At 36.2% G+C, this 115,343-nt stretch carries 106 protein-coding genes, 1 tRNA gene, 1 other RNA gene, 2 pseudogenes and 1 riboswitch (2 of these 111 only partly in view); of the genes and pseudogenes, 51 read left to right on the top strand and 59 right to left on the bottom strand.

Annotated features, from left to right (window positions below):
• The 3 genes in view from dnaB to J3U18_RS04525 are tightly spaced (at most 33 nt apart) and all read right to left on the bottom strand, a layout consistent with a single transcriptional unit that may run on beyond the window.
• A protein-coding gene (dnaB, locus tag J3U18_RS04535; RefSeq protein ID WP_267362479.1) for a replicative DNA helicase crosses the window boundary here: on the bottom strand, nucleotides 1-370 show its beginning. It extends 1,058 nt beyond the left edge of the window; 370 of the gene's 1,428 nt are visible here — the first part of the coding sequence; the start codon lies at nucleotides 368-370; its stop codon lies off the left edge, out of view.
• A 33-nt stretch (nucleotides 371-403) separates the two neighbouring features.
• Nucleotides 404-1,195 (bottom strand): tRNA pseudouridine(38-40) synthase TruA, encoded by a 792-nt coding sequence (gene truA, locus J3U18_RS04530; protein WP_267353053.1) that lies wholly within the window; start codon nucleotides 1,193-1,195, stop codon nucleotides 404-406.
• The gene (locus J3U18_RS04525) at nucleotides 1,182-2,189 is read right to left on the bottom strand and encodes an aspartate-semialdehyde dehydrogenase (protein WP_220225772.1); all 1,008 of its coding nucleotides are present in this window, start codon (nucleotides 2,187-2,189) and stop codon (nucleotides 1,182-1,184) included. The genes truA and J3U18_RS04525 overlap by 14 nt, the downstream gene beginning before the upstream one ends.
• Before the next feature lie 174 nt (nucleotides 2,190-2,363).
• On the opposite strand from J3U18_RS04525, the gene J3U18_RS04520 reads away from it, so the two are divergent.
• Nucleotides 2,364-3,410 carry a LacI family DNA-binding transcriptional regulator gene (locus J3U18_RS04520; RefSeq protein WP_081299551.1) on the top strand — a complete coding sequence of 349 codons (1,047 nt, stop codon included), beginning with the start codon at nucleotides 2,364-2,366 and terminating at the stop codon, nucleotides 3,408-3,410.
• Nucleotides 3,411-3,435: 25 nt separating this feature from the next.
• Here J3U18_RS04520 and truB read toward each other — a convergent pair whose 3' ends face one another.
• The 11 genes from truB to J3U18_RS04465 all read right to left on the bottom strand — a co-directional run bounded on the left by truB (nucleotide 3,436) and on the right by J3U18_RS04465 (nucleotide 16,532).
• Nucleotides 3,436-4,326: a tRNA pseudouridine(55) synthase TruB gene (truB, locus tag J3U18_RS04515; RefSeq protein WP_267353052.1), complete on the bottom strand. Its 891-nt coding sequence runs from the start codon at nucleotides 4,324-4,326 to the stop codon at nucleotides 3,436-3,438.
• Between the two features lie 64 nt (nucleotides 4,327-4,390).
• Nucleotides 4,391-4,768: a 30S ribosome-binding factor RbfA gene (gene rbfA, locus J3U18_RS04510; protein WP_065559531.1), complete on the bottom strand. Its 378-nt coding sequence runs from the start codon at nucleotides 4,766-4,768 to the stop codon at nucleotides 4,391-4,393.
• Between the two features lie 64 nt (nucleotides 4,769-4,832).
• Nucleotides 4,833-7,469, bottom strand: a complete 2,637-nt coding sequence (infB, locus tag J3U18_RS04505) for a translation initiation factor IF-2 (RefSeq protein ID WP_267353051.1) — start codon at nucleotides 7,467-7,469, stop codon at nucleotides 4,833-4,835.
• 17 nt (nucleotides 7,470-7,486) lie between these two features.
• Complete coding sequence (gene nusA / locus J3U18_RS04500) at nucleotides 7,487-8,962, bottom strand: transcription termination factor NusA (protein ID WP_267353050.1); 1,476 nt, start codon at nucleotides 8,960-8,962, stop codon at nucleotides 7,487-7,489.
• 16 nt (nucleotides 8,963-8,978) lie between these two features.
• Nucleotides 8,979-9,440, bottom strand: a complete 462-nt coding sequence (gene rimP / locus J3U18_RS04495; protein ID WP_267353049.1) for a ribosome maturation factor RimP — start codon at nucleotides 9,438-9,440, stop codon at nucleotides 8,979-8,981.
• 185 nt (nucleotides 9,441-9,625) lie between these two features.
• Nucleotides 9,626-9,702, bottom strand: a tRNA-Met gene (locus J3U18_RS04490).
• Nucleotides 9,703-9,920: 218 nt separating this feature from the next.
• Nucleotides 9,921-10,727 carry a tryptophan synthase subunit alpha gene (gene trpA / locus J3U18_RS04485; protein WP_065563376.1) on the bottom strand — a complete coding sequence of 269 codons (807 nt, stop codon included), beginning with the start codon at nucleotides 10,725-10,727 and terminating at the stop codon, nucleotides 9,921-9,923.
• Nucleotides 10,724-11,917: a tryptophan synthase subunit beta gene (trpB, locus tag J3U18_RS04480; RefSeq protein ID WP_267338889.1), complete on the bottom strand. Its 1,194-nt coding sequence runs from the start codon at nucleotides 11,915-11,917 to the stop codon at nucleotides 10,724-10,726. The genes trpA and trpB overlap by 4 nt, the downstream gene beginning before the upstream one ends.
• A gap of 23 nt (nucleotides 11,918-11,940) precedes the next feature.
• On the bottom strand, nucleotides 11,941-13,323 hold the full coding sequence (gene trpCF, locus J3U18_RS04475) for a bifunctional indole-3-glycerol-phosphate synthase TrpC/phosphoribosylanthranilate isomerase TrpF (RefSeq protein ID WP_324169787.1): 1,383 nt from the start codon (nucleotides 13,321-13,323) through the stop codon (nucleotides 11,941-11,943).
• Nucleotides 13,324-13,338: 15 nt separating this feature from the next.
• Nucleotides 13,339-14,970: a bifunctional anthranilate synthase glutamate amidotransferase component TrpG/anthranilate phosphoribosyltransferase TrpD gene (gene trpD / locus J3U18_RS04470; RefSeq protein ID WP_267331735.1), complete on the bottom strand. Its 1,632-nt coding sequence runs from the start codon at nucleotides 14,968-14,970 to the stop codon at nucleotides 13,339-13,341.
• Nucleotides 14,970-16,532 carry an anthranilate synthase component 1 gene (locus J3U18_RS04465; protein WP_267353048.1) on the bottom strand — a complete coding sequence of 521 codons (1,563 nt, stop codon included), beginning with the start codon at nucleotides 16,530-16,532 and terminating at the stop codon, nucleotides 14,970-14,972. The genes trpD and J3U18_RS04465 overlap by 1 nt, the downstream gene beginning before the upstream one ends.
• Nucleotides 16,533-17,098: 566 nt before the next feature.
• Here J3U18_RS04465 and J3U18_RS04460 point away from each other — a divergent pair.
• Both J3U18_RS04460 and J3U18_RS04455 read left to right on the top strand, forming a co-directional pair.
• Nucleotides 17,099-18,007, top strand: coding sequence for an SPFH domain-containing protein (locus J3U18_RS04460; protein ID WP_267353047.1), 909 nt, complete (start codon nucleotides 17,099-17,101; stop codon nucleotides 18,005-18,007).
• Nucleotides 18,008-18,080: 73 nt separating this feature from the next.
• Nucleotides 18,081-18,545 carry an NfeD family protein gene (locus J3U18_RS04455; RefSeq protein WP_267353046.1) on the top strand — a complete coding sequence of 155 codons (465 nt, stop codon included), beginning with the start codon at nucleotides 18,081-18,083 and terminating at the stop codon, nucleotides 18,543-18,545.
• A gap of 157 nt (nucleotides 18,546-18,702) precedes the next feature.
• Here the strand turns inward: J3U18_RS04455 and bglX are convergent, their stop codons facing one another.
• From bglX to dapD, 3 genes are all read right to left on the bottom strand, one after another.
• Entirely contained in the window at nucleotides 18,703-20,964 is a 2,262-nt protein-coding gene (bglX, locus tag J3U18_RS04450) for a beta-glucosidase BglX (protein WP_267353045.1), read from the bottom strand.
• Nucleotides 20,965-21,230: 266 nt separating this feature from the next.
• Nucleotides 21,231-21,722, bottom strand: a complete 492-nt coding sequence (locus J3U18_RS04445) for a YajQ family cyclic di-GMP-binding protein (protein WP_220225765.1) — start codon at nucleotides 21,720-21,722, stop codon at nucleotides 21,231-21,233.
• 93 nt (nucleotides 21,723-21,815) lie between these two features.
• Entirely contained in the window at nucleotides 21,816-22,640 is an 825-nt protein-coding gene (gene dapD / locus J3U18_RS04440) for a 2,3,4,5-tetrahydropyridine-2,6-dicarboxylate N-succinyltransferase (RefSeq protein ID WP_065563367.1), read from the bottom strand.
• Nucleotides 22,641-22,858: 218 nt separating this feature from the next.
• Here dapD and J3U18_RS04435 point away from each other — a divergent pair, with 218 nt between their 5' ends.
• Genes J3U18_RS04435 through J3U18_RS04420 form a run of 4 tightly spaced genes read left to right on the top strand, consistent with a single transcriptional unit; the run spans nucleotide 22,859 to nucleotide 24,647 of the window.
• Nucleotides 22,859-23,335, top strand: coding sequence for a prepilin-type N-terminal cleavage/methylation domain-containing protein (locus tag J3U18_RS04435; RefSeq protein WP_267353044.1), 477 nt, complete (start codon nucleotides 22,859-22,861; stop codon nucleotides 23,333-23,335).
• Complete coding sequence (locus J3U18_RS04430; RefSeq protein ID WP_267353043.1) at nucleotides 23,329-23,892, top strand: prepilin peptidase-dependent protein; 564 nt, start codon at nucleotides 23,329-23,331, stop codon at nucleotides 23,890-23,892. The genes J3U18_RS04435 and J3U18_RS04430 overlap by 7 nt, the downstream gene beginning before the upstream one ends.
• Complete coding sequence (locus tag J3U18_RS04425) at nucleotides 23,876-24,316, top strand: DUF2509 family protein (protein ID WP_267353042.1); 441 nt, start codon at nucleotides 23,876-23,878, stop codon at nucleotides 24,314-24,316. Before J3U18_RS04430 ends, J3U18_RS04425 begins: the two co-directional genes overlap by 17 nt.
• The gene (locus J3U18_RS04420; protein ID WP_176713942.1) at nucleotides 24,309-24,647 is read left to right on the top strand and encodes a type IV pilus modification PilV family protein; all 339 of its coding nucleotides are present in this window, start codon (nucleotides 24,309-24,311) and stop codon (nucleotides 24,645-24,647) included. The genes J3U18_RS04425 and J3U18_RS04420 overlap by 8 nt, the downstream gene beginning before the upstream one ends.
• On the opposite strand, the gene J3U18_RS04415 is transcribed toward J3U18_RS04420, so the two are convergent.
• Nucleotides 24,619-25,506: a LysR family transcriptional regulator gene (locus J3U18_RS04415; protein WP_267353041.1), complete on the bottom strand. Its 888-nt coding sequence runs from the start codon at nucleotides 25,504-25,506 to the stop codon at nucleotides 24,619-24,621. The two genes, J3U18_RS04420 and J3U18_RS04415, sit on opposite strands and share 29 nt — an antisense overlap.
• Nucleotides 25,507-25,708: 202 nt before the next feature.
• Here J3U18_RS04415 and J3U18_RS04410 point away from each other — a divergent pair, with 202 nt between their 5' ends.
• On the top strand, nucleotides 25,709-26,410 hold the full coding sequence (locus J3U18_RS04410) for an HAD family hydrolase (protein WP_267353040.1): 702 nt from the start codon (nucleotides 25,709-25,711) through the stop codon (nucleotides 26,408-26,410).
• Here the strand turns inward: J3U18_RS04410 and J3U18_RS04405 are convergent.
• Nucleotides 26,407-27,150: an alpha/beta fold hydrolase gene (locus J3U18_RS04405; RefSeq protein ID WP_267353039.1), complete on the bottom strand. Its 744-nt coding sequence runs from the start codon at nucleotides 27,148-27,150 to the stop codon at nucleotides 26,407-26,409. The genes J3U18_RS04410 and J3U18_RS04405 overlap by 4 nt on opposite strands.
• 123 nt (nucleotides 27,151-27,273) lie before the next feature.
• Here J3U18_RS04405 and J3U18_RS04400 point away from each other — a divergent pair, with 123 nt between their 5' ends.
• The 14 genes from J3U18_RS04400 (at nucleotide 27,274) to J3U18_RS04335 (ending at nucleotide 42,674) form a co-directional block, all read left to right on the top strand.
• On the top strand, nucleotides 27,274-29,217 hold the full coding sequence (locus tag J3U18_RS04400) for an exoribonuclease II (protein WP_267353038.1): 1,944 nt from the start codon (nucleotides 27,274-27,276) through the stop codon (nucleotides 29,215-29,217).
• Nucleotides 29,218-29,409: 192 nt separating this feature from the next.
• The gene (locus J3U18_RS04395) at nucleotides 29,410-29,649 is read left to right on the top strand and encodes a YecH family metal-binding protein (RefSeq protein WP_065563359.1); all 240 of its coding nucleotides are present in this window, start codon (nucleotides 29,410-29,412) and stop codon (nucleotides 29,647-29,649) included.
• Between the two features lie 166 nt (nucleotides 29,650-29,815).
• Complete coding sequence (locus J3U18_RS04390; protein WP_267353037.1) at nucleotides 29,816-30,472, top strand: hypothetical protein; 657 nt, start codon at nucleotides 29,816-29,818, stop codon at nucleotides 30,470-30,472.
• Between the two features lie 19 nt (nucleotides 30,473-30,491).
• Entirely contained in the window at nucleotides 30,492-32,051 is a 1,560-nt protein-coding gene (locus tag J3U18_RS04385; RefSeq protein ID WP_065563357.1) for a glucan biosynthesis protein G, read from the top strand.
• A gap of 21 nt (nucleotides 32,052-32,072) precedes the next feature.
• Nucleotides 32,073-34,427, top strand: coding sequence for a glucans biosynthesis glucosyltransferase MdoH (gene mdoH, locus J3U18_RS04380; RefSeq protein ID WP_267331040.1), 2,355 nt, complete (start codon nucleotides 32,073-32,075; stop codon nucleotides 34,425-34,427).
• A 63-nt stretch (nucleotides 34,428-34,490) separates the two neighbouring features.
• Nucleotides 34,491-35,465 (top strand): elongation factor P--(R)-beta-lysine ligase, encoded by a 975-nt coding sequence (epmA, locus tag J3U18_RS04375; protein ID WP_267353036.1) that lies wholly within the window; start codon nucleotides 34,491-34,493, stop codon nucleotides 35,463-35,465.
• A gap of 2 nt (nucleotides 35,466-35,467) precedes the next feature.
• On the top strand, nucleotides 35,468-36,823 hold the full coding sequence (gene rmuC / locus J3U18_RS04370) for a DNA recombination protein RmuC (protein WP_267353035.1): 1,356 nt from the start codon (nucleotides 35,468-35,470) through the stop codon (nucleotides 36,821-36,823).
• Nucleotides 36,824-36,899: 76 nt separating this feature from the next.
• Nucleotides 36,900-37,139 (top strand): exodeoxyribonuclease VII small subunit, encoded by a 240-nt coding sequence (gene xseB, locus J3U18_RS04365; protein WP_065563353.1) that lies wholly within the window; start codon nucleotides 36,900-36,902, stop codon nucleotides 37,137-37,139.
• A complete protein-coding gene (gene ispA / locus J3U18_RS04360) occupies nucleotides 37,132-38,001 on the top strand; it encodes a (2E,6E)-farnesyl diphosphate synthase (protein WP_220225753.1) in 870 nt (289 codons plus the stop codon). Before xseB ends, ispA begins: the two co-directional genes overlap by 8 nt.
• Nucleotides 38,002-38,016: 15 nt before the next feature.
• On the top strand, nucleotides 38,017-39,879 hold the full coding sequence (gene dxs, locus J3U18_RS04355) for a 1-deoxy-D-xylulose-5-phosphate synthase (RefSeq protein WP_416380384.1): 1,863 nt from the start codon (nucleotides 38,017-38,019) through the stop codon (nucleotides 39,877-39,879).
• Between the two features lie 7 nt (nucleotides 39,880-39,886).
• Nucleotides 39,887-40,171 carry a cell division protein ZapA gene (zapA, locus tag J3U18_RS04350; RefSeq protein WP_065563351.1) on the top strand — a complete coding sequence of 95 codons (285 nt, stop codon included), beginning with the start codon at nucleotides 39,887-39,889 and terminating at the stop codon, nucleotides 40,169-40,171.
• Nucleotides 40,172-40,236: 65 nt separating this feature from the next.
• Nucleotides 40,237-40,419, top strand: a non-coding RNA gene (gene ssrS / locus J3U18_RS04345) — 6S RNA.
• 28 nt (nucleotides 40,420-40,447) lie between these two features.
• The gene (locus J3U18_RS04340; protein WP_267353033.1) at nucleotides 40,448-40,987 is read left to right on the top strand and encodes a 5-formyltetrahydrofolate cyclo-ligase; all 540 of its coding nucleotides are present in this window, start codon (nucleotides 40,448-40,450) and stop codon (nucleotides 40,985-40,987) included.
• Between the two features lie 226 nt (nucleotides 40,988-41,213).
• The gene (locus J3U18_RS04335) at nucleotides 41,214-42,674 is read left to right on the top strand and encodes a catalase (RefSeq protein ID WP_267353032.1); all 1,461 of its coding nucleotides are present in this window, start codon (nucleotides 41,214-41,216) and stop codon (nucleotides 42,672-42,674) included.
• Nucleotides 42,675-42,998: 324 nt separating this feature from the next.
• On the opposite strand, the gene J3U18_RS04330 is transcribed toward J3U18_RS04335, so the two are convergent.
• The 5 genes from J3U18_RS04330 to sohB form a co-directional block, all read right to left on the bottom strand.
• Entirely contained in the window at nucleotides 42,999-43,616 is a 618-nt protein-coding gene (locus J3U18_RS04330; protein WP_220225747.1) for a hypothetical protein, read from the bottom strand.
• Between the two features lie 9 nt (nucleotides 43,617-43,625).
• Nucleotides 43,626-44,375, bottom strand: a complete 750-nt coding sequence (rlmB, locus tag J3U18_RS04325) for a 23S rRNA (guanosine(2251)-2'-O)-methyltransferase RlmB (RefSeq protein ID WP_267353031.1) — start codon at nucleotides 44,373-44,375, stop codon at nucleotides 43,626-43,628.
• Nucleotides 44,376-46,778, bottom strand: coding sequence for a ribonuclease R (rnr, locus tag J3U18_RS04320; RefSeq protein ID WP_267353030.1), 2,403 nt, complete (start codon nucleotides 46,776-46,778; stop codon nucleotides 44,376-44,378).
• Nucleotides 46,779-47,064: 286 nt separating this feature from the next.
• Nucleotides 47,065-48,399 (bottom strand): hypothetical protein, encoded by a 1,335-nt coding sequence (locus tag J3U18_RS04315; RefSeq protein WP_267353029.1) that lies wholly within the window; start codon nucleotides 48,397-48,399, stop codon nucleotides 47,065-47,067.
• 595 nt (nucleotides 48,400-48,994) lie between these two features.
• Nucleotides 48,995-50,038, bottom strand: a complete 1,044-nt coding sequence (sohB, locus tag J3U18_RS04310; RefSeq protein ID WP_267353028.1) for a protease SohB — start codon at nucleotides 50,036-50,038, stop codon at nucleotides 48,995-48,997.
• Between the two features lie 151 nt (nucleotides 50,039-50,189).
• Between sohB and J3U18_RS04305 the strand changes: the two genes are divergently transcribed.
• Nucleotides 50,190-51,890 carry a formate--tetrahydrofolate ligase gene (locus J3U18_RS04305; protein ID WP_218058470.1) on the top strand — a complete coding sequence of 567 codons (1,701 nt, stop codon included), beginning with the start codon at nucleotides 50,190-50,192 and terminating at the stop codon, nucleotides 51,888-51,890.
• 13 nt (nucleotides 51,891-51,903) lie between these two features.
• Complete coding sequence (locus tag J3U18_RS04300; protein ID WP_267353027.1) at nucleotides 51,904-52,290, top strand: RnfABCDGE type electron transport complex subunit B; 387 nt, start codon at nucleotides 51,904-51,906, stop codon at nucleotides 52,288-52,290.
• A gap of 39 nt (nucleotides 52,291-52,329) precedes the next feature.
• On the opposite strand, the gene typA is transcribed toward J3U18_RS04300, so the two are convergent.
• Both typA and hemG read right to left on the bottom strand, forming a co-directional pair.
• Complete coding sequence (gene typA / locus J3U18_RS04295) at nucleotides 52,330-54,153, bottom strand: ribosome-dependent GTPase TypA (protein ID WP_065563548.1); 1,824 nt, start codon at nucleotides 54,151-54,153, stop codon at nucleotides 52,330-52,332.
• A 154-nt stretch (nucleotides 54,154-54,307) separates the two neighbouring features.
• The gene (gene hemG, locus J3U18_RS04290; RefSeq protein ID WP_416380383.1) at nucleotides 54,308-54,844 is read right to left on the bottom strand and encodes a menaquinone-dependent protoporphyrinogen IX dehydrogenase; all 537 of its coding nucleotides are present in this window, start codon (nucleotides 54,842-54,844) and stop codon (nucleotides 54,308-54,310) included.
• Between the two features lie 153 nt (nucleotides 54,845-54,997).
• Between hemG and glmU the strand changes: the two genes are divergently transcribed.
• The gene (glmU, locus tag J3U18_RS04285) at nucleotides 54,998-56,374 is read left to right on the top strand and encodes a bifunctional UDP-N-acetylglucosamine diphosphorylase/glucosamine-1-phosphate N-acetyltransferase GlmU (RefSeq protein WP_416380382.1); all 1,377 of its coding nucleotides are present in this window, start codon (nucleotides 54,998-55,000) and stop codon (nucleotides 56,372-56,374) included.
• Between the two features lie 3 nt (nucleotides 56,375-56,377).
• Nucleotides 56,378-58,210, top strand: coding sequence for a glutamine--fructose-6-phosphate transaminase (isomerizing) (gene glmS / locus J3U18_RS04280; protein WP_267353024.1), 1,833 nt, complete (start codon nucleotides 56,378-56,380; stop codon nucleotides 58,208-58,210).
• 512 nt (nucleotides 58,211-58,722) lie between these two features.
• Here glmS and J3U18_RS04275 read toward each other — a convergent pair.
• On the bottom strand, nucleotides 58,723-59,367 hold the full coding sequence (locus tag J3U18_RS04275) for a DUF7424 family protein (RefSeq protein ID WP_267353023.1): 645 nt from the start codon (nucleotides 59,365-59,367) through the stop codon (nucleotides 58,723-58,725).
• A 628-nt stretch (nucleotides 59,368-59,995) separates the two neighbouring features.
• On the opposite strand from J3U18_RS04275, the gene J3U18_RS04270 reads away from it, so the two are divergent.
• The 4 genes from J3U18_RS04270 to rlmKL all read left to right on the top strand — a co-directional run bounded on the left by J3U18_RS04270 (nucleotide 59,996) and on the right by rlmKL (nucleotide 65,992).
• Complete coding sequence (locus tag J3U18_RS04270) at nucleotides 59,996-61,879, top strand: PTS mannitol transporter subunit IICBA (RefSeq protein WP_065563554.1); 1,884 nt, start codon at nucleotides 59,996-59,998, stop codon at nucleotides 61,877-61,879.
• 70 nt (nucleotides 61,880-61,949) lie between these two features.
• Complete coding sequence (locus tag J3U18_RS04265) at nucleotides 61,950-63,110, top strand: mannitol-1-phosphate 5-dehydrogenase (RefSeq protein ID WP_267353022.1); 1,161 nt, start codon at nucleotides 61,950-61,952, stop codon at nucleotides 63,108-63,110.
• Nucleotides 63,111-63,116: 6 nt separating this feature from the next.
• A complete protein-coding gene (locus tag J3U18_RS04260; protein WP_065563556.1) occupies nucleotides 63,117-63,659 on the top strand; it encodes an MltR family transcriptional regulator in 543 nt (180 codons plus the stop codon).
• A gap of 212 nt (nucleotides 63,660-63,871) precedes the next feature.
• Nucleotides 63,872-65,992, top strand: coding sequence for a bifunctional 23S rRNA (guanine(2069)-N(7))-methyltransferase RlmK/23S rRNA (guanine(2445)-N(2))-methyltransferase RlmL (gene rlmKL, locus J3U18_RS04255; RefSeq protein WP_267353021.1), 2,121 nt, complete (start codon nucleotides 63,872-63,874; stop codon nucleotides 65,990-65,992).
• Nucleotides 65,993-66,322: 330 nt separating this feature from the next.
• Here the strand turns inward: rlmKL and J3U18_RS04250 are convergent, their stop codons facing one another.
• A complete protein-coding gene (locus J3U18_RS04250) occupies nucleotides 66,323-66,751 on the bottom strand; it encodes a universal stress protein (RefSeq protein ID WP_065563558.1) in 429 nt (142 codons plus the stop codon).
• Nucleotides 66,752-66,889: 138 nt separating this feature from the next.
• Between J3U18_RS04250 and J3U18_RS04245 the strand changes: the two genes are divergently transcribed.
• Both J3U18_RS04245 and J3U18_RS04240 read left to right on the top strand, forming a co-directional pair.
• Nucleotides 66,890-67,300: a GNAT family N-acetyltransferase gene (locus J3U18_RS04245; RefSeq protein ID WP_267353020.1), complete on the top strand. Its 411-nt coding sequence runs from the start codon at nucleotides 66,890-66,892 to the stop codon at nucleotides 67,298-67,300.
• Nucleotides 67,297-67,878, top strand: a complete 582-nt coding sequence (locus J3U18_RS04240; RefSeq protein ID WP_267353019.1) for a Maf family protein — start codon at nucleotides 67,297-67,299, stop codon at nucleotides 67,876-67,878. Before J3U18_RS04245 ends, J3U18_RS04240 begins: the two co-directional genes overlap by 4 nt.
• A gap of 24 nt (nucleotides 67,879-67,902) precedes the next feature.
• On the opposite strand, the gene J3U18_RS04235 is transcribed toward J3U18_RS04240, so the two are convergent.
• The 10 genes from J3U18_RS04235 to J3U18_RS04190 all read right to left on the bottom strand — a co-directional run bounded on the left by J3U18_RS04235 (nucleotide 67,903) and on the right by J3U18_RS04190 (nucleotide 77,283).
• Complete coding sequence (locus J3U18_RS04235) at nucleotides 67,903-68,568, bottom strand: ABC transporter ATP-binding protein (protein ID WP_065563561.1); 666 nt, start codon at nucleotides 68,566-68,568, stop codon at nucleotides 67,903-67,905.
• Entirely contained in the window at nucleotides 68,568-69,773 is a 1,206-nt protein-coding gene (locus J3U18_RS04230) for an ABC transporter permease (RefSeq protein WP_081299563.1), read from the bottom strand. Before J3U18_RS04230 ends, J3U18_RS04235 begins: the two co-directional genes overlap by 1 nt.
• Nucleotides 69,774-69,836: 63 nt before the next feature.
• Complete coding sequence (locus J3U18_RS04225) at nucleotides 69,837-70,304, bottom strand: DUF4418 family protein (RefSeq protein WP_065734639.1); 468 nt, start codon at nucleotides 70,302-70,304, stop codon at nucleotides 69,837-69,839.
• A gap of 20 nt (nucleotides 70,305-70,324) precedes the next feature.
• A complete protein-coding gene (locus J3U18_RS04220) occupies nucleotides 70,325-70,984 on the bottom strand; it encodes an ABC transporter ATP-binding protein (protein ID WP_065563564.1) in 660 nt (219 codons plus the stop codon).
• 11 nt (nucleotides 70,985-70,995) lie between these two features.
• Nucleotides 70,996-72,138: an ABC transporter permease gene (locus tag J3U18_RS04215; protein WP_267353018.1), complete on the bottom strand. Its 1,143-nt coding sequence runs from the start codon at nucleotides 72,136-72,138 to the stop codon at nucleotides 70,996-70,998.
• 13 nt (nucleotides 72,139-72,151) lie between these two features.
• Nucleotides 72,152-73,420 carry an ABC transporter permease gene (locus J3U18_RS04210; protein WP_267330489.1) on the bottom strand — a complete coding sequence of 423 codons (1,269 nt, stop codon included), beginning with the start codon at nucleotides 73,418-73,420 and terminating at the stop codon, nucleotides 72,152-72,154.
• A 22-nt stretch (nucleotides 73,421-73,442) separates the two neighbouring features.
• On the bottom strand, nucleotides 73,443-74,663 hold the full coding sequence (locus J3U18_RS04205) for a Fe-S-containing protein (RefSeq protein WP_267353017.1): 1,221 nt from the start codon (nucleotides 74,661-74,663) through the stop codon (nucleotides 73,443-73,445).
• Between the two features lie 98 nt (nucleotides 74,664-74,761).
• On the bottom strand, nucleotides 74,762-75,325 hold the full coding sequence (locus J3U18_RS04200) for an iron transporter (RefSeq protein ID WP_065734643.1): 564 nt from the start codon (nucleotides 75,323-75,325) through the stop codon (nucleotides 74,762-74,764).
• A 132-nt stretch (nucleotides 75,326-75,457) separates the two neighbouring features.
• Complete coding sequence (locus J3U18_RS04195) at nucleotides 75,458-76,645, bottom strand: FTR1 family iron permease (protein ID WP_267353016.1); 1,188 nt, start codon at nucleotides 76,643-76,645, stop codon at nucleotides 75,458-75,460.
• 11 nt (nucleotides 76,646-76,656) lie between these two features.
• Nucleotides 76,657-77,283: a nitroreductase family protein gene (locus tag J3U18_RS04190; protein WP_065563570.1), complete on the bottom strand. Its 627-nt coding sequence runs from the start codon at nucleotides 77,281-77,283 to the stop codon at nucleotides 76,657-76,659.
• A gap of 223 nt (nucleotides 77,284-77,506) precedes the next feature.
• Here J3U18_RS04190 and J3U18_RS04185 point away from each other — a divergent pair, with 223 nt between their 5' ends.
• The 13 genes from J3U18_RS04185 to thiD all read left to right on the top strand — a co-directional run bounded on the left by J3U18_RS04185 (nucleotide 77,507) and on the right by thiD (nucleotide 89,469).
• Entirely contained in the window at nucleotides 77,507-78,949 is a 1,443-nt protein-coding gene (locus J3U18_RS04185; protein WP_267353015.1) for an LTA synthase family protein, read from the top strand.
• The gene (locus J3U18_RS04180; RefSeq protein ID WP_220225724.1) at nucleotides 78,946-79,569 is read left to right on the top strand and encodes a LysE family transporter; all 624 of its coding nucleotides are present in this window, start codon (nucleotides 78,946-78,948) and stop codon (nucleotides 79,567-79,569) included. Before J3U18_RS04185 ends, J3U18_RS04180 begins: the two co-directional genes overlap by 4 nt.
• A 170-nt stretch (nucleotides 79,570-79,739) precedes the next feature.
• Nucleotides 79,740-80,702, top strand: coding sequence for an arabinose-5-phosphate isomerase GutQ (gutQ, locus tag J3U18_RS04175; RefSeq protein ID WP_065563573.1), 963 nt, complete (start codon nucleotides 79,740-79,742; stop codon nucleotides 80,700-80,702).
• A gap of 188 nt (nucleotides 80,703-80,890) precedes the next feature.
• The gene (gene aroK, locus J3U18_RS04170) at nucleotides 80,891-81,412 is read left to right on the top strand and encodes a shikimate kinase AroK (RefSeq protein ID WP_065563574.1); all 522 of its coding nucleotides are present in this window, start codon (nucleotides 80,891-80,893) and stop codon (nucleotides 81,410-81,412) included.
• 60 nt (nucleotides 81,413-81,472) lie between these two features.
• Entirely contained in the window at nucleotides 81,473-82,282 is an 810-nt protein-coding gene (locus tag J3U18_RS04165; RefSeq protein WP_065563575.1) for an SPOR domain-containing protein, read from the top strand.
• Nucleotides 82,283-82,291: 9 nt separating this feature from the next.
• On the top strand, nucleotides 82,292-83,110 hold the full coding sequence (locus tag J3U18_RS04160; protein ID WP_065563576.1) for a Dam family site-specific DNA-(adenine-N6)-methyltransferase: 819 nt from the start codon (nucleotides 82,292-82,294) through the stop codon (nucleotides 83,108-83,110).
• 39 nt (nucleotides 83,111-83,149) lie between these two features.
• Nucleotides 83,150-83,827 (top strand): ribulose-phosphate 3-epimerase, encoded by a 678-nt coding sequence (gene rpe / locus J3U18_RS04155; protein ID WP_267353014.1) that lies wholly within the window; start codon nucleotides 83,150-83,152, stop codon nucleotides 83,825-83,827.
• On the top strand, nucleotides 83,820-84,515 hold the full coding sequence (locus J3U18_RS04150) for a phosphoglycolate phosphatase (RefSeq protein ID WP_267353013.1): 696 nt from the start codon (nucleotides 83,820-83,822) through the stop codon (nucleotides 84,513-84,515). Before rpe ends, J3U18_RS04150 begins: the two co-directional genes overlap by 8 nt.
• Before the next feature lie 23 nt (nucleotides 84,516-84,538).
• Nucleotides 84,539-85,534, top strand: coding sequence for a tryptophan--tRNA ligase (gene trpS / locus J3U18_RS04145; RefSeq protein WP_065563579.1), 996 nt, complete (start codon nucleotides 84,539-84,541; stop codon nucleotides 85,532-85,534).
• A gap of 114 nt (nucleotides 85,535-85,648) precedes the next feature.
• Complete coding sequence (gene trkA / locus J3U18_RS04140; protein ID WP_065563580.1) at nucleotides 85,649-87,010, top strand: Trk system potassium transporter TrkA; 1,362 nt, start codon at nucleotides 85,649-85,651, stop codon at nucleotides 87,008-87,010.
• 54 nt (nucleotides 87,011-87,064) lie between these two features.
• Nucleotides 87,065-87,166, top strand: a riboswitch (TPP riboswitch).
• 52 nt (nucleotides 87,167-87,218) lie between these two features.
• Nucleotides 87,219-88,004, top strand: coding sequence for a hydroxyethylthiazole kinase (thiM, locus tag J3U18_RS04135; RefSeq protein WP_267353012.1), 786 nt, complete (start codon nucleotides 87,219-87,221; stop codon nucleotides 88,002-88,004).
• On the top strand, nucleotides 88,004-88,645 hold the full coding sequence (gene thiE / locus J3U18_RS04130) for a thiamine phosphate synthase (protein WP_267353011.1): 642 nt from the start codon (nucleotides 88,004-88,006) through the stop codon (nucleotides 88,643-88,645). Before thiM ends, thiE begins: the two co-directional genes overlap by 1 nt.
• 11 nt (nucleotides 88,646-88,656) lie before the next feature.
• Nucleotides 88,657-89,469 (top strand): bifunctional hydroxymethylpyrimidine kinase/phosphomethylpyrimidine kinase, encoded by an 813-nt coding sequence (gene thiD / locus J3U18_RS04125; protein WP_267353010.1) that lies wholly within the window; start codon nucleotides 88,657-88,659, stop codon nucleotides 89,467-89,469.
• Nucleotides 89,470-89,664: 195 nt separating this feature from the next.
• Here the strand turns inward: thiD and J3U18_RS04120 are convergent, their stop codons facing one another.
• Nucleotides 89,665-89,868 carry a heavy-metal-associated domain-containing protein gene (locus J3U18_RS04120; protein WP_267353009.1) on the bottom strand — a complete coding sequence of 68 codons (204 nt, stop codon included), beginning with the start codon at nucleotides 89,866-89,868 and terminating at the stop codon, nucleotides 89,665-89,667.
• A gap of 438 nt (nucleotides 89,869-90,306) precedes the next feature.
• Here J3U18_RS04120 and J3U18_RS04115 point away from each other — a divergent pair, with 438 nt between their 5' ends.
• Complete coding sequence (locus J3U18_RS04115; RefSeq protein ID WP_267353008.1) at nucleotides 90,307-91,479, top strand: M20 aminoacylase family protein; 1,173 nt, start codon at nucleotides 90,307-90,309, stop codon at nucleotides 91,477-91,479.
• 15 nt (nucleotides 91,480-91,494) lie between these two features.
• Complete coding sequence (locus tag J3U18_RS04110; RefSeq protein ID WP_267353007.1) at nucleotides 91,495-92,919, top strand: MFS transporter; 1,425 nt, start codon at nucleotides 91,495-91,497, stop codon at nucleotides 92,917-92,919.
• A gap of 89 nt (nucleotides 92,920-93,008) precedes the next feature.
• On the opposite strand, the pseudogene J3U18_RS04105 reads toward J3U18_RS04110, so the two are convergent.
• Nucleotides 93,009-93,188: pseudogene (locus J3U18_RS04105) on the bottom strand (tRNA uridine-5-carboxymethylaminomethyl(34) synthesis GTPase MnmE); the annotation flags it as partial.
• Nucleotides 93,189-93,463: 275 nt separating this feature from the next.
• Nucleotides 93,464-94,366 carry a DMT family transporter gene (locus J3U18_RS04100; RefSeq protein ID WP_267353006.1) on the bottom strand — a complete coding sequence of 301 codons (903 nt, stop codon included), beginning with the start codon at nucleotides 94,364-94,366 and terminating at the stop codon, nucleotides 93,464-93,466.
• Nucleotides 94,367-94,514: 148 nt separating this feature from the next.
• Here J3U18_RS04100 and J3U18_RS04095 point away from each other — a divergent pair, with 148 nt between their 5' ends.
• On the top strand, nucleotides 94,515-95,405 hold the full coding sequence (locus tag J3U18_RS04095; RefSeq protein ID WP_267353005.1) for a LysR family transcriptional regulator: 891 nt from the start codon (nucleotides 94,515-94,517) through the stop codon (nucleotides 95,403-95,405).
• A gap of 182 nt (nucleotides 95,406-95,587) precedes the next feature.
• Here the strand turns inward: J3U18_RS04095 and mnmE are convergent, their stop codons facing one another.
• The 3 genes from mnmE to J3U18_RS04080 all read right to left on the bottom strand — a co-directional run bounded on the left by mnmE (nucleotide 95,588) and on the right by J3U18_RS04080 (nucleotide 98,209).
• On the bottom strand, nucleotides 95,588-96,949 hold the full coding sequence (gene mnmE / locus J3U18_RS04090) for a tRNA uridine-5-carboxymethylaminomethyl(34) synthesis GTPase MnmE (RefSeq protein ID WP_267353004.1): 1,362 nt from the start codon (nucleotides 96,947-96,949) through the stop codon (nucleotides 95,588-95,590).
• A gap of 95 nt (nucleotides 96,950-97,044) precedes the next feature.
• Nucleotides 97,045-97,647 carry a YdcF family protein gene (locus J3U18_RS04085; protein WP_081303381.1) on the bottom strand — a complete coding sequence of 201 codons (603 nt, stop codon included), beginning with the start codon at nucleotides 97,645-97,647 and terminating at the stop codon, nucleotides 97,045-97,047.
• Between the two features lie 10 nt (nucleotides 97,648-97,657).
• A complete protein-coding gene (locus tag J3U18_RS04080; RefSeq protein ID WP_267353002.1) occupies nucleotides 97,658-98,209 on the bottom strand; it encodes a DNA-3-methyladenine glycosylase I in 552 nt (183 codons plus the stop codon).
• A 243-nt stretch (nucleotides 98,210-98,452) separates the two neighbouring features.
• Between J3U18_RS04080 and J3U18_RS04075 the strand changes: the two genes are divergently transcribed.
• Nucleotides 98,453-99,802, top strand: coding sequence for an MFS transporter (locus J3U18_RS04075; protein ID WP_267353001.1), 1,350 nt, complete (start codon nucleotides 98,453-98,455; stop codon nucleotides 99,800-99,802).
• A gap of 72 nt (nucleotides 99,803-99,874) precedes the next feature.
• Here the strand turns inward: J3U18_RS04075 and gorA are convergent, their stop codons facing one another.
• The 11 genes and pseudogenes from gorA to ribE form a co-directional block, all read right to left on the bottom strand.
• Nucleotides 99,875-101,227 (bottom strand): glutathione-disulfide reductase, encoded by a 1,353-nt coding sequence (gene gorA / locus J3U18_RS04070; RefSeq protein ID WP_220225717.1) that lies wholly within the window; start codon nucleotides 101,225-101,227, stop codon nucleotides 99,875-99,877.
• A gap of 192 nt (nucleotides 101,228-101,419) precedes the next feature.
• Nucleotides 101,420-102,844 carry a bifunctional D-glycero-beta-D-manno-heptose-7-phosphate kinase/D-glycero-beta-D-manno-heptose 1-phosphate adenylyltransferase HldE gene (gene hldE, locus J3U18_RS04065; RefSeq protein WP_267353000.1) on the bottom strand — a complete coding sequence of 475 codons (1,425 nt, stop codon included), beginning with the start codon at nucleotides 102,842-102,844 and terminating at the stop codon, nucleotides 101,420-101,422.
• A 44-nt stretch (nucleotides 102,845-102,888) separates the two neighbouring features.
• Nucleotides 102,889-103,650, bottom strand: a complete 762-nt coding sequence (gene tatC / locus J3U18_RS04060) for a twin-arginine translocase subunit TatC (RefSeq protein ID WP_065563592.1) — start codon at nucleotides 103,648-103,650, stop codon at nucleotides 102,889-102,891.
• Nucleotides 103,651-103,667: 17 nt separating this feature from the next.
• A pseudogene (gene tatB / locus J3U18_RS04055) lies at nucleotides 103,668-103,988 on the bottom strand (Sec-independent protein translocase protein TatB); the annotation flags it as partial.
• Nucleotides 103,989-103,991: 3 nt separating this feature from the next.
• Nucleotides 103,992-104,204, bottom strand: a complete 213-nt coding sequence (tatA, locus tag J3U18_RS04050; RefSeq protein WP_065563594.1) for a twin-arginine translocase TatA/TatE family subunit — start codon at nucleotides 104,202-104,204, stop codon at nucleotides 103,992-103,994.
• 72 nt (nucleotides 104,205-104,276) lie between these two features.
• Complete coding sequence (gene ubiB, locus J3U18_RS04045; protein WP_267352998.1) at nucleotides 104,277-105,818, bottom strand: ubiquinone biosynthesis regulatory protein kinase UbiB; 1,542 nt, start codon at nucleotides 105,816-105,818, stop codon at nucleotides 104,277-104,279.
• A 15-nt stretch (nucleotides 105,819-105,833) separates the two neighbouring features.
• A complete protein-coding gene (gene ubiE / locus J3U18_RS04040) occupies nucleotides 105,834-106,604 on the bottom strand; it encodes a bifunctional demethylmenaquinone methyltransferase/2-methoxy-6-polyprenyl-1,4-benzoquinol methylase UbiE (protein ID WP_065563595.1) in 771 nt (256 codons plus the stop codon).
• Nucleotides 106,605-106,666: 62 nt separating this feature from the next.
• Complete coding sequence (gene nadR, locus J3U18_RS04035) at nucleotides 106,667-107,602, bottom strand: multifunctional transcriptional regulator/nicotinamide-nucleotide adenylyltransferase/ribosylnicotinamide kinase NadR (RefSeq protein ID WP_267352997.1); 936 nt, start codon at nucleotides 107,600-107,602, stop codon at nucleotides 106,667-106,669.
• A gap of 140 nt (nucleotides 107,603-107,742) precedes the next feature.
• Nucleotides 107,743-108,786, bottom strand: coding sequence for a TrmH family RNA methyltransferase (locus J3U18_RS04030; RefSeq protein WP_267352996.1), 1,044 nt, complete (start codon nucleotides 108,784-108,786; stop codon nucleotides 107,743-107,745).
• Between the two features lie 21 nt (nucleotides 108,787-108,807).
• Nucleotides 108,808-109,227: a transcription antitermination factor NusB gene (gene nusB / locus J3U18_RS04025; RefSeq protein ID WP_218058472.1), complete on the bottom strand. Its 420-nt coding sequence runs from the start codon at nucleotides 109,225-109,227 to the stop codon at nucleotides 108,808-108,810.
• 4 nt (nucleotides 109,228-109,231) lie between these two features.
• Nucleotides 109,232-109,702, bottom strand: a complete 471-nt coding sequence (gene ribE / locus J3U18_RS04020) for a 6,7-dimethyl-8-ribityllumazine synthase (RefSeq protein ID WP_416380190.1) — start codon at nucleotides 109,700-109,702, stop codon at nucleotides 109,232-109,234.
• Between the two features lie 358 nt (nucleotides 109,703-110,060).
• Here ribE and lpcA point away from each other — a divergent pair, with 358 nt between their 5' ends.
• Together lpcA and J3U18_RS04010 are read left to right on the top strand one after the other, a co-directional pair.
• Complete coding sequence (gene lpcA / locus J3U18_RS04015; protein WP_267352995.1) at nucleotides 110,061-110,636, top strand: D-sedoheptulose 7-phosphate isomerase; 576 nt, start codon at nucleotides 110,061-110,063, stop codon at nucleotides 110,634-110,636.
• Nucleotide 110,637: 1 nt separating this feature from the next.
• Nucleotides 110,638-111,417, top strand: a complete 780-nt coding sequence (locus J3U18_RS04010; RefSeq protein ID WP_267352994.1) for a class II glutamine amidotransferase — start codon at nucleotides 110,638-110,640, stop codon at nucleotides 111,415-111,417.
• Here J3U18_RS04010 and mdtH read toward each other — a convergent pair.
• The 4 genes from mdtH to J3U18_RS03990 all read right to left on the bottom strand — a co-directional run.
• Complete coding sequence (mdtH, locus tag J3U18_RS04005; protein WP_267352993.1) at nucleotides 111,395-112,606, bottom strand: multidrug efflux MFS transporter MdtH; 1,212 nt, start codon at nucleotides 112,604-112,606, stop codon at nucleotides 111,395-111,397. The genes J3U18_RS04010 and mdtH overlap by 23 nt on opposite strands.
• Entirely contained in the window at nucleotides 112,607-113,065 is a 459-nt protein-coding gene (locus tag J3U18_RS04000; RefSeq protein WP_065734666.1) for a methylglyoxal synthase, read from the bottom strand.
• A 132-nt stretch (nucleotides 113,066-113,197) separates the two neighbouring features.
• Complete coding sequence (locus tag J3U18_RS03995; RefSeq protein ID WP_267352992.1) at nucleotides 113,198-114,343, bottom strand: porin; 1,146 nt, start codon at nucleotides 114,341-114,343, stop codon at nucleotides 113,198-113,200.
• Between the two features lie 309 nt (nucleotides 114,344-114,652).
• Nucleotides 114,653-115,343: the 3' portion of a porin gene (locus tag J3U18_RS03990; protein WP_267352991.1), read on the bottom strand. It continues 488 nt past the right edge of the window; 691 of the gene's 1,179 nt are visible here — the last part of the coding sequence; the start codon falls outside the window, past its right edge; it ends in the stop codon at nucleotides 114,653-114,655.

The following is a 115,343-nucleotide window of genomic DNA, read 5'->3' as shown; positions in this document are numbered from 1 at the left end:
AGGCCACTACGTTAATGGCGCTTGGTGTGTTTTTCGATAACTCAGCTAAATAAGCAAATCCCCCCACATCAACAAGTAAGTCTTTACTTTCTAAGCTTTCAGACAAAGTGATTAAGTCAATCGGGGTACCACGACTGACTAAGGTATGCATTTCTGAAAATATGAGTTGGTGATGACGAGAATAAAAATCACGGTCGGTAATCATTTCAGCAACAACATCCCAACGCTGATTATCCAGCATTAGGCTACCAAGCACAGCTTGTTCTGCCTCGATTGAGTGAGGTGGTAATTTTATATTTTGTACTTTTGATTTTTTTGCGTCTTGATTTTTGAGTTCTTTATTTGAATCATCAGTATTCATTGCATTCATCTTTTTATTTAATTTAATCTATAGCTAATTTGCTTACTTTATAAATAATGGCCCTAAAGCGCAATCAGGAATTTGATATTCTAATGGATAATCTACCTGAACCAAATATAAACCTTCAGGTTTCGCGGTTGCTGCAGCTTGAGTACGATCTTTCGCTTTTAATAGCTCATCAATCCACTGTGGTGGTTGATTACCTGCACCAACCTCTAACAAACTTCCGACAATATTGCGTACCATATGATGTACAAAGGCATTTGCTTTGATATCGACAATAACATATTCACCCTGTCTTGTAACTTGAATATGATGAATATTACGCCAGGGCGTTCGCGATTGACACTGTGCAGCTCTAAATGATGAGAAATCATTTTCACCTAATAAATATTGCCCCGCTTGGTGCATCAGTTCTTCATTTAATGGCAGATAATAATGCGTTACGCCTTTGGCCAAAATTGCTGGACGATAACGATGATTATAAATCACATATCGGTAACGTCGAGCAGTTGCGCTAAATCTAGCATGAAAACTGTCATCCACACTTTTTGACCACCGTACAGCGATATTGTCAGGAAGATGAGAGTTTACGCCCATTGTCCATGCTGCCTCACCGCGCTGAGCGTTGGTTTCAAAATGAATTACTTGCCCTGTGGCATGTACGCCAGCGTCGGTTCGTCCTGCACAAAATACGGCTATTGGCTCGTTAGCTATGACAGACAAAGCCGATTCTAATCTTTCTTGAATAGAGTCAACGTGCTGTTGTCGTTGCCAACCAAAATAGCCACTACCATCATACTCGATACCTAATGCAATTTTAGAGGTAGTCATTAATCAGGATCTCAAGTGTCTCGATTAACATTAGTCCACCTAAGTAACGGATATTATCTGCTACTGACCAAAATTGAATTTGTTCATAATTTCCATAGCTGTGTCGTAAATTAGCGAGTTTAATGGTTAAGTTCTTTTCACCTTCGGTATTGACTTCAGTTACTGGAGTTGGTAAATCTTCACTTTTTACTTCAACACCAAATTCACTAAAACGAGCCATGTCTAGTTCAATGGGTAAGCTACTGGAAACATTCACCGCTTGAGCTAGTCCATAAAATACCGGCACAATAACGGATTCAATTGAGATAGGTAAATCATAATTACTTATCACTTTACGAATTTGGTTAATTTGAGTGTGTTCACCTAAACTTTGGTGATCAGACTCATGCGAAAGCGGTAATAAGTTAAAGGCAAGTTGATTGTCAAATAGCTCGTTATCAACTGGCATTCCATTGAGTAATCTAGCGCTTTGTCCTGCCAGTTCATCCACACCTGGCTTGCCATATAATGATGAAGGAATAAAGCTGGTTAAATGGAGATTAGTCAGTAATTGAATATCGGTTAGTGATGCAACGCAACGTAATAATTGAGATACGGTTGGGCTTGCAACAGCAATGATATTTTCATTGCGATATTCGGTTAATACGCTGTTATTTACTTTAGGTACAATTAATGGAATATGGTCTTGATCAGCAAAAAATCCGCTCGCATCAATAACGATACAGCCTGCTTGAGCAGCTGTTTGAGCATATTTTTCGCTAGTTTTAGTACCTGCAACAAAAAAGGCAAAATGGCATTGGCTCCAATCCATTTGCTCGCTATCAATGACGGTTAAATTTTTACCGGCAAAACGAACTACTTCGCCAGCGCTGTTATCGCTACCGACTAAATAGAGATTTTCAATTTCAATAGTTTTTGAGTCATTTAATAACTCAATTAGCGCAGAACCTACTTGTCCTGTCGCACCAACAATGGCGATATTCCATGCAGACATATGATAAACCCGAATTAAAGTATTTAATGGCAATTATACCACTTTATTGTTAAAGATTTTGGAAAAAAGATATTTTCTAAATTTTGGAATCTTGCTCGAAAAATTGAATTTTAGTTGATTACAATTTTAATAATCCTCGTTAAAGTAATTTTATATTTAACTAAATTTATAATTATGGCGAAGATCTCATTATCGATGATAGCGAAAGAAGCAAAGGTTTCAATCGCATCTGTATCAAGAGTATTAAGAACACCCAACCTAACATCTCCACAAACTCAATTTCTGGTTTATCAGGCGATGAAGGCTTTAAATGTTGATCTATCAAAAAATTTAAAAGATTATCAACCCGTTCATGAAAGCAATAAAATTTTAGTTGTTGATAATCAGCTTATCTCTAAAAGCTTAATCAATTTTGGTATTGAGCAAGTTTTACATGAAGCTGGGTTTCAACTGTTTTATTTACAATTTCCTTATAAGGTTAAAAATGATCTCTATTATTTAATTCAATATATTAAGCAAAATTGTTTTATTGGCATTATCATTATAAATCAAGCTCCATACCTTACCCAGCTATATAGTTATAAAAATTCATTACCACCCATTGTATTTGTTAATCATTTTAAGAAGAATTTTACCTGTGTTCATTTCGATCATCTGACAATTGGATATCAAACCACTCAGCATTTAATTGAGCAGGGGCATAATAAGATCGCAATTTTTATTAATAGCGATAAAAATACTAACTCCTCATTTTTCTTGCAAGGCTATCAACAGGCTTTTCAACGAATCAATATGCCGATCGATAGTGATTATGTCATTCAAGGTTGCCTTACGTATGAACATGGGCGAGATGCCATTAAGACACTACTTCAAAGCAATAAGCCGCCGACAGCCGTTATTTTTGAGGATTTGAGTAGTCTTTCTTGTTATGATTGCTATCATACGCAAAATTATTTATCGAATTATCGTTCACTTTTTGGCGCATTACACCAAGTCAAAAAGAGCCAATCACAATTACTACATCCGCTTGCAATTACTTATATTAGCCATACCAATGATCTTCAATATAATGAATTAGATCAATTGAGTAGAGTCAATAAGCCTTTATACAAAATGGGATGTAAATCAGCACAATTGTTATGTGATCTTCTTGAACATAATATGACATCATTATCACAATGCCATACTATTGATACCGAAATGTTTTTTACTAATTGCTAATATTTTAAATTGATTAACGATTTAATTAGGATGTTGAAATTAATCTTTTAGGTGACAATTTATTAAGGATTTGAGTTCCTGCACCAATAAATTGTTGGCCTTGATAAATTCTGACTAATGTTTCAACACTTACACTGTTTTCAACAATTACGGTTCTACCTAATAAAATGTCTTTACCTTGGCTTTCACTTAATACCACTTTAGGGCGGTCTTGTAATGGGCTATCGACTGGCATAAGCATTGGTTCATTTTGCAATTCATCTAGGGTGATCATATTATCGATAGGATAATTTGATACTTGTAGACGTCTTAAATAAATTACATGTGCCCCACAGCCAAGTAATTCACCTAAATCATCAATAATGGTACGAATATAAGTCCCTTTTGAACAATGGATTTCTAAGGTTAATTCGTGCTTAGTTGAATCGTATTGGATAAACTGGTTTTCATAAATTGTAATGGGTCTAGCTTCTCGCTCTATAACAATACCTTGACGAGCATATTCATAAAGTGGTTTGCCTTGATATTTTAAAGCCGAAAACATGGTTGGAACTTGTAAAATATCGCCGCGAAAATGAGTTAATGCTTCGTCGATTTGTGATTGAGTGATATTAACCGATCTAGTAGAAATTATTTGACCATCCGCATCAGACGTATCGGTACGTTCACCCAATTTGGCGATCACGCGATAGCGTTTGTCAGAATCTAATAAGTATTGTGAAAATTTCGTCGCTTCACCAAAACAGATAGGTAACATTCCAGTGGCTAATGGATCTAGCGCGCCAGTATGCCCTGCTTTTTTTGCGTTGAATAATCTTTTCACTTTTTGTAAGGCATCATTTGATGTCATGCCTTGTGGTTTGTCTAATAACAAAACGCCGTGAACATCACGGCGAGTTTTTTTTATATTCATCATCGATATTTTATTTGAAACGGATCACACTCCTCAATATTTTTTACAATATTGAGCAATTTTATTATTAATCTTTATGACGTTCGTTATCTTGTTTAATAACATCAGATACTAGACTAGACATCTGCATACCTTTAACAAGTGATTCATCATAAAAGAATTTAATTTCAGGAATAATTCGTAAACGCATTGCTTTACCAATGAGTGTTCGAATATACCCTTTAGCATCATTTAAGACAGTCAATCCTTGCTCGATAACTTGTGGATCATCATCATTTAAAAACGTTACAAACACTTTTGCATAAGAGAGATCACGTGAAATATCTACACCCGAAACCGTTACCATGCCTAAACGTGGATCTTTGATTTCACGCTGTAAAATAATCGCAATCTCTTTTTGTAATTCGTGTCCGACCCGAGATGATCGATTAAATGCTTTTGCCATATCTATTTTCCTTAAAATGTGAATAAGCAAGGTTTATAAAAACCTTGCTTATTTAGCGTATTAACTAAATAGTACGCTGGATTTCGACAGTTTCAAAGACTTCGATAGTATCGCCAACGCGAACATCATTGTAGTTACGAACACCAATACCACACTCCATGCCGTTACGAACTTCGTTAACGTCATCTTTGAAGCGACGTAATGATTCAAGTTCACCTTCATAGATAACCACGTTATCACGTAATACACGAATTGGGTTATGACGTTTAACTACGCCTTCAGTTACCATACAACCAGCGATTGCACCAAATTTAGGTGATTTAAATACATCACGCACTTCAGCAAGACCAATAATCTCTTGCTTGTATTCTGGAGCAAGCATACCGCTCATGGCTTGTTTAACTTCATCAATTAAGTCATAAATAACTGAATAGTAACGTAAATCTAAGTTTTCAGCTTCAACAACTTTACGCGCTGAAGCATCGGCACGAACATTAAAACCAAGGATAATAGCATTAGATGCTGCTGCAAGTGATGCATCAGTTTCGGTGATACCACCTACGCCTGAACCAATGATTTTAACTTTAACTTCATCTGTTGATAGTTTAAGTAATGAATCAGAAATTGCTTCAACCGAACCTTGTACGTCAGCTTTAAGGACGATATTAAGTTCAGATACGTCACCTTCAGTCATGTTAGTAAACATGTTTTCAAGTTTCGCTTTTTGTTGACGTGCAAGTTTAACATCACGGAATTTACCTTGACGATATAAGGCAACTTCACGTGCTTTCTTTTCATCACGTACAACTGTTGCTTCATCACCTGCTGATGGTACACCTGAAAGACCTAAAATCTCAACCGGAATTGATGGGCCCGCTTCGGTAACTTCTTTACCTAATTCGTTGCGCATTGCACGAATACGACCATATTCAAATCCACATAATACGATATCACCTTTACGTAAGGTACCTGATTGAACAAGTACTGTAGCAACAGAACCACGACCTTTATCAAGGAATGATTCGATAACGACACCGCTAGCCATACCTGATTCATAAGCAGTAAGTTCAAGTACTTCTGCTTGTAATAAAATCGCTTCAAGTAGTTGGTCAATTCCCGTACCAGCTTTTGCTGAAACATGAACGAACTGAGTATCACCACCCCAATCTTCTGACATCACGCCATATTGAGCAAGTTCACCTTTGACACGTTCCGGATCGGCTTCTGGCTTATCAATTTTGTTTACTGCAACAACGATTGGTACATTTGCCGCTTTCGCATGTTGAATCGCCTCAATAGTTTGTGGCATCACACCATCATCAGCTGCAACAACTAATACCACGATGTCAGTTGCTTTAGCACCACGAGCACGCATTGATGTAAATGCAGCATGGCCTGGAGTATCTAAGAATGTGATTTCTCCGCTTGAGGTTTTAACATGGTAAGCACCGATGTGCTGAGTAATACCACCAGCTTCGCCTGAAGCAACTTTTGCTTTACGAATATAGTCAAGTAGTGAGGTTTTACCATGGTCAACATGGCCCATGATAGTCACAACAGGTGCGCGAGAAACTTTTTCTGCACCAGTATCACGGTCGCTCATTAGTGATTCTTCAAGTTCGTTTTCACGACGAAGTACCACTTTGTGTCCCATTTCTTCAGCAACAAGTTGAGCGGTTTCTTGGTCAATAACCTGATTGATGGTTGCCATTGCACCCATTTTCATCATAGTTTTGATTACTTCTGAACCTTTTACTGCCATTTTGTTAGCAAGTTCGGCAACAGTGATGGTTTCACCAATAACCACATCGCGGTTAATTGCTTGTACTGGTTTAGTAAAGCTTTGTTGTAAAGTACTTTTGCCTTTCTTCTTGTGGCTACTACGCGTTACAGCACGCGCTTCTTCACGTTCGGCTTTACCTTCTGATAATTTGCTCGATTTTTTCTGTTTAGTCTGTTTACTACCGCGTCCACGACCACGACCACCTTCAACTTCACGGTCGGTATCATCTTCAGCTGCACGAGCATATTTAGATGTAGTGACATGATAGTCATCATCATCACTGTTATCTGTTTCGTCACTATCGCTATATTGTTCAGCAAGTTTGCGCGCTTCTTCCGCCATGCGTTTGGCTTCTTCTTCAAGTTTACGACGGTTTTCTTCTTCCGCTTTACGCTTGATTTCGTTTGCTTCAGCTTCTAAGCGAGCTTTTTCTTCTTGCGCTTTTTTCACTTTTGGATCAGCTGCTTGTTCTTGAGCAGCTTTCGCTTTTTGTTCGCGTTTTTTAGCTTCGGCTTCTTCGCGTTTCTTCTGCTCTTGAGCCTGTTGTTTAGCTTTCTCTTCAGCCTCTTTACGTGCTTTTAATTCAGCTTCTTGTTTTGCTTCCGCTTCAAGACGCGCTTTTTCTAATTCAGCAGGATCTTGTTTTACGATAGTGCGTTTTTTACGAACTTCAACTTTGATTTCTTTACTTTTGCCACCACCGCTTGACACATTTAGTGTTGAATGTGTTTTACGTTGTAAAGTTAATTTTGTTGGGCCTTGCTGAGGTTTTAAATGCGCAAGCAAAGCTTCTTTTTCCTTTTGAGTAACAGTATCTGATGCAGTCTTTTTCATTCCGGCATCAGCAAACTGTTGCAAAAGTGTTTGCACTGGTGTATTTATTTCTTGAGCCAGTGTTTCGATTGATACTTTGGTCATGTATAACTTTCCCTCAATTATTCATTTGCAAACCAACAAATATTACGGGCAGCCATAATAAAATCGCCAGCTTGTTTGCTTGTTAAACCTTCAATGTCTGTAAGATCATCTGTACCTTGTTCAGCTAAATCTTCTAGAGTCACAATATCTTGTTGTGCTAATTGATAGGCTAATTCTTGTGTCATACCTGGTAGATCTAATAAATCTTGTGCAGGTCGTTTATCACCACTGTGAGCAAGTGCGATAGTCGTTAAGGCATCTTTTGCTCGATTTCTTAATGCATCAACCAGTTCTTCATCAAGTTCTTCAATTTCAAGTAACTCATCTACTGGTACATAAGCAAGCTCTTCAAGTGAAGTAAATCCTTCTTCAACTAAAAGTTGTGCAAGATCTTCTTCAATATCTAAATGTTTCATTAGGTTATTGATTGCTGCGAAAGATTCTGCTTGGTGTTTTTCTTGAAGATCTTCAGTACTCATGACGTTTAACGTCCAACCAGTCAGTTGTGATGCTAAACGGATATTTTGTCCATTACGGCCGATAGCTTGCGGTAAGGTATCGGCATTAACGGCAACATCCATAGTGTGTTTGTCTTCATCAACTACGATAGATACTACATCGGCTGGTGCCATAGCATTAATAACATATTGAGCTGGGTTATCATCCCATAAAACAATATCAATACGTTCACCACCAAATTCATTCGAAACAGCTTGAACGCGAGCACCTCGCATACCAACACATGCACCAACAGGGTCAATACGACGGTCATTACTGCTAACAGCAATTTTAGCGCGAGAACCTGGATCACGAGCAACACCTTTGATGTCGATCATCTCTTCGCCAATTTCAGGTACTTCTATACGGAATAGTTCTTCCATCATTTCAGGATTTGAACGACTAACACAGAGTTGTGCTGGTTTATTATCTTGTTCTACAAGATATAAAATACCTCGAACACGGTCACCAATTCGGAAGTTTTCACGTGGTAACATATCATGGCGAGACATCATTGCATCAGCGTTATTACCTAAATCAAGGATAACACTATCACGGTTGGTCTTTTTAACAATACCCGTTACGATATCACCAATTCGGTTTCTAAACATGTCAATAACCATAGCACGCTCAGCTTCGCGTACTTTTTGAACGATGACTTGTTTAGCTGTTTGTGTTGTAATGCGATCGAATGCGACTGATTCAATTTGTTCTTCAACATAGTCACCTACTTTTACATTAGGATCGTCAAATTGAGCTGCTTCCAATGTGATTTCTTTAGTAGGTTGAGTCACTTCATTAACCACTAACCAACGGCGGAACGTATCATAATCACCCGTTTTGTGGTCAATTTTTACGACAACATCTATATCAACAGTATGTTTCTTTTTAGTGGCCGTTGCTAACGCGGTTTCTAGCGCTTCGAAAATTTTGTCACGTGTAAGTGCCTTTTCATTAGATACCGCTTCAACAACAGCTAAAATTTCTTTATTCATCCTTTACACCCGTACTCTATTTAAGGTTAAAATTAGGTACAATGTTCGCTTTTTGTATATTACTAAAAGCAAACACTTCATCATTTTCATCCACGATTAATGTAATCATTTCATTATCAATGGATTTAATCTTTCCTTTCCACTTGCGGCGATTGGCAACAGGAATACGCAAACTTATTGAGACTTCTTCACCAATAAAACGTTGGTAATGTTCAAGCGTAAACAAAGGCCGATCCATACCTGGTGAGGAAACCTCAAGATTGTAAGCATCTTTAATTGGGTCTTCTACATCAAGTACCGCACTAATTTGTCGACTAACATCAGCACAATCATCAACGGTAATACCATTTTCACTATCAATATATACGCGCAAAACTGGGTAACGACCACGAATGTATTCAACCCCAACTAGCTCAAAGCCAAGTGCATTAACAGGCTCTTGGATGATTTCGGTCAATTGCTGTTCTAAATTAGCCAAACAAACCTCCACTGCAGAAAATAAAAAAGGGCATAAAGCCCAACATTCCTTTTAAACTAACGTTTAAATCATATAAAAAAACCCCGACAAGCGAGGCTACATATAAAACATAATATAATGAAGCCACTTGATTCGAACTTTCAGACAATAAAAATAGGATAGATTAATATGAATGAAAATTTAAGTGGTTGCGGGGGCTGGATTTGAACCAACGACCTTCGGGTTATGAGCCCGACGAGCTACCAAGCTGCTCCACCCCGCGATAGATGGCTGAAGATTATACTGTATTTTGTAAAAATTGCAACCCAAAATCGTATCAGAATTCACAAAAAGCTTAAAGTTATTGAAACTAAGGAGCTATGATTTTTAACAGGTGAACAATTATGATTAATCTATAGTTGGGTTTTATATATGTATAATTATTCGTTTTTCAAGTGAATTAATCCGCCTAATATTCAGCGGATTAATTATTGGTTAATGTTACTTTTGCGTTGCTGCTTTCATGGTTTTAACGAAAGTTGTTAATTCACTCAGCATTTTGTCTGGATTATTAAGATTGTTTTCAATGATTTTAACCGTTGCCGATCCAGCAATAGCTCCCGCTGCACCCGATTTAATTGCTTCACTAACTTGAGCGGGTTCAGAAATACCAAAACCTTGAATTGCTGGTGGTGCTTTAAATTCAGTTAGTTTTTCGAGTAAATGAGTGAGTGGTTTATTAGCACGGTTTTCTGTACCGGTTACTCCTGCTCGTGATACTAAGTAAGTATAACCTTTGCCTCGTTTAGCAATATTTTTAATCACTTCATCGTCCGCATTAGGTGGACAGATAAATATTGGTGCGATGCTATGTTTTTCAGCAGCACCCGTAAACTCTTCGGCATACTCTACAGGTAAATCAGCAATTAATACTGAATCCACCCCTGCTTTAGCGCACTTCGCATAGAAGTTATCAATACCATTTTTAAATACCAAATTGGCATAGATTAATAATCCAACTGGAATATCAGGATTGTTTTCGCGGATTTTGGTTAAGATTTCGAAGCATTTTGCAACGGTTATGCCGCCATTAAAAGCACGAATATTAGCATTTTGTATAGTTGGACCATCTGCCATTGGGTCAGAAAAAGGAATGCCTAGTTCTAACGCATCAGCCCCTGCATCAATCATTGTTTGAATAATTTGATAGGAAAGCTGTGGATTAGGGTCACCAACTGGAACAAAAGGAACAAATGCACCTCGTTTTTCGACTGTTAAGCGGTCAAACAGTTTTTGATAACGGCTCATTCTATTTCTCCTTTTGCTTTTAATACATCGTAAACCGTAAAAATATCTTTATCGCCACGACCTGATAAATTGACAATTAATAGTTGCTCTTTGTTTGGATTTTCTTTAATCATCTTAAGTGCATAGGCTAAGGCATGTGATGATTCTAAAGCTGGAATAATTCCTTCATTGCGTGATAAGGCTTGAAACGCTTCAAGCGCTTCATCATCAGTGATAGAGACATAATCTGCCCGACCAATGCTATCTAAATAAGCATGTTGAGGTCCAACAGCTGGAAAATCAAGACCTGCAGAAATCGAATAAGACTCTTCAATTTGGCCTTCATCGGTTTGCATCATTGGGGCTTTCATACCAAAGTAAATACCGAGTTTACCATGTTTAAGTGATGCACCATGTTCGCCACTTTCGATGCCATGGCCTCCAGGTTCCACCCCAATTAATTTTACTGACTTATCATCAATAAAATTAGCAAACATCCCAATAGCGTTTGAACCGCCACCAACACAAGCGATGACAGCATCGGGTAATCGCCCCTCTTTTTCCAAAATTTGTTGTTTCGCTTCACGGCTAATTATTTGTTGGAATTCACGCACTATGGTTGGGAATGGGTGCGGTCCAGCAGCTGTACCTAACATATAGTGAGCGGTTTCATAACTACCAGACCAATCTCGCAATGCTTCATTACAAGCATCTTTCAAGGTTGCAGAGCCGGTTTCAACCGGAATAACTGTTGCCCCCATGAGTCGCATTCTAAATACGTTCGGAGCTTGGCGTTTAACATCTTTAGCCCCCATATATATTCGGCATTTTAAACCCAATAATGCACACGCCAATGCTGAAGCAACGCCATGCTGACCTGCGCCAGTTTCGGCAATTATTTCAGTTTTTCCCATTCTTTTAGCGAGTAATGCTTGGCCTAATACTTGATTAGTTTTATGCGCACCACCGTGAACTAAATCTTCACGTTTTAGATATAGTTTTGTTTTGGTCCCTGCGGTAAGATTTTTACACAGTGTTAATGCTGTCGGGCGACCCGCGTAGTTAACTAAAAGATCGTTAAATTCTTTTTGAAAACTTGGATCGTGTATCGCCGATATAAAAGCATCCTCAAGTTGTTCAAGCACAGGCATCAATATTTGTGGCACATATTGACCACCAAATTTGCCAAAATAAGGATTTAATTTAGACATAACCATTCCTTTAATGTAATCAGTTAAATTTGTTCAAATACTAATTTGATTTTTTGTTTATCTTTAATTCCTGGTGAAACTTCAACGCCCGAATTAAGGTCAACACCAATAACATCGGTAGTAAGCGCCTCACTCACATTTTGCGGATTAATACCACCAGCCAAAATGACATTACTTAAATCTTTGTCACGTAAAAGTGACCAATCAAAACTTTTACCTGTTCCACCGGCACCATTATCAAATATGTAACGTGATACTAGTGGGTTATCATGATTTGGGATGTTATCGCTAATACTTAACGCTTTCCAGATCTGACAGGTTGAGGGTAATTTTTGGCGAAGTGTTTTGATATAGTTATCATCCTCATGACCATGCAATTGCACTGCATAAAGTGATAGTTGTTTAGCTATTTCACATACTTCATCTATATCACTATCTTTAAAAACACCAACCCAATTTAAGGGTGCTGATGCGATAACACTACGCGCTTTAGTCGGTGTTATATATCTTGGTGATTTAGGCACAAAAATTAATCCACCATAAACCGCACCAGCTTGGTAAACGGTTATTGCATCCTGTGGTTGGGTTAAGCCACAAACTTTATTTTCACCTAGCATTACTTTACGGATAGCTAAGGTTAAGTTTGGCTCAGACATAAGTGCACTACCAATTAAAAAACCGTTAGCATAATGGCTAAGATCTTTAACTTGATTGTGCGTATAAATACCTGATTCACTAATAATGATTCGATCATCAGGGATTGTTTTTGATAAAGTTTTTACCCGATTGAGATCAACCGACAGATCGCGTAAATTACGGTTATTAATACCAATCACTTTAGCGCCAAGTTTGATAGCTCGTTCAACTTCTTGTTCGGTACTCGCTTCCGTCAGTACCCCCATATTAAGTTGGTGAGCAACTTGGCTTAAGTGGCGATATTCATCATCATTGACTACCGATAACATTAACAAGATGGCATCAGCCTGATAATAACGTGCTAAGTAAATTTGATATTCATCGATAATAAAGTCTTTGCAAAGTACGGGTTGGGTGACTTCATTACGTACTATTGGTAAAAACTCAAAACGACCTTGAAAGTATTTTTCGTCAGTTAAAACTGAGATTGCCGAAGCATAATCTTTGTAAACTTTGGCTATACTTGCTGGGTCAAAATTATCTCGAATTAATCCCTTGGATGGCGATGCTTTTTTACATTCTAAAATAAATACCGTTTTCGGTTGATTTAACGCTTGGTAAAAATCACGATCACTAGCTACAACTTTATTTTTAAAATTAGCCAGTGGATTTTTAATTTGTTGCTCGGCAAGCCATAGCTGTTTATCTTCAATGATCTTTTTTAAGACCGTTGCCATTTCAACATTTTCAGTTAATGCTGCAATTGCCATCTTATTCTCCACTCATTATCTTGCTGCTAACTTTTGTAATAGCTCATAAGCTTTACCGCTACGCATTAATTCTATTGCACGCTTAGCATTTTGTTTTAAGTCTGGTTCACCAAATAGGCTAATTAACATCGCCACATTTGCAGCAATAGCTGCTTCATGCGCTGGTTTACCATGTCCTTGTAAAATCGCTAACAATAAATCACGATTCATTTCTGGTGTTCCACCTTCAATATCTTTCAAAGTATATTGCTGTAGACCAAAATCTTCTGGTGTCAAAGTAAAATAGCGAATTTCACCATTTTTTACTTCGGCAACTTGAGTTTCGCCATGAATAGCGACTTCATCCATCCCTGAGCCATGTACCACATAAGCATGGGTATAGTTTAACATTTTTAATGTTTCTGCAATCGGTCTTATCAAGTCAGGATGATAAACACCAAGTAAAATACGTTTTGGTCGTGATGGATTAATCAACGGCCCAAGAACATTAAAAATTGTTCGTGTTTTAAGTTGCTGACGTACTGGTGCAGCATGGCGGAATCCTGAGTGATATTGCTGAGCAAACAAGAAACACACACCTAATTCATCAAGCGCTTTTCGAGATGCTTCCGCTGACATGTTTAGTTTAATACCTAAAGCGGATAAAACATCTGATGATCCTGATTTGCTCGACACACCACGGTTACCATGCTTAGCAACTTTATACCCTAATGCCGCAGTAACAAAAGCACTGGCCGTGGAGATATTGATGCTGTTAGTTCCATCTCCACCAGTCCCAACGATGTCGGTAAAATCATAATCAGGTACTTCAAATGGATCAGCATTTTCAAGTAAGGCCTGAGCTGCTCCGGCAATTTCATCAGGTTTTTCACCCCGAACTTTCATACTAATGATAGCGGTTGCTAGTACCGTTGGTTCTATTTTACCTTGAATAATTAAATTAAACAGTATTTTACTCTCTTCTTGAGACAATACTTGCCCTAAGTACAATTTATTTAAAATCGGTTGAATATTGTATTCTTGCTTATCAACAATGGCTTCTTGTTTTGCTTCTGGCTGTTTTTGTGGTGGATTCAGTGCCCATTCAATGGTTTGTTCTAATAATTTTACCCCTTGAATCGTTAAAATTGATTCAGGATGAAATTGAAAACCGCAAACCCGATCTTGGTCATTACGTACTGCCATAACGATGTTATTACACATGGCATTGACGGTTAATGTTTTCGGTATGTTTTCACCTTTTAATGAGTGATAGCGCGCGACCGGTAATGGATTGGGTAAGTCTTTAAACATCGCTTGCCCATCATGTTCAATTAATGAAGCTTTTCCATGTAAAATATCGCCCGCAGGGACAATCATACCACCATAAGATTCAACAATCGCTTGATGTCCAAGACAGATACCAATGATCGGTAATTTACCTTTTAAACGTTTAAGTAATTCAGGCATTGAACCTGCTTCACTCGGTGCTCCAGGTCCTGGTGATAACATTAGGATAGGATTTTGCATTTGTGATAATTTTTCGATGATCACATCAGCTGGAATTGTGTTGCGATAAATTGTCACGTTATGTTGATTGTGACGTAACTGATCGACTAAGTTATAAGTAAACGAATCAACGTTATCAAGAAATAAGATATTAGCCATTAGAATACACCTTCTACATTATGTGCTGCCATAATCGCGCGAACAACAGCACGTGCTTTGTTACGTGATTCATCCGATTCTGCTTGTGGTTCTGAATCTAAAACCACGCCACATCCAGCTTGTACGGTTGCAACACCATCTTCCACATAAGCACTGCGAATAACTATACAAGTATCAAGATCACCATTGGCAGTAAAATATCCAACTGCCCCACCATAACTACCCCGTTTTATTTTTTCCGATTCGGCAATTAACTGCATTGCCCTAACTTTTGGCGCTCCAGTTAATGTTCCCATGTTCATGGTAGCTTGATAAGCATGTAGTGCATCAAGATCTTGACGTAGTTGACCAACAATTCTTGAAACTAAATGCATAACGTAAGAATAACGATCAACTTTTAATAACTCTTTGGTATATCGCGTCCCTGGCTGACAAATTCGAGCTAAATCATTTCGTGCTAAATCGACCAACATTAAATGTTCAGCTAACTCTTTTTTATCGGTGCGCATTTCCAACTCTAATCGACTATCCAAATCGTAATCAATCTCGCCATTAGTGTTTAAACCACGTGGGCGAGTACCAGCAATTGGATAAATTTCAACTTGATTATTGGCTTTATTATATTTGAGTGCACTTTCAGGTGAGGCACCAAATAAAACAAAATCCTCGTCTTGCATATAAAACATATAAGGGCTTGGATTATTATTTTTTAAGACTTGATATGCAGATAATGGTTGAGGACAAGGTAATGAAAAACGTCTAGATGGAACAGCTTGGAAGATTTCACCTTGTTGAATCGCATCTTGCATCTTCTTAACAATGGTATTGAAATCATCATCACTCTTATTACAAGCAACATCCATTTCAGCCAACGATTGCCTTTTAATTGTGCTCATTGGTTGATTGAGTTTATTTTGCAGTTCATCTAATCGTTGATTTAAGCGTGCAATCTCATCAGGGCAAGAAGTAAATGACGTTGCTTTCAATAGTGAGATACGATCTTTATGGTTAATTTCCAATAAAGTTTCAGCTAAATAAAAACGAAAATCCTGACAACGTTGTTCAGTTGGTAATATCGGTAAATGTTCAAAATTTGTCACTAAATCATACGCAAATAATCCACCGACAAAAACGGCATCTGAACTCGCTTTTTCGGGAATATTAACAATATTTAATAATGTTCTTAATGCATCAAAAATCGATAATGACTTTAAGCGAGAATCTTCATCTTGCAAACCATCAATAGGTGGAAACACTAACTTAAGATTATGTTCATCTATTTTTGTTTTAGTGACGTTATCAGGAAATGCTTGCTCTAACAAAGGTAATAATTTTTGCCCGTTGCTGGTTAAAGCTTGAAAAGTCACTTCGTTGTTTAGGGCCGAAATAGTTAAAGCGCTATCAATGATCATTACGCTTTTAATCCCCTGTTTATTATCAATTTCGGCAGATTCAAGCAACAATGTTGCCGGTTTATTATCACAAAGTTGATAAAATACCTGAGTCGGATCCTGATAATAACCAATGGTTTTGATTATTTGTGTTAATGTAGGCTTATTCATTGTTGACTCTCTTTATATAAAATTATTTTTTATCTTTTTTTTAAACTAAAAAACCCGCATTTAGCGGGTCTTGTGAAAAAAGGACATCATCACATCACCCGCAGAAAGTGATGCGCCACCAACTCAAAACAGTAGTTTTTTTATAGTGAGTTATAGGATTTTGATGATTTATCATTATTATATCTGCTTAAAAAAGATGTTGTACTATTAAACTAGTTCATTAGTGTGTTGTCAAGCGAATATTTTATATTCAATAAATAAAATTAGCCTTTATAAAAAATAGGTTTATTTAGACTCATTTTTTAAATTAATGACATTGATGATTGAACGATTTTAACCTATATGATTTCAGACCAGCGAATAAAGCAGTGCTCAATAACTTAATGATGAAATTAAAATCGAGGAGCAAGATTGATCTTTTCAAGATAATTTTCTACGTTGCCGTATTTAACAAATGATCTATTAGGTTGTTTTGATTTCAAATGGTTAAAAACTAATAGTTTGTCAAATATCCTAATACCAATTAGAATAATCAATACATTAATAAAATTTAGAGATTTTGATATATGCCAATATTTTATATTATTATTGCGATAATAGTTTTATTAGCTATCGTAACCGTTTTTAAAGCTATTACCATTGTTCCACAAGGATACCAATATACCATCGAGCGTTTTGGTAAATACACTCATACGCTTGAGCCTGGCTTAAACATCATTATCCCATTTATGGATGGTGTGGGTCGCAAAATTAATATGATGGAACAAGTTCTTGATATCCCATCTCAAGAAGTTATTTCTAAAGATAATGCGAATGTACAAATTGATGCGGTTTGCTTTATTCAAGTACAAGAAGCTGCAAGAGCTGCTTACCAAGTTAATCAACTTGAGCGTGCGGTTATTAATCTGATGATGACAAACATTCGTACCGTACTTGGTAGTATGGAACTTGATGAAATGTTATCACAACGTGATCACATCAACTCAAAACTTCTTAGCATTGTTGATGATGCAACTAGCCCTTGGGGAATTAAAATTACCCGTATCGAAATTCGTGACGTTCGCCCACCAGCAGAACTTATTGCAGCCATGAACGCGCAAATGAAAGCTGAGCGTAACAAACGTGCTGAGATCCTTGAAGCAGAAGGTATCCGCCAAGCGGCTATTTTACGCTCTGAAGGTGAAAAACAGTCAGAAATATTAAAAGCAGAAGGTGAAAAACAAGCTGCATTTTTACAAGCAGAAGCGCGTGAACGTGCTGCCGAAGCCGAAGCAAAAGCTACACAAATGGTTTCAGAAGCGATTGCTGCTGGTAATATTAATGCGATCAACTACTTCGTTGCTCAAAAATATACTGAAGCTTTACAACAAATCGGTGCTTCAGATAACAGTAAAGTAGTGATGATGCCACTAGATGCTTCTAGCTTAATGGGTAGCATTGGCGGTATTGCAGAATTAATTAAAAACTCTAAATAATTTGCTTTAGTGAAACAATTCTTCCTAATCTAATTAGGAAGATATTATATTTCAATAAATTAGGTAACAATCAATGACTGATTTTTTAACGGTTATTTATGATTATCCTCACTGGGTATTTATTGCTTTAGGTGGTATTTTACTGATCCTTGAGCTATTGGGAACTTCCGGATATGGGCTTTGGAGTGGAATTGCAGCCATTGTTGTTGGTTTAATAGCTTGGGTTGTCCATTTATCTTGGCCAATTCTATGGATTTTATTTGCTATTTTTACTTTGGTATCGGCTTATCTTTGGTGGGTGTGGTTAAAAAAACATGGTAAAGATAAATCTGGTAAAAGTGAAATAAATCAACCCCAACAAGAATTAATCGGAATCAAAACCATCGTTACCGAGGCTATAATTAATGGTTCGGGTCGGGTAAAAATAAAAGATGGCACATGGTCAGCAAAATGTAACCAAGATCTAGAAGTTGGACAACCTGTTGAAGTGATTGCTGTCGATGGATTAGTTCTGAAAGTAAAAGCACTCAATAGATAATTGTAATAATAAATGGATTAAATACGAGTCATTGACTCGTATTTTTTTACCTTAAAAACGTAAACGATATCAGTAAATAATCTTATATATTAGTCTTAAAGGTTGAAAGATTGAATAAAAGAACTAAACCGTCGATTAAAACCGACGGTTTTTGTATTTACTTATCAAGTAAAGTGAATGTTTGCTTTTGTTTGGTTGTCGAATCTGAGCCTACAAACACATTAAATTTACCTGGTTCTGCAACATATTGCATTTTGTCATTCCAGAATTTTAACATGTCATATTTGATAACAAATTTTACTTGGCCTTTTTCGTGAGGTTTAAGTGCTATTTTCTCAAATCCAACTAACTCTTTGACAGGACGGCTAACTGAAGCAGTCACATCTTGCAAGTATAATTGGACAACTTGCGTCCCCTCTCTATCACCAGTATTTTCTACATTGGCTATCACTTCGATTTCACCATTTGGCGACATTTCAGTTTTTGATAGTGAAAAATCAATCGTAAAATTGGTATAACTCAAACCATAACCAAATGGAAATAACGGTTCGTTTGGACTATCAAAATAAGAAGTGGTGTATTTACCCATATTGACCGTACCATGAGGTCGACCAGTATTTAATTGACCATAATAAACAGGAATTTGACCAACATTATCTGGGAAAGACATCGGTAATTTACCTGATGGGTTATAATCACCAAAGAGAACATCAGCTACAGCATTACCACCTTCAGTACCTAAAAACCAAGTTTCGAGCATCGCATCGGCTTGTTCATATTCTTCTTTCACGGTAAGTGGGCGCCCATTCATCAATGCAATAATTAGTGGTTTACCTGTTGCTTTTAATGCTGTGATTAAACGTTTTTGGCTTGCTTGCAAATTGAGATCAGTTCGGCTTGATGATTCATGCGCCATCCCTTCGGCTTCGCCAACAAATAAAACAACAGCATCAGATCTTTTCGCTTGAGCAACCGCTTCGGCAATCATTTTATCAGCAGGTCTTTTATCAAATTTAGTGATCTCTTCATATAAATTTAAGAATTTATAAAGATTTGGATCATCTGAAATATTGGCACCCCATGCATAGCTAACTAATTTTGGATTAACCACAGTATTCTTAATCCCTTCCAAAGGGGTTACGGCTAAATTAGCTCGCCCAGCACCAGACCAACTACCCAAAATATCGCGTTTTGAATCTGCTAACGGTCCAATCACCGCAATTTTTTTATTTTTGCTCAACGGTAAAACATTGTTTTCATTTTTTAACAATACAATACTACGACGCGCAACATCCCTTGCTTCTGCACGATGTAAACGATCGTTGGCGAACATGGTTTCAATATCAAAATTAGGATCTAAATTTCGATGAGGATTTTTAAATAATCCCATATCATATTTCAGTTCTAATACATGACGACACGCTTGGTTAATCTGCTCTTGAGAGATTGCACCTTCATTAACTAGTTCTGGTATAAACTGTAAAAAATACTCATCATTCATACTGATATCAATACCAGCTAGGATTGCAATTCTAACTGCATCTTTAGCGTCTTTTGCCACACCGTGATTAATTAATTCACGAATAGCACCATGATCACTAACCACTACACCATCAAAATGCCATTGATCACGCAGTACCTCGGTTAATAACCAATGATTAGAGGTAGCAGGAATACCGTTTACACTAACAAGTGCAACCATAACCGCTCGGCTACCTGCATCTACAGCCGCTTTATATGGTACAAGATATTCTTGGAACATTTTTCGTTCACTCATATCCGTACTATTATATTCACGACCAGCTTCAACCGCACCATATAGCGCAAAATGCTTAACAGTTGTCACTAATGATTTTTTATCCTCAAGAGACTGTTTTTGCATTTTTTCGACAAAAATACGCCCTGCTTCCGACGCTAAATAAGGATCTTCACCAAATCCTTCTGACACTCGGCCCCACCTTGGATCTCGCGTAATATCAACCATTGGCGCCCAAGTTACATTAAGCCCATCAGAAGTTGCTTCATCAGATGATACTTCAGCAACTTTACCTATCGCATCACGATCCCAAGTTGCAGCAATCCCTAAATTAATAGGAAATACCGTACGATGACCGTGAATAATGTCAAAACCAAAATAAACAGGGATTTTATTCGGCGATTTTAATGCTCTTTCTTGCATTCGAGATAGATCAGGCTCAACTACAGTATTAAAAATACCACCAATTTCACCCGCTTCAATTTGGTCAAGGACTTTGTCTAGTGTAAGATCACCACCCACACTGATTAATCGCAGTTGCCCTACTTTTTCTTTAATCGTCATCTTTGACATCAAGTCATCAATAAACGCTTTCTTTTCTTCACTATTGGGATTTTGAGCAAATAAAGGGGATGAAAAAATAAAAAAAACGAAAAATAACACGAATTTTTTCATAATAATAAGTATTTTTAAATTTAAGAGGATAGACAAGCGGATAGCATAACGTATTTAACTAAAAAAATCTCGTTATTTAGAAATAACATCCCTAAAAATAAAGATAAAAGCATTTATTCTTAAAAATATAAGCTTCAAAAAGTGCGTTCCTCAACTTTTTTTAAGATTTATTAAGAAAATAGATAAAAAAATATTGCCGAAAAATGCTTTAAAAAGGAGTCATCAAGTCGGCAATAATCATGAATGAAGATCTATTAATCGCGGAAATTAGTAAATTGGAAAGGTTGCCCTAATTCACCATTTTTGACTAATGCCATGGCTGCTTGTAAATCATCACGAGACTTACCTGTAACGCGAACCTGCTCACCTTGTACTTGAGCTTGCACTTTAAGTTTACTGTCTTTAATCAGCTTAACTATTTTTTTAGCTAACTCTTTATCGATACCTTGTTTTAGTTTGACCGTAATACTATAAAATTTTCCGCTATGTTCCAGCTCTTCCGGAATTTCTAGCGCTCCGCCATCAATACCACGTTTAGCCAACTTATCACGTAAAATATCCAATAGCTGTTGAACTTGGAAATCGGATTGGCTAGTTGCTTTGATGGTTTCATTTTTTTCATTGAGCTCAAAAGATGCTTCGACATTTTTGAAGTCCCAACGAGTAGTCAGTTCACGAGTCGCATTGTCGACACCGTTTTTAACTTCTGGCATTTGAATTTCTGACACAATATCAAAAGAAGGCATAAATTTTCCTCTTCTAATCGTTATAAGTATTACTTATTTTAAACAACTCTTTTAATTGCCGCCACAATATTTACGGCGGCATTATTATTAAGATTAATCGATAGTACGAAGTAATTCGTTAATACCAACTTTACCTAAAGTTTTAGCATCAACTTTTTTCACAATAACAGCACAATAAAGGCTATATTTGCCATCTTTAGTTGGTAAGTTACCTGATACCACAACCGAACCTGCTGGAACACGTCCGTAATGAACTTCACCAGTTGCTCGATCATAAATTTTAGTACTTTGACCAATAAATACGCCCATTGAGATCACACTGCCTTCTTCAACAATCACACCTTCAACGATTTCACTACGAGCACCAATGAAACAGTTATCTTCGATAATAGTTGGGTTTGCTTGTAATGGTTCTAACACACCACCAATACCAACACCACCAGATAAGTGAACATTTTTACCAATTTGTGCACATGAACCAACAGTTACCCAAGTATCAACCATCGTGCCTTCATCAACATAAGCACCGATATTTACGTAAGATGGCATTAATACGGTATTACGAGCAACATAAGCACCTTTACGCGCAATTGCTGATGGAACTACACGGAAGCCTTCTTGTTGGAAGCGAGCTTCATCATAATCAGCAAATTTTAATGGCACTTTGTCATAATAATTTGTTGCGCCACCATCAATAAGTTGATTTTCATTAATACGGAAAGAGAGCAATACCGCTTTTTTTAACCATTGATGAGTCACCCAATCGCCATTAATCTTTTCCGCGACACGCATTTTACCGCTGTCTAATAGAGCGATACATTGATTAATTGCATCACGTGTTACAGTATCAACATTTGAAGGTGTAATTTCAGCACGACGTTCAAATGCTGCCTCAATAATAGTTTGTAATTGTTGCATTTCTCGTTTCCTTTAACTTTAAGTCCGTTAGCAAATTTAATTGGGCAAACAGTATAATATAATATGCAGTTATTTTTAAGTGGTTTATCGTATCATTGAGATTTCTCAAAAAGGATAAATTATTTGGAATACCTTTCACAAAATCTGAACAATATTTAATACAGTTGTTTTCTTTGAATATAAAGTTGAATCCTCATTAAATCTTGTAGCAAAAAATAATGCAAAACGATGGATTTTCTTTACTAGAACTTTTATTTGTTATCTGTATTGGTGCTATTTTGGCTTCAATAGGAGTGCAACATTGGAAGGAATTACAGCTCCGTAACGAACTTACTACTACCACAAAACAGCTAGCCTATTTTTTGGAGGAAGTTCAAGCCAAAGCTTATAACGCTAACGAAAATGTCCACATCTATTATTTTTTGACGCCTTGGTGCTTGAGCATCAGCAAAGGCGAAAAACCAGCGACTTGCCAAGAAGGCTCTAGCTATTTTATTAAACCTAACAATTCTGTTGAATTAAATGATTTAGCCGATAAAAAAACCATCTCTTTTTGGGGGCGAAAAAATATGGCTCAAACCGGTACATTCGAATTGCATAATGCCATTGGCACCACACAAATTATTATTTCATATCGAGGGCGGATTCGGCTTTGTAAGAAAAATAGTTATTTACCAGGGCTACCGCGATGTTAAAGCAAGATGGATTTTCGTTATTTGAAATGATGTTAAGCATCACCTTTTCTAGCTTAATCTTCATTGGCATTACAGCTTTTTATAGTAAATTACAATCGATTATACTTCAGCAAAATCTTAATACCCATCTACAAAGGAATATTCATCAAGGTATTGTTATTATTTCCAAAGATTTGAAACGTGCTGGGTTTATCGCCAATAAACCAGAAAAGATGAGTCAGCAACCAATTGAAATCAATCTAACAAAAAATTGCTATATCTTCCGTTACGATAGCGAGATCCGCAATGATTGGGTTCATAATACGACTATTCCAACCAAATCAGATATCTTTGCGTATCGGGTCTATAATAATAATTTGGAATATAAAGTTGGAACAATCAATTGCGAAGGTGTCAATTGGGAGAAAATTTTCGATCCTCACGACATTAAAATCACTCAATTTTCAATCAAAAAACAAAATAATCATTTTGAGATAGATATTAGTGCTCAATTGAAGAAAAACAAAAAAATTAAATATCAAACAACAACCATTATTAAAAATGAAAATCCCTTTTAATCGTTCAGTAACTCAATATGATGGCTTTAGCACGCTTTTGATGGTGATCATATTAACCATTGTTGGACTTCTTTTGCTAACGGGGTTTCAAATTACCATTGATTCGATAAAAAGGAGCTATTTGATTGAAACCCAATATTATCGTCAGTTTAATCAAGCTAGTTCCAGTTTAAATTGGGCAACCAAACAAATTTGGCAACCGCCAACTGAAGAGTGGCAATGCTTATCTGATACTCAATATCAATTAAAAGCATGTATAAAAAAATCGCGATTAAAAGTGGATAACTACACCCTAGTACGTGGACAGGCTAATGATGATTATTTCCTTTATATGTTAACGCATTTTGAAGATAACCAACTTATTGTTGAAAAAGGTCATTGGTTAGATTATTGCCCTGAAAAGAAGATGATTGATTGTGAATAGTAAAAATATAAGTAATAAAAAAACAGCTGGCTTTAGTTTAATTGAAGTTATGTTGTCATGTTTAATGTTTGCCATCATCATGCTGGGTTTTATTCGTTATTTAACCTCAATTATTAATCAACACCACTATTTTCATCAACATTTCAAAGCACAGCAAATGGCGTTTGCTTTACTTGATAGTTACCCTCATACGGTAGATAAAATCATACCAAAAGAGTGGCAATATCAAGTTTACAGCCAACCTTATAGTGCACCTTGTAAAATGGTTTTTATTGATATCACCCCACCGAATCATAAAACGATTAAACAACAACGTTTGTTATGTGATTGATGTTCATTTCTAAAAATAAATTACGCTGTTTATTTTCAATTTTTTCATTCCATGCAACCGCAATATCCCATCCCGTTTGAGCTAATTCAAGCGTGACAAGTTTTACACCTTTAGGTAGAAAATGACAAACACTAGCAGGCACAAAAGCAATGCCATTTTTGGCAGCAATTAAAGCCAAAAGAGAGGGAAGATCATTCGTCGCCCCACCCTGTTTTGGTATAGCGTTTATAGCCTCAAGTAATAATTTTGTTTGCTCGGTCAAACAAGGCGCCAAGCAGGGGTTTATATGTAATAAGGGATGCGTTTCTAGTACATCTTTAAGATTGTTCCTACTGACTTTTAGATTATTTGGAACTGCTAGCACGATATACTCTTTAAATAACATAATTGAACTCAATGACTCTGGCACAGGCATACGGAGAAAACCAATATCTAATTCCCCCTGCATTAGCAGAGTAATTTGCTCGTTTGAAGGAAGTTGTTTTGCTGAAACATGGCATTGCGGATTTCTTTCAGAAAAAGTTCGAATCCATTTAGGAACATGTTGAAAACAAGATATGCCAAAACCGATTGAAAGAACTCCATTCATGTTTTTTTTAATATTATTAGCAAAGAGTAAAAATTTCTTATTCTGTTGTAATAGCTTTTTTACTTCAGGATATAGCACCTTCCCAACTTCAGTTAATTTTGCACCATTTCGACCACGAATAAACAGTCTTCGATCAATTGCTCGTTCAAATGCTTGAATTTGTTTAGTTAACGCGGGTTGTGTTATAAATAATTGCTCAGAAGCGACACGGTAATTCCCTACCTCAACAAGTGCAACGAAAGCTCGTAGCAACTTCATTTCAATGTCCATATCCATTCCTAATTGTTATCAAATCAGTCATTTTTTTCATTATACATAATTACTTTTACTATTTATATTAATTTCAATAAGTACAATTAGTTATGAATAAAATTAAGATATTTATTGTTAAATGGACCCTCTCCTATAGTCCAAAGATTCAATGTAAATAGTTAAATTCTTGGCTAAGGTTAACGCACGGAGTAAAAAACTTATGAGTAAGGCAATAAAAAAAATTTCTGCGGTTTTATTTGATATGGATGGGGTTCTAATTGATTCAAATACCGTTATTGAAAAAGCGTGGATTGAGGCAGGCAAGTTATATGGAATAACCGTCAAGGATGACGATATTGTTAAACATATTCATGGCCAACCCGGGCCACATACAATTAAAGCACTGTTTGGGCATCTATCAACTGAAGCGCAAAAAAGTGTTCAAGACTATATCATGCACGCTGAAAATACTGCTGATTATGATCCAATACCAGGTGTTGCACAATTAATACATGCATTAGCGAAAGCCAAAATTAGGGTGGGGATTGTAACCAGTGGTTGGCGCGAAAAAATAGATCGAATAATGGCAATGTTGAATATTCAGGAATGTATTTCTGTGATAGTGGAACGAAACGATGTGGCTCGTGGAAAACCCTACCCCGATCCTTATCTTCTTGGCGCTAAACGCCTTATGCTACCACCCGCTGAAACGTTAGTATTTGAAGACTCAATAAGTGGCGTGACTTCAGCAGTTGAAGCTGGCGCCTATTGTGTTGGAATAGGCGATGCTGAGCTTATCAAACACGGAGCACAAACTGCGATCCCCGACTTTTCAAAAGTTAACGTGATAAATGATAGCATTATTGTGTTGGATGACGACCATAAGCTCATTTTAAACAATACATCAACCACAATCGATTAGATGAAGCTTTTAATGTTTGTATGTAAAAGTTGTAAAACTTGCTGAGTTTTTTCTGCATGAACATTATGACCAGCACCTTCTACTATTTCAATTTGAGCATTTGGAAATTGGCTAAATATTGCTGGATAATCCTTATCAGTAATATAGTTTGAATTGCCACCTCGGATGAATAATGTCGGTACGTTACAAGGTGAAATTGTCTGCCAATCGCATATATTGTCATATTGATTAATAATGACTTGAGCATTAAACAACCAATGCTGATGTTTAAAAGATTTAAGTAAAAATGAAATTGTCGGGGCACTTAAATCATGCATAAGCTCAATAATCTGCTTTTTATCAGTTAATTGTTGATTAATACATTTTTCTAAAGCGTTAAGAACAGGTGCATTTGCCGTTTGATTATATTTAACTGGCGCAATATCAATGACACAGATTTTAGAAACAGGAATAAGTTGGCTTAATTGCATGGCAACTTTTCCTCCCATTGAATGGCCGATTAATATAATATTTTGTAACTGCAAATCATGACATAATTCAGCAACATCTTCAGCCATCACTTCATAATTCATAACATTTGACCATGGTGATTGACCATGATTGCGCAAATCAACCTGAATAGTTTGGTAATGACTAGACAGATCTTTAGCTAACATATTTAAATTATCTAGGCTTCCAAATAAACCATGCATCAATAAAACTGGTTGATTATCACCCTGTATTTTATAGTTTAATTTCATTATGCCACTCTACAATTTATAGTAATTAAGACTGTTTCGTCATCACTAATAAACAATTCAATAACCCCAAAAGCATAACTATGATAGAATTTAGTTCAAATTTTTCAATTAATATTAAAAACTATGTTTCAAAATAACCCTTTACTAGCCCAACTAAAAAAAGAATTATATGAACAAAAACCTCGTGTTGAAGGTATCGTCCGAGCGCATGAAAAAGGTTTTGGCTTTCTAAATGTTGACAACAAAACTGACTACTTTATTGCTGTTTCGAAAATGAAAATGGTTTGTCATGGTGATAAAGTTTCTGGCACTATTTCCACCATTAACGATAAAACATCATTTGAACCTGAAGTATTAATTGAAAGTAGTTTACAAAAATTTATTGGCAAAATTGGTTTTTTAGATAATGCGATGGTCATTTATCCCGAAAATATACCTGTCAATTTTGCCATTCGCTGTAAAGTTAATCCTGAAGTAAAGCAAAAATTAAAAGAAGGTGATTGGGTTGTTGCCACCTTACAATCTCATCCATTAGAAAAAAATAAAAATCATTTTCTTGCTGAAATAACAAAATTTATTGCCAGTGCTGATTCAATTTATCAACTATGGCTTAAAACTTTGGCTCGTTATAATTTAGAAGACAAAGCTCCACAAGCTGAATCTTTAACAATTTCAGAGACTGAAAAAGAAAATCGTCAAGATTTAACGGATATTCAATTTTTTACAATTGACAGTGAAAATACCGAAGATATGGACGATGCGATTACCATTTCACAAGATGATATGGGTAATTATAACCTGATGATCGCCATCGCTGATCCAACCGCATATATTGAGCAAGATAGTGAAATCGACAATATCGCAAAAAACCGAAACTTTACCACCTATCTGCCCGACTTTAATATTCCAATGTTACCAAAACAGTTAGCGGACGATCTTTGTTCATTAAAAGCTAATCAAAAACGTCCAGCTATGGTTTGTAAAATTAAAATTGATAAAAATGGCGAATTTACGAATGATGATATCAGTTTTTTACCCGCATGGATTGAATCGAAAGCTAAGCTTTCTTACCACAATGTGTCTGAATTTTTAGAGAATCGTGGTGATTTAAATATCGATGACGCGGCAATAAAAAACCAACTAAAATTATTATCAGAATTGGCAAAAACACGGATAAATTGGCGCCAACAAAATGCGTTAGTTTTCAAAGTGAACAATGATTATCGATTTATCCTTGATAATAATCGTCAAGTAAAAACAATCATTAAAGAATCTCGTGGCATCGGCAATAATATTGTTGAAGAAGTGATGATTATCGCTAATTTAGCGCTCACCATGTATTTGAAAGAAAAAGTAGGTACTGGCGTATTTAACACTCATTCAGGCTTTGATACCAAATACATTGAACAAATATTAAAAATATTAGCAGACAATGGCATTACAGATTTTGATAAAGAATCTCTTACTTCATTTGAAGGCTATGTTAAATTCCGCCGATTAAGTGATGATAATGACTTCTTATCAACACGATTAAGAAAGTTCCAAACACCTGCTGATTTCTCTATAAAACCAGAACCTCACTTTGGTTTAGGATTTGATGCTTATGCAACATGGACTTCACCAATTCGAAAATATGGTGATATGATAAACCATCGTATACTTAAAACCTCGCTTAAAGCAGAAGCCTTAACAGCTCCATCCAACGAACAATTAGAGAGCATGGCTGATAGACGTAAAAAATTACGTTTAGCTGAGCGCGATATTGCCGAAAACCTTTATTGCCAATATTTATCTAACAAAATAGGACAAGAGTTCGCAGCGGAAATATTAGATATCAACCGTGGCGGTGCAAGAGTTCGTTTAAATGATATTGGCGCATTAGCATTTTTACCACTGTCAATGATTCATGCCGTGCGCGATGAAATATCAACTAGTCCGGATGAAGGGCTAATTAAAATTAAAGGCGAAACTGCATACAAAATTGCTGATTTGATCACTGTTAAAATTCATGAAATTAAAATGGAAAATCTATCGGTTATTGTAAAACTCAATGAATCTAACTCTTAAATTTCCTAGTCAATTTAATCAGTTACAAACTATGATTAATAACCCTGATAATTATCAGGGTTAAGCTAAAAAATATTAATAATATTTTTAACATTTATCCTCTTTTTTTTAATAATAATATCTGCTATCTTTCACCGCTCAAAAAAATAAAAAATAAAGCTAGTTTAAACTGCTATATGGAGAGGAAAAAAGATGTCAATTCACGGCCACGAAGTGTTACAAATGATGGATGGGAATGATTATACTGAATCATCTTTACTTGAAGCCATACACAAAAAATTTGGTACCGAGGCTAAATTTCATACCTGTTCCAACTCCGATATGAATGCCGAGCAACTTATTGCCTTTTTAAAAGCAAAAGGAAAATTTAAGCCGGCTTCAATTGATGATTCACAATTTACCGTCGATGTTCGAAAAATATGTCGACATTAATAAAAACTTACAAAAGAATAATAAATGCGTTTTTATAAATTTAATGTAATCATCTAGTGTTTTTAAAAGAATAAGAGTATATAATTTCGCGCTACGGCTCCACTAAAAAGTGTAAGTTGCTCATCCTGAAATTACAACTCAAGAATATGTTCGTGGAATTTGATATATGAAAATAAGTAATATCCTTACATGCGCCATTGTCTCTATTCTTGCCGCAGGCTGTGTAAAAAACAATACGTCTTCAACCGATGGTAAAACTGAAGTTGATCAGTTAGCGATTTTAAAGCAACAATCTGAACAAAATAATTCGTTTGTTGTGGACGCAAAAAAACAATTACTTCAACTCGTTGGAGACAAACACTTTGACAGCTATATAACCAAACACGGTATTTTAAACTGTAAAGGTGACAGCAACCAATCTGCCTGTGTGCTAAATTTTTATCTCAAAGAATTCTACAAGCTAAAATATGACATTCAACTTAAAAGAGTCGTCGAGGAAAACCAAGCTGAACATAATCTTGAGTTGAAAAAAATCACACCAACTGATGGTAATGTTAAAAATTACTGTCAATGGTCAGCAGATTTTATTGAAGCTGTTTATACCAATGATATCAATAATATAACCCAAAGTTATCAAACTTTATTTAAGATGTCAGTGCAAGATTTGGCCGCTTTAAAAGCTAAAATTCTCAAAGATAACTACTCTCACTTTTTGATTGATGAAAACCCAAGTATTCTTCAAGAGATGAGAAGCGACTTTATGGAAAAATGCTTAAGTAGCCCTAAAGACAATATTATCAATTACAACAATATTTTTAGATAATACTCAAGTGAGTCTTTTTATGTACAATTTATTACCTATTAGTCGATTTAGTAAAACATTAACTTGCAAGATAGTTTGTATCGCATCCTTATCTTGTTTAAGTTTTTCTTCATGGGCTTTTACATTTAACGATGTTGTGACACAAGCAGAAAAACTATCAAAAAAAGCTTATGTCCAACCATCTAAAAATATTCCTAGTGAATTATCGTCACTACAATTTGCCGATTATCAAAAGATTTATTTTAAGCATGATAAAGCATATTGGAGCGATCGCAAAAGTCGTTTCAAACTCGAATTTTATCATGAAGGTATGTATTTTGATGTACCTGTCAAAATTAATGAGATTGTAAACAATCAAGTTAATGAAATTAAATTTAGCCCAGATTACTTCGATTTAAGTCCTATTAATTTAGATAAGTTAGATACTAAAAAACTAGGCTTTGCTGGATTTAAAGTGCACTATCCAATTAATAACCCAGCAAAAACCGACGATGAAATATTTACCGCACTAGGTGGTAGCTATTTCCGTGCTGTTGGTAAAAATCAGCATTATGGTCTTTCAGCTCGTGGACTTGCGATTGATACAGGCGAAATGTCTGGCGAAGAGTTTCCACGTTTTAAAGAGTATTGGATTGAACGCCCAGAACCAAATCAAAAACATTTAGTCATTTATGCCCTACTTGATTCTAAAAGTGTAACAGGGGCTTACAAAATTACCTTAATTCCAAGTGTTGATACTACTATTACTGTAGAAGCCAAAGTATTCTTCCGTGATTCAGTTAAAAAACTTGGTGTGGCACCACTGACTAGTATGTTCTTATTTGGCCCTAACCAACCATCACCACTATTAAACTATCGTCCAGCAATGCACGATTCTAATGGACTTTCAATCCAGGCCAAAAATGAGTGGATTTGGCGTCCATTAAATAATCCTAAACGCTTATCTTTTTCATCATATAGTTTAGAAAGCCCTAAAGCATTTGGTTTAATTCAACGTGACAAAGGTTTTGATGACTATCAAGATCTCGACGACCATTACGAACTTCGTCCAAGTGTATGGGTTGAAATATTGAATGATTGGCATAAAGGTCGAGTTGAATTGGTTGAAATCCCTACCGCAGATGAAACCAACGACAACATCGTTACCTACTGGGTACCCGAAAAACAATATAAAGCTGGTGATGTGTTAGATGTTAAATATCGATTACATTATTCACTCAACGAACAACAACGTTATCCAAAAAATGAAGCTAGAGCAGAGAGTACGCGCTTATCATTAGGTGATATAAAACAAGCAAACTTAATACGTAAACTTGATGGTTCTAATGCTTATGTTGTGGATTTTGTTGGTCCAAACTTATCAGAGCAAGACCCAGTTGACGTTATTTCAAGTATTAATAATGGTTCAATAGTTAGCTGTGATACACAATACAACTCTGTAACAAAAGGTTGGCGAGTACTAGTGCGATTCAACGTTGAAGATAACAAAAAACCAACTGACATTCGCCTTCAATTATCGTCGAAAAAATCACATACGATCGTGTCCGAAACTTGGAGCGGACAATTTCCGGCTCAATGATCTTAATAATAAGCACATAACATGAAAAAAGATTATTTCGAAAACCTATCTGACGCCGAATATTGGCGTCAGAAATCGGAAGACTTGCCAAACGATAAACTCGAATTTCTAAAATATCGACTCAATCAAGTTGGCAAAACTGATCATTTTAATGATGAAAGAAAACAACAACCAACTTATCCAAAAGTTGAGCGTGTTTCGGTTCAACCACAAATTTGGAATGAACGTTATAGTCCTCAATCCAAACCTGGTCTGAATATCATCGCACTTATTCGTCGTTTAATTATGTTTGTGCTTATTGCCATACAAACTTATTACGGCACAACTTACTTATCAACCTTATTACCTTATCAAAGCTGGCAACAAATCAATTTTATGGCAAATTGGGATATCAACCCAGAACTTGCCATTTACAGCATCATTCCTTATATCATACAAGGTTTTATCATTGCTTTATTTGCTATCCTATTTTGTTGGATTTCAATTGGATTTTGGACTAGCATCATGGGGCTTATTTTGGCGGTGATCAAAAAAGATCGCTATACTATTGCCATCCCCAATGATCCCGCTAACCACATTGACGCCAAACATCGTACTGCATTAGTCATGCCAATTTGTAATGAAGATGTTTCACGGGTATTTGCAGGGCTAGAAGCAACTTATGAATCGCTAGTTGAGACAGGACATGCGCAGTGTTGTGATTTTTATATTCTAAGCGACACCAATGATCCCGATCTCTATGTCAATGAATTAAAAGCATGGGCTGAATTTAACGCTAAAAAAGCTGACAATGGTTGTAATATCTTTTATCGCCACCGTAAGCGTCGCGTAAAACGTAAAAGTGGTAACATCGATGACTTCTGCCGTCGTTGGGGGCACCAATATGAATACATGATGATTCTTGATGCCGATAGTATTATGACCGGTGATTGTATCTTAAAAATGATCGCAATGATGGAAATGAATCCAAAAGCAGGTATTTTACAGTCTCCGCCTAAATCGGTCAGAATGACAACCTTATATGGTCGTATTCAACAATTTGCCAATCAAATATACAGTGATATTTTTTGCTCAGGTACTCACTTCTGGCAATTAAGTGAAGCCCAATATTGGGGTCACAATGCTATGATTCGCCTAAAACCATTTATTGAGCACTGTATTTTATCGCCATTACAAAAACGTAAAGGCCCTATTCATATCTTATCGCACGATTTAGTTGAAGCGACGTTAATGCGTCGTGCAGGTTATGGCGTATGGATTGCGTATGATATGAATGGTAGTTATGAAGAGCTACCAGGAAACATGATAGAAGATCTCAAACGCGATAATCGCTGGTGCATGGGTAATTTGATTAATTTGCGATTAATCTTCAAAAGTGGAATTACTTTAACTCACCGTGTAATGTTTTTAACCAGTGGTATGGCTTACATCTCGTCACTATTGTGGTTAATCTTCTTGATCTTCTCTACTCTCTTATTATTAGTGTTCAATATATCTGAACCACAATACTTCTTCCAACCTAACCAATTTTATCCAACGTGGCCAAAGTGGGATGAACAATTAGCTATTCAATTACTTTCAACCACAATGGTATTGCTATTTGCACCTAAACTGTTTAGTTATGGCATTATTATTGCTCGAACAGGTGCAAAAGATGTGGGTGGAATATTCAAATTATCATTATCGATTTTAATTGAAATGGTATGGTCGATGATCCTTGCACCAATCCGCATGATCTTCCACAGCAAGTTTGTGGTTAAAGCATGGCTGGGTAGCAAAATTCAATGGAAATCACCAGCAAGAAACGATGATGCCTTAACTTGGGGCGAATCATTCTACTTCTGTTGGCCATTATCGCTACTAGGCATAGTTTGGTTATGTGTGATTATTTGGTTAAATCCTCAATTTACTTATTGGTATATAGCGATATTAATTCCATTAACCATTTCACCATTAGTTGTTCGTATTTCTGGCTTATCAAGTATTGGTATGAAAGCCAAAAAAGCAGGGTTATTCTTAACACCGGAAGAAACCCATCCGTCGCGAGCAGTAAAACTAACTGGTGACTATTTAGTCCAAACCGAAGCTGCTTTTATTGAACATGGCTTTATTATGGCGCTTGTCGATCCTATTTATAATGCGTTAGCCTGTGCATTATCGACTTCTCGTCATTTACCTAACTCAAAAAATCAGCAGTTGCGAAAACAACTTATTGAGCATTATCAACAAGTGGATTTAGAAAAAATTAGTAAAGAACAACAATTAGCGATCTTAGAAGATCCAATTATTCTTTCTGCACTTCATCGCCATATCTGGCATCAACAAGAAAAATACGACAATTTGTTCACATTGTGGCAAAATGAATGCCAGCAATAAGAAATAGGGCTTAATGCCCTATTTCTTCTTTTAGAAATTAATCAATATGCATGGATATTTTTTATGACTTGGCAACCTACTGCATCTATTAATAATTTACTTAAGCGCGCTAAAATTGTATCTAAAGTAAGACATTTTTTTGCTGACCGCTGTATTTTGGAAGTGGAAACCCCGACCCTAAGTCAATATGCGGTAACCGATGTACATCTTAGTTCATTTCATACCTTATTTTTAAAACCTGGTGAAAACGATGAACAACAAGGGCGAAAAATGTCATTAATCACTAGCCCTGAATATCATATGAAACGGTTATTAGCTGCTGGCAGTGGACCGATTTATCAAATCTGTAAATGTTTTCGCAATCATGAAGAAGTAAGCCGTTATCATAACCCTGAATTTACAATGCTCGAATGGTATCGTATTCAATTTGATATGATGCAAATGATCAACGAAGTCGATGATCTACTGCAAAGCATCCTAGATTGTGAACCTGCGGAACGAATCTCTTACCAAAAGGCATTCCAACGTCATCTTAATATTGACCCACTAGAAGCTGATCACGCAACTTTAGTTGAAGCTATCAAACAACTAAATATTGAACTCAATACTGATGATTATGATCGCGACACCTTATTACAATGTTTATTTAGTTTTGGCGTTGAACCGCATATTGGACAAGAAAAACCTATCGCTGTTTATAACTTCCCTGCCTCACAGGCAGCTTTAGCAGCGATCAGTTCAGAAGATCATCGTGTAGCAAGCCGTTTTGAGTTTTATTACAAAGGGGTTGAACTAGCTAATGGATTTAAAGAACTCACCAATCCGCAAGAACAAAAGATGCGTTTTGAACAAAATAATATTGATCGAGCAAATCAAAACTTACCACCACAAAACATCGATATTGAATTAATCGCGGCTATGGAAGCAGGTTTACCCGATTGTGCTGGTGTTGCCGTTGGGCTTGACCGCTTAATTATGTTGGCACTTGATGCAATGAATTTAGATGATGTGATTTCATTCACGTTTGAAAGGGCTTAATCATGTTAGGAAGTTTAGGCTTAAGTGAATGGGCAGTTATAATTATTGCCATTATCGCCTTTGTTTTACTAATTGCCATGCTAAAAGCGCAATTTAAAGCGAATAACCTACATGGCATATATGATTTACAACTTAAACAAAGAAATAAAGAAAATCAGTCATTAATGGCAAATATCACTCAATTAGAACAAGAGTTGAGCCAATACCAACAACAAAATGTTGCTCAAAATATCAAAATTAGTGAATTAAAAACGCGCTTAGAAGAGATTATCAATGCCGCACATGAAAAACAGACAGTTTTAGAACAAAGCGAGCAACGATTAACCACGCAATTTGAAAACTTAGCCAATCGAATTTTTGAGCACAGTGGCAAAAAAATTGAGCAACAAAATAAACAAAGCTTAGAGTTTTTACTCTCACCACTTAAACAACAATTAGAGGGCTTTAAAAAGCAAGTTCAAGATAGCTTTGGTCAAGAAGCCAAAGAACGCCATACCCTAACTCACGAAATTCGCAACTTGCAACAGCTCAACGAACTCATGACGAAAGAAGCCACCAATTTAACCAATGCGTTAAAAGGCAATAACAAAACCCAAGGTAATTGGGGTGAATTTATTCTTAGTCAAATATTGGATAATTCCGGATTGCGTCAAGGTTACGAATATCACACTCAAGTTAATCTAACTAATGAAGATAACCGACGTCTACAACCAGATGTAATTGTTCACTTACCCCAAGGCGGTGATGTGGTCATCGATTCCAAAGTCACCTTAGTTGCCTATGAACGTTATTTTAATAGTGATGATGAAGAGACAAAAACTAGAGCCATTGCTGATCATTTAATTGCTGTGCGTAATCACTTAAAACAACTTAGTCAAAAAGATTACCATAAACTAAATGGCATTCAATCATTAGACTACATTCTAATGTTCATTCCTGTCGAACCGGCATTTTTATCCGCCATCGATCAAGATCCATCATTAATCAATGATGCATTAAAAAGTAACATCATGATTGTTAGCCCAACTACCCTATTGGTTGCCTTGCGAACTATTCATAATTTATGGCGTTTTGAATACCAAAATCGTAATGCCGAGCTTATTGCTGATAGAGCCAGCAAACTATATGACAAAGTACGTGGATTTATCGAAGATATGGAAAATCTAGGCAACTGTTTGGATAAAGCCCAACAAACCTATCAAAACTCAATGAACAAACTCTCGAAAGGGCGTGGTAACGTGATTGGTCAAATAGAACGATTTAGGGAATTAGGGATTGAAGTAAAAAAACCAATTAATCCAGATATAGCTCAACTATCAGTTGATGAACTTGAAAATGAAAAAGAACAGCTTAGTTAAATTGTTAACTAAAACATCTTAATTCACCATCATAAAAAATACGTGTATACTCATTTGGTATAAGAAGGAGTACGATATGTCAAACAATAATGAAGTCAGTTTCGAAGAAACCATCAAGCAACTTGAAGCAATTGTCACTCAACTTGAAAATGGCGATTTACCATTAGATGAAGCACTAAATGAATTCGAAAAAGGCATCAAACTAGCTCGTTCTGGTCAAAAACAACTTAATGAAGCTGAGCAACGCATCCAAATTTTATTATCTGAAAATAGTGATGCACAATTATCTGAATTTTCCATTGATAATAATGAATAGCCTAAAACCATTACAAGAACGTATTGATAACTATCTAACAACATATATTTCGCAGTTTGCACCATCTAATTTGCAACAAGCGATGAGTTACAGCCTGCTTGCTGGTGGCAAGCGAATACGCCCTATTCTGGTCTATTTAACCGGACAAATGTTTAATTGTCCGCTAACCAAACTCGATTCAGTTGCTGCAGCCATTGAATCGATGCATACCTACTCATTAATTCATGATGACTTACCCGCAATGGATGATGATAATCTAAGGCGAGGAAAACCAACCTGCCACATAAAATTTGGCCAAGCACAAGCCATCCTCGCTGGTGATGCACTACAATCACTAGCATTCAGCCTATTATCCGAAAACCAACAAATCAGCAACCAAAGTAAAATAAAAATGATTGCTGAACTAGCAAGTGCAAGTGGCCTTGCTGGAATGTGTTTAGGTCAATCACTGGATTTACAAGCAGAACACCAAACAGTCACGTTGGAACATTTACAAACTATCCATAACTATAAAACTGGCGCCTTAATTCAAGCGGCAGTAAGGCTCGGTGCTTATTCATGCGATGAGGTAGCTCAACCTTATTACCCAATGTTAGACAACTATGCTAAAGCAATTGGACTAGCATTCCAGATACAAGATGACATATTAGACGTCATTGGTGAACAAGAGCTGATGGGTAAACCACAAGGCTCTGATCTTAAGCTAGAAAAAAGCACTTATCCAGCATTGATGGGTTTACAAAATGCCATCGAAATGACACACAAGTTATATCAACAAGCTATCGATAGTCTGACGCAAATACCTTATAATAGCCAACCATTACAAGACCTTGCTGGTTTTATTATTAATCGAAATAGTTAACTAAATAACTAGATGATAAAAATGAATTTAGACAAATATCCTCTATTAAAGCAAATCAATTCACCTGCGGATCTTAGGCGATATCCGCTCGCACAATTGCCAGCAATTAGTCAGGAACTACGACAATTTTTATTAGACAGTGTCAGCCAATCTAGTGGTCATTTAGCTTCAGGTCTTGGTGTGGTCGAATTAACAGTCGCGTTGCATTACGTCTATCAGACACCATTTGACAAAATTATATGGGACGTAGGTCATCAAGCTTATCCACATAAAATTCTAACCGGTCGACGCGATCAGATGCTAACTATTCGCCAAAAAGGGGGATTACACCCGTTTCCTCACCGAAATGAAAGTGAATATGATGTATTAACAACAGGACATTCATCAACCTCAATAAGTGCAGCGCTGGGTATTGCCATCGCAGAGCAAAAAAAACAGTCAGGTAAAAAAGTCGCCGCTATTATAGGTGATGGGGCCTTAACTGCTGGTATGGCATTTGAAGCGATGAACCATGCTGGGCACATAAAACCAGATATGCTAGTTATCGTTAATGACAATGATATGTCCATTTCAGAAAACACAGGTGCACTTAATCAACATTTGGCACAAATATTATCAAGCAAAGCCTACACCTCACTTCGTGAAAGTGGCAAAAAAGTGCTTTCCAATATTCCACCATTAAAAGAACTATTCAAAAAAACGGAAGAGCACCTAAAAGGCTTAGTCACTCCGGCTATTTTATTTGAGGAATTAGGTTTTAACTATATTGGTCCTGTTGATGGACATGATATTGAAACATTAGTTGCCACCTTACAAAAAGTCAGACAACTAAAAGGCCCACAATTACTGCATATTATCACCCAAAAAGGAAAAGGTTATGCTCCAGCCGAGCAAAACCCAACCTTATGGCACGGCGTTCCTAAATTTAATCCAAATGAAGGAATATTACCTAGCACAAATAAAATTACCCCAACTTATTCCAAAATCTTTGGTGACTGGCTATGTGAAATAGCAGAGCAAGACAAACGCCTAATGGCAATCACACCAGCCATGAGCGAAGGTTCTGGCATGACTGAATTTGCTAAACGATTTCCAGATCAATTCTTTGATGTCGCCATTGCTGAACAACATGCAGTTACATTAGCTGCCGGCTTTGCTATTAGCGAATTAAAACCAGTGGTTGCTATCTACTCAACCTTCTTGCAACGAGCTTACGATCAAGTCATTCATGATATTGCCATCCAAAACTTACCGGTTTTATTTGCGATAGACCGCGCGGGCATTGTGGGGGCTGATGGTGAAACCCACCAAGGTGCGTTCGATCTAAGCTTTTTACGCTGTATTCCAAACTTAGTCATCATGACCCCAAGTGACGAAAACGAATGCCGACAAATGCTCTACACAGGCTATTTACATGATGGACCAGCATTAGTACGCTACCCTCGAGGCGAAGGCACTGGCGCACATTTAGAGCCACTAAAAACAATACCACTAGGGCAATCAAAATGCTGTCGAGAGGGCAAAGAGATCGCTTTACTCAATTTTGGCACACTATTACCTGAAGTTTTACAAGTAGCCGAACAAATAAATGCTACAGTGATAGATATGCGTTTTGTAAAACCACTTGATGAAAAAGTCCTTTTGCACATTAGCCAAAGCCATAATATACTGGTCACCATCGAAGAAAACAGCATCAAAGGTGGAGCAGGAAGCGCTGTTAATGAATTTTTGTTATCGAAAAAAATAAAATGTGATATTTTAAATATCGGATTGCCTGATATTTTTATCCCGCAAGGCTCACAGCAAGAAATGCGCGATGAAGTCGGATTAAACGCTAAACATATAATCGACAAAATTAATAAATTTATCAAACTATAGGTTAAATATGGAAAATCAAGCTGTCACCGTTCAGATTTTTGGGCGAACGTTAAAATTTAATTGTCCAGTCGATGAAGTTGACGCACTTACAAATGCAGCTAAAGATTTAGATGCGCGATTAACAAATTTACGAGAAAAATCCCCCCAAGTTGGAAGCGATCAACTTATCATGACTGCTGCATTGAATATCTCTTACGAACTAACGAAAGAAAAAGAAAAAAGCGATGAATTTGCAAATCGACTAAAAATGCTACAGCAATTACTTGATTCCGCATTAAATACTAACAATTAGTTAGATGAAATGTAAATAAACCACAAAGACTATTGTATGATTTTCTAAATTTTGTATCATAGTAAACATCTCTGAGATGTTCGCGATATGGGTTAGTCCCCTGAGCCGATAATCTTTAATTTAGAATGGTGTGATTTTTAATTGGTGTGTATGCCTAATTAACTTAGGAAACCTAAAAATTAAAACATGCTATTCACCTTGAACCTCGGGTTCAAGGGTTACGCCCCTAACGGCATCTTGGAGTCTTTATTCCTTCTCTCTTTCAAATAAAAACTTATGGACATTCGGCAAACTATACGTCAAAAAAGACGTGAATTATCTCAAGCACAACGCGACAGCGCACAGGCCATAATCTACCAACAAATTAAAAACCATCCTGCCGTCAGCCAAGCACAACATATTGCAATATTCTTATCATTTGATGGAGAAGTCGATACTAAACCGATTATTGAATATCTATGGCAACAAAATAAATCGGTCTATTTACCTGTCCCAGTTGCTGAACATAAACTAATCTTCTTAAATTACACCCCAAATACACCACTAGTAAAAAATAGCTTTGGTATCTTAGAACCAGTAATCGATAAAACTAAAATCATAAATATTGAACAACTTGATATCATCTTTACGCCACTTGTGGCTTTTGATGACCGAGGATTTCGTATCGGTATGGGCGGTGGCTATTATGATCGCTTGCTTGAAAACTACCAACAACAGCAAATTTATCCTATTGGGCTAGCATTTGCCTGCCAAAAAGTTGATCATGTTGATAATCAGCATTGGGATGTTAATTTACCGGAAATCATTTATGCTTAATCTGGTTAAGGACCCATTTTTATATTCACTATCGCTCATTACTAGATTAAAAAATAATTAATTTGTTTTTCTACAATTAACAGCCAATTTAGTTATATAATAAAACAAGCAATATCTTTTTTTACACGCATCACCGTCTTATCTTATTCCTTAATAAATTAGTTTTTCAATAAAATCAGTCACAACACTACAACTATAAAGTTACAATCTAATAAGGAGTATTGCAATGTCAGAAAAAAAAGAACTCACCACCAATAATGGTGCCCCTATTGCCGACAATCAAAACTCTCGCACTGCTGGCCCTCGTGGACCGGTATTGATTGACGACTATCAATTAATCGAAAAACTCGCTCAGTTTAACCGTGAAAATATTCCGGAAAGACGAGTCCATGCCAAAGGCTCTGGCGCACACGGAACATTTACCGTCACCAATGACATTACTCAATATAGCTATGCCAGCATTTTTGCCGAAGTTGGCAAACAAACTCCCGTTTTTGCTCGATTTTCAACTGTTGGCGGTGAACGTGGTTCATCTGACACGGCACGTGATCCACGTGGATTTTCAGTAAAATTTTACACAGATCAAGGTAACTGGGATATCGTCGGTAATAACACGCCAGTATTTTTTATTCGTGATGCACTCAAATTCCCAGACTTTATTCACACCCAAAAACGCGATCCTAAGACCAACTTAAAAGATCCGCAAATGATGTGGGACTTTTTCTCTTTATCGCCAGAATCACTTCATCAAGTAACAATTCTATTTTCTGACCGAGGCATTCCAGACGGATTTCGACATATGCATGGTTTTGGTAGCCATACTTATAGTTTAATCAACAAAGATAATGTACGAACTTGGGTAAAATGGCATTTTAGAACGGAACAAGGCATTAAAAATATTCATCCTAAAAAAGCCGCAGAACTCGACGGTAGCAACCCTGATTCAGCGCAAGAAGATCTCTTTAATGCCATTGAACAAGGTAACTACCCTAAATGGCGACTTTATATACAAGTGATGAGTGAAGAACAAGCCAATAACCACCCAGAAAACCCATTTGATGTCACTAAAGTTTGGTCACAAAAACAGTTTCCACTTATTGAAGTTGGTGTTATGGAGCTTAACCGTAATCCAGAAAACTATTTTGCTGAAGTCGAACAATCCGCATTTGAACCAAGTAATATTGTACCTGGTATTGGCTTATCACCGGATAAAATGTTACAAGGGCGAATTTTTGCGTATGCTGATGCGCACCGTTATCGTATCGGTACAAACTACCAACAATTACCAATCAATGCACCTAAATGCCCGGTACACAATTATCAACGTGACGGAGCTATGCGCTTTTATACGCCAGATAATGCACCAAACTATGAACCAAATAGTGTTGATAGTGCACCTAAACAACAACCGCAGTATGCTGAGCCACCGATGCATGTCCCTGCCGGCACAATGGATAAACACGATCATCGTGTTGATGGTGATTACTATTCGCACCCACGTGCATTATTTAATTTAATGCGTCCAGATCAAAAACAACTGCTTATTGATAATATTGTCACTTCGATGAAAAACGTCGATCGTGATATTCAAATTAGACAGCTTAAACACTTCTATAAAGTCCATCCCGATTATGGTTCAGGTGTAGCAAAAGGGTTAGGTGTTGAAGTTGATCTAATCAAAAGCTAAAAAGCAAAATAATCGTGCCGACACCATTGTGTCGGCATTGACCTTTATCTTAATAGAAATAAGTGTTAATACCTTTACTATCTCTCCTCACATAATTGTTAGACTTTGTCGAACTTATCGGGCTGACTAGTTATGACAAAAGAAATTGAATTGTATAAATGCAAAATTAAAGCAGTGAGAGGAATTTGCTGTGGGTATTTTTACAAAGATAAATTGCAAAGTTGTTGGTAATAAATGGCGTTATTTAGGGAAGGAAGTAAATTAAGTTAACAAAATTGATTGAGTGAATCGATATTACAGCTTCAACTCAATCAATCGTTAAAGTTAGCGCTTTTTGCGACGGTCAATTGCAGCCATTAAAGGACGATGACACTTATAAATCATATCCGGTGGCAGCATAATTAATTCCGCTAATGGCGCTGTCCAATCAGGAATTTGCGTATTTTCTGGGTGTTTAGGATCGATGGGATTATCAACATTATAAAGCTCAGTGTTAGCAAATAACGCTTCTTTTTTAGCGACATCAACATCATCACTATCGCCTAGCATTTTGCAATTATCTAATAACTCATTCGCAAATTGTTCCGGCCAATCTTCGGCAAAATGCTTAAATTTAGCTAAACCTGAAATATGTCTTAACATATCACGAAACAGCAATAAATAAACCATCTGAACGTTCCGTCCGGACAAATTAGCCAACTGCTCATCTGATAAAGTATTATTGATAACTGCAGGACCCCATTTAAAAAACAGCGTGTCTCTATACACCTTAATTACACGTTTAAGAGGACGGTATTTCAATTTAACTAAATTATCAATCTCACGCGATAATTGCATTGTCGGATATCCGACACGATTACGACCATTCAAATCTCGCTCAGACAGCGCCGGAGCATTTTTTTCTTTATTCCCTGATAAAAGCTTTTTCAAAAAACCTAACATACTATAACTCTAACTATTTATTTTTTGTCTAACAATCTCAAATAAACAAACGCCTGTTGCAACAGACACATTAAGCGAAGAAACAATACCTGCCATCGGTATACTGACTAACTCATCACAATGCTTTTTGGTTAATCGACGCATCCCCTCACCTTCTGCCCCCATCACTAAGGCCAATGCTGTTGAATTTTTATAAAAGTCAGTTTGGTAAAGTGTGCTGGTTGCTTCACCGGCGGTACCAACAATCCAAACTTGATATTCATCTTGTAACATACGCATAGTGCGCGCCAGATTGGTGACTCTAACCACTGGCACGCTTTCAGCCGCGCCACATGCAACTTTCTGAGCGGTTGAATTAAGTGGTGCAGAACGATCTTTAGGTACAACAATAAAGCTCACACCAGCGGCATCAGCAGTACGAATACAAGCACCTAAATTATGTGGATCAGTCACACCATCTAAAATTAAAATAATCGGATTGGAATTTTGCTCCATTAATAATGGAATATCATTTTCCTGATAACCACGGCTTGGTTTAACCATCGCCAAAATACCTTGATGAACGCCATTTTTCGTTTTTTCATCTAAATACTGCCTATTGGTCACTTTTACGGCTAAACCCAACTGCTCCAACTCACGAACAAGGGCATTAAGGCGCTTATCTTCTCGGCCTTTAACGATAAAAACTTCAATAATTCTTTCTGGTGCACGCGCTAACAAAGCTTCAATCGCGTGGATACCGTAAACTGTTTCACTCATCTATTTTTTACTCTTTTTTCTCTGATTGCTTGAGGTCGATGCTGATTTAGACGTTTTTTTAGCAGCTGTTTTTGGCTTACTGCGTTTTTTACTCTTTGCGACAACCTTTGCGCCCGTTTTTTTACTATTAGCTTGGCTTTTACTTTTGCGCTTAACTGGCTGTTCAGCATCACTATCGACTTTCTTCGCCTTATCTTTGGCTGTCTTACCTTGGCGTTGTGGCTTATTATTACTGCCAACCAATGAAAAATCAATTTTACGCTCGTCAGGATTAACATTAACGACTGTTACTTGAACTTTGTCACCTAAACGATAAATAAAACGGGTATTTTCACCAATTAAACGATTACGTGATGCATCAAAAATATAATAATCATTTTCGAGTGATGAAACGTGCACTAAACCATCAATAAATAGATCATCTAATCGCACAAAAAAGCCGAAATTAACAACACTCGAAATAGTGCCATTGAATACCTCGCCGACATGATCTTGCATATAATCACATTTCAACCAATCAACGACATCACGAACTGCTTCGTCCGCTCGGCGTTCGGTCATTGAACAGTGTTCACCAAAATAGAGCATCTCGCTAATCGTATAACGGTGTCCACCGGTTTTATCATGTTGTTTACTATGTTGCTGATCAGCTATACCCCATTTAATCGCACGATGCAATAACAGATCAGGATAACGACGAATTGGCGATGTAAAGTGCGCATACTCCTCAAGTGCTAACCCAAAGTGCCCACGATTTTCAGGATCGTAAATTGCTTGCTTCATTGAGCGCAAAATGACCGTTTGCAACATCTCATGATCAGGTCTTGCTTCAACCTCAACCATCAACTTAGCGATATCTTTTGGACTGGTACCCTTACCGAGAGACAAACCAAGTTCACTTAAAATACTGCGTAAATTATTTATGCGATCTTCATCCGGTTTATCATGCACACGAAATAGCGACGGAATCTCAGCATCAATCACCAATTTTGCTGCGGCAACATTGGCCAAAATCATACACTCCTCAATGATCTTATGCGCTTCATTTCGCTGAACTAACTCAATGCTCTCAATACGTTTATCAGCATTGAAGATGAATTTAGGCTCTTCCGACTCAAACCCGATTGCGCCACGGGCAATTCGAGCACTATTAAGCACCTTATAAAGACCATAAAGATTCTCAAGGTGAGGAACCAACTCACGATAATGCTCACGCAAATCCTTATCACCTTCCAAAATCTTAGCTACCTTGGTATAAGTTAAACGCGCGTGTGAATTCATCACCGCTTCATAAAATTGATAACCGGTCAAACGCCCTTTATTCGACACGGTCATTTCGCACACTAAACACAAGCGATCAACTTGTGGGTTGAGCGAACAAAGGCCATTGGATAAAACTTCCGGCAACATCGGAACCACGCGCGACGGAAAATAGACTGAAGTCCCACGCAAACAAGCTTCTTTATCAAGCGCCTTACCGATTCGTACATAATAGCTCACATCAGCAATCGCTACCCACAAACGATAACCACCACCACGATTCTTTTGACAATAGACCGCATCATCAAAATCTCGTGCATCTTCACCATCAATGGTTACTAACGGCAAATCACGTAGATCCTTACGGCCTTTCTTAGCGCTTTCAGGCACTTGCTCACTAAACTTGTTAGCCGCGTTTTCAACCGCTTTTGGAAATTCATAAGGGATCTCATGATTACGTAATGAAATATCGATGGCTAAATTCGTGCCCATTATTTCGCCAAGCACTTCCTTAATCACTCCGACCGCTTTTTGGCGTCGTTCAGGTCTTTGCTGCAATTCAACCACAACAACTGAGCCCATTCTAACCGTACGATTTGGCTTGCCAGCGATTAAAATATCAAAATTCAAACGGCTATCATCCGGCACCACAAAACCAACACCTTGCTCAATAAAATAACGACCAACAATCAGATTAGTACGTGGCTCTAAAATCCGCACCACTCGCGCTTCAGTCTTACCACGGTATTGACTACCGATTGGCTGAGCCAAAATAACATCGCCTTGTAAAACCTTTTTCATCTGCTCGTGTGACAAAAAATAGTCTTCCGGCTTACCTTCAACCCGTAAAAAGCCATAACCATCACGATGTGCAATAACACTGCCCTTAACCATATCGAATTTTTCAGGTAAGGCATAACATTTACGACGCGTGTAAACCACCTGACCATCACGTTCCATCGCTCGCAATCGGCGATGTAAAGCCTCTTTTTGCTCGTCAGATTTGATTGATACGGCTTTAGCTATTTTTTCTAAACTTGCTGGTTTTGCTTCTTTGGTAAGATAATCCAAAATCAGTTCACGACTGGCGATCGGCGATTCATACTTTTTCGCCTCACGATCATAAAATGGATCTTTTATCATATAGAACGTCCTGTGATCGAATGTTGCGTTAAGGATAACATAGAGTTGTATAACTTAAAATGGAGATTGCTTTTTGGAACTTTAAAAAAAGGGTTACTCTATGTTTTAGGGGATGAAAAGAGGGTTATTCGGTTTTGTATCGTTACAAAAACCCCGCTCCTCAACTTTTTTGCGATAAAAAACTCAAAAAAACCGCCCCAATTGAGGCGGATGGTTTAAGTCTCGACACCATAAGTTACTAGAAAAATATAAGCTATTTTACTATCTCTCCCCCAAAAAATAAGAATTAAGGGGTGAGATCTGAAACACAAACCCCGTTGTAGAAGGTTGCAGGATCTACCCAATGAATAAGTCCGTGGTCGGCGTGCGCGTAAAAGTAATACTTATAATCACCACCATGGGTGTATATGTCATTAGTCCAATAATACAAATTAAAGTTAGTATTCGCGTAATATAACAGAAAGCCCCACTCGGTAATAAGACCTGCCCCAATGGTACGTTGGTAATGATTACCCGGTGATGGAGGTGTAGCAGTAATCATTTCGTCATTTGATGGATAAACCGCATTGGTTAAATCCCTTACATTAGGAAGGTGATAACCTATATTTGTACACCAAGATAATTGGTTGTCGTGATTTCCCATAACGTTTCCACGATTGACAAACCACTGCTTTAGTTCAAATCCATATTTAACGACAGCCTTACCACTACTGTCACGACCGACTAACTCGAATGTCTGGGGTAAAGATGGTTTAGCTACTTTTTCCGGATTACTAGAATTCCATTGTTCTAAGGTTGCAGCAGGGCCCGTTAATGTAACACGGACACTAGTATTTGTTGAATTGGTCATCGTCGCAGTAATTCCACTATGAGAAACCGGATCCCACGTTAATGCCTGATCATTATTGCTAATATCTAAATCAAAGTACAAACCATTAGCGCCAGTAGTCGGGAAATTTAAACCATAAGATGATGGCGTCGCGGTTTGAGTTAGAAAGCCTTTACCATAATTCCAGACAGTTTCGGGACCTACATAGGGAGGTGCGGTATACGCTAGATTATTTGGTTTAGCAAAACAAATCGCAGGTGATTCTTTAGGCTTAAAATAATAGGTAACACTACCTGCTCCGAACTTAATACTATTAGGAACGCCATAACGAGTGGTCAATGTGCCTTCAGTATTAGTTAATGTCGCTTTATAAGGCGCTTTACAATACATGGGTACAGTATTTCGTGATACAGTTTGATTGTTTTTATCAACAATAGACAAGCTTATACTGCCAGTAGCAGTGACTTCACTATCTCCATCATCATCCCCCCAATAATTATAAGGTGCAGCAACAATGGTGTTTAAATCAACGGTATTACTATCAACTGGCACCAACATGCTAATATCAGCAAAACTTTCATCAATAGTTGGTAATTCGATAGGATTGGTTGCACTAGAATTATTATTTGATGGCGAGTATTGTTGACCATTAGAAAGATGGATCCCGAGCAAACCTTCGGTATCCGTTACTCGTGTATTACCACCGTCGAACGTAAAATAAGGCACTTCACCGTGAATAAAATTAGATGTTGTGGATGTTAACGCTGTACTAGTAAATGAAAACGCTAACAATATACTAGGTACTAAAGGTAATAAGATCTGTCGGGATGATATTGATCTATGTGAGGATCGCGCAAAATTTAGCGTAATTTTATAGATCTTGGTGAAAAAATAGACTTTAGTGGAAAATGAAAAATAAGAGCTTAACTTTGACGAATTTAACTTATAGGTTGGCCATGTTGCCTGTTGCCTGTTGCCTGTTGAAAATTATAGTGCATATTACTTAATCCTGTCAACTAAATTTATGATTTATTTACTCTTTATGTTTTTACTTAAATTTGGATCGCTTATATAAAACGGTGTAAAAGTATAGTGACTGAAAAAATACGATGCAACAATTTTTCACTTAAGATCGTTAATCTTTGTAAAGAAAAACATATAAAAAAACAAAAATAACCGAGCAGATGCGGTTTAATTTAAAAACAGTTCATTTACAATTCTTAAAGGATCACATTTTTAAGATAAATTGTTTTGTATTAGAAATTAGACTTTTTAGTAATTTTGAGATTTTTAGATCAAATTTTAGGGTTAAAAAACCCCGCTCCTCAACTTTTTTTGAGGAATCGGGGTTTTAAAGATGTAAAATAGTGATTTTAGGTTAAACCTTTTACAGTCCGTTTCCTTGTCTAAAAAATAACTTTTCCATGCCTTTCACGACATTTTTGGAGAGTTTTTCGGACAGTTTTTGTTTGCGTTGATAGTTAACGGCAATGATTTTATGCGTTTCTAGGTGTGATAAGATAAAATCATCACTGGTGCTAATTTCGTCAACCAGTCCCATTTTTTTGGCTTGAGTAGCAAACCAGTGTTCGCCTGTTGCAACCTGATCTATATCGATATTTGGTCGATATTCTTTTACAAAGTCTTTAAATAATAGATGCGTTTGTTCAAGTTCTTGTTTGAATTTTTGGCGACCTTCATCCGTGTTTTCACCAAACATGGTTAGGGTTCGTTTGTATTCTCCTGCCGTTTGTAATTCAATATCGACATCATGTTTTTTTAGCAATCGGTTGAAGTTAGGAATTTGGGCAACAACACCAATTGAACCCACAATTGCAAATGGCGCTGCGACAATTTTGCTAGCAGTACAGGCCATCATATAACCGCCACTGGCTGCAACTTTGTCAACTACAGCCGTAAATGGAATGTTACGCGTTCTAAAGCGTAATAGTTGGGAGGCTGCAAGGCCATATCCATGCACTACTCCACCAGGGCTTTCAAGTTTTACGACAACTTGATCTTCTGGTTTAATGATGGCTAGTACAGCAGTGATTTCTTGACGCAGTTCTTCAACTTCATGTGCATCCATACTGCCGTTAAACGATAAGACAAATAATTTAGGCTTTGCATCTGATGATTTAGCATTATCATCTTTCTTTTTAGCCGCTTGTTTAGCTTGTTTCTTTTCAAGTTTTTTTTGTTTTTTGAGATCTTTTGTAAACTGTTTAGCTTCGATTTCATCCATGCTCGACGTTAGCATGTCATCTTTGACTTGTTCATATTCTTGGCTAATATCTTTGACAGATAAACGTCCAGCAATTGTTGATGATTTTCGGCGTTGACTTAAAATAAAAATTAATACCGCTAAAATAGCAATAACCACCGTTGCTGTTTCAGCCAAAAAGAGAGAATACTGCGAAAACCAGTTCATTTAATCATTATCCTTTAGTTGAAAATTTTCGCTATTATAACAAGATAATTAGAGATTGTGCCGAAAATCAATAAAGATTAAATTGTTGCTTTATTCGGCATTTTAAATTCTTTATACTGACAGCCTAATTTATTGTTATACGAGAATGAAAATGCCACTACGCCCAATAACTGAAATCGCTAAACAATGTCAGATCCCTGAACAATACGTGCTTCCTTACGGTAAATATGTTGCCAAAATTGATTTATCAATCCTTAATGCAAAGGAAAATCGCGCTAATGGTAAATTAGTCTTAGTTACCGCTATTACACCAACACCATTAGGTGAGGGTAAAACCGTCAATACCATTGGTCTAAGTGAAGGCCTTAATTATCTAGGTAAATCAGCTATCGCTTGTATTCGTCAACCAAGCTTAGGACCTGTTTTTGGCGTAAAAGGCGGTGCAGCCGGTGGTGGGCAAGCAGAAGTTTTGCCGATGGAGACGCTAAATCTTCATCTTACTGGTGATATTCATGCAATAACTGCAGCACATGATTTAGCATCTGCCGCGTTGGATTCTCGTCTTTATCATGAAGATCGTCTTGGCGATGAGTTTACCGCACAAACCGGTTTACCTCGTTTAAATATTGATGTTAATCGCATTGTATGGAAACGGGTTATCGATCACAATGATCGCGCTCTGCGTAATATCACTGTCGGTGTTGGTGGCGGTGTGAATGGTGTTGAACGCCGTGACGGATTTGAGATTACGGCAGCGTCTGAGCTAATGGCAATTTTGGCTTTGGCTTCTGATTTACATGATATGCGTGCGCGTATTGGTCGTATTATTTTGGCCTATAATACGCAAGGCGAGCCAATCACAGCTGAACAGCTCGAAGTTGCAGGCGCGATGACAGTACTTCTTAAAAATGCGATTAATCCTAACTTGATGCAAACTGTTGAGAATACGCCTGTACTAATCCATGCTGGACCATTTGCTAATATTGCTCATGGTAATTCATCAGTTATCGCTGATCGCATTGCAATGAATTTAGCCGATTATGTGATAACCGAAGCTGGTTTTGGTTCTGACATGGGTATGGAGAAATTCTTTAATATTAAATATCGTCAAGCTGGTATTAAGGCTTCTTGCGTGGTTTTAGTGGCAACGGTTCGTAGCTTAAAATCCAATAGTGGTAAATATAATATCAAACCAGGACAAGCTATCCCTAAAGAGATTTCAGAATCAAATGTGGAGTTACTTGAAATTGGTGCGGCCAATTTAGCTTGGCATATTAAGAATGCCAAGAGCTATGGTTTACAAGTGATTGTTGCGATTAATCGATTCCCACATGATAGTGAAGAAGAGTTGGCGTTTTTACAAAAATATGCCGTTGAACATGGTGCTTTTGCTTGCGAAGTAAGCGAAGTGTTCACTCAAGGTGGTAAAGGTGCTGAAAAACTTGCTAAACATGTTATTGAGGCATGTGATATGCCAAGTGAAATCAAATTACCTTATCCTGACAGTATGCCATTGATGGATAAAATCCAAACTATGGTTAAAAAGTACGGTGCCAATAAAGCGAACTTGTCTGAAACCGCGCTTAAAAACATTAAAGAGATTGAAGCATTAAAACTTGATCACTTACCACTTTGTATTGCCAAGACGCCGATGTCGATTAGCGCTGATGCTAATTTAAAGAATGTACCTACTGACTTTGACGTTGATATCAGCCATTTAGCCATTTCAGCCGGTGCTGGTTTTATTCGAGTTTATGCTGGTAATGTGATGACAATGCCAGGGCTTGGCACGAATCCAGCTTATCGACATATTGATATTGACAAAGATGGTAATATTGTTGGTTTAAGTTAATTTAAATTTTATTATGCAATATAAAGCCTTTATTGATGAAGAAAATTGTATTGGTTGTGGCAAATGTATCCGTGTTTGCCCTACTGATGCTATTGTTGGTAGTAAACAGGTGTTACATACGGTATTACCGCAATTTTGCACTGCGTGTAGTAATTGTATTAATACCTGTCCAACTGATTGTATTACCCTAAGTACTCTTGGCGTTGAATTAAGTGAGCAAGAAGAGTTGCAGTTAACTGAAAAGAAACAACAACGCTTAGGTCGTAATCAGTTAGTTCCGCCCACTATTCTATTTCCTAGGTCGATGCCTGCAAGCAGTGCGACTACTCAGAAAGATCGTAAACAATCGATTGCCGATGCTATTGCTCGCGTTAGAGCTAAAAAAAACCTCGCTAATTAGCGAGGTTTTGTTGTTTGATTATTTAAATCATAATTCACATTATTCTTTATTACTTCTAAATGCACGTTTACGATCGTTTTCAGTTAGATGACGTTTACGTAGACGAACAGATAATGGTGTTACTTCAACTAATTCATCATCATCAATAAATTCTAACGCTTGTTCTAACGACATTTTTACTGGTGGTGATAAGGTAGTCGCTTCATCGGTACCTGATGCTCGCATGTTAGTTAATTTTTTACCCGTTAAGCAGTTAACGGTTAAATCATTTGAACGAGTATGGATACCAATAATTTGCCCTTCATAAACTTCAGCACCATGACCAAGGAATAATTTACCACGATCTTGCAAGCTATAAAGCGCATAAGCCAAAGCTTTACCAGTACCGTTTGAAATCATTACCCCATTATTACGTTGGCCGATTTCACCCGGACGCACATCATCGTAATGGCTAAATGTTGAGTAAAGTAAACCAGTACCTGATGTCATGGTCATAAATTCAGTTCTAAATCCAATAAGACCACGGCTAGGAATCACATAATCTAGACGTACACGTCCTTTACCATCAGGTAACATATTGGTCAAATCACCTTTACGTAAACCTAAGGCTTCCATCACTGAACCTTGGTGTTGCTCTTCGATATCTAAGGTAACTTGTTCGAAAGGCTCTTGTTTTTTGCCATCGATTTCTCTGTAGATAACTTTAGGACGAGATACCCCAAGTTCATAACCTTCACGACGCATATTTTCAATAAGAACAGATAAGTGCAATTCACCACGACCAGAAACTTTAAATGCATCCGGATCTGGGGTTTCTTCAACACGAAGAGCCACGTTATGTACAAGTTCTTTATTTAAACGTTCAAGAATTTGACGAGAAGTTACATATTTACCTTCTTTACCTGCAAATGGTGAACTATTTACATTAAAGAACATGGTAACTGTTGGTTCATCAACGCTTAGTGCTGGCAGAGCTTCAACACAGCTGTTATCACAAATTGTGTCAGAAATACCAAGTTCACCTAATCCAGTGATAGCAATGATATCCCCTGCTTCTGCAACTTCAGCTTCATAACGTTGTAAGCCTAGGTGACCTAATACTTGTCCGACTTTGCCAGTACGTTTGTTACCTTCGCTATCGACAATAGTAACTTGTTGATTTGGTTTAACGCGACCGCGTTTAATACGACCAATCCCAATAACACCAACATAATTGTTGTAATCAAGTTGAGAAATTTGCATTTGGAATGGACCATCTAAATCAACTTTAGGTGGTTCTACATGTTCAACAATTGCTTCAAATAGTGGAGTCATGTCTTGTGCCATATCTTCATGATCAAGACCTGCAATCCCCATTAAAGCTGATGCATAAACGATTGGGAAATCAAGTTGTTCATCAGTTGCACCAAGGTTAACGAATAAGTCGAATACTTGATCCACAACCCAATCTGGGCGCGCACCCGGACGGTCAACTTTATTAATAACCACAATTGGTTTTAAACCATGAGCGAATGCTTTTTGAGTCACAAAACGTGTTTGTGGCATTGGTCCGTCCATTGCGTCAACAAGCAGTAGTACTGAGTCAACCATTGACATTACACGTTCTACTTCACCACCAAAATCGGCATGGCCTGGAGTATCAACGATATTAATTCGGTAACCATTCCAATCGATAGCCGTATTTTTAGCTAAAATAGTAATACCACGCTCTTTTTCAAGCGCATTTGAGTCCATTATTCTTTCATTGTCATCACCACGCAAATTATCAAGCGTGCCTGATTGTTTTAATAGTTTATCAACCAAGGTTGTTTTACCATGGTCAACGTGAGCAATAATGGCTATATTTCTTAAATTTTCAATCACAATTAAAATCCCAGTTAGGAGACAGATTCTTTAGGCGCAATATTGTACACCTTTTTAGTAAAAAAGTTGATCTATATCACAAAGTTTCTTCAAAACAACTTTAAGACTTGATATTTAACGAAAATAGTGACTTATTTTATCAAGATAACTAAGACTAATTATCAATAAGTTCCACAAATTGCTCGGCACATTCATCCACTTTTGTCCAATTTGTGTACTCTATTACTTCTTTTGTCACATCTGTATCACCCTTACCTAACCACATAATAAATCGAATCATATTACGATCAAACCAGTTATATTTAGGATAATAAAGCGCACCAGCAAATACCGCTTTGATAGTCGGTTGCCAGGCAATTTTGGCAAGGAATTTTTTAGTATATAGGTTAGTTTCAGGTGTATTTTTATTTGGTTTTCTAGCCACCACATTTACCCCAAAAAAACCAGTTTTTAACGCATTTAATTGCTGATAATTGGCATCAATAAACTTCTTCATGGTTTTACTGTAAAAACCATATCGAATTGAACAACCAATTAATACGGCTTTGTAGTTACCAAGATCAATCTTGGTATCGGGCAATAACTCAATCAAATCACAATCACATTTACCCTCAAGATGTGTTTTTATTCGTTGCATAATTTTAAGGGTTTGCTTTTCGTGAGTGGTGTAAAGCAATAAGACCTTGGTAATGTTATTCATAACAATGCTTCCTTTTATTAAAACACTTGGTAAATTTCAATAATTCTTTTTTTAGGATAAAAATTAACAATTACGGGATGATTTCGTGGAAAACTTTGATTATAGTATTAGCCTTATTTAACCAGACCGGAACTGATTATGGCAATTTCACCTCCAAAACGTAGTGCAATTATTTTGGCGGCAGGAAAAGGCACACGGATGTATTCCAACCTACCTAAAGTTTTACATAAAATCGGCGGTAAGCCGATGTTACAACATGTTATTGATACAGTTCAACAACTTAATACTGATCGCATCAATATTGTTTATGGTCATGGCAAAAGCGAGTTAGAAAAATCGTTACAAGATCAACCTGTGCAACTTGTTTATCAAGCAGAACAGTTGGGTACAGGACATGCTGTTCAACAAGCTATTCCTTTTATTGAAGATGATGAAGATATCTTGATTTTATATGGTGATACACCTCTTATCTCAATTGAAACCTTGCAGAATTTAATTGCCAGTAAACCACATGAAGGCATTGCCTTATTGACAGTGATTTTAGATGATCCTACTGGCTATGGGCGAATCGAACGCAAAGACGGTAAAGTGGTAGCGATCGTTGAACAAAAAGATGCCAATGTTGAACAACAAAAAATTAACGAAATTAATACCGGTATTATGCTGGTTACCGGCAAGTTACTTAAAAAGTGGCTATCTCGTTTAACCAATAATAATGCGCAAAAAGAGTATTATTTGACCGATATTATCGCCTTTGCCCACCAAGATGGTTACGACATTTTAACGTCTCATCCAGTTAAAAAATTCGAAGTTGAAGGCGTCAATAATCGCTTGCAACTTGCAACTTTAGAACGGCATTATCAACAGCATCAAGCTGAGCAACTTTTACTTGCAGGTGTCACGTTGCTTGACCCTGCGCGTTTTGATTTACGTGGTAAATTGACTCATGGCAAGGATGTCACTATTGATACAAATGTGATTATTCAAGGTGATGTTACATTGGGAAACAATGTCATTATCGGTTCAGGTTGTATTTTAAAAAACTGCACCATCGCTGATGATAGCGTAATTAGCCCTTTCTCAGTAATTGAAGATTCAATCATTGCCAAACACTGTACTATCGGACCTTTTGCTCGAATAAGACCTGGTAGCCAACTGGATGATCATGCCCATGTTGGTAACTTTGTCGAATTGAAAAAAGCTCATCTTGGTCATGCTACCAAAGCAGGACATTTAAGTTATTTAGGTGATAGCGAAATTGGCTGTAACGTCAACATTGGTGCTGGCACAATTACTTGTAACTATGATGGTGCGAACAAATTTAAAACCGTGATCGAAGATGATGTATTTGTGGGTTCCGATACTCAACTAATTGCACCAGTTAAAATTGGCAAAGGTGCAACCATTGCAGCTGGAACAACGGTAACCAATGATGTCAATGACAATGAGCTTGTGGTTAGCCGGGTAAAACAGAAACAACTTGCCGGTTGGAAAAGACCAACTAAATTGAAAGAGGAATAAACAATGTGTGGTATTGTGGGCGCGATCGCCAAACGTGATGTGGCAGAAATATTATTAGAAGGTTTAAAACGATTAGAATATCGTGGTTATGATTCTGCTGGTCTTGCTATTATCTCTCCAACAGGTGAATTACAGCGAGTAAGACGTGTCGGAAAAGTAAAAGCGCTTAAAGATGCGGTAGATGAGCATCCAATCAAAGGTTCAACTGGGATTGCTCACACTCGTTGGGCGACACATGGCGAACCAGTCGAACACAATGCACACCCTCATGTATCGGGTTTTATTGCCGTTGTGCACAATGGTATTATTGAAAATTTTGAGCCTCTGCGTGAAACACTCATCGCAAAAGGATATCAATTCCGTTCAGAAACCGATACCGAAGTTATTGCCCACTTAATTCACGATATTATCTCAACCGAAGATTGCTCACTTTTTGAAGCAGTACAAAAAGCAATCCCACAATTACGAGGTGCTTATGGCACCCTTGTAATGGATACGCGTAATCCCGATATTCTCGTCGCGGCACGTTCAGGTAGTCCACTAGTGATTGGTTGTGGCGTTGGTGAAAACTTTATTGCTTCAGATCAATTAGCTTTATTACCGGTTACTCGTCAATTTATCTTCTTAGAAGAGGGTGATATTGCACTAATCACCCATCGCACTGTGAATATTTTTGATAAAAACCATCAAGAAGTTAACCGTCCAAGCATCGAATCTGATGCGAAATATGACGCAGGCAGTAAAGCTGGCTTTAATCACTACATGCAAAAAGAGATTTATGAACAACCTAATGCTATAAAAAATACCCTTGAAGGACGAATGGCTCATGGCAAAGTGGATTTATCTGAACTTGGCGATGATGCGGAAAATATTCTTAAGCAAGTTGAACATGTGCAAATTGTTGCTTGTGGTACCGCCTATAATGCCGGAATGGTTGCTCGTTATTGGTTTGAGGCATTAGCTGGTATTCCTTGTGATGTGGAGATCGCTTCGGAATTTCGCTATCGAAAACCCGCTCGCCGTAAAAACAGTTTATTCATCACCCTATCACAATCAGGTGAAACGGCAGATACGCTTGCAGCATTACGCTTAGCAAAAGAGAATAATTACTTAAGCACTCTTGCCGTTTGTAATGTGGCTGCCTCTACCTTAGTTCGTGAAGCTGATTTGGTGTTACTAACCAAAGCTGGCGTTGAAATTGGCGTTGCTTCAACTAAAGCCTTTACCACGCAATTGACCATATTATTGCTTTTAGTTGCCAAATTAGGTCGACTTAATGACATGGCTGAAATCACTGAACAAGCGATCGTCCATGCCTTACAAACTTTGCCAAATCGCATTGAGCAAGTGTTAATGGCCGAGCCAGAAATCAAAAAACTTGCTGGACACTTTGTCGATAAACATCACGCCCTATTTTTAGGCCGTGGCGATGAATATCCAATCGCAATGGAAGCGTCATTAAAACTAAAAGAGATCTCCTACATTCATGCAGAAGCGTATGCCGCAGGTGAATTAAAACATGGTCCTTTAGCGCTTATCGATGCAGATATGCCAGTTATTGTTATGGCTCCGACCAATGACCTACTCGAAAAACTTAAAGCTAATATCGAAGAAGTTCGTGCCCGTGGTGGACAACTTTATGTATTTGCAGAGCAAGATGCAGGCTTTGTGAGTGATGACACAATGCATATCATCAACTTACCTCATATTGAAGAACTTACAGCGCCAATCTACTACACGGTACCAACCCAATTGCTTGCTTACCATGTAGCTTTAATCAAAGGTACAGATGTAGATCAGCCTCGTAATTTGGCAAAATCTGTGACTGTGGAGTAAAGTTCGTTGTATTAATGTGAGAAGTTAGTGGATGGTTTTGATATCATAATCAAAAACAATTTTCTCACATTAAATCAATTACATATAGATAGAAACCACTATCTCAAGTTGTTAAAAAATATTTTAGCTCTAGTTAATAAAGGATGGTTTTCAAGTAAATTAGCAAATCATCTGAATTTATTTAGAATGATTATACACCGAATATTTTCACATCTGCCCGAATTTATTTTATCTGTGTAATAAAACCCAATATATTTCGATAAAAAATATATCTGATTTTATTATAGTTTATTTTGCAAATTTGTATGCAACATGGACAGTTTTTACTTATTGATAGACTATTTAAAGGATGTTTTACAAAATAATAATTACAAAAATACCAATATATTTTAAAAGCAAATGAAGATTTATTTTTGTAATAATATTGATAACGCCTAGCTAATTATAATCTATTTAAAAAGGCATCAATTAAGATGCCTTCTCATTTAACTAAAGTTACTTAGACTTAAACTTTACTGAGTTTCGCCCTTCTTTTTATAATCTTCATAAATAAACGTTATGTTATTTTTTAAAAGAAAATCAACGGAAACATTTGATAATCGAAATGTATTATTTCCTTTTTGAAGTACATATTGGTTAAGAAGAACAGGATTTTCATCAATATATACTCCATTTGCAGTAATATTTCGTTCATTACCAGAATCATTGTTAAGATTTATTTTAATATTGAAGTCTAACTTTCCTACTGGCGATTTTTTCATATTACTCATTTTATTATTCAATTCTTTTGAAACAAGTACAATCATTCCATCACCCCAGTTACCATTAGTGATCTGAATATCACCAGCAGGTTGTTTACCACCCACAACAACAGGAATTTTAAATAATGCTTTTGAATCAAATTTTTCTTTGTAACACTCGACATATTCTGCATTTGGAAATATTTCTGTAATTTTTTGTTTTGCTTCAATTAAAGAAGAAGATTCTTTTCTAGAATCTTGATAATCACCACAAGCAGTAACTTCTAAAGTAAGATCTGATTTAATTGTTTTAGGTGTTTCGCTACTCAGGTCACTTAAATTAACACTTGGTGATAACTCTACTTTACAAGCGGATAACAAAACACAACAAGACAATGATACTAATAATTTTTTCATTATTTTCCTCTCATAATTATTATTTATCAGTTCAATATCAAATATTGAATCTTTTACAATAATCGAATAAATTGATAAATACGTTCATAATAACGTATTTATAATCGTTCACAAACGATTTAATTTCATTTTTGAAATAAAAAATATAGCGTTTTTAGGCGCTCCTTTGAATATTTCTAAAATAATTTTACTGCTGTAGCTAAATAATATTTGTTTCTTTACATTTAATAGGTTCATCATCAATATCATTTAAATAAATAGAAAAATACTTTGCTTATATCTTTTTAAAGATAAAAAGTGTTATAAAATATGATCAACCCTAACACAACATGTCCCTCATATAAAACAGATACATGCTGACTCCATTTTCTCCTGTGCTATCCATTTCAGATGCAATGAATGCTAATATTGGTAAAAGAAATCTAGTACTAATTAAATTACTATCAAATCCCTCTATTTTAATTCTATCTGATAATAAAACGTGATCTAGATCACAAAATCTGAAAATACCCCACTTTTAACAGTGTGATATATGTCACATTTTTTGATTATTCTTAATGAATCTAATAACTAAATGCTTCTACAATAACAGCATAATGATTATATCAATCAATAAGGAAAGATTTGTATGACTACATCAAACATTAAACTTAAAGTCCAAAATTTTGGGCGATTTCTAAGTAATATGGTGATGCCCAATATCGGCGCATTTATTGCTTGGGGCTTTATTACTGCAATTTTTTTATATAATGCTAACGATCCATCTGCTGGAGGATGGTTCCCAAATGAAGGCGTATCAACTGCTTTTATTGGACCAATGATCACTTATCTACTTCCATTATTAATTGGTTATACTGGTGGTAAATTGGTTTACGGTGATCGTGGTGGCGTAGTTGGTGCGGTCACCACAATTGGCGTAATTGTTGGCGTATCGATTCCAATGTTTTTAGGCGCAATGATATCTGGACCTTTAGGTGGATGGTGCATTAAACAGTTCGATAAATTCATTGATGGTAAAATCAAAAGTGGCTTTGAAATGTTAGTTAATAACTTTTCAGCTGGCATTATTGGTATGATTCTTGCGCTTATCGCTTATTTTGGAATCGGTCCAGCTGTTGCTTCGTTAACTAATGTACTTATTGTTGCAGTACAATTCATGGTTGATCATGGTTTATTACCACTTACTTCAATTCTGGTTGAACCTGCAAAAATACTCTTCCTTAACAACGCTATCAATCATGGTGTATTTACTTCACTAGGTGTAACACAAGTAGCAGAAACAGGTAAGTCTATCTTCTTCTTGATTGAAGCAAACCCAGGTCCAGGTTTAGGTTTATTACTTGCTTATATGTTCTTTGGTAAAGGTGCGGCAAAAGGATCAGCAAGTGGTGCTGCAATTATTCACTTCTTTGGTGGTATCCATGAAATTTACTTTCCTTATGTTTTAATGAATCCTCGACTCATCATTGCTGTAATTTTAGGTGGTATGACAGGTGTATTTACTTTAACTTTATTTAATGCAGGTTTAACAGCACCCGCATCACCAGGATCTATTTTTGCGGTAATGAGTATGGCAAAAGGTTCATATTTAGGTGTAACGTTATCTGTGCTTGCAGCAACTACAGTATCATTTATTGTGTCGGCTATTTTATTAAAAACAACAAAAGATAATGGCAAAAGTTTAGACGAAGCCATGTCTGATGTCACTGCAATGAAAAGCGAAGCCAAAGGAGTAAGCGAAAATAGTAAACTTGATCTTGCTAAAGTGAAAAAAATCATCGTTGCTTGTGATGCAGGTATGGGCTCAAGTGCTATGGGTGCGGGTGTTTTACGTAAAAAAGCAGAAGATGCTCATTTAGATATCAGTGTTACCAATTTAGCAATTAATAACTTGCCAACTGATGCGGATATCATCATCACACATAAAGATTTAACCGCACGAGCAAAACAATATGCACCAAACGCTTATCATATTTCATTAACTAACTTTTTAGATAGTGATTTATATACTCAGTTAGTGAATGATTTAGTCAAAGCAAAAGGTGGTCAACAAGTTGTACAACCAACACCTACCCACCAACCGCTGTTTAAGTTGAATGCAAAAAATGTCTTTTTAGGTTTAACGGCGCAAACTAAAGAAGAAGCCATCCGTTTTGCTGGCCAAAAACTAGTCGAAAATGGTTACGTAAAAACAGCTTATATTGATGCCATGTTAGAGCGTGAACGATTAACATCCACCTATTTAGGCGAATCGATTGCTGTACCGCACGGCACAATTGAATCTAAAGATGATGTGATTAATACAGGTATCGTATTTTGCCAATATCCAGCAGGTGTACAGTTTGGCGAAGAAGAGCAAGATAAAGCAAAAATCGTAATTGGAATTGCTGCTCGTAACAATGAACATCTTGATGTTATCGCCAAGTTAACCAATGCACTTGATGACGAAAAGATTATTGCAAAACTGACTACCACTAATGATATTGAAGAAGTCCTAGCAATATTAAGCTAACTTAACCACTTCCTACAGAAGTAGGAAGTGTCCTAATATACTAAAAGATTCAAAATTAAGGGTTATTATTATGCAAGCATTACATTTTGGCGCCGGCAATATTGGTCGTGGTTTTATTGGTAAATTATTATCTGATGCCGGTGTCCACGTCACTTTTGCAGATGTTAATCAACAAGTTATTGATGAACTTGCTAGCCGCCATCAATATCCAGTCAATGTGGTTGGTGAGCAATCGGTTACCGAAACAGTGAAGAATGTTGATGCCATCAACAGTACTTCACCTAAAGTCGCTGATTACATCGCGAAAGTTGATCTAGTTACCACTGCGGTCGGTCCTCAAATTTTAGCGCGCATTGCGCAAAGTGTGGCACAAGGCATTATTGCTCGACATGCTCAAGGTAATAACGCTCCACTCAATATTATTGCTTGTGAAAACATGGTACGTGGCACGAGCCAGTTCAAACAGGAAATCGTAAAGTATCTACCAGAAAATCTTCACCAATGGGTTAATGAGCATATTGGTTTTGTTGATTCTGCGGTTGACCGCATTGTGCCACCTGCAACTTCTAAAACAGGTGATATTTTAGAGGTGACGGTTGAAACATTCTCTGAATGGATTGTCGATAAAACTCAATTTATTGGCACAATCCCTCAAATCAAAGGTATGGAGCCCGTTGATAACCTAATGGCCTTTGTGGAGCGTAAACTATTTACTTTAAATACCGGACATGCTATTACAGCCTATCTCGGTTTTTATAACAATATTGCGACCATTCGGGATGCGATTTTAAACGATAAAATTCGTAAAATTGTACGTGGAGCCATGGAAGAAAGTGGACAAGTACTGATCAAACGCTATGACTTTGATCCAGCCAAACATCAAGCCTATATTGAAAAAATCCTAACTCGATTTGAGAATCCTTATCTACATGATGATACCGCACGAGTAGGACGTCAACCAATACGCAAACTAGGTCCTGGCGATCGTTTGATCAAACCATTACTTGGCACATTTGAACATAAACTTAGCAATCAAAATCTGCTTATCGGTATTGCAGCTGCACTTAACTATCGTAATGATGACGACGAACAAGCAATCGAACTGGCAAATCAAATTGCTAACAAGGGTTTAAAACAAGCATTTTGCGATATTTCTGGTATTGAAAGTGATAATCCAGTTGTTAGCCAAATCGAACAACTTTATACTGCTATGCAAAATCATCAATTTTAAGTGACAATGCAAACATTAGCAGAAGACACCATCCTCGAAAAACTCAATCAGCAAGCTGATATACACAGCTTGCTGAAAGTTGCGATCAATTTGATTAATGACAGTGTCAATCAATTGATTCTAAAGGTTTTTCGTAAAGAGCCTCATGCTATCAAGTTTGTTATTCCATCATTGGTGGGCAAGAATGGCCCACTTAATGACACTTCAGTCTGTTTGAAATTACTTTATGCACTAGGCATCATCACGCGTGAAGATTATGAAGATATTGAATTGTTAATGGCAATTTTAGATGAGCTAGAACAAGACGATAAAAATTACACCTATCTGGATGACGAAATCCTAGGTCCAATCAGCTTACTGCACGACATGATCCTTCCCCCTAACTCTCCATTAAATAACCCGCAAGAGAACGGCATTGTCGATACCTTAAAATCATCCATGTACCAAAACCGTTATCAACAAATGATTCGCTCAGCGTTGATCATCGCCATTACAGACTTAACCTTACGTATCGTAAATAAACAGAAAATTGATTATTTCCCTGAGTAATATTAATTTATAAAGATGAATTTTAAGTATTAATATAAAAAGGATGTTAAGTAGATAGTCAAAAATTGGGCAATTTTTAAGCTCAAAAACCCCGTTCCTCAACTTTTTTTGATTACTTTTTAGTTAGATTGGCTATTGTTTAGGGCAATCATTTCCCACTCTGGTAATTAGTCGGTATAATGCCTGCAATTTTATTGTTAAGTGGATTATGCATGAAAACGCTATTTGCCAGCACATCGCGCGGGCTTGAAGAGTTATTAAAAAAAGAGTTGGAAAATATTGGGGCGGATAATTGTCGGGTGGCGCAGGGTGGTGTCTATTTTGATGCTAATGAGTCAACGATGTACCAATCGTTATTGTGGTCTCGTTTAGCCTCTCGTATTTTATTGCCAATTGCCGAGTTTGACATCTATAGTGATTTAGATCTTTATTCATGTGTGATGAATATCAAATGGACCAATATCTTCGCGGTAGATAACTCATTTGTTATCAACTTTGTTGGTGTTAATGACTTTATTCGTAACAGCCAATATGGTGCGCTAAAGATCAAAGATGCCATTGTTGATCACTTTACGCGACAAACCAATCAGCGCCCAAATGTTGCAAAGCAAAATCCTGATGTTCGTTTACATGCTTATCTTAGCAAAAATCGAGTTACACTATCATTAGATCTTAGCGGTGAAAGCTTACACCAACGTGGTTATCGCCAACAAACAGGGCAAGCACCGTTAAAAGAGAGTCTAGCCGCGGCTATTATTCTTCGTTCTGGCTGGCGGTTTGATGAACCACTTATCGATCCAATGTGTGGTTCAGGAACGTTACTGATTGAAGCAGCGATGATGGCGTCTAATATCCCTCCAGGACTGCTACGCAAACAATGGGGATTTTTTGCTTGGAAAGAATTTAACCCAACACTTTGGAATGACTTACTGTTCAGCGCTAAGCATAATGTAAAAAAAACTAACACCATTTTTATCGGTTATGATAATAACCCTACAGTACTGGAGCGAGCCAAACAAAATGCGATCCAAGCAGGAGTTGGTGATTTAATTACGTTTGCATTGCAGGATGTGACACAATTAACCAATCCTCTTGATCACCATATACATGGCATGATCATCAGTAACCCGCCTTACGGAGAACGATTAGAAAGTGAGCCAGCATTAGTTGCCTTACACTCAGCACTCGGTCGCCAAATTAAACAACAATTTGGTGGGTGGAGATTATCGTTATTTAGTGGCGCGCCACAACTTTTAGATTGTTTACAAATGCGTGCTGACAAACAATTTAAAGCCAAAAATGGCCCTTTAGATTGTCTACAAAAAAATTATTCGATTGCGGATCGTCAAGTGGATCAGGCGGTCATATCAACAAATTTACCAGCTGCCGACTTTGCCAATCGTTTACGTAAAAATTGTCAAAAATTGGAAAAATGGGCCAGCCAAGAACAACTTGAATGTTACCGTCTTTATGATGCTGATTTGCCTGAATATAATGTGGCTATCGATCGTTACAAAGATAAAATTGTGGTACAAGAATACGCTGCACCTAAAAATATAGATCCACAAAAAACGCGGCAACGACTATTTGATATTATTAATGCTACCATGTCGGTATTAAAATTAACCGCCGACCAATTAGTTCTAAAAACCCGCGAAAAGCAAAAGGGAAAACAACAATATCAAAAACTTGGGCAAAAACAGGATTATTTTTTAGTCCATGAATATCCGATTAATCACAAAAAAACGCAGTTTTGGGTTAATGTGGTGGATTATTTGGATACTGGTTTATTTTTAGATCACCGCTTAGCCAGAAAAATGATCGGACAAATGAGTGCAGGCAAAGACTTTTTAAATCTATTTGCCTACACGGGTAGTGCAACCGTCTACGCAGGTCTTGGTGGAGCAAAATCGACCACGACAGTTGATATGTCACGCACCTATTTAGAGTGGGCCGATCGTAATCTAAAACAAAATGGCTTAACCGGTAAAAATCATCGATTAATACAGGCTGACTGCTTGCTCTATTTATCTCAAGCTGATGAACAGTTTGATTTAATTTTTATCGATCCTCCAACATTTTCCAACTCTAAACGGATGAACGATACTTTTGATGTTCAGCGCGATCATCTTAAATTAATGAGTGATTTAAAACGATTATTAAGACCAAACGGTGTAATTGTCTTTTCTAATAACAAACGAGGCTTCAAAATGGATGCCGACGGTATGCAAAAATTAGGTCTGACGTTTCAAGACATCACCGACAAAACTTTATCTCTCGATTTTAGACGCAATAAACAGATTCACTGCTGTTTTCTGGTTAAACATCAATAATAAAATACCGCCGAAAGGCGGTATAATCTTAGCTTAGCTATGATGTTCAATTCTTTAGGGAAGCCCAACGAGAAATCAAGACGGCATAACAACCCTACTCTATCATTACGCCTTCGCGTACACTAGATTATGCCATTAGTCATCTCTAATTTATAAAAAGACAACCTTTTGCACAACAATCTTATTTGGAGTAAATAAATTTTTTATTATCGTTTCCAGTACTTACTTTTTGTGAATATATTGGAGCTTAAAAGTTTTTTTAAAATCAAAAAAGTTGAGGATTTTGAGCAAATACTGATGTCCTTTTGGAGGACATCAGAAAAATAAAAATTAACGTACTACTAGCACTGATGTTTGTGCACCTCTCACTACACCAGAAGCATTTGATCCAAGTAGATGTGTTGAGATATTTGGGCGTCTTGATCCTATGATAATTAGATCAGGTTCGATCTCTTCCGCTAAATGTAAGATCTCATCTCGTGGATTACCAAACGCGATTGAAAAAGATAAATTTTCTCTTGGTAAATTAATTGAGTCAATCAAGCGATGGAGCCATTGCTCTGTTTGTACTGTTGCTTGATCTTTAAACTCATCAAAACCAAATGAGTAAGCATTTACAATAGCCGATGCAACCGGTAAGGTATGAAAAAAGATAACTTGCGCATTGGATAACTTCGCTAAACACTCAACATGGGGGATCACTTTTTGAGTGAGTTCATCTTCAAGGACATCAATCGGAACTAATATTTTTTTGTACATACCGCCTCCTCATTTAAACTTATCTTTTTTAATTAATTTAAGATGGTACTAATTTTAAATTAAATCTAATATTGTTATCCTAACGCTAATTTAAAATATTGAAATAACTTTTTTGCAAAATCATGATGGAGATCAACTATGGGTAATATTATTTATCGCCATGACATCAAACCCAGTATAGAACAAGCGACATTATTATATTCTCGCTGCTCATTGGCGGAACGTCGACCAATAAGTGATAAACCTCGTTTTCAAGCAATGTTAGATAATGCTAATTTAGTCATTACCGCATGGCATGATCAGAAACTTGTCGGTATTGCCCGCTGTTTAACTGACTTTGTCTACATAACTTATTTAGCTGATTTAGCCGTTGATGAAGCTTATCAAAAATCAGGTATTGGTAAACAGTTGATAAAAAAGATTCAAATTCATACCGATAATCAATGTGCAATTACTTTGCTTGCAGCACCTCAAGCAGTCGATTATTATGGTCATATTGGTTTTAATGCTCATCCTTCCGCATGGATTTTACAAGAACAGTTAAAATGAAAATTATCCTAGCATCAACATCACTTTCACGTAAAAAAGTACTTGAAAAATTAGCTATTCCTTTCGATTGTGTGCCACCGATTTGTGATGAAACACCTCTACCAAATGAAAGTGCACAGCAGCTGGTGGTACGATTGGCTAATGCTAAAGCGCAGTCATTGGTGGCAAGCAATCCTGATAGTTTAATTATTGGTTCCGACCAAGTAGGTGTTTTAGATGGAAAGATTGTATGTAAACCCCTCACTATTGAAAACGCTAAGCAACAATTAAAAAATAGCAGTGGTAAAGCGTTTTACTTTTATACTGGAATGACGGTCATTAATACTCACACAGGCCAATCGCAAACGATTTGTGAACCGTTTAAAGTCACCTTTCGTCAGTTAACTGATGCAGAAATCGATGCTTATATCGCTAAAGAGATGCCACTACAATGTGCTGGCAGTTTTAAATGTAATGAGTTAGGGATTACTCTTTTCGATAAGCTTGAAGGCGATGATATTAATTCTTTAGTCGGATTACCGCTAATAAAGTTAAATAAAATTATGATTGATATGGGCTGTAATCCGCTGTTTTTATAATTGATGATAATGACAGCGCCGAATTTAATCGATTAACCGCCCCGCTGACATTTTTAATGTTTTTTGGCTGTAACTTGCTACATCATTATCATGAGTAACAATCAAGAGTCCTGTGCCTTGTTGATGAATATCGGCTAATAATGCCATAATTTGTGTTGAACTTTCATCGTCAAGATCGCTGGTGGGTTCGTCGGCAATGACTATTTGTGGCTGGCAAATTAGTGCACGTAAAATAGCTATTCGACGCATTTCACCACCTGACATGTTGGCTGGATAAGCATCTTTTAAATAACTAATTTGGGCTTTTTCTAGCAGTTCCATTGCAGAATTTAAGCTCGATTGGTTTTCACGTTTCGTTAAAGAAAACGGTAAGCGAATATTTTCCAGAGCAGTTAAATTAGGTAATAAACTGCTGCCTTGTGGAATGTAACCAATATTTTGATTACGAAATGCTGATACTTGTTTGTCATCAAGATCGAATAAATTGGTGCCGTTAATCGTGATTTTACCTTGAGTAGGCGTTAACAACCCAGCAATCATATTAAGCAGCGTCGTTTTACCACTACCTGATTTACCCATAATGCTGATAAAGTCACTTTGTGCCATTGAAAAACTAACATTATTCACCGCTGAAAAGTGTTGTGATCCGCGCTTGTAATCTTTGCGAAGGTTTTTGATATCCAATAACATTATTCACCCTCTCTTAATGTTTGATAAGTATCAAACTTAGTTAATGATAATGCTGAATAAATACTAGACAGCGGACCAATAATTAATGTCAGCAAAAATACGATGAAGGCATAAATTAATCCATCGGTAATTGAAATATTCATACATGGCAAACCTATCGTTTGGCATATCAATAAGCTGAAGGCATAAATTAATACGCCAGCAACCACTATACCAGCAAGGCCACCTAAAGCACTAATGATAAGGGATTCTCGCAGTAACATTTTAACCAGATCACTGCGCGATGCACCCAAAATACGTAATAAGCTGATTTCGCGTTTTCGTTCATTAAGGGATGAGGAAAATATTACAAAGATCACAATAATCGCTAACACCCAAAATATTGCCGATAAACTATAGACAATAGTTGAAAAGCCATTTAACCATTTGGAGATGTTACTTAACATGCCTTTGGTCATTACAAAATCAATATTGTAATCGATAGCATATTTGGGCATGATTTGATTAACAATATCTTTAGACTGATAGTCAGGGTCGACTTTAACAAAAATCGATGACACATAGTTAGCAAAGTGGTCAGTATCGCCTTCAATTAAATTGGCTTCTTTCATAAGCGAATGAGCAGCAGGAATGGTCATAAAAACTGAGGTGTCAAAACCCATTCCTGTGCTATCCATTTTAGCGGCAATTTTAAAGGGATGATTGAAAAATTTAATTTCATCACCTACATTTGAGGTAATTTTGCTGCCTACCACGACCTGATTGTCTTGCAGTGGTTGTTCTAACTGTGTTTGTAGCCAAGGTTTGATCACAAAATCGCTTTGCTGATCAAAACCAATTAATTGAACTTTTGATGTGCAACAACCAGCACTTAACGAAGCAATGAATAGTTGTGGTGAGACCGCTTCGATTCCTTTGATATCTTTGATTTTATCAATTAAGTCAGCTTTTAGATAAAAGCTACTTGGTTCACCACGTAATAAGGCGACTTCAAGATTTTTTTCATAACCATAAGGCACAATAAGAATGTCGGCACCTAACCGATTAGCCATGCCTGAAATGCCTAAGCTTAGGTTTTTCATCAATACACTACCGCCAAATAGCGTAGCGGAAAAAAGCATAATGATGATAATCAAGCAACAACTTCGAAAAGGTCGTCGTTGGATATTTCGCCATGCTAAATTCGCTATAGTTATTTCTTGCATGTTGGATTTCTCTATAATTGGTGTTAAGGCTGACTAATGCTTTTTATCAGTTGCTAACCTTTACTAGCGATTAGCTTGTTTATTTAAATATATCACATTGATAATAGCAACAATCGCTAATACTACTGACAATAATATCAATGCTGGTTTAGCCCCCATATTGCAACGCATCATTTCATTACCGCATACACCAATTAAAATAGTTGGAATCGCAGCTGCTAAGACCGCAGTGCAAGCTATAGCCATACTTAACCCCATACGTACAAATAACGAGCGGCTAAGTAATACCAAGGCACCAATAGCTATCACTAAACTACCAATACCAATTTCCGCCCTTGATGTCCAAAAACATTTCATGATTTTGCCACCAGCATTGTGCATGTGGCCATCCATCGGTGCAGAATGCATAGCATCGGCTGGCATAGATTGCACATCCGGCAGTGGGCAGACGGGTAAAATATAAAGCGGGAATAGAATAAGTAACGCTCCGATTAAGATAAATAGTACAGATGAAACAATGCGATTTTTCATAAATATAGACCTTATAATCATTAATTATTGATAATACTTGCTACTTTACCATGTTCAAGAACTACCGTTGTTTGCGCATGTTTTGATACTTCCGGTGAATGCGTAACAACGATGATTGTGCTTCCTTCTTCGTGAAGTTGATGTAGTAAGTTCATGACCATTGCTTCATTGCTTTCATCTAAATTACCGGTTGGCTCGTCAGCTAAAATCAGTTTTGGGTAATTGATTAATGCCCTAGCAATACAAACGCGTTGTTGTTCACCCCCCGATAATTGACGCGGTAAATGTTTGGCCCGCGCTGCAAGCCCCACACGCTCTAATGCTTGTAAGGCTTCTTTTTCATCTACCATGCTATGATAATATTGTGCCACCATCACGTTTTCTAATGCGGTTAAATAAGATACGAGGTGAAATTGTTGAAAGATTAAGCCGATTTTATCACGCCGAATTTCCGTTAGTTGGGGTAATGAAAGTTGGGTAATATCTTGTCCATCAAGAATTACTGAACCCAGCGACGGTTTATCCATACAACCAATAATATTCATTAACGTGGTTTTACCACTGCCTGAAGGTCCCATAATGGATAGCCATTTACCTTCTTCAACGGTTAAGTTAACTTCTGACAAGGCATGTAAAGAGCCATAGATCTTTGAAACATTATTAACTTCTAGCATATTCATACTTTACTATCCTATTCGCCACGTAAAACTAATGCTGGTTCAACTTCAAGTGCACGTTTTACCGGAATCAAACACGCAATGATCGTTACCACAGCCGAAATGACAATCGTTGTTGGTATCAAATAAAATTCAATGACAATTGAGCGCCCAAATACATTGGCGCTGATTACTTGAGCAAAAATTAAACCACAAATAACCCCAATCACCCCACCAATAATACCTAAAATCATCCCTTCGGCTAAAAATTCTTTGGCAATACTTTTATTGGTTGCACCGATGGCTTTTTTCAGTCCTATCTCTTTGCGACGCTCCATTACTACAGTCATCATGGTAGTGGCCACACAGATCATGGTCAAAATTAACACCACTAAAGTTACTAGGTAGAGTAAAGATGATAGCTTACCGAGCACAGATGCTTCTGATTGCGTTACCCATTTTATAAGATGCGGTTCGATTGTGGTGGAGTGTTCTTTGATGGTTTGAATATAGTGCTGTAATTCATCTTGGGTTGCTGTAATACTAATTTCGACTACTTCAGCTTGATTGCTTTCTTCAAGTAGCGTTTCAAGAACGCTAAGATCGATAAAGATAAAATTATCCTCAACACGGCCAGTTTTCACAATACCAGTAATAGTTAAATCTTCATCAAAACGAGAGTTTTCTTTAGATTTTCCTGAAATCGGCATGGTGCTACCAATGCTAAGTTTAGCAAACTGGGCTATATCGGTACCGATCATAATTTCATTTGCTTTTTGAGGTAATTCACCTTCTATCTTCCAATAAGGACTGGTTTTGATGACCTGATCAAACTGTGTGCCAACGATGGTATAGGGTTGTTGATTACTGCGGATGGAGTTATAACGAAAAGGTGTGACACCTAGTACTTTATCTCTCGGCAGTAAATCAACCGCTTTTTTCACCTCAGTCATTGATATGGTAGGTTGATTATTGGCTGGCATCATTAATAAATTTGCGCCATAAGAGCGGAACTCTTGTCCCATTTGTCTTGGAATATCATAACAAAGCGTCACCATACCAAGTAATACTGTCGCGCCAATTGCTACGCCGAGTAGAGCAATAATAATCCTAGAACGACGGCGAATTAGCGAGCTAAATATCGTTTTTAAAATAAAACGTTGGTTTCTATTCATCATTATTTAGCCTCGCTTATCGTCCGTGCAATACATCGGTTGGGCGTAAAAACATCATAATACGTAATGCTGGCAAGCTACCTAATAAGGTAATCAGGCTTACCATAATTAATACCAATGGAACAATAATCATTTTAGGCTCAACAAACGAACCAAACACCGTCTGGCCAATAATTTGTGCAAAGCCGAGACCAATAAAATAGCCGGCCATACCGCCAAATAATGCAATAATCAGTATTTCGCTAAGAATCAACATGGATACCGAGGTATTAGTTGCTCCTAATGCTTTTAATAAGCCAATTTCAGTGCTACGTTCAATCACGTTAGCAGTAACTAAGTTAGATATCGCCAGTGCCGAACAGATTAACGATAAAATTGTCAGCAATAACATTAATAATTGTGTTTTTTGTAAAATAGAGCCTTCTGATTCAGCTACTTGCATTATCGCTTTTACTCGAATATCTGGCATTAATTCTTCTAATTGATAGGCGATCGAACTGATGTAAGCAGTACAATACCATTTATCCCACTCAGCTCGCGTTAAGCTGTTGGGATCTTGTGCTGCTTTACGGGCTAAATCGTTTTCAGGAGTGGTGAGAGCACTTACTTCAACCCGTTCTACCAAACCTTCTTTGTTCGCCATATACTGAGCAACAGGCAGTGAGACATAAAGATCATTGTCTTCAACACCACCACTATGAAAGATGTTATTCACAGTTAGGGTAGTTTTTTTAGTAGCTGAAGTTATCTCAATATTATCACCTAATTTAAGATTCAATTGCTTGGCAATAGTTTCTCCCACCATTACGCCTTGCAAATTATCATCCTTCATGGTGTTGCCTTCAATCGACCACCATGACTTCATGGCTAATATTCCAGTATCAACTTTGTCACCAGTTGGAATAGTCAGATGTTTATTAAACCATGTTCCAACTAGTGTAACCGGTTTATCATTAACCGTAACTTGGGTGGTTAAATAAGGGGCAAAATCAACAATGTTATACGCCCAGAAAATCATTTTAATTTTGACTAAATCATCTTGCTTAATATATGCGTTTTGTTTGTCATCGAGCTGATATAACTCATTAACCATCGACGCACCTTTTGGCACAATGCTTAAGTTAGCGCCATAGGCTTTTAACTCTTGATTAACTTTGTCACCAACATCAAACATCACATTTAACATGGCAGTCGCAAGTGAAACACCTAAAGCAACGGTTAAAGCAATTAAAAATAGCTTCTTTTTTTGACGAACTAACACGCTAAGTAACATTCTACGAAACATATTTTCTTCCTTTTTATACCGTTTACTTAAAGCGACTCTTTTCTGCTTCAAGATGAGTAGGTCGAATAATCATATTGCCATCTAAAATTTCGTATTTGAGCGGGACAGGATTACAGCCACCAGAAAAACCAATCGTGGCAATGTTCATCACCACATCACACAAAATGCAGACAACTTGATTACCGCGCTGATAGTAACCACTTGCACCACAGATGTCACAAGCATCAAAGCCAACACCATAAGCATTTTCACTTTTCTTTATTACAATAAATCTGATTAATGTTCCATCCGTTGCTTTGTAACCATAACGATGCAGATTGCCATCATTGACTTTATCTAATGGGATTACAATCAAACCATCGGCATTAGGTGTTACTGGCTCAGCCGGGGTTAATTCCACCCCTTTTTCAAAAATATAGCGCGCACGAGTAACGGTGTAAGCGGTGATAGCAATGCCCGCCATTAATAATAATGAGGTCCGACGATCCCGGCGTAAACTTGCTTTCAATTTACGCACTTGGGCAGGATTACTGCCGACTAAGGAGGTAGTTTTGGATTTAATGTATAACAAAATACTTAGTACTAGCACCAATACAATAAAGATAAAGGTAAACAAATTGACATGATCTAAAACGGAAGTCACTAAATCCATCATCCACTTTTGTGGCGAGATAAACCGTCTCACAATTAGGATTCGAAGTAAGTTAATTGCATTTTGTGCAGTAAAGAAAATAATGGCTAGCGATGTAATGGCAATTACAAATCGAGTTGAAAACCTTGTACAAAGCCGATAAACAAACAATCCAATTAAAATACAAACGAATAAAGCAAAACCGTAACCCACCCATTTAAACAAATAATCATTATTGAAAATTGAGTCCATGCCAACATCAAATTCAAATGGGTAAAGCAAAATATTTGGTAGGCTTTGTGAGGTGATAACTCCGGTAGCAATCACTATTAATAAAATATTGAGAGCTTGAGATTTTCTAAAAAATAAACTAATAAGCAATGGAACAACAATGATGCACCAAGCAACATTGGTACCAAGATCATAAAATTCACGAACTGCAATACCCGTATTTCGTTTTAATATTGCATAAATAAACGCGGCTATCATGCCCAATACAAAACCGATGATAAGATGTTTTTTACTTAATTGAATAACTGTCGCACTAAGTAATGCAAACATGATCACTGGTATAAAAGTATTATCGGTAATTTTGATAAGATATTGGAGCATAATAATTGCCTAAAAATTACAACGTCTATTGGCGAGCTGTTATACTCGCCAATATTACAACTAATTATTTATTAATTTAATTCAATTAAAAATAATTATTACCATGCATGAGGGATATAGTTAAAGTCCCAAGAAACTTCAATTGGTTTAGTCCAGAAACGACCTTCAACGCCAGTTTCTTTATCAACATGTAATAAATAACCTTGTTTTTCAGGGTTTTCGATAGTAAATGTTACTTTGTATTTACCTGCACCATCTAACTTAATATTGTTACCATAGTGAGGACCATCTGAAGCATTCATAGGCATAAAAGTACCTTCGATAGCTTTATCACTGCCTTCTTTTTGGATTTTATATTTTACAGTTAAGTAAGGCACGAAATCACCAGTACCAAAACCTAAGTTATTACCTTCAGCCGCTGAAATATCAGCTTCAATATGCATATCAGATTTTGAAGCAGGTAAACCACCCATACCAGCAGGTTCCATATCAACCGGTTGGAAATAAACTGCACCAATATGTAAAGGACCAACAGTTACTTCATCACCAATTGGAAACTCTTCGAAGCCTTTTTCTTCACCTGGTGCAGGTGCAGCAGCATAAGCCATTGAAGAAAGTGCAAGTATTGATGAAATACCAGCAGAGACTAATAGTTTTTTCATTGAAAACTCCTTAATTTTGTTTTTCACTTTTAATCACTAATCAATAAAATCATGACTAGTCAATAACAATTTACTACCAATGTATTTACGATTTATCACTAATCATTAATCGTTTTTAATGTTTTATATTAATTATTTCTTTTTATATTTTGTGGAATAGATAATCGACCCTATCACTGCCACTACCATGAACAACTGTGGTAGTAATGTTTCAACTGTTGGATAGATACCCAATATCTCAACCGAATGAACAAAATCGATCGGTGTAACCTGAATAATATCAGCTTCTTGCAACTCTTTTACACCACCACCAGCAAACGCAATCGCCATCAGATACATTAAGGCACTGGTACAAATAAAGAACGGTTTAAGTGGCAATTTAACCGTACCAAAGCGAATAATAACAAACACAAACGCTAATACAATCATTCCCACGCCCAAACCATACCACACCATATCCATATGCTCATTAGCATCTGCTAACATGGCTTGATAGAAGATGATAGTTTCTGCGCCTTCACGAAATACGGCTAAAAAGGCAGCAAATCCTAAAGCAAAACTACTGCCTGTAGAAACCGCATTTTGGACCTTACCTTCCACATAGTTTTTCCATGCTATGGATTCTGACTTGGACAGCATCCAATTACTAATAAAGAACAGCATTACCGTTGCCAATAACATGGCGCAACCTTCCATAATTTCTTGGTTGGCACCACTTAATCCCACAATTGTATGTAACGCTATCGCCGCTAAAATACTAGCGAACACCGCAAAAAAACTGCTAAGATAAACGACTTTAAGCATCGGTTTATTATTTGAGCGAACAAGATAGGCAGAGATAGCCGCGATAACCAATATCGCTTCTAACCCTTCACGGAAAATGATGATAAACGACGCCAAAAAGACACTCCAACCACTCTCTTTTTTACCATCTAACTCATTGGCATCTTCATGGAGCATTTTTAAAATAACGTCAATTTCTGCTCGCACTGTTTTATTCGGCGCATTTTGTGTCATTAATCGTTTAATTTTTGCAAACTGGTATTCAGTATCAGTACCGCGCTTACCTGAAATATAAGACATCACTGCGCGCTCAACGCCATGCTTTTCGTAAAATCCAAAGTAAGCATTGTTAACACGGGCTTTAGCACCTTCGACGTCTTTCATAAAATAGATGTTGTAGGCATCATTCAAAATGATATCCATCTCATCAATAATTGCATTCCAGCTTTCATATTTCTTTTCGGCTGCATAAGAAGGGGAACTAAAAACAGCTAAACTTGCAATTAGTAGAACAACTAAAGTTAAATACCTTTTCACTTCCTACTCCTTTATTTTCCTAACAACATAATCCCTATTGGTTTGCTGTTTTCTGGCAATTGTAATGATTGACTAATAAATTCAGGATTGATTGAATGGATATAACGTGTGCTGAGTTTTAATGCTGTCGCCGACAAATAAACATTTTGGCTCATTGCGCCAACAGCAATTTGACTAAAATCATTGGCTTGTTGGGTATCATAATCTTTAAGATTGTCACCATCAGACACAAAAATAAAAATATAAGGTGCACGTTTAGTAAAACTTTGTTTACCGATGTCGCCACGAATATCTTGATTATTGATCTCACGAAGATAGTGCCCTTCCCACTCGTATATAAAGGTTCCCTTTTCACTTGCAACATACAGGCGAACATAAGGCGGTTTACCACTTGCCATTGGTACTGTCCAACCATTTTTACCTCGATTTAAGCCACTGGCTGCCCAAAGTACACTTGAAAGCTCATCGTCAGACACCATACCTGTTGGAAATCCTCCACCCGGCGTTGAAGCACGCTTTTTAAGACTATCAAATAATCCCATCCCCTCTTTCTTTTGTGGGGCCGGTAAAGTGACATCAGCATAGCTATAGGAAAAACAAGATAATAGCAAAACAATGGCAAATCTACGTAACAACATAGCATAAACCTTTCAGCTTTAGGAAATAAAATAATTGTTGCTATCTTATTGCTAATGCTTTCAATTATCAACAACAAACAATAATAATTATCATTAAGCTTGTTACATATAATAAAATCAACGCATTAATATTACCTTGCAATCTACGATTTTTATTTTTCTGATTAAAACGTATATACTGATGCAATATTCCCGTTTTAAGAAAATCTGAGTATCATTAACTATGCCGTTTTCGACTTTAATCGTATTACCACTTTTTATCTTAACTATTACCTTAGCTTCTTTTTTTAAACAAAAAAAATGGCAACTGCTCACTATTGTCTTAATGACCGTCATCATTGTTATGGAACTCACCTCTATCTATTTTAGTGGTGGATTTATTGATTATCAGTTTTACGTGAATTTAAATGTGAATGACATTATTGAAGGATTATTTATCTTCAAGTTACAGGCTGTATTAGTGATTGTAGTCTTTTTAGGATTAGTTTTTATAATTAGTAAATTAGCCAACTTATTTCGCAATAAATGCCGATTGTTATGGCGCTTATCGTTTGCTGTCATCGCAATTGCTTCAATTAGTTATCATAATGGTCCAATTAGTCGCCTCTATGAAATCTATCAAGTCACCTGTGCGCCAAAAGCAACCTTTGAACAGGCATTACAAACGCTCAATATGAATGATTATGTTGCAAAATCACAGTTAAACAGTCAAAAAGGCAAAAATATTATTGTGTTATCGTTAGAATCTTTCGAGCAAGGATTTTTAGATTTTGCTGATATTACGCCTAATTTAAGACAGCTAAAGCAACAATATACCTTTTATCCAAATATGCCAATGAGTGCAGGTAGTACCTGGACAACCGCCTCAATGTACACTTATATGACCGGTGTACCATTTTTAATTGGTGAACATTCAACATCACCTTTAAAAAACGCTAACTCGACTAAATTAGTCACATTAGGCGATGTGTTAAAACAAGCAGGCTACCAAACTCGTTACGTTATGGCTGGTCCTGAATTTGCGAGCATTGGCCACACAGCAGAAGTAGTTGGAATACAAGTGGTATCTGAAAAAAACTATCCAGGCAAATACCCAAATGCGCCATTTGGGTTATATGATAAAGATATATTAGACATCGCCGAACAGCAAATACAAGAGATGAAAAATAATGACAAACCATTTGCGCTATTTGTTTCGACCGTCTCAACCCATGCACCAAATGGCTTTAACGATGAACGCATGACCTCTGTTATTAGTCCAAAGCATGACAACATGTCTTTTGTAGCCGCATCTCTCGATTACAATTTAGGGCAATTTATTAACCACCTAAAAGAGCAAGGTTTACTAGACAATACCGTATTTTATATCTTCCCTGACCATTTAATGATGGGTGCGGGTACCGAAACCGTTAAAAAATTGTCGGAAAAAGAACGCAAATTGTACTTATTAACCAATGCGAATAGTGATGATTTACAAAAATCATCCAACCAAACCATTTACCAAATCGACTTACCAAGAATGATTTTGAATGGTGCACAAATTAAAACGAATGCAAAATTCTTAACTGATTACTTAATTGGTGAAAATTTCGATAAAAAGCAATTTATCGAACAACATAAATCAAACATCGCCACGTTAAACAATGCAGCACAAGAGCAAAAATGACAGTCGATACCTTAATTTTGGTCATAACCATTAGTTGTTTAGGCATGATATCACCCGGGCCAGATTTTTTTCTGGTCTTAAAAAATAGTTTAAGCTATAACCGAAAAATAGCATTAATGACCTGCTTAGGAGTAATTAGTGCTATCGCCATTCATATGAGTTACTGTGTGGCAGGCATTGCTGTATTAATCACCGCCACCCCTTGGCTCTATAATGCATTACGTTATGCCGGTGCCGCTTATTTGTTATGGATTGGCGTTAAAGCGTTACTAGCCAAAAGCAGTGGCACCGCCTATGTTTCCAAACAAACGCAGGAACTGGATGTCACAGCCAAATCTGCGTTTATGCAAGGGCTATTATGTAATTTACTTAATCCAAAAGCCACGCTGTTTTTTCTAGCTATCTTTACTCAACTACTTAATGCCAGCTCAACGATGGTAGATAAACTGGTAGTTGCTTTTATAATCTGGCTTGAAGCTGCAATTTGGTGGCCGATGGTAGTATTCGTCTTCCAAACCCAAATTGTCCAACGTCGTTATTTTAAGTTACAGGTGATTATTGATAAGTTGTTAGGCGTGATATTAATCGTGCTTGGAGTTAAAGTTGGATTAGGATTCTAAAGCTTTAAAAACCCCGTTCCTCAACATTTTTTATTCCAAAAAGTGCGCTCCTCAATTATTTCTTATCTTTTTATTCTAAAAGGCTTTTGAATATTGAATAGTTAATTGCTAGACTATTAATAATTTAATCAATATATATTTTTTAGTTTTAATTTGATGAGTGGCTAAAAATGGACAAATTATTACAATATGGTCGAGAATTACTTGAACTTGAGCTTCATGAGGCACAGAAGCTGCCAGCTCGGCTTGGTGAGAGTTTTGTTAAGGCTTGTCAGTTAATTTTGTCAACAAAAGGCAAAGTTGTAGTGTCAGGCATTGGTAAATCTGGTCATATTGGTAAAAAGATCGCAGCATCATTAGCCAGTACTGGTAGCCCAGCATTTTTTATGCATCCATCTGAAGCATTACACGGTGATTTAGGAATGGTGACCGAGAATGATGTCGTGATTTTGATTTCTTATTCAGGACGAGCTAAGGAATTTCAATTTATTTTACCCATTCTTGCAGCAATGAATATTCCAGTTATTGCCATAACAGGTGGACTTGATTCCCCATTAGCATTAGCTGCGCAAGCAGTGCTGGACATTTCAATCGAAAAGGAAGCGTGTCCAATGGGATTAGCTCCAACCTCAAGCTCAACTAATACGTTAATGATGGGCGATGCGCTGGCAATTGCCGTTATGCGAGCTCGTGGATTTAAGGAAGAAGATTTTGCTCGTTCACATCCAGCTGGCAGTTTAGGCGCTAAACTATTAAATCATGTAAAAGATATTATGCGTAAGGGTGATTTAATTCCTAGAGTACCACAATCAGCAACAGTACTTGATGCCATGTTAGAATTAAGTCGTACTGGTGTGGGGTTAGTTGCAATATGCCAAGATGATAATAAAATAGTTGGCGTTTTTACAGATGGCGATTTACGCCGTTTGCTACTAAAACATGGTACATTACAAGATAATATTGTCGATGTAATGACAAGTCCAGGACATCAAATACCTGAAACTTGGAAAGCGGTCGAAGCTTTAAAATCATTTAATGATCATAATATTACTGCTGCACCTGTGGTAAATAATCACGGCGAATTGGTTGGTGCGCTGAATATTCATGATCTGCATCAAGCAGGTATTAGTTAATCGATTAATAAATACCTGTTGCAAAATGGGGCTATCTATTGAGATAATTACCGACCTAAATTTTTGTCGTTAGACGGAGATCCAAGTAAGTTACACAATTCAATACCGAAATGATGAGTTATTTAAGTCATTATAAATTGATATTGTGTTGTAAATTTTAACCAAAATTAATAGATGATGAAACTACAATGGCAGAAAAGCGAAATATCTTTCTAATTGGCCCTATGGGGGCAGGAAAAAGCACAATAGGCCGACAAATTGCACAACAGTTAGGTATGGAATTTTTTGATTCTGACCAAGAGATCGAGAAACGTACAGGTGCTGATATTGCATGGATTTTTGACTTAGAAGGTGAAGACGGATTCCGAGCCAGAGAAGAGAAAGTCATTAATGAGTTGACTGAAAAACAAGGTATAGTTCTTGCTACTGGTGGTGGTTCGATTTTATCTAAAGAGACACGTAACCGTTTATCAGCTCGCGGTATTGTAGTTTATTTAGAAACTACAATAGAAAAACAGATGGCAAGAACCCAGAAAGATAAGCGTCGTCCTTTATTACAAGGTGGCAATACTCCCCGTGAACTTTACGAAGAATTAGCCGAAGAGCGTGATCCACTTTACGAAGAGATCGCTGATATTACGATTAAAACTGATGAGCAAAGTGCCAAAGGTGTTGCTGGATATATTATTGAAAAAATAGAACAAATTTAAAATTTCAATTTTTTAAATTCGGCTGGCCATGAGGCAATAAACCATTTGAAAGGAGTTAATATGCGTGTAGATAAAGATGATCGTTATATACCAGAACAATCAAGTAAGTCTTCTACGCCTTCTTTTAGTATATCAACTTTTTTTCAGCATTATTCGAAGAAAAAATTGATTATTATGGGATTAGCTTTAGCTATTATTGTCTTGTTGGTTTGCTTTGTGATATCTCGTCCTTCAAAAAAAACAACCATACTGACTCCTCCTGAAGTCAATGGTGTTTCGTCGACGCAAACGCCTGATTCAACAATCAGTGGCGATAGTGGGGCGTTAGCGCAAGGTCAACAAAATTCTGCACCTGTGCCACCAGCCCCAATTAATAGTAATGTTAATGAGCACGATAATGGGGTTAGTCAACCTCCAGCATCAACACAGTCAACATCGGGTTCTAGACCAGAGCTGCAACCAACGGGTAACAGTACAACTCAAAATACTAGTGGTTCATCAACTAATTTAAATAAACCAATAAATCCAGATAGAGGCAATCCTACTGTTTCTAACTCAAATAATAGTGTAATAACAGGTAATAATTCAACTTCGATTGCCAAAATTAAGAATGATCAGTTTTCAATTCAACTTAGTTCTTCTAGTTCAGTTGATGGTTTGAAAAGATTGGTTAAAGAACATAATCTCACTAATTACCAAATTTATGAAACCAAACGAAATAATGTTAAATGGTATATATTAGTTAAAGGTACATATGATTCTGCTGACGAAGCCAGAAAAGCGATCAAATCTTTACCAAGTGCACTACAAAAAGATAAGCCTTGGATTAAATCTGGTGAAACAATTAATAAAGAAAAATCAGCAAAATAGGAGTTTCCGTTGAAGAAGCAACGAGCCTTTTTAAAATGGGCTGGAGGAAAATATGAGCTTGTGGACACAATTAAACAATATCTACCAGAAGGGGACCAACTCATTGAGCCCTTTGTAGGCGCTGGTTCTGTTTTTTTAAACACAAACTTTAAAAGTTATATTTTAGCTGATATCAATCATGATCTAATTGCGTTATTTAGGTTATTACAATCCAATCCTGATAAGTTTATTAATGATCTTAAGCTATTATTTAATCATCAGAATAATCAAGCTGAGGCTTTTTATCAGCTACGAGATGTCTTTAATTATAGTAAAGATCAATATCTACGATCGCTTTTGTTTGTCTATTTGAATCGCCACTGTTATAACGGTTTATGTCGCTATAATAATAGCGGGCTTTTTAATGTACCTTTTGGACGTTACAAAACTATCTATTTTCCTGAGAAGGAGCTCTACTATTTTGCTCAAAAAGCACAAAAAGCTGAGTTTATCTGTACTCCTTATCATGAAGCAATGAAAATGGCAAAACGCAATTCTGTCATTTATTGTGATCCGCCTTATCTTTCTCCAAATGAATCTATCGGTTTTACGGCTTATTATTCCAATAATTTTGGTTTTGAAGAACATAAGCGATTGTCACAATTAGCAGAAAAAATTGCTTATAAAAAAAATATTCCTGTACTACTATCAAATCACGATACAGAGTATACCAGAACGTTATATAGTAAAGCGCGCCATCTTTACCGTGCAGAAATGCGACGCTCAATTAGCTGTGCTGGCGAAGGACGCAAAAAAATTGATGAAATATTAGCCTTGTACCAAAAATAACCTATTTTATGTATAAGGTTTTATTAGTAGAGGTATGTTATGAAAGAGTTTATTATTGCACCATCAATATTATCCGCTGATTTTGCTCGACTTGGAGAAGATACGCAGAAAATATTAGACGCTGGTGCCGATGTTGTCCATTTTGATGTAATGGATAACCATTTTGTACCAAATTTGACGATGGGTAGTATGTTTTGTAAGGCTCTTCGTGATTATGGTATTAAGGCTCCGATTGATGTTCATTTGATGGTTTCGCCTGTTGAAGATTTAATTACCTCATTTGCCAAAGCTGGCGCAACTAATATCTCTATTCACCCTGAAGCAACTATTCACCTTGACCGTTCTTTGCAATTAATTAAAGATCATGGTTGCAGTGCGGGAATTGTACTTAATCCTGCAACGCCGTTAGATTATTTAGATTATGTGATGGATAAGGTCGACATTATTTTATTAATGAGCGTTAATCCAGGTTTTGGTGGACAATCATTTATACCAAGTACACTAAAAAAATTACAACAAGTTAAACAGCGCATTATTGAGTCTGGCAGAAAGATTCGTTTAGAAATTGATGGTGGTGTTAAAGTTGATAATATCGCTGAAATTGCCAGAGCGGGTGCTGATATGTTTGTTGCTGGTTCGGCAATATTTGGTCAACCGGATTATAAAGCCGTAATTGATGCAATGCGTAAAGAATTAGAAGGTGTTAACCATGGCTAAGTTAAATGATATTCAAGCTATTGCTTTCGATTTAGATGGAACTTTAGTCGATAGTGTGCCTGACCTTGCCTTAGCTGCACAAAAGATGTTAGCAGATTTGGAGTTACCCACCGTTACTAATGAGCAAGTAAAAAACATGGTCGGTAATGGCATTGATGTCATGCTCGAACGCGTGTTCAACGTGATTGGCCGCAATCCGTCTAAAGAGGATTTCAATAAAGCGAAACAGTTGTTTAATCATCATTATGATAAGGTTATGGATGAGCAAACAACGCTATTCCCGCATGTTAAAGAAACCTTAAAAACGCTTTATGAAAATCATTATCCCTTAGCTTTAGTTACCAATAAACCTGCACAATTTTTACCTGCTCTATTGACGTCATTAGGTATTAAAGAATACTTTTCATTGGTACTTGGTGGTGGTGATGTGATTAAGTTGAAACCACACCCTGCCCCACTTTATCAAGTCATGGCAACCTTTGGATTGTTTAGTGATCAGTTGCTGTTTGTTGGTGATTCAAAGAATGATATTACTGCTGCTAAAAATGCTAATTGCTCAACAGTGGCGTTAAGTTATGGTTATAATTATGGGGTGTCGATTGCATCTAGCAAGCCTGATTTTTTATTTGATGATTTTAAAGATATATTAACCTTATTACCTCAGCCAAAGGCTGATGCAAAAAAATAATGAGTATAAATTAGGAATAAATTATGAGTAAACCAATTGTATTTAGTGGCGCTCAGCCATCAGGAGAACTAACATTAGGCAACTATTTAGGGGCTTTGAAGAATTGGGTGTCTTTGCAAAATGAATATGATTGCGTTTATTGTATTGTCAATCAACATGCGATCACGGTCCGTCAAGATCCTAATAAGTTGCGAAAAGCAACACTTGATACGTTAGCGCTTTATTTGGCGTGTGGTATCGATCCACAAAAAAGTACTATTTTTGTTCAATCACAAGTACCAGCTCACGCTGAATTAGGTTGGGCGTTGAACTGTTATACTTATTTTGGTGAACTGAGCCGTATGACGCAGTTTAAAGATAAGTCATCTCGTCACTCTGAAAATATTAACGCCGGGCTATTTGATTATCCAGTATTAATGGCTGCTGATATTTTGTTATATCAAGCTAATTTAGTTCCTGTAGGTGATGACCAGAAACAACATCTCGAGTTATCACGTGATATCGCTATGCGTTTTAATGCACTTTATGGCGATATTTTTACTGTTCCTGAACCGTTTATTTCTAAAGTAGGTGCTCGTGTGATGTCTTTACAAGATCCAACCAAAAAGATGTCTAAATCAGATGAGAATCGTAACAATGTTATTGGTTTACTTGAGAATCCGAAAGATGTCGAGAAGAAGATTAAACGTGCAATGACCGATTCAGACGAACCACCTGTTGTACGTTATGATTCAAAAAACAAAGCCGGTGTTTCAAATTTGTTAGATATTTTGACAGGTATTACAGGTAAGCCAATTGCTGAACTTGAAAAAGAGTTTGAAGGCAAAATGTATGGTCATCTAAAAACCGAGGTGGCGAATCAAGTTATCGAGATGTTAACCGGTTTACAAGCAAAATATCATCAATATCGAGATGATGAAAATTATCTTCTTTCAATTATGCAAGAAGGAGCCCAAAAAGCTCGCGCTAAAGCAGAGCCTACGTTGAAGAAGGTTTATGACGCAATCGGTTTTGTATAATCTAAAATAAGATTGCGATTATTACTAAACAATATCAAACGGCTTTAATTGATATGAGCTCTATTGTTCTAATAATGAGTTAGCTTGAGGCCTTCTGATTATAATAGGTTTATTATGAAAATTATCATTCTTGGTGCAGGCCAAACTGGTAGTGCACTTGCTGAATATCTAGTAACTGAAAAGCAGAACGATGTGACTGTCGTTGATGAAGATCATGATAAATTGCAATCTTTGCAAGAGCGTTTTGATTTACAAGTCATTTGCGGTAAATCATCTTACCCACAAGTATTAGAGAGTGCTGGCGCGGAATCAGCCGATATGTTAGTTGCCGTTACTAATTCTGATGAAGTAAATATGATGGCTTGTCAGATTGGGCATGTGATGTTTAATATTCCACAAAAAGTTGCTAGAATCCGTGCTCCTGAATATAACGATGAAAGATACCCATTCTTCAATAAAGATTGTATCAACATCGATCATATTATTGCTCCTGAAAACTTAATTACAAATCATATTAGCCAATTAGTTCAATATCCTGGTGCTTTACAGTTTGCTTCGTTTTATGATAATCGTGTCTGTTTGGTTGCTGTAACCGCTTATTACGGTGGTGCGTTAGTGGGGAGCGAACTATCCGAACTTAAAGAGCATTTACCACATGTCGAAGCACGTGTTGTTGCTATTTATCGTCAAAATCGTTTTATTCGCCCAATAGGTTCGACTTTAATTGAAGCTGGAGACATGGTTTATTTTATTACCCCTCCCCTCAATATTAAAGCAGTAACCAGTGAACTACAAAGGCTAGAAAAACCTTATAAACGTATTATTATTAGCGGTGGTGGTGGCGTTGCCATTGCTTTAGCTAAACGTTTAGAGAATGATTATCAAGTTAAGTTGATTGAACGTAATGCAGAAAAAGCTGAATTAATAGCTGAGCAGTTAGTTAATACCACCGTGTTACATGGTGAATCATCAGACCAAGAATTATTATCGCAAGAGCAAGTCGAGTTAACCGATCTGTTTGTGGCGGTCACTAGCGATGATGAAGCCAATATTATGTCATCTATGCTAGCAAAAAGAATGGGGGCAAAAAAAGTCATCGTTCTTATCCAGCGACAAGCCTACTTAGAATTGATTAACGATAGTGTTATTGATATCGCGATTTCACCACAACATGCCACTATTTCAGAACTACTAAGCCATGTTAGGCAAACGGGGGTAGTTAAAGTTGTCTCATTACGCCAAGGTGAATCGGAAATTGTCGAAGTAGTTGCTCGTGGTGAAGCGGAAAATTCAAAATTAGTCGGTAAAAATATTAACAGTTTAAAATTACCTTCAGGTGCTACGATTGGTGCCGTGGTTCGTGGTGAAGATGTAATTATAGTAAATACGGATTTAATGATTGAAGATGGCGATCATTTAATAATTTTCTTACCGGATAGACGAGCCATTAGTGATATAGAAAGATTATTACAATAACTTGTTTAATTTTTAAACTCAGTTCATAATAGATTCAATTTTATCCAAATTTGTTATTTAGACTCGGGGTGTTTTTTGTTAGAGCAAAAAACTGAGAATTTACCCGTTGAACCTGATCTGGATCATGCCAGCGTAGGGAAGTCTCTGTCTTAATTACCGCTTTTGACACATTCTTCCCTTAATATTATTTATTAGATAAGGAAAGAATATGTCGGTCATTAAATTATTTTCAAATCAGGATGCCATTCCTTTTATTGGGCAAGTTCATCAGAAGCGACCTTTAATCCATTGTATTACCAATGATGTGGTACAAAATTACACTGCTAACGTTCTTTTGGCGATTGGGGCTTCACCAGCGATGGTGGTAGCTGAGCAAGAAGTTGAGAACTTTGTTGCCATTGCAAATGGTTTGTTAATTAATATTGGCACGATCAATAGTCATAGCGCTAAAAGCATGTTACTAGCCGCCGCAAAAGCTAATCAAACTCCTTGGGTATTAGATCCTGTCGCAGTTGGAGCAGCATTGAAATATCGTACTGAAATTGCTAAGCAATTATTAACATTTAAACCGACAGTTATTCGAGGAAATGCTTCAGAAATTCTAGCATTAAGTGGTCAACAATCATCATCAAAAGGGCCTGATGGACTGGATTCTACTGATTCTGCATTAAATGCGGCAATGCTATTAGCCAAGAAATATCAAACCATTGTTGCAATAACAGGTGAGACCGATTATGTCACAGATGGTGAGCAGGTTTATAGCATTGTTGGGGGTGATATCGCGCTAACACAAGTAACTGGTACTGGTTGTTCATTATCTGCGATTGTGGCAGCATTGATTGCAAGTTCTGAAGATCATTTAAAGGCTACTGCTTCAGCCTGCTTTATGATGAAAAAAGCGGGTGAACTCGCTAATAAACAGCAAGGGCTAGGTACTTTTGCTATGTCAATTATTGACCAACTTTCTCTTTTCACCACAAATAAGGATTTTTGATGAAGAAGCAACTTGATTTAACACTCTATTTAGTACTTGATCCAGTACTTTGTGATGGCATAAATGGTATGGTTAATACCACTAAGTTTGCAGTTGAAAATGGTGTTACTGCCGTTCAATTACGTTCAGAACAAGAATATTCAGGTAGAAATTGGTATAAAGCCGCCCAAGCTTTAAAAGAAGTATTAATCGACACTCAAGTTCCACTATTGATTAATGATCATATTGATATAGCTTTAGCTGTCGATGCCGATGGTGTTCATGTTGGACAAAGCGATCTACCTGTCGAAGTTGCACGACGATTAATTGGAGAAGATAAATGGATAGGGCTTTCAGTCTCTAATTATTCGCAACTTGAGCGCGTTCCTTGGCAACTAGTCGATTATCTAGGTATTGGCCCTATCTATCCAACCCCCACCAAAAAAGATGCAGCAGAAGCAATAGGCATCGCCCAATTGACTGAACTTGTTAAAGCAAAACAATGCCCTACCGTTGCGATCGGTGGTATCGGTGTAAACAATTTAACTGAAGTGATTCAAACTGGCATTGAAGGTATTGCCGTTGTATCCGCAATTTGCGGGCAAGGAGATATTGCTAAGGCCACATCTGATTTGATTAGAAAAATAAGACAAGCAAGGTAGGAAATTAAACCATGACAACAGTTTCATTAACTATAGCTGGTAGCGATCCTAGTGGCGGTGCAGGTATTCAGGCCGATTTAAAAGCCTTTTCAGCGCTTGGCGCTTATGGGATGTCAGTCATTACTGCTTTAACCGCACAAAGTACACAAGGTGTTAATAGCATATACCCAGTGCCACCCGAATTTGTTGAGGCTCAATTTAACACACTTTATCAAGATATCCATATTGATAGCGTTAAAATCGGTATGCTGATGAATAAAGAGATTGTAACCACGGTTAATCATCTATTAAGCAATAATCCTATTGCCAATATTGTTCTTGATACGGTAATGATAGCCAAAGGGGGGCATCCTTTATTGAGAAATGATGCCATTACCGCTATTCGAGAATTGCTATTACCATTAGCCACCATCATCACCCCTAACCTTCCAGAAGCAGCAGCATTACTTGATTGTCATGAGGCACAAAACGAAGATGAAATGCAACAACAGGGTTATGAGCTACTCAAATTAGGCTGTCAGGCAGTATTAATGAAAGGAGGGCATTTGCCAAGTCAAGAAAGTCCGGATTATTTAATCACGCCAACAAAGATCATCAGAATGGCATCACCACGTATCCAAACTAAAAACACTCATGGTACAGGTTGCACATTATCGGCAGCTATTTCAGCATTACTACCAAAATATGAGTTAGAAGAAGCCGTTAAACAAGCAAAAAAATACCTACAAGGTGCCATTGAAAATGCAGATAATTTGAAAATTGGTAAAGGAATTGGACCTACTCACCATTTTTATCAATGGTGGGACACCGCAGGAAAAAGTTAGCAAGTTAAATGTGATATTTCGGCAAACGCTAATTTCAATAGCTATATACTTCATCGACAATCCGTGCCAATGAAGTATATGAAAACTTTTTTAGTGCATTATCTAGTAAAATAGAGGCTATTGGATATTTGTATTATCTAGTATTTAAGCGATTGTCTTAATCGTTTAAAATGAGAAATTGTAAATAGTATTGCCTTAATACGAAATACCCACAAACTCAAACCCCGCTTGATTAACGGCTTGAATTGCAGCTTCTTGTGAGATAGTACCACCTTCTATATCAACCTCATGCTTCGCTAAATCAACGGTCACTTTAGCTTTAGGATCAATATCATTAATTGCTTTAGTAATGGTTTTAACACAATGTTGACAACTCATATTATCGACGACTAATTTCATCATTATCCCCTTTTGTTATCTAATAATTCATCTAGTTATGTTGCAACGTTGGAACATCTATAATTAAAATAAATTTGCCTGCCATATAAAGTATAGTGATTATATTACGCCAATAAGCCTACAAAAAAAACACCTCAGAATAATGAAAATTTATAAGATTGATATCTGTTATTAATAAATCGTAATGATTGAGCGTTTCTGCTCCTTTATACTCAAATAAACCATCGTGCCAAGAAAAATAAGAAAGGTTATCCTTCAAGAATAAAAATTGAATAACAGAAATAATCGACTTATACAAAATTAGATTGTATATTTATTCATCTATGTGGTTTTGATAATAAAGTTAGTTTTTGTTTTTAAATATAATTTTAACTTAGATGTATAGTTCCATTTTTATTTTTTCTCATAAACGATATTCAGGTTAATTAGGAGCCTAAAATGCAGCATATTATGGAAACGATTAGAAAAACAGAACAAGAATTTGTTGATATTCGACATCAGATTCATAAACATCCTGAGTTAGGTTTTGAAGAGAAAAAAACCAGTGATTTAGTTGCAAATAAGCTATCTGAATGGGGCTATGAGGTTCATCGTGGTCTAGCAAAAACTGGCGTCGTTGGTGTTTTGAAAAATGGCGCTAGTAATAAGAAAATAGGTATTAGAGCTGACATGGATGCATTACCTATTATTGAAGCTTCGGGTAAACCTTGGAGCAGTATTAGCCATGGTAAATTCCACGGTTGTGGTCATGATGGGCATACCACTATTTTGCTATGTGCAGCTAAATATCTTGCCGAAACACGCAACTTTGATGGGACTTTACATGTCATTTTTCAACCAGCTGAAGAGTTGTTATATGGTGGGAAAGTGATGGTCGATGAGGGTTTATTTAAACAATTTCCTTGTGATGTGATTTTCGGTATTCACAATATGCCCGGATTTAAGGAAGGCCATTTTTATTTTAAAAGCGGTGCTCTTATGGCTTCATCCGATACGATTCATATCACCATCAAAGGGAAAGGTGCTCATGGAGCCATGCCTGAGCGAGGAATTGATGCGACGCTTGTTGCTTGTTATATTGGCATTGCTTTACAAAGTATTGTTTCCCGCAATGTTTCACCCTTTGAGAAAGCTGTTATCACGATTGGTTGTATTCAATCTGGCGAAGCCCCCAATGTGGTCAATAGCGACGCATTGATGAAGCTAACCGTCAGAGCATTAGATAATAATACCCGGACTTTATTGCTCAAGCGTATTACCGAAATTGCCACTTCGCAGGCGGAAAGTTTTGGCGCCTCAGTTAAAATCGAACATATCAATGGTAGCCCTGTTTTACATAATGGTGCTAATGCAACAAAATTTGCATTAGAAGTTGCTCAGAAATTAGTCGGTAAAGATCGTGTTCATGATAATTGCCATCCTTTTATGGGCAGTGAAGATTTTGCTTTTATGTTAGAGAGCAATCCAAATGGTTGTTACATGATTATCGGCAATGGAGACGAACCAGGATTTTGTAGTGTTCATAATCCTGGTTATGATTTTAATGATAAATGTATTGTTCCTGCTGCGTCATATTGGGTTGCATTAACTGAAACATATTTAAGTAAATAAGGATAAATCGCTTCTATGTCTGGTTTAAATATGTCAACTTCAAAGAATTCTAGCACCAAGCAAGTTAAAAGTTATAACCGGTTAACATTAGGTATTGTATTAGGAGTTATTACTTTTTGGCTGTTTGCTCAATCAATAGTCAATGTTGGACCGGCTGTTCAGCATACTGTTGGTATCACTCCAGCCTCTTTTAATTTAGCAGTAAGTTTGACTGCACTTTTCTCTGGCTGCTTTATTGTGGTTGCTGGTGGTTTAGCTGATCGCTTTGGACGAGTTCGTTTTACTTACTTTGGTTTTATTTTAAGTATTATTGGTTGTCTTTGTTTGATTTTCGCCCAAGGAGAAATATTATTTACCTTTGGACGCATTATTCAAGGCTTATCTGCAGCCTGTATTATGCCATCGACTTTAGCATTAGTGAAAACCTATTATCAAGGCAAAGATCGTCAGCGTGCATTGAGTTTTTGGTCGATTGGATCTTGGGGCGGCTCGGGCACTTGTGTGCTTGCTGGCGGTGCAATAGCGACTTATTTAGGTTGGCAATGGATCTTTATAATCTCTATTATCTGTGCTGTATTAGGTATGCTTTTGTTGAAAGGAACTCCTGAAACCAAAATTGAAGATCCTTCGAGTCTGCCAAAATTTGATTATGTAGGGCTATTTGTTTTTGTTATTACGTTAGTTTCATTAAATCTTGTGATAACCAAAGGTTCTACTTTTGGATGGACTAGTCTAACAACATTATCATTGGCTACCGTTTGTTTTGTTTTTATGATTTTATTTTTTGTTATTGAAAAAAGTAAAGCGAGTGGCGCTTTCATTGATTTTGCATTATTTAAAAATATCCCTTACCGTGGTGCTACCTTATCCAACTTTATGCTAAATGCTGTTGCAGGCACGTTAATTGTGGCCAGCACTTATACCCAACAGGGGCGAGGGTTTACCTCTTTCCAAAATGGATTATTAACTATTGGTTATTTAGTTTCGGTTTTATGTATGATTCGTGTTGGTGAAAAAATCTTACAAAAGGTAGGTGCGAAAAAACCAATGTTAATGGGACCGTTAATTACTGGTTCCGGAATTGCATTGATGACGCTGACATTTTTACCAGATATGCTTTATATCATTTCAGTATTAGGTGGCTACATTTTATTTGGTCTTGGTTTAGGTTTTTATGCGACACCTTCGATCGACACAGCAATTTCTAGCGCCCCTGAAGATAAAGTTGGTATTGCATCAGGAATATATAAAATGGCAAGTTCATTAGGTGGTGCTTTTGGTGTCGCCATTTCAGCATCAATTTATGCTGCAGTTATTGCCAGTGGTCAAAGTATAGCAACTGGCGCAGCAATTGGATTATGGATTAATGTCGGATTTTGTCTGTTATGTTTTATTTCAATTTTATTTTTAGTTCCAAATAATGCCGGCAAAAATAAATAGCTTAAGTTAATTTTTAATTCTTAAAACACTTCATAGGGATATGACTTTTTATTTATATCCCTATATTTCTAACCAACATTATGTTCAGCTTATTTACCAATGCAAAATGAACTGAATATGCGCCCTAGTAGATCATTGGAGGTAAATTCGCCAGTGATTTCACTCAATGACTCTTGCGCAAGCCGAAGTTCTTCTGCTAATAGTTCGCCAGCATGAAATGTTGTGAGCTGGTATTTACCATTATTTAAATGCTCTGCTGCTTTTTCAAGTGTTTATAAATGTCAGTGATAAGCCAAAAGTCTCATCCCGTGCTACTCATAAAACACATTACCTGTTTGATATAATCACATATTTAGGTTAATAGCTGATCCTTTTCGTACTAATTGAATGAGGGAATAGCCATAACGAGTACTAATCTACTTAACCGTCATTGCACAAAACATTAAATGACATTTTACTCAAAAAATCTTTAAACAAAAAAACTCTCGAACTTATGGTTAATTATGTCAAATAATGATTATTGAATTGTGATATTAGGACTTTTTTAACGATTAATTTTTAATATTTGATAAGATCCTGTCGCATATATCACTCCACTTATAACTAAAAGGGCTCCAGCTAACTGTAATAAATTGGGTATTGTACCGGTTATAAAAGCGAGTAATAAAGTAAAAACAGGTACGAAATTGAAAAACAATGAAGTATTAGCTGCACCTAGTTCTTTTATCCCAACATTCCAAAATAAATATGCTAATACTGAACCAACAAGTCCCATATAAATAAGAATAATTTGATTGTATGTTGAAATTTCTTCGATCTCTTTTATTAAGTCACTTTGATAAAAAGAAAATACAACTATTCCTATAGTACCAAATAACATCGTAAAAGCTGTTGTTTGTAATGGTGTCGAATCGGATATAAATCTACGACATCCAACAGTGTAGGTTGCCCAAGCCAGATTTCCCAATAAAATAATCAAATCACCACGAGTAAAATGTAATTTAAGTATATTATTTATATCACCATGGCTTATCACTAAAATTACACCAATCAAGCTGATCAACATCCCTACAGTTTGTGGCAATGAAACACGGTGTTTTTCTGTAATTGATGATATTAATATGGTTGTCACTGGTGATGTAGCCATAATAAGTGCACCATTTAAAGCGGATGTAGTTTGTAACCCGATAAAAAAGGCTAAATTGAAGCCTGTAATGCCACATAATCCAAGTAAAATTAATGGTTTCCAATTTAATTTAAATGCATTGATGTTGCCTTTATCTTTAATGATCATAAAAACAAAAATAGCTAATGTTGCAATAATAAAACGTTCAGAAGCTGCTGTAAGTGGCGATACGGAAGAGACAACTATTGAACCTGCATTAAAATTAGTTCCCCAAAAAAAGGTTGATAGTGTAACAAGTAAAATTGTAATTTTTTTTTTCATTTTAATCTCTATTTTATTCATAAAAAGGCATCTGATGATATCAAGTTAGTCCTCGTTGCTTAAGGTAGGTCAATAACTGATAGATTTTGATTTTATGAACAATCCATTTATAATACAATAAACAAAAAAAGAAGGTTAAATTTCAAAAATGAAATTATCATTAGATGATTTGGTCATTTTCATTAATGTAATTAAAGAAGGTAGTATTGTTAAGGCATCGCATAAACTTTGTATGCCTTCACCAACTATAAGCAGACGTCTAACTCAATTAGAAGAAGCTATTGGCGGTCTTTTGATGCATAGAAGCAGTAGGAAGATCACCCTAACGACATTAGGACAAATGTATATTGCTAAATTTACTACCTTAGTTGAGGAGTTTGTTGAAACAGCTGAAGATTTGTATGATTTTAACCAAAAGTTATCCGGAACAATAAGAATAACTGCACCATTAAGCCTAACACATCAATGGTTTGGAAACTGTGTGTTTTCATTTTTGAAAACATACCCTGATATAAAAATAGATTTAATGGCTACGAATCAGATAGTTAATTTAGCTGATATGAATATAGATATTGCTATACGCGTGGGAGATTTGACCGATAGTGATTGGATAGCAAAACGAATACTATTGTCGAAAAATATATTGTGTTCATCCAAAGATTATTTAGAACAAATACCTATATGTACACATCCCATTGATTTACTCGACAAAAATTTAATTAATATAAGCCATAACCTAAGCTGGTCACTTACTAATACCACAAATAAAGAATATTATGAGGTACAAGAAAATCCTTATTTAATTATGGATGATACTGAACTAATAATTGATGCAACCAAAGCAGGAATGGGGATATGTTTTGTTCCATCTCAGTTTGTTCAAAAAAGTTTAGTTAATGGAGAGTTAGTGCAAGTGTTACCTAATTGGATCGGTAGCATTCGACCTATCTCTTTAATATTCAAGGATAGAAATTATATGCCAAACAGAGTGAAAGTTTTTAAACAATACATTGAAAATTATGTAAATTTAATGCTTTAGAATCCATACCTAAACGATTATCTCTCGTATTTACTGAGTATATTTTTTATCTTTTTTTGAATAACACTGAATTATTCCAGACATTACAGTAGTTCAACTCTTCTATGTCTTTATGTTCAAAAACCAAAACAACTGAGTTCTGGTTTTTGACAAGTATTAGCTCGTTAACTGTAAAACTTGAATTATTTACCAATACAAAATGAACTGAATATTCTTCCTAATAAGTCATCAGATGTAAATTGACCAGTGATTTCACTCAGAGATTCTTGAGCTAATCTGAGTTCTTCCGCTAATAATTCGCCAGCATGAAATGTTGTGAGCTGGTATTTACCATTATTTAAATGCTCTGCAGCTTTTTCAAGTGCTTGTAAGTGTCGTCGACGAGCTAAAAAGCCCCCTTCTGTACTACTAGTAAAGCCCATTACCTGTTTAAGATGATCACGTAATAAGGTAATACCCTCTCCTGTTCGTGCTGATAGTTGGATAAGGCAATAACCATTTTGCTCACTATAGCCTAATGGTTCACCAGTTAAGTCTGCTTTGTTTCGAATAACGGTTACTGGCATATTTTTAGGTAAGCGTTCAATAAATTCTGGCCAAAGTTTTTCTGGATTGGCCTCATTGGTTGTTGTGCTATCAACCATAAATAACACCCGATCCGCTTGGTCAATTTCTTGCCATGCCCGTTCAATCCCGATTCGTTCTACTTCATCGCTGGCTTCACGTAGTCCGGCAGTGTCAATGATATGCAAAGGCATACCATCGATATGAATATGTTCACGCAAAACGTCACGTGTTGTCCCTGCTATGTCAGTAACAATAGCCGCATCACGACCGGCTAATGCGTTAAGTAAACTTGATTTACCCGCATTAGGTCGACCGGCAATGACAACTTTCATGCCTTCCCGCAGTAATGAACCTTGTTTGGCTTCATGACGAACTTCATTTAATCGTTGAATAACTTGGTCAAGCTTTGCTTCTATTTTTCCGTCAGATAAAAAGTCTATTTCTTCTTCAGGAAAATCAATAGCTGCTTCTGTAAAAATACGCAAATGAATAAGCGATTCCACTAATTCATTAATCTTTTTAGAAAACACTCCTTGTAAAGATGACAAAGCAGATTTGGCCGCTTGTTCTGAACTCGCATCAATTAAATCTGCGATGGCTTCAGCTTGTGCAAGATCTAATTTATCATTTAAGAAAGCTCGCTCTGAAAATTCACCCGGTCTTGCAATACGCACACCAGAAATTTCTAAAATACGTTTTAAAAGTAGATCTAAAATAACTGGTCCACCATGACCTTGTAGTTCAAGTACATCTTCACCAGTGAACGAGTTTGGATTTGCAAAAAATAAAGCAATGCCTTCATCTAACGTTGTACCATCAGCGGCTAAAAAAGGCAGATAATGAGCGTATCGTGGTTTAGGTAAGATACCTAAAACGACTTTAGCTACCTCTTGTGCTTTAGGTCCAGAAATACGCAATATACCAACACCACCACGACCAGGTGGTGTTGCCTGTGCAACAATTGTGTCTGAATTCATATTTATTAATTGTAATTAAAAATAGCAATGATTAATCATACCATGACTATCATTAAAAATCTGTAAAGGCAAGCTATCTAACTTAATTAGAATGGCTAATTATTATTTTCAACATAATCTAATGGATGGTCAAACAGCCATGAATTAAGTAAAGCTAATGGCTCTCTTATCATTGCTATATATTTATCAATATTGGTATAAGCTAACGGTGCAGGTAAACCAGTAATATCACTAATACCCGAGCGTTTAGCTAGCATAATTGAACGAAGAATATGAAAATCATTGGTCACAACAACTGTTTTGCCTAGTGGTAAAATTTGATTAGCATAAACAAACTGTTGAGCCGTTCGCCTTGATCTGTCTTCAAGATATACTCTTGAGGAATCAATACCTTTTTTAATTAGGTAATCAGCCATCACACTTGCTTCAGTTGCAGATTCATCGCTTCCTTGCCCACCACAAACAATTACTTTGGTATTTGGATTACTCTGCAAATAATTAAATGCTGTATCTAAACGATTTTGTAAGGTAAGTGGCGCTTCAGCTGGTGTTCCAACCACTTGTGATCCTAATACGACTAAAGTATCAGCATTAGTTGATGGCTTTTGATTAGCGTAAATAAAAATAATGATATTACAAACGATGAAATAAACTAATATTAATATTAGGCAATATTTTATTAATTTCATGATTGTCATCAATTTCCCCTCATTTTTTAAAGCAATCTTCGAAATGGTCGTTAACTAAGCCCATAGATTGCATAAATGCATAACAAATTGTTGATCCTACGAATGAAAATCCTTTCTTTTTCAGTGCTTTTGACATTTTATCGGATATTTCTGTATTAACTGGAACCTCACTTTTATCTTTGTAGTGGTTGACTATTGGCTTACCATCAACGAATGACCAAATAAATTGTGAGAAATCCTCATTATTATTTTGCATAGCTAAATAGGCATGGGCATTTTTTACAATGCTATTAAGTTTTAAACGATTTCGAATTAATCCTTTATTTTTAAGTAATGACTCTATGTCAATAGCGTTTAATTGAATAATTTTTTCTGGATCAAAATTAAAAAAACATCGACGATATTCTTCTCTTTTTTTTAGTACGGTAATCCAAGATAATCCAGCTTGTTGTCCTTCAAGACAAATTTTTTCAAATAGTTTAAGGCTATCATATTGTGGATAACCCCATTCATTATCATGATAATTTATATATAACGGGTCTTTTGTAACCCAACTGCATCGTTTTGACATTATTTTTATCCAAATATTTTAAAATTATTATATGCGATATATAGATAGAATTTTAGCTTAATATCATTTTTTATACATATTATAAATCAAACAAACATATCGCTATTGTTGATTAAATTTTTTTATGATTAAACAAAAGACTACTTTTTATGGCAGAATGCCTTTTCAAGATTAAAATTTATCAAAGAATAGTCATTTCCTTTACTGGCTATATTCATTTAATAATAAAAATAAGGTTTTTTCATGAGTCAATCTGAAATTAACGCTGAATGGCAACCGGTCGCCCGACCATTGAATAGTAAGGATTTTAAAACATTAATATTGTCATCTTTAGGCGGAACGCTTGAATTTTATGACTTTGTTATCTATGCGCTATATATTGATACCATTGTCAAACCACTATTTTTACCACATACCTTGTCACCATTAACCTTAGATTTATTTGCATGGGGGATTTTTGCTGCTGGTTATTTAGTTCGTCCTGTTGGCGGAATTATTATGGCCCACTTTGGAGATAAAGTTGGCCGAAAACGGATGTTTACCTTAAGTGTAGCAATGATGGCTTTACCTACTTTTATTATCGGTATTTTACCGACCTATGAAACAATTGGTATTGTAGCACCATTATTATTGTTGTTGATGCGTATGTTACAAGGCGCAGCTATTGGTGGAGAAATGCCTGGTGCATGGGTATTTATCGCAGAACATACACCAAAACAACGCTATGGTTTGGGCGTTGGTACATTAACATCAGGTATTACAGGCGGAATTTTACTTGGATTTTTCGTTACAATTATTGTTGATCTCTATTTTACTAGCCAAAATATTTTAGATTATGCTTGGCGTATACCGTTTATTATTGGTGGAATTTTTGGTGTGATTTCAGTCTACTTACGAAAATTTTTATCTGAAACGCCAATCTTCAAGGAATTAGCTGCACGTAAAGCATTAGAAAAAAGCATTCCTGTTGTTACCGTACTAAAAAAACATAAGACAGCTTGTTTGATAGTCGCTTTGTTAACTTGGTCATTATCAACAGCAATTATGGTTGGTATTTTAATTACTCCTGGCCGTATCGTTGGCGGTATGTATCATTTTGCTAATCTGGATTGGCGTATTGGTGGATGTATTGCTGCCTTAACATTATCAATTGGCTGTGTTATTTCTGGTTGGTTAGATGATAAATTAGGTACAGCAAAAACAGTCGTCATAACTTGGGGTGGATTGGCTGTGGTAAGCATCTATTTCTATAGTTCACTAACGCCAGATATGTCATTAGCTAAACTATATTCGATTTGGGCGATATTTGGCTTATTTATCGGATCAATCGCTATGACACCAATTATAGGAACTAGAACCTTTCCACCAGCCATTCGCTATTCTGGTCTATCATTATCTTACAATTTAGCCTATGCATTGTTTAGTGCAATAACGCCGACTTTAACTATCTACTTATTAAGTCCCGATCATATATTAGGTGAATACAGTTATCTGGGAGCAGGTATTTACATCTCAGCAGTGGCTTTACTTGCTGTTTTAGTTGGTTTTTCATCATTAGCTCAAAAGGGTTGGCAAAATAGATTAGATAATTAATCACTTAACACCATATAAAAACAGGGCTAAAGCCCTGTTTTTTTTAACAAGATATAATAAATTTTCAATACATTAGCGCATTGTAACAAACTCTTCTGCCGCTGTTGGGTGAATGGCGATGGTGTTATCAAAGTCTTTTTTTGTTGCACCCATTTTTAATGCGACAGCAAAACCTTGTAAAATTTCGTCCATACCATAGCCTATACCATGAATGCCGACTATTTTTTCTTGTTCACCAATACAAACTAATTTCATTTTACACGGTTGACGATGAGAAGTTACGGCAGTATACATAGCAGTAAACGTAGATTTATAGACCTTCACGTTTTCAGGGCCATATTGTAACATTGCTTGTGGTTCTGTTAACCCAACTGTCCCGATCGGTGGATGGGTAAATACCACCGTTGGAATATTAGTATAATCTAGATGTTCATTTGGTTTATTGTTGAAAAGTCGTTCAGATAAGCGTCGACCAGCAGCAACTGCAACTGGTGTTAATGCCGCTGCTCCAGTATCATCGCCAACAGAATAAATTCCTGCTACATTAGTATTTTGATACTCATCAACAATAATAAACCCATTACTGTCAACTTTAATGCCAGCTGCAGATAAATTCATTTCTTTAGTTGCAGGTTCTCGTCCTATTGCCCAAATTAAACAATCAACAGTATAATTTTTACCATCTTCTAATGTTAACGTTAATGATTCATCAACGTTTTTAGTGACAGAAGATGGAATTGCAAAAGTATGCAAATGCTGACCATCATTAGTTATAACTTCCATTAATGTTTCAACAATTAATGGATCGAAAGCACGTAAAGGTGTGCCTTGCCGAACAAATTGATGAGTTTCAGCACCTAGCGAGTGTAAAACACTGGCAATTTCACAAGCTATATAGCCTGCACCAACAACGGCCACTCTTTTTGGTAATGCTTTTAATTCAAAGAATCCATCAGAAGTAATTCCATATTGCGCTCCGGGAATATTGGGTATACTTGGCTTACCACCGACAGCAATAAGAATATGATCGGCACTATAATGCACACCATTGACATCAAGCGTTTTGCTATCAATAAATTTAGCATATCCATGAATAACATCGACATTATTATTGTTTAATACTCGATCATAAGATTGATGAACACGATCAATATAAGCTGTTCGGCTAGCGATTAGTTTATCCCAATCAAAATGATTAATTGTCGTATCAAAACCATAATCAGGGCCATAATGATTAATCGCCTCAGCAATTTGTGCACCATACCACATAATTTTTTTGGGAACACACCCAACATTGACACAAGTTCCGCCTAATAATTTAGCTTCAATAATAGCGCACTTTTTACCGTAAGATGCCGCTCGATTAATTGAAGCAATACCCCCACTACCACCACCGATAGCAATATAGTCATAGTGTTTAGTCATAAAAGAAATCCTTTAAATAAATTAGCATTTAGTAGTTGATAGGTTTGCATAAAGCAGATAATAAAAAAAGTATTAATTATGAAATTTAACGATAGTTATTATCTATTGATTGGTTTTAAAATATACCCAAACCTAAATTATTCGATAATTGACTAATTAGCTACTTAAATAAATAGCTAATTATTATATTATTTATTTCCGTTTAATCTTATCAATGATGTTTGTTGTCGAACAACCATCTTCAAAATTAAGGACTTTAACTACTCCACCTGCTTCTATAACTTCTTTTCCACCGGCGATATCTTCAGGTTTGTAGTCACCACCTTTTACTAATACATCAGGTAAAATACTGGCAATCAACCTTTGTGGAGTCTCTTCTTCAAAAGGAACAACCCAGTCAACTGAATCAAGTGCACCTAATACTATCATTCTTTGCATTAATGGATTTATTGGTCGGGATTCCCCTTTCAATTGTTTTACTGAGGTATCACTATTTACTGCTACAATCAAACGGTCACCAAGCTTGCGAGCATTAGCAAGATATGAAACATGCCCAGCGTGCAAAATGTCAAAACAACCATTAGTCATGACAATTTTTTCACCACGTAACCGTGCTTTTCGAATTTCTTCTTTTAATTCATCTTCAGTCATCACCCCAAAACCATCATCTGCGCGAGCCCAAATAGCATTACTTAATTCAACTTGCGAAACAGTTGATGTTCCCAATTTACCGACAACTACACCGGCTGCAGCGTTTGCTAAATAACAGCTTTCTTCAAGTGATTGCCCTGCAGCTAATGAAGCTGCTAAAGTTGCGATTACAGTATCACCCGCACCGGTAACATCAAATACCTCTTTAGCTTGAGTTGGTAGATGGTAAACAGGTTTATCTAATTGTATTAACGTCATGCCTTTTTCACTACGAGTAACAAGCAAGGCTTTAAGATCATATTGCTTAATAAGTTGAGAACCTTTTTCAATGATCTCTTCTTCTGTTTTACATGTTCCAACTACAGCTTCAAATTCAGACATATTTGGTGTCAGTAATGTTACACCACGATAACGCTCAAAATCAGTACCTTTAGGATCAACCAATATTGGTACATTAACTTTTCGTGCTTGTTTTATCATTTCTTGTACAGCAGTTAATGCACCTTTGGCATAGTCCGATAGAACCATTACTTTAGAAGTTGTAAGTGCGGTATCAATACGCTCTAAAATAGGCGTATGATCCACATTATTAAAACCTTCCTCAAAATCAATCCTTATTAATTGTTGATTTCTTGATAACACTCTTAATTTAGTAATAGTTGGATGTGTTGAGACAGATACAAAATCGCAATGAACATGTCTATTAGTAAGTTGCTCATCAAGCACCTTAGCAGGTTCATCCATTCCTGTAAGACCAATTAAACGCGCTTTACCTCCGAGGGAGGTAATATTGAGTGCAACATTAGCTGCACCGCCAGGACGTTCTTCAAGAGAATCAATTTTAACAATTGGTACAGGTGCTTCTGGTGATATGCGATTGGTACCGCCATACCAATAGCGATCTAACATAATATCGCCAACAACAAGAACATTTGCCAGATTAAACTCAGGAAGAGATGTTTTCATTTAGTTATCCTTTACTCGTATTCATTGGATCAATTATCAATCTATTATTCATCGTCTATATTTTTATCATCATCTTGTATGATTTTTTTTCTTGGTTGATAAAACCGGGCAAAGAATGTCCCAACTTCAAATAATAAACAGATAGGTACAGCTAATAAAATTTGTGAAAATACGTCTGGTGGTGTAACAAACATAGCTACAGCAAATACTGCTACAATAATATAAGGTCTTTTTTTACGTAGATTTTTAGGGGTTGTTACTCCTGTCCAGCACAGCAATATTATTGCAACAGGGACTTCAAATGCAAAACCAAAGACTATAAATAATGTCATGACAAAATCAAGATATTTAGTTATATCGGTATTTATCGCAACATCAACTGGAGCAGTATGAATAAAGAAGTAAAAAGCGAGAGGAAATACTGCAAAATAAGCAAACGCAATACCAATATAAAAAAGTACCGTACTTGAAATTATCAATGGCATAATTAGACGTTTTTCATGTTGATATAATGCAGGTGCAATAAATCCCCATACTTGATACAAAATATAAGGAATCGAAATAAATATCGAAACAACAGCAGTCAGTTTAATAGGAGTAAAAAATGGTGCCGCAATGTCAGTTGCAATCATGCTACTACCTTTTGGCAATTGACTAATAAGCGGATTAGCAACAATATGGTAAATATCATTCGAGAAATAGAGTAAACACGTTAATACAATTAATATACAGATGATACATCGTAAAAGCCGTGTTCTTAGTTCTACTAGATGACCAATAAGTGGTTGCGTTGCGTCGTCTGTCATAATTTATCTTTGTCTAAATGAATTGTTGTATCTATTTGAGAGGCGTAATCGATCTCTTTTTGGAGTGTTTCGGTTACGCGTTTTAATTCATCAATGGATTCTTGAATTTCCGGTGTTAGGGTATTTAGCCCACTTTGTTCTGCTTTTTTTAAACTATCTTGTAACTCTTGTAATTTAAGCTCTTTATTCAATTCTAACTGAACAGTTGCAGACATACGGCGGAGTACTTTTATCCAGCTTGCAACAGTTTTAATTGCAATAGGTAGACGCTCTGGCCCTAATACGACCAACCCGATAATTAAGACTAATAGTAGCTGACCAAAGCTAATATCAAACACTAGTTACTCTTTATTGGTGTGGTTATCATCAGATGAGTTAAGACGTTCCACTTTTTGTGAATCATCTGTCTCTTTTTGATCATCGTCGTCATTCATAGCTTTCTTAAAACCTTTAATGGAAGCCCCAAGATCAGAGCCCAATGAACGCAATTTTTTTGTTCCAAATAATAGAACGATAACCGCTACAAATATGAGTAATTTGGGCAAACTTGGCATATGATAAGTCTCCAATAGCTTAAAATAGTAAAATTATACACTTAAATGGTGAGATTCCAAAAAATAACTCGCTTAATGCCCGACAAGTAAAGCAATACATAAAAGACTAAGAATACTAATTGCAAACATTAATCTTTGTTGGTTTCTTTTACTACGTTGAAGTTGTTGATTAATCTGTTTTAACTGAACATGCATCAGCTTAGTCATCCGAGCCTGATCATTCAACTTTTCCGGTAGCTCAACAACAAGGTTTTTCCATTCTGGTAAGGAAGTCCAAACTTGATGTAATAACTTTTTAGCACTGTATTTATCTTCATACCAATTTTCTAAAAATGGTTTAGCCGTTTGCCACAAGTCAAGTTCTGGATAGAGTTGACGCCCTAACCCTTCTATATAAAATAACGTTTTTTCAAGTAAGGTTAATTGAGGTTGAATATCCATCTCAAATTGACGTGCAACTTGAAATAGTGATAATAAAATTTGCGAAAAGGAGAGCTCACCAAGTGGTTTAGCAAATGCAGGTTCGCAAACATTGCGCATAGCCATTTCTAATGCGGCAACATCCGTTGTTTCAGGAACCCAACCAGATTTGATATAAATTTGTGCAATTTTTCGATAATCTTGGTTAAAAAATGCAAGAAAATTTTCAGCCAAATAGCGTTGATCATCTTCAGTCAAAATACCTACAATTGCACAATCTATCCCAATGTAACAAGGATTTTGGGGTTCGCTTATATCCACAAAGATATTGCCCGGGTGCATATCTGCATGAAAAAAATTATCCCTAAATACTTGGGTAAAGAAAGCTTGAACACCACGCTCTGCTAATAACTTCATATTGACATTATTTCTTTTTAATTCATCAACATTAGCTATCGGAGTACCGTAAATTCGCTCTTCAACTAAAACATTTTTTCGGCACAAATCTTGGTACACATAGGGAATATAAAGGATCTCACTATTAATGAAATTGTCGCGCAAACGAGCTGTGTTATAGGCTTCTTTCTGAAGATCCAATTCTTTTAGAAGCGTGTTTTCATAATCACTGACAATTTCTACAGCCCGTAACTTTTCACCAAATTTTATCCGTTTAGTAAATTGGTTAGCAATCCAATACATTAAGCGAATGTCAGATTTAATTATAGGTAAAATATTTGGTCGCAAAACTTTGATTACCACTTCAGCTTGGCTACTTTTTAAAGTTGCTGTATGAACTTGTGCGATGGATGCTGATGCTAATGGTTGATCATTAAAATCTGAAAAATAAAAATCTATAGGACACCCTAGAGCAGTTTCAATAATTTGTTTTGCAATTTTTCCATCGAAAGGGGTAACTTGGTCTTGTAATTTGGCTAGAGCATCGACAAGATGTTTTGGCAACACATCGCGTCTTGTTGAAACCATTTGCCCAAATTTTATCCATACCGGGCCTAGCTCTTGTAAGGCTTGACGCAACCTTTCACCAATCTCTTGTTGATTTGATTTAGGTCTAACCCAAAACAAACAAAACAATAATACTCGTAACCACCTTGAGACACGGTGTTTTGGTAATAGCTCTTCTAATCGATAAGCTCGAAATATGGTTAATATTTTATAAAGTCGAAAAAATGTCATTATTTGTTTATCACATTAAAATTTAAAACCAGTATGTAAGGCTACAATACCGCCTGTCATATTGTGATATTTAACATCGACAAACCCAGCATCTTCCATCATTTTTTTCAGTGTTTTTTGATCTGGGTGCATTCTGATAGATTCAGCTAAATATCGATAACTATCTGAATCATTCGCTACGATTTTTCCCATTAATGGCAACATAGTAAATGAGTAAAGATCGTAGGCTTTATTTAAAATTTGGTATTGTGGTTTAGAGAATTCTAGAATCAATAAACGCCCTCCTGGCTTTAAAACTCGCCACATAGATTCTAGCGCTTTTTGCTTATCAGTCACATTTCGTAGACCAAATGAGATAGTGATACAATCAAAATAGTTATCTGCAAATGGTAACTCCTCTGCATTTGCTTGTACATATTCAATATTTTTAAATAAGCCTTTATCTCGTAGTTTATCTCTACCAACCTTAAGCATCGACTCATTGATATCTGCTAATACAACTAAGCCATCATCTCCAACTATTTGTGAGAATTTAGCTGTTAAATCACCTGTACCACCAGCTAGATCAAGGACTTTTTGTCCTTTCCTAACACTACTATACTCAATAGTTATTTTTTTCCAGATTCGGTGAATACCAAATGACATTAGATCGTTCATGATATCGTATTTATCTGCAACAGAATGAAACACCTCTGCTACGCGTTTTACTTTATCTTGTTTTGGAACTTGGGTGTAACCAAAATCAATTTTATCCTGATTTTCATTTGGTTGAGAAGATTGAGACATAAAAATTCACCTATCACAAAAAGTTAGCTTATTTTAACATAAGCTAACCTAAATGTGATGAGCTAAATCAATAACGATTCAACCATTTTAGAAACAATTTCAAAATGCTGTAATGGAGTGGAATTCGCCGGTAATTCGTTTTCATGAATAATTAAATCAAATTGGTAACTACTTTTTAGTCCAATTAAGACTTCATTAGATTTGCCAAAAATTTGCTCGTAGTAGTTAGATAATGTCCCAAAATCGATCGAAGTAAAGAGAAGCTTATTAGCATTTTCTAATGATTTACTCATTCTCTCTACATGTAACATTGCAATTCTTAGATAATCATTTTCACTTAAGTAACGTTTATTTTCTAGAGTGGAAATTTCTCGTTGAATATAATTTATATACCCATTTGAAACATATTGTGTATTATAAATATTAGCTAATTTTACGGGCAATTCATTAAATTTATCATGTCCTATGATGGCGACTTTTTTAACAAAAAAAGGTCTAGCTGCTTGGGCAATAAAAGACCAATTTTGATAAGGATTTTCTCGAATTTTGGTTGCACTGATATTAACGAATTCACGATTAGCATCAATAACAACTACAGGGCAACCAAAATAGCGCTCATGCTCCGTTACATCTTGTGGTTCACTAGTAAATACAACAGATGGTTCAATTTTATTTTCTGATAATATATGTTTAATACTATCACTCCACTCTTTCCAACCATTAGGATAATAGTTAATTCCAGTTTCATCAGAAATATAAATATGAATATTATGTCTATCTTTGAAGGTATCTTTTAACCATGAAAAACGATCACTAACTTGTGGCTGTCTAGGTAAACGACTTTTCTCAAATAGTTGTTTATCGCGAGTTGATTCACAACCAAGCATTACATGTAATTCATCAACTTGCGTTAACGCTTTTTCAATAAGATAAATGTGGCCACTGTGTAATGGATAGAACTTACCAAAAATTAAACCAACTCGATGTTTAGATGACATAATAATTACCAATACATTAAAAAACTCGATACCAATGTACAGAAAAAACAACCATTTTCTAACCAATTGATGCTATTTAATATAATGAGAAGATAAAAGTGTTAACTTCATCAAAATATTCAAAAATAACTAGAGCAATATCAATTAAGATTGATATTTAATAGTAGATAAAAAACAATCCCTGCTGCAACAGAAATATTTAATGCCGACATATTATCATTACCACTCAAATGCACAACATTATCAGCACAATTAATTAACTTTGTATTAATTTGTTGAAATATAATTAATACAACTTTCTTTTTAAATTCAAGTTGTGATAATTCGGTTGATTTAATGGATTTTGACTGACATGGTAATAAGGCAATTATTTGATAACCATTCTTTTTTAATATATCTATGGATACAATAAAATCATCACTTTTAATTGGTTTAATCGCTTCAATACCACCTTCAGCGACTCGCATTGCTGATCCACTATCAAGCAAATTAGTTTGACGCAAAATGATACCATTAACTCCAAAAAAAGCAGCGCTACGAACTAATCCACCTAAATTATGAGGGTTATTAACATCATCAATCGCAAGAATACAATCACGAACTTTATCATCATGTTCATGCAAATAATCAAGTAAAGAGAGCGGTATCCGTTTTTTAACAATTAAACAGACTCCACCATGATGTAGGTTTTGAGTTATTTTAGTAATTTGTTCTGTTGATACAACGTCATAACCTAGTCGTTGTTTGACTAACCAATTAATTAAATCTTTAAACTGGTAAGTCATTTCTTGAGTAATAAATAATTTCACTATAGCAGAGCGTCGATGCTTAAATACAGCCCTACAACTGTTTTCACTATAAACTAAAGTCTCTTCTTTTTTTTGTCGATACTCATCGTAACCAAATGTTGGAGTTTGATCGTTATCTTTAACTTTTTTTTGCCAGGGAGAATCATGTTCATCTGATAAATTTAAGTTTACTTTAGATGACTTTATAGTTTTATTTGATGATTTTACTTTAAATGTTTCAATTCGATCATGTTTTGCATTTGAATTAGACTGAAGACTATCATTTTTACGCTTACTTCGATGATCATTGCCTTTGTTTTGTACAGATTTCACACTTGATTGACTATTTTTGGCATAAAAAATTGAAGGTCTGCTTTTTTCGATCGTGTCGTTCATAATATTCCCAATTTAAGACAGTTATCGTGTACGAATAGTTGGAGCAACTTTATCCAATACACCATTTATAAATTTGTGGCTTTCTTCTGCGCCAAAAGTTTTCGCCAGATCAATTGCTTCATTGATAACCACTTTATAAGGGACATCATGTCTCTTCATTAATTCATAAGTTGCAATTCGTAGTACCGCTAATTCAATTTGTCCTAACTCATCAACAGTTCTTTCTGTTAGGTAAGGTGCCATTTTTTCATCTAATTCTGCTGTGTTTTTGGCAACACCATGAAGTAATTCTCTAAAATATTTACTATCAACACCTTTCATATCTTGTTCAGCTATAAAACTACTCTCAACATCAGCAAGATCATTTTTAGAAATTTGCCAAGAGTAAATGGCTTGAACGGCACACTCTCTTGCTCGACGACGAGGATTAACTAACGCCACTAAATTACCCCTTAATTGTTTTGATAACATTTAACATTTCAAGTGCGGTTAATGCTGCTTCAGCACCTTTATTACCCGCTTTAGTTCCAGCTCGTTCGATCGCCTGCTCAATACTTTCGGTGGTTAAAATTCCAAAACCAACTGGTATTGAATACTCTAAACTAGCATTCAATAAACCTGAACTTGATTCTCCAGCAACGAAATCAAAATGAGCCGTACTGCCACGAATTACCGTTCCTAATGCTACAATGGCATCATATTTTTTTGATTGTGCAGCAACTTTTGCTGCTAAAGGAATTTCGTAAGCACCTGGTACCCAAATAACTGAAATGTTTTTATCTTCAACTTGACCAATACGAGTTAATGCATCTACTGCTCCAGTAACTAAACTTTCGTTAATAAATTGGTTAAAACGTGCCACGATAATGGCTACTTTAGCTTTTGGTGCAGCAACTTTACCTTTAACTATTTGCATATTTATTCCTTATTGATAGATTCTAGATGCAATTTTATAATCACTTTTAGTGAAAAATTTATAAGTCAATTATAGCACAGATTAAAGGGTTATCCTATTAGCAAAAATGGGGAATTAACATGTTTATAACAAGCATAAGTAAGTATGATTATTTGAAAGTTATTGTTTGTAAATTTACTGTTTATAAAGTGTAACTTTTACATTTATAAATTATCATTCCTTCAACAAGGATTTATAAATTTTTAATAATTGCATCAAAGTTTTTTCTTACTATAAGAAATTTCATTTTTATTACTTGCAAGCTTTCATTAACGAATTACAATAATAAGAAAAACTTTCTACAAAAAGGGGAAAATTGATGTACATTAACACTATTCGAGATGAGCTAAATCAAGCAATTGAAGTATTAACCAATTTCATTTCAAATGATGAAAATCTTAAACAAATCCAGCAAGCAGCCATTTTAATCGCAAACTCATTTAAACAAGGTGGTAAAGTACTTTCATGTGGTAATGGTGGTTCTCATTGTGACGCTATGCATTTTGCTGAAGAGTTAACTGGCCGTTTTCGCGATAATCGACCATCCTATCCTGCCATTGCAATTTCAGATGTAAGTCATATATCCTGTGTTGGTAATGATTATGGTTTCGATTCTATTTTTTCTCGCTATGTAGAAGGTGTTGGTCAAAAAGGTGATGTACTACTAGGTATTTCAACTTCAGGAAACTCAACTAATGTTATTAAAGCGATTGAAGCAGCAAAACAAAAAGGTATGAAAATTATTACGCTTACCGGTAAAGATGGTGGAAAAATGAATGGTTTGGCTGATGTAGACATTCGTGTGCCTCATTTTGGTTATGCTGATCGAGTTCAAGAAATCCATATAAAAGTGATTCATATTTTGATTTTACTCATTGAAAAAGAGATGGCTTAAAATGTGCGAATTATTGGGTATGAGTGCCAATGTGCCGACTGATATCTGTTTTAGTTTTACCAGTTTAATCAAACGTGGCGGTGATAAAGGTCCACATAAAGATGGCTGGGGAATAACATTTTATGAAGGTAAAGGGTGTCGAACATTCAAAGATCCTGAACCTTGTAGTTTTTCACCTATTGCTAAATTAGTTCAACAATACCCAATAAAATCAACGGCAGTAATTGCTCATATTCGTCAAGCTAATCGTGGAGGAGTAGCCCTAGAAAATACCCATCCTTTTACTCGCGAATTATGGGGAAAAAATTGGACTTTTGCCCACAATGGGCAATTAACTGATTACGAAAAGCTGCATATGGGAATTTTTCAACCAGTTGGATTAACCGACAGTGAATATGCTTTTTGTTACTTAATTAATCAGTTACATAAAAAATATCCCAAACAACCTACCGATGATATTGAACTTTTTGATTATATTCAAGAGTGTGCGATTAAATTAACCGAACTTGGTATTTTTAATATGTTACTTTCAGATGGTGAATATGTATTTGCCTATTGCTCGACTAATCTTCATTGGATCACCCGAAAAGCGCCATTTGGTAAAGCAAAATTAATTGATGAAGATGTTGAAATCGATTTTCAAAAGCATACTACACCAAATGATATTGTCACTATTATTTCAACTACGCCGTTAACCTCAAATGAAACTTGGCATAAATTAAACACTGGTGAAGCAATTTTATTTAAATATGGTGAAATTAATCAATTTTTTTCATCTTGACTAAATTAAAAGGTGGTTCATCCTTAAATAAATATTGTAAATAACCTAACGTTAATAAACCAACTAAAGTTAAAATAATCCACGGTAAATGCGGAAAACCCATCTTGATTGCAATTTCATAAAGCCAACCAGCACCGGTATAACCAACAAACCCACCTAAAGCAAGCCCTAATCGACTAAATCCCATATAACTACCTTTGGCTTTTGGATTAGTTAACACGGTTGCTAAGGTTTCTCTAGCTGGCTCTGCAATAATTGCACCAAAGTAAAAAAGCGCAATCAAGGATAGCAAAATAGATAATTGGGATGTAAATCCGATTATTATAAAGGCAAACGACATCAAAAGTAATCCAAATTTAAGGCGTTGATCTAATCTAAAATATTTTTCACTAAACCGAGCAATAGGATAAAGCAGAGTTAGTGAGATAGTTGCTTCAATCACATACATCCATTTCACATAGCTTGAACTTCCTGAAATATTGGTAATAGTTAGAGGTAGCATCAACATGACTTGCACCCCAAGCACATAATAACCAGTCAAAGTAAGCACATAATGAGTAAACTTTTTATCTTTCAGAACCATTTTCATACCATTAATAATTGAAGCTTTACCAATTGCAATATGATAAGAGGGTAAAAAAAACAGATTAAAAATGCCACATAAGAAAAAGATAAAAGCGCCGCACCAACAAACTAATTGGAAATCATAATCTATTAAGATACCACCAATAAGAGCACCAATAACTGCACCTGCATTATCTTGTATCATTAATAAAGATATAAATTTGCCTCGTTCGTGAGGTCTAGTAAATTTTATGGTTAATCCCATTCGAGGTGGATCAAATAACAGTCCACCCAATGCAGACAATAAGCAAGCTACGAGTAATAACCAATGTTCAGATGCTAAAGCCATTGAAATAAAGCCAATCGACCGCAAAAACATACCTGTTATGATCATGGGTTTTGCACCAAATCGATCAGCTATAGCACCACCAATTAAGCCAAATCCTTGTTGAACAAATTGACGAAATCCTAAAGCAAAACCAACAAACAGTGCACTCCAACCTACTTGGCTAACAAAGTGTGTAGAAACGAGCGGAAATACGACATAAAATCCCAATACAATAAACAGATTATCAAATAATAATATGTATCTACCTGTTTTGCGAACTTGTGAAGGAATTGGCATCTATTTTACTCTTTCATTTAAATAGCCTTGATAATCAGGGATCTCTATCTCCACTTCTTGAGTAAATATTGAGGACTGTATTAATGCGTTAGCTGTTGCTTGATTAGTTGCAACAGGAATGTTCCAAACCGTTGATAAGCGTAACAGTGCTTTTACATCTGGATCATGAGGAACGGCATTTAGAGGATCCCAGAAAAAGATAAGAATATCAATTTTACCTTCTGCGATTAAAGCGCCGATTTGCTGATCGCCCCCCATTGGACCACTAAGCATTGGCGTAATATTTAATCCGGTTTCTTTCTTAATTAATGTACCTGTTGTACCTGTTCCACATAAATTATGATGAGAGAGTTCTTCGCGATTTGTTTTGCACCAATTTAATAATGCTTCTTTCAAATGATCATGTGCCACCAATGCAATGCTTTTCTTTGCAGGTAGCTTTCGAGTAATATAAAGCATCAAATAATCCTAATTTCTTATTATTTTTTGTATTTTTTAACAAACTATCTATTAAAGTGCAAGCAGTATTTGATCCAGAAAGACAAGAAAAAAGGCACCGAAGTGCCTTTATCAAATCAAAAGATAAAATAATTAGAATTGATAAATTAATCCTAATGCAACAGTATCCTTAGCTGTTGCTTTAATTTGAGATTTACTAAATGTACCGTCTTCATATAAAGCACGACGTGCGCCAATATCATTCTTATCTAACAAGTTGATTTTATAATCAACAATGGCTGATAAATTTTTATTGAAATCGTAAGTTAAGCCAACATCAACATATTTAACTAAATCATTACCTTTAAGACCTGCATCACCATTTCTTGAGAAGCTTGAAGCATCTTGTACTTTATGTTGAATATAAGCAACAGAAGGCGTTAAACGGCCAACTTCAAAGTCAATACCATATTGTGCAACTAATTCAAAACCTTTGGTTTTCAAATCATCAGTATTACTTGTGGTTGATGCTTTTTCCCAACCATATTTTTGTTTACCTTGAATATAAAGTGCAGCTAAATAAAGATTGTCGTTATTATATTTAGCACCTGCTGACCATGCTTTAGCATCTTTATGTCCGCCAGTTTGTGCATAACCTGCACCAATAGATAAACCACTATCAAGCACATCCCAATCAATTACAGAACCCCATGCTTCTGCACTATCATGATCAGTACGATCATGCTTATTTAGATATTGAGTTGAACTATTATCTCCGTTATCTGCATACTGCACTGCAAAACGTAAACCGTTAACTAATCCAAAAAAGTTTGAATTACGGTAAGTCGCTACAGCTTTTGTTCTAGCCGTTAATGCATAAATATCATTGTTTGAAGCATCACCACCAAATTCAGGTAGAACGTCAGTATAAGAAGTTAAAGTTTTTAATACGCCGTCGTTACGACCATAGTCAAATGAACCAAACTCACCGAAATTTAAACCAGCATATGCATAACGAGTTTCGTTATCAGCATCCGATCCAGTTTTTGCTTCATATTCCCAACGACCATAGCCACTCAAACTATCTGAAATTTGCGTTTCACCTGACATACCTAAACGAGCTGTCGTTTTGTCACCTTCGCCAGTTTGATTATTTCGATCAGTTAGATAATTTAAAGCATAGACTCGACCATAAAAGTCAACTTTATTGCCATCTTTGTTCCACACTTCAATAGAAGCGCTAGCTGTTCCGGCAATTAATAGTGCAGGAATAGTAATTGCTAATAGATTACGTTTCATTTAATTACCCTCTTAGGTATTTTATTATTTAAAAAAGATACAAAAATATTTGTTCTTAGTTTAATAAATAGTTGCTTTCAAATAGCAACTAAATTATTACTGGGATATCTACTATTGAATACTAGATTTTTATTGAAACACTGTAGATTAACAATGTTTATCACATGTAATTCTGCGAATTAGGACTATTTTATGACTTAAAATTAATTTTTTTTAAACATAAAATGTTTTTTTGTATGGTTTGACATTTAATAGGCGAAAAAAAAGGCACCTAAGTGCCTTTTTATGATATTTAAGGATATTAAGAGATTAGAATTGGTAAATTAAACCAACACCTAACACGTCTTTAGTACCTGGTTTAGTCCCATGTTTTCCACGTGGAGATTCTGTATTACTTGCCGCACCAATATCTTTATGGTCAAGTAAGTTAAATTTATATTCAACAATCGCACTAAAGTTTTTATTTAGATCATAAGTTGCACCTACAGATACATACTTAACTTCTGGTGAATTAAACCCTCTATATTTCCAAATATAACCATATTTATGGAAATTACTAAAATCAGAAGATTTAACTTTATGTTGAACGTAAGCAATTGATGGAGTTAAACGACCAACCTCAAGATCAATACCGTATTGAGCAACTAATTCAAAACCTCTAATTTTGATATCAGTATCTCTTAAAAATACTGAAGTACCGCTTAAGTCACCAGTGACAGCTCGAGCATTTTTATGTTTACTTTGGAAATAGTTAGCACCTAAATATAGGTTATAGTTGTCATATTTGATACCTGTTGCCCAAGTACTATGGCGATTTTCACTTCCTGAATCTTGTGCATAACCACCACCAAGAGTTAAACCAGTATCAAAAATACGCCATTGTGCATTTGCACCCCAAGCCTCTTTCGATTGCTTATTATATTTATCTAGATGATTTTTTGAAAGACTATATGGTTTAGTTGCATCACCATTATCAGCATATTGTAATGCAAAGCTCAAG

Origin of the sequence: Gilliamella sp. B3482 (genome assembly GCF_026536805.1) — a bacterium.
Classification (GTDB): domain Bacteria; phylum Pseudomonadota; class Gammaproteobacteria; order Enterobacterales; family Orbaceae; genus Gilliamella; species Gilliamella apicola_E.
The sequence above is the reverse complement of the archived record's forward strand: the minus strand, read 5'-3'. Positions and strand labels throughout refer to the sequence as shown.

Coding starts and splice junctions, on each gene's coding strand:
- truA (WP_267353053.1), bottom strand. CDS start 1,195: ATGACTACCTCTAAAATTGCATTAGGTATCGAGTATGATGGTAGTGGC.
- J3U18_RS04525 (WP_220225772.1), bottom strand. CDS start 2,189: ATGTCTGCATGGAATATCGCCATTGTTGGTGCGACAGGACAAGTAGGT.
- J3U18_RS04520 (WP_081299551.1), top strand. CDS start 2,364: ATGGCGAAGATCTCATTATCGATGATAGCGAAAGAAGCAAAGGTTTCA.
- truB (WP_267353052.1), bottom strand. CDS start 4,326: ATGATGAATATAAAAAAAACTCGCCGTGATGTTCACGGCGTTTTGTTA.
- rbfA (WP_065559531.1), bottom strand. CDS start 4,768: ATGGCAAAAGCATTTAATCGATCATCTCGGGTCGGACACGAATTACAA.
- infB (WP_267353051.1), bottom strand. CDS start 7,469: ATGACCAAAGTATCAATCGAAACACTGGCTCAAGAAATAAATACACCA.
- nusA (WP_267353050.1), bottom strand. CDS start 8,962: ATGAATAAAGAAATTTTAGCTGTTGTTGAAGCGGTATCTAATGAAAAG.
- trpA (WP_065563376.1), bottom strand. CDS start 10,727: ATGAGCCGTTATCAAAAACTGTTTGACCGCTTAACAGTCGAAAAACGA.
- trpB (WP_267338889.1), bottom strand. CDS start 11,917: ATGTCTAAATTAAATCCTTATTTTGGCAAATTTGGTGGTCAATATGTG.
- trpCF (WP_324169787.1), bottom strand. CDS start 13,323: ATGGCAATTGCAGCATTAACTGAAAATGTTGAAATGGCAACGGTCTTA.
- trpD (WP_267331735.1), bottom strand. CDS start 14,970: ATGGCTAATATCTTATTTCTTGATAACGTTGATTCGTTTACTTATAAC.
- J3U18_RS04465 (WP_267353048.1), bottom strand. CDS start 16,532: ATGAATAAGCCTACATTAACACAAATAATCAAAACCATTGGTTATTAT.
- J3U18_RS04460 (WP_267353047.1), top strand. CDS start 17,099: ATGCCAATATTTTATATTATTATTGCGATAATAGTTTTATTAGCTATC.
- J3U18_RS04455 (WP_267353046.1), top strand. CDS start 18,081: ATGACTGATTTTTTAACGGTTATTTATGATTATCCTCACTGGGTATTT.
- J3U18_RS04445 (WP_220225765.1), bottom strand. CDS start 21,722: ATGCCTTCTTTTGATATTGTGTCAGAAATTCAAATGCCAGAAGTTAAA.
- dapD (WP_065563367.1), bottom strand. CDS start 22,640: ATGCAACAATTACAAACTATTATTGAGGCAGCATTTGAACGTCGTGCT.
- J3U18_RS04435 (WP_267353044.1), top strand. CDS start 22,859: ATGCAAAACGATGGATTTTCTTTACTAGAACTTTTATTTGTTATCTGT.
- J3U18_RS04430 (WP_267353043.1), top strand. CDS start 23,329: ATGTTAAAGCAAGATGGATTTTCGTTATTTGAAATGATGTTAAGCATC.
- J3U18_RS04425 (WP_267353042.1), top strand. CDS start 23,876: ATGAAAATCCCTTTTAATCGTTCAGTAACTCAATATGATGGCTTTAGC.
- J3U18_RS04415 (WP_267353041.1), bottom strand. CDS start 25,506: ATGGACATTGAAATGAAGTTGCTACGAGCTTTCGTTGCACTTGTTGAG.
- J3U18_RS04410 (WP_267353040.1), top strand. CDS start 25,709: ATGAGTAAGGCAATAAAAAAAATTTCTGCGGTTTTATTTGATATGGAT.
- J3U18_RS04405 (WP_267353039.1), bottom strand. CDS start 27,150: ATGAAATTAAACTATAAAATACAGGGTGATAATCAACCAGTTTTATTG.
- J3U18_RS04400 (WP_267353038.1), top strand. CDS start 27,274: ATGTTTCAAAATAACCCTTTACTAGCCCAACTAAAAAAAGAATTATAT.
- J3U18_RS04395 (WP_065563359.1), top strand. CDS start 29,410: ATGTCAATTCACGGCCACGAAGTGTTACAAATGATGGATGGGAATGAT.
- J3U18_RS04390 (WP_267353037.1), top strand. CDS start 29,816: ATGAAAATAAGTAATATCCTTACATGCGCCATTGTCTCTATTCTTGCC.
- J3U18_RS04385 (WP_065563357.1), top strand. CDS start 30,492: ATGTACAATTTATTACCTATTAGTCGATTTAGTAAAACATTAACTTGC.
- mdoH (WP_267331040.1), top strand. CDS start 32,073: ATGAAAAAAGATTATTTCGAAAACCTATCTGACGCCGAATATTGGCGT.
- epmA (WP_267353036.1), top strand. CDS start 34,491: ATGACTTGGCAACCTACTGCATCTATTAATAATTTACTTAAGCGCGCT.
- rmuC (WP_267353035.1), top strand. CDS start 35,468: ATGTTAGGAAGTTTAGGCTTAAGTGAATGGGCAGTTATAATTATTGCC.
- xseB (WP_065563353.1), top strand. CDS start 36,900: ATGTCAAACAATAATGAAGTCAGTTTCGAAGAAACCATCAAGCAACTT.
- ispA (WP_220225753.1), top strand. CDS start 37,132: ATGAATAGCCTAAAACCATTACAAGAACGTATTGATAACTATCTAACA.
- zapA (WP_065563351.1), top strand. CDS start 39,887: ATGGAAAATCAAGCTGTCACCGTTCAGATTTTTGGGCGAACGTTAAAA.
- J3U18_RS04340 (WP_267353033.1), top strand. CDS start 40,448: ATGGACATTCGGCAAACTATACGTCAAAAAAGACGTGAATTATCTCAA.
- J3U18_RS04335 (WP_267353032.1), top strand. CDS start 41,214: ATGTCAGAAAAAAAAGAACTCACCACCAATAATGGTGCCCCTATTGCC.
- J3U18_RS04330 (WP_220225747.1), bottom strand. CDS start 43,616: ATGTTAGGTTTTTTGAAAAAGCTTTTATCAGGGAATAAAGAAAAAAAT.
- rlmB (WP_267353031.1), bottom strand. CDS start 44,375: ATGAGTGAAACAGTTTACGGTATCCACGCGATTGAAGCTTTGTTAGCG.
- rnr (WP_267353030.1), bottom strand. CDS start 46,778: ATGATAAAAGATCCATTTTATGATCGTGAGGCGAAAAAGTATGAATCG.
- sohB (WP_267353028.1), bottom strand. CDS start 50,038: ATGAACTGGTTTTCGCAGTATTCTCTCTTTTTGGCTGAAACAGCAACG.
- J3U18_RS04305 (WP_218058470.1), top strand. CDS start 50,190: ATGCCACTACGCCCAATAACTGAAATCGCTAAACAATGTCAGATCCCT.
- J3U18_RS04300 (WP_267353027.1), top strand. CDS start 51,904: ATGCAATATAAAGCCTTTATTGATGAAGAAAATTGTATTGGTTGTGGC.
- glmS (WP_267353024.1), top strand. CDS start 56,378: ATGTGTGGTATTGTGGGCGCGATCGCCAAACGTGATGTGGCAGAAATA.
- J3U18_RS04275 (WP_267353023.1), bottom strand. CDS start 59,367: ATGAAAAAATTATTAGTATCATTGTCTTGTTGTGTTTTGTTATCCGCT.
- J3U18_RS04270 (WP_065563554.1), top strand. CDS start 59,996: ATGACTACATCAAACATTAAACTTAAAGTCCAAAATTTTGGGCGATTT.
- J3U18_RS04265 (WP_267353022.1), top strand. CDS start 61,950: ATGCAAGCATTACATTTTGGCGCCGGCAATATTGGTCGTGGTTTTATT.
- J3U18_RS04260 (WP_065563556.1), top strand. CDS start 63,117: ATGCAAACATTAGCAGAAGACACCATCCTCGAAAAACTCAATCAGCAA.
- rlmKL (WP_267353021.1), top strand. CDS start 63,872: ATGAAAACGCTATTTGCCAGCACATCGCGCGGGCTTGAAGAGTTATTA.
- J3U18_RS04250 (WP_065563558.1), bottom strand. CDS start 66,751: ATGTACAAAAAAATATTAGTTCCGATTGATGTCCTTGAAGATGAACTC.
- J3U18_RS04245 (WP_267353020.1), top strand. CDS start 66,890: ATGGGTAATATTATTTATCGCCATGACATCAAACCCAGTATAGAACAA.
- J3U18_RS04240 (WP_267353019.1), top strand. CDS start 67,297: ATGAAAATTATCCTAGCATCAACATCACTTTCACGTAAAAAAGTACTT.
- J3U18_RS04235 (WP_065563561.1), bottom strand. CDS start 68,568: ATGTTATTGGATATCAAAAACCTTCGCAAAGATTACAAGCGCGGATCA.
- J3U18_RS04230 (WP_081299563.1), bottom strand. CDS start 69,773: ATGCAAGAAATAACTATAGCGAATTTAGCATGGCGAAATATCCAACGA.
- J3U18_RS04225 (WP_065734639.1), bottom strand. CDS start 70,304: ATGAAAAATCGCATTGTTTCATCTGTACTATTTATCTTAATCGGAGCG.
- J3U18_RS04220 (WP_065563564.1), bottom strand. CDS start 70,984: ATGAATATGCTAGAAGTTAATAATGTTTCAAAGATCTATGGCTCTTTA.
- J3U18_RS04215 (WP_267353018.1), bottom strand. CDS start 72,138: ATGATGAATAGAAACCAACGTTTTATTTTAAAAACGATATTTAGCTCG.
- J3U18_RS04210 (WP_267330489.1), bottom strand. CDS start 73,420: ATGTTTCGTAGAATGTTACTTAGCGTGTTAGTTCGTCAAAAAAAGAAG.
- J3U18_RS04205 (WP_267353017.1), bottom strand. CDS start 74,663: ATGCTCCAATATCTTATCAAAATTACCGATAATACTTTTATACCAGTG.
- J3U18_RS04200 (WP_065734643.1), bottom strand. CDS start 75,325: ATGAAAAAACTATTAGTCTCTGCTGGTATTTCATCAATACTTGCACTT.
- J3U18_RS04190 (WP_065563570.1), bottom strand. CDS start 77,283: ATGTTGTTACGTAGATTTGCCATTGTTTTGCTATTATCTTGTTTTTCC.
- J3U18_RS04185 (WP_267353015.1), top strand. CDS start 77,507: ATGCCGTTTTCGACTTTAATCGTATTACCACTTTTTATCTTAACTATT.
- J3U18_RS04180 (WP_220225724.1), top strand. CDS start 78,946: ATGACAGTCGATACCTTAATTTTGGTCATAACCATTAGTTGTTTAGGC.
- gutQ (WP_065563573.1), top strand. CDS start 79,740: ATGGACAAATTATTACAATATGGTCGAGAATTACTTGAACTTGAGCTT.
- aroK (WP_065563574.1), top strand. CDS start 80,891: ATGGCAGAAAAGCGAAATATCTTTCTAATTGGCCCTATGGGGGCAGGA.
- J3U18_RS04165 (WP_065563575.1), top strand. CDS start 81,473: ATGCGTGTAGATAAAGATGATCGTTATATACCAGAACAATCAAGTAAG.
- rpe (WP_267353014.1), top strand. CDS start 83,150: ATGAAAGAGTTTATTATTGCACCATCAATATTATCCGCTGATTTTGCT.
- J3U18_RS04150 (WP_267353013.1), top strand. CDS start 83,820: ATGGCTAAGTTAAATGATATTCAAGCTATTGCTTTCGATTTAGATGGA.
- trpS (WP_065563579.1), top strand. CDS start 84,539: ATGAGTAAACCAATTGTATTTAGTGGCGCTCAGCCATCAGGAGAACTA.
- trkA (WP_065563580.1), top strand. CDS start 85,649: ATGAAAATTATCATTCTTGGTGCAGGCCAAACTGGTAGTGCACTTGCT.
- thiM (WP_267353012.1), top strand. CDS start 87,219: ATGTCGGTCATTAAATTATTTTCAAATCAGGATGCCATTCCTTTTATT.
- thiE (WP_267353011.1), top strand. CDS start 88,004: ATGAAGAAGCAACTTGATTTAACACTCTATTTAGTACTTGATCCAGTA.
- thiD (WP_267353010.1), top strand. CDS start 88,657: ATGACAACAGTTTCATTAACTATAGCTGGTAGCGATCCTAGTGGCGGT.
- J3U18_RS04120 (WP_267353009.1), bottom strand. CDS start 89,868: ATGAAATTAGTCGTCGATAATATGAGTTGTCAACATTGTGTTAAAACC.
- J3U18_RS04115 (WP_267353008.1), top strand. CDS start 90,307: ATGCAGCATATTATGGAAACGATTAGAAAAACAGAACAAGAATTTGTT.
- J3U18_RS04110 (WP_267353007.1), top strand. CDS start 91,495: ATGTCTGGTTTAAATATGTCAACTTCAAAGAATTCTAGCACCAAGCAA.
- J3U18_RS04100 (WP_267353006.1), bottom strand. CDS start 94,366: ATGAAAAAAAAAATTACAATTTTACTTGTTACACTATCAACCTTTTTT.
- J3U18_RS04095 (WP_267353005.1), top strand. CDS start 94,515: ATGAAATTATCATTAGATGATTTGGTCATTTTCATTAATGTAATTAAA.
- mnmE (WP_267353004.1), bottom strand. CDS start 96,949: ATGAATTCAGACACAATTGTTGCACAGGCAACACCACCTGGTCGTGGT.
- J3U18_RS04085 (WP_081303381.1), bottom strand. CDS start 97,647: ATGACAATCATGAAATTAATAAAATATTGCCTAATATTAATATTAGTT.
- J3U18_RS04080 (WP_267353002.1), bottom strand. CDS start 98,209: ATGTCAAAACGATGCAGTTGGGTTACAAAAGACCCGTTATATATAAAT.
- J3U18_RS04075 (WP_267353001.1), top strand. CDS start 98,453: ATGAGTCAATCTGAAATTAACGCTGAATGGCAACCGGTCGCCCGACCA.
- gorA (WP_220225717.1), bottom strand. CDS start 101,227: ATGACTAAACACTATGACTATATTGCTATCGGTGGTGGTAGTGGGGGT.
- hldE (WP_267353000.1), bottom strand. CDS start 102,844: ATGAAAACATCTCTTCCTGAGTTTAATCTGGCAAATGTTCTTGTTGTT.
- tatC (WP_065563592.1), bottom strand. CDS start 103,650: ATGACAGACGACGCAACGCAACCACTTATTGGTCATCTAGTAGAACTA.
- tatA (WP_065563594.1), bottom strand. CDS start 104,204: ATGCCAAGTTTGCCCAAATTACTCATATTTGTAGCGGTTATCGTTCTA.
- ubiB (WP_267352998.1), bottom strand. CDS start 105,818: ATGACATTTTTTCGACTTTATAAAATATTAACCATATTTCGAGCTTAT.
- ubiE (WP_065563595.1), bottom strand. CDS start 106,604: ATGTCTCAATCTTCTCAACCAAATGAAAATCAGGATAAAATTGATTTT.
- nadR (WP_267352997.1), bottom strand. CDS start 107,602: ATGTCATCTAAACATCGAGTTGGTTTAATTTTTGGTAAGTTCTATCCA.
- J3U18_RS04030 (WP_267352996.1), bottom strand. CDS start 108,786: ATGAACGACACGATCGAAAAAAGCAGACCTTCAATTTTTTATGCCAAA.
- ribE (WP_416380190.1), bottom strand. CDS start 109,702: ATGCAAATAGTTAAAGGTAAAGTTGCTGCACCAAAAGCTAAAGTAGCC.
- lpcA (WP_267352995.1), top strand. CDS start 110,061: ATGTACATTAACACTATTCGAGATGAGCTAAATCAAGCAATTGAAGTA.
- J3U18_RS04010 (WP_267352994.1), top strand. CDS start 110,638: ATGTGCGAATTATTGGGTATGAGTGCCAATGTGCCGACTGATATCTGT.
- mdtH (WP_267352993.1), bottom strand. CDS start 112,606: ATGCCAATTCCTTCACAAGTTCGCAAAACAGGTAGATACATATTATTA.
- J3U18_RS04000 (WP_065734666.1), bottom strand. CDS start 113,065: ATGCTTTATATTACTCGAAAGCTACCTGCAAAGAAAAGCATTGCATTG.
- J3U18_RS03995 (WP_267352992.1), bottom strand. CDS start 114,343: ATGAAACGTAATCTATTAGCAATTACTATTCCTGCACTATTAATTGCC.